92 protein-coding genes and 2 tRNA genes (2 of these 94 only partly in view) are annotated in these 115,343 nt (G+C 62.2%); 39 read left to right on the top strand and 55 right to left on the bottom strand.

Translation table 11 applies throughout. The features are described from left to right. The 3 genes in view from OVA24_RS13620 to OVA24_RS13610 are tightly spaced (each overlapping or abutting the next) and all read left to right on the top strand, a layout consistent with a single transcriptional unit that may run on beyond the window. Positions 1-616: the 3' end of a protein kinase domain-containing protein gene (locus OVA24_RS13620; RefSeq protein ID WP_267670409.1), read on the top strand. 2,426 nt of this gene lie to the left of the window's left edge; only the last 616 of its 3,042 coding nucleotides appear in the window; the start codon falls outside the window, past its left edge; the stop codon is at positions 614-616. Then, a complete protein-coding gene (locus OVA24_RS13615) occupies positions 613-1,101 on the top strand; it encodes a PH domain-containing protein (RefSeq protein ID WP_267670408.1) in 489 nt (162 codons plus the stop codon). Before OVA24_RS13620 ends, OVA24_RS13615 begins: the two co-directional genes overlap by 4 nt. After that, positions 1,094-1,807 carry an RNA polymerase sigma factor gene (locus OVA24_RS13610; RefSeq protein WP_267670407.1) on the top strand — a complete coding sequence of 238 codons (714 nt, stop codon included), beginning with the start codon at positions 1,094-1,096 and terminating at the stop codon, positions 1,805-1,807. The genes OVA24_RS13615 and OVA24_RS13610 overlap by 8 nt, the downstream gene beginning before the upstream one ends. A 9-nt stretch (positions 1,808-1,816) precedes the next feature. Here the strand turns inward: OVA24_RS13610 and OVA24_RS13605 are convergent, their stop codons facing one another. Beyond that, positions 1,817-3,718 (bottom strand): potassium transporter Kup, encoded by a 1,902-nt coding sequence (locus tag OVA24_RS13605; protein ID WP_267670406.1) that lies wholly within the window; start codon positions 3,716-3,718, stop codon positions 1,817-1,819. Between the two features lie 162 nt (positions 3,719-3,880). On the opposite strand from OVA24_RS13605, the gene OVA24_RS13600 reads away from it, so the two are divergent. From OVA24_RS13600 to OVA24_RS13585, 4 genes are all read left to right on the top strand, one after another. Beyond that, a complete protein-coding gene (locus tag OVA24_RS13600) occupies positions 3,881-5,458 on the top strand; it encodes a S8 family peptidase (protein ID WP_267670404.1) in 1,578 nt (525 codons plus the stop codon). Continuing rightward, complete coding sequence (locus tag OVA24_RS13595) at positions 5,427-6,233, top strand: hypothetical protein (protein ID WP_267670402.1); 807 nt, start codon at positions 5,427-5,429, stop codon at positions 6,231-6,233. The genes OVA24_RS13600 and OVA24_RS13595 overlap by 32 nt, the downstream gene beginning before the upstream one ends. Positions 6,234-6,500: 267 nt before the next feature. Next, positions 6,501-6,583: transfer RNA gene (locus tag OVA24_RS13590), tRNA-Leu, on the top strand. Positions 6,584-6,605: 22 nt separating this feature from the next. Then, entirely contained in the window at positions 6,606-7,280 is a 675-nt protein-coding gene (locus tag OVA24_RS13585; RefSeq protein ID WP_267670401.1) for a lipoyl protein ligase domain-containing protein, read from the top strand. Between the two features lie 18 nt (positions 7,281-7,298). Here OVA24_RS13585 and OVA24_RS13580 read toward each other — a convergent pair whose 3' ends face one another. The 14 genes from OVA24_RS13580 to OVA24_RS13515 form a co-directional block, all read right to left on the bottom strand. After that, positions 7,299-9,446, bottom strand: a complete 2,148-nt coding sequence (locus OVA24_RS13580) for a molybdopterin oxidoreductase family protein (RefSeq protein ID WP_267670399.1) — start codon at positions 9,444-9,446, stop codon at positions 7,299-7,301. 151 nt (positions 9,447-9,597) lie between these two features. Further along, positions 9,598-10,767, bottom strand: coding sequence for a metallophosphoesterase (locus OVA24_RS13575; protein ID WP_267670398.1), 1,170 nt, complete (start codon positions 10,765-10,767; stop codon positions 9,598-9,600). A 53-nt stretch (positions 10,768-10,820) separates the two neighbouring features. Then, on the bottom strand, positions 10,821-11,129 hold the full coding sequence (locus OVA24_RS13570) for a type II toxin-antitoxin system RelE/ParE family toxin (RefSeq protein WP_267670397.1): 309 nt from the start codon (positions 11,127-11,129) through the stop codon (positions 10,821-10,823). Next, positions 11,117-11,374, bottom strand: coding sequence for a type II toxin-antitoxin system Phd/YefM family antitoxin (locus OVA24_RS13565; protein WP_267670396.1), 258 nt, complete (start codon positions 11,372-11,374; stop codon positions 11,117-11,119). The genes OVA24_RS13570 and OVA24_RS13565 overlap by 13 nt, the downstream gene beginning before the upstream one ends. Before the next feature lie 159 nt (positions 11,375-11,533). Beyond that, on the bottom strand, positions 11,534-13,204 hold the full coding sequence (locus tag OVA24_RS13560; RefSeq protein ID WP_267670395.1) for a DmsC/YnfH family molybdoenzyme membrane anchor subunit: 1,671 nt from the start codon (positions 13,202-13,204) through the stop codon (positions 11,534-11,536). 27 nt (positions 13,205-13,231) lie between these two features. After that, positions 13,232-13,819 (bottom strand): flavodoxin domain-containing protein, encoded by a 588-nt coding sequence (locus OVA24_RS13555; protein WP_267670393.1) that lies wholly within the window; start codon positions 13,817-13,819, stop codon positions 13,232-13,234. Between the two features lie 36 nt (positions 13,820-13,855). Then, entirely contained in the window at positions 13,856-15,628 is a 1,773-nt protein-coding gene (locus tag OVA24_RS13550) for a NirA family protein (protein ID WP_267670392.1), read from the bottom strand. 120 nt (positions 15,629-15,748) lie between these two features. Further along, a complete protein-coding gene (locus OVA24_RS13545; RefSeq protein WP_267670391.1) occupies positions 15,749-16,618 on the bottom strand; it encodes an ABC transporter ATP-binding protein in 870 nt (289 codons plus the stop codon). Between the two features lie 51 nt (positions 16,619-16,669). Continuing rightward, positions 16,670-17,581, bottom strand: a complete 912-nt coding sequence (locus tag OVA24_RS13540; protein ID WP_267670390.1) for an ABC transporter ATP-binding protein — start codon at positions 17,579-17,581, stop codon at positions 16,670-16,672. A 61-nt stretch (positions 17,582-17,642) separates the two neighbouring features. Then, positions 17,643-18,518, bottom strand: coding sequence for a nitrate ABC transporter permease (ntrB, locus tag OVA24_RS13535; protein ID WP_267670389.1), 876 nt, complete (start codon positions 18,516-18,518; stop codon positions 17,643-17,645). A gap of 72 nt (positions 18,519-18,590) precedes the next feature. Continuing rightward, a complete protein-coding gene (locus tag OVA24_RS13530; protein ID WP_267670388.1) occupies positions 18,591-19,877 on the bottom strand; it encodes a CmpA/NrtA family ABC transporter substrate-binding protein in 1,287 nt (428 codons plus the stop codon). Positions 19,878-20,084: 207 nt separating this feature from the next. Beyond that, on the bottom strand, positions 20,085-21,716 hold the full coding sequence (locus tag OVA24_RS13525) for a bifunctional protein-serine/threonine kinase/phosphatase (RefSeq protein WP_267670387.1): 1,632 nt from the start codon (positions 21,714-21,716) through the stop codon (positions 20,085-20,087). 28 nt (positions 21,717-21,744) lie between these two features. After that, the gene (locus OVA24_RS13520; protein ID WP_267670386.1) at positions 21,745-22,950 is read right to left on the bottom strand and encodes an MFS transporter; all 1,206 of its coding nucleotides are present in this window, start codon (positions 22,948-22,950) and stop codon (positions 21,745-21,747) included. A 98-nt stretch (positions 22,951-23,048) separates the two neighbouring features. Continuing rightward, complete coding sequence (locus OVA24_RS13515) at positions 23,049-24,095, bottom strand: CmpA/NrtA family ABC transporter substrate-binding protein (protein ID WP_267670385.1); 1,047 nt, start codon at positions 24,093-24,095, stop codon at positions 23,049-23,051. A gap of 97 nt (positions 24,096-24,192) precedes the next feature. Here OVA24_RS13515 and OVA24_RS13510 point away from each other — a divergent pair, with 97 nt between their 5' ends. Beyond that, the gene (locus OVA24_RS13510) at positions 24,193-25,113 is read left to right on the top strand and encodes a LysR family transcriptional regulator (protein ID WP_267670384.1); all 921 of its coding nucleotides are present in this window, start codon (positions 24,193-24,195) and stop codon (positions 25,111-25,113) included. Positions 25,114-25,198: 85 nt separating this feature from the next. Here OVA24_RS13510 and OVA24_RS13505 read toward each other — a convergent pair whose 3' ends face one another. The 5 genes from OVA24_RS13505 to hrpB all read right to left on the bottom strand — a co-directional run bounded on the left by OVA24_RS13505 (position 25,199) and on the right by hrpB (position 31,756). Beyond that, positions 25,199-26,395 (bottom strand): alginate export family protein, encoded by a 1,197-nt coding sequence (locus OVA24_RS13505; RefSeq protein WP_267670383.1) that lies wholly within the window; start codon positions 26,393-26,395, stop codon positions 25,199-25,201. Positions 26,396-26,530: 135 nt separating this feature from the next. Continuing rightward, positions 26,531-26,911 (bottom strand): DUF4870 domain-containing protein, encoded by a 381-nt coding sequence (locus tag OVA24_RS13500; RefSeq protein ID WP_267670381.1) that lies wholly within the window; start codon positions 26,909-26,911, stop codon positions 26,531-26,533. Positions 26,912-26,995: 84 nt separating this feature from the next. Continuing rightward, the gene (locus OVA24_RS13495; RefSeq protein ID WP_267670379.1) at positions 26,996-28,495 is read right to left on the bottom strand and encodes a S10 family peptidase; all 1,500 of its coding nucleotides are present in this window, start codon (positions 28,493-28,495) and stop codon (positions 26,996-26,998) included. A 14-nt stretch (positions 28,496-28,509) separates the two neighbouring features. Further along, positions 28,510-29,070 (bottom strand): hypothetical protein, encoded by a 561-nt coding sequence (locus OVA24_RS13490; RefSeq protein WP_267670378.1) that lies wholly within the window; start codon positions 29,068-29,070, stop codon positions 28,510-28,512. An 88-nt stretch (positions 29,071-29,158) separates the two neighbouring features. Next, on the bottom strand, positions 29,159-31,756 hold the full coding sequence (hrpB, locus tag OVA24_RS13485) for an ATP-dependent helicase HrpB (protein ID WP_267670376.1): 2,598 nt from the start codon (positions 31,754-31,756) through the stop codon (positions 29,159-29,161). 176 nt (positions 31,757-31,932) lie between these two features. On the opposite strand from hrpB, the gene OVA24_RS13480 reads away from it, so the two are divergent. Next, complete coding sequence (locus tag OVA24_RS13480; RefSeq protein WP_267670374.1) at positions 31,933-32,718, top strand: DNRLRE domain-containing protein; 786 nt, start codon at positions 31,933-31,935, stop codon at positions 32,716-32,718. A gap of 88 nt (positions 32,719-32,806) precedes the next feature. Here the strand turns inward: OVA24_RS13480 and leuB are convergent, their stop codons facing one another. Further along, positions 32,807-33,910 carry a 3-isopropylmalate dehydrogenase gene (gene leuB, locus OVA24_RS13475; protein WP_267670373.1) on the bottom strand — a complete coding sequence of 368 codons (1,104 nt, stop codon included), beginning with the start codon at positions 33,908-33,910 and terminating at the stop codon, positions 32,807-32,809. Positions 33,911-34,059: 149 nt separating this feature from the next. On the opposite strand from leuB, the gene OVA24_RS13470 reads away from it, so the two are divergent. The 3 genes from OVA24_RS13470 (at position 34,060) to OVA24_RS13460 (ending at position 40,368) form a co-directional block, all read left to right on the top strand. Further along, positions 34,060-34,356 carry a KH domain-containing protein gene (locus OVA24_RS13470; RefSeq protein ID WP_267670372.1) on the top strand — a complete coding sequence of 99 codons (297 nt, stop codon included), beginning with the start codon at positions 34,060-34,062 and terminating at the stop codon, positions 34,354-34,356. Positions 34,357-34,469: 113 nt separating this feature from the next. Continuing rightward, positions 34,470-37,865, top strand: a complete 3,396-nt coding sequence (locus OVA24_RS13465; RefSeq protein ID WP_267670371.1) for a transglutaminase family protein — start codon at positions 34,470-34,472, stop codon at positions 37,863-37,865. 25 nt (positions 37,866-37,890) lie between these two features. Continuing rightward, positions 37,891-40,368 carry a circularly permuted type 2 ATP-grasp protein gene (locus OVA24_RS13460; protein WP_267670370.1) on the top strand — a complete coding sequence of 826 codons (2,478 nt, stop codon included), beginning with the start codon at positions 37,891-37,893 and terminating at the stop codon, positions 40,366-40,368. Positions 40,369-40,387: 19 nt separating this feature from the next. On the opposite strand, the gene OVA24_RS13455 is transcribed toward OVA24_RS13460, so the two are convergent. The 6 genes from OVA24_RS13455 to OVA24_RS13430 form a co-directional block, all read right to left on the bottom strand. Then, positions 40,388-42,142: a hypothetical protein gene (locus OVA24_RS13455; RefSeq protein WP_267670368.1), complete on the bottom strand. Its 1,755-nt coding sequence runs from the start codon at positions 42,140-42,142 to the stop codon at positions 40,388-40,390. A gap of 147 nt (positions 42,143-42,289) precedes the next feature. After that, positions 42,290-44,485 (bottom strand): fibronectin type III domain-containing protein, encoded by a 2,196-nt coding sequence (locus OVA24_RS13450; RefSeq protein ID WP_267670366.1) that lies wholly within the window; start codon positions 44,483-44,485, stop codon positions 42,290-42,292. 118 nt (positions 44,486-44,603) lie between these two features. Further along, a complete protein-coding gene (locus tag OVA24_RS13445; RefSeq protein ID WP_267670364.1) occupies positions 44,604-46,910 on the bottom strand; it encodes a DUF7133 domain-containing protein in 2,307 nt (768 codons plus the stop codon). Between the two features lie 109 nt (positions 46,911-47,019). After that, positions 47,020-48,162, bottom strand: coding sequence for a Gfo/Idh/MocA family protein (locus tag OVA24_RS13440; protein WP_267670362.1), 1,143 nt, complete (start codon positions 48,160-48,162; stop codon positions 47,020-47,022). Between the two features lie 29 nt (positions 48,163-48,191). Further along, positions 48,192-49,007 (bottom strand): sugar phosphate isomerase/epimerase family protein, encoded by an 816-nt coding sequence (locus OVA24_RS13435; RefSeq protein ID WP_267670360.1) that lies wholly within the window; start codon positions 49,005-49,007, stop codon positions 48,192-48,194. 22 nt (positions 49,008-49,029) lie between these two features. Then, positions 49,030-50,010 (bottom strand): LacI family DNA-binding transcriptional regulator, encoded by a 981-nt coding sequence (locus tag OVA24_RS13430; protein ID WP_267670358.1) that lies wholly within the window; start codon positions 50,008-50,010, stop codon positions 49,030-49,032. 99 nt (positions 50,011-50,109) lie between these two features. Here OVA24_RS13430 and OVA24_RS13425 point away from each other — a divergent pair, with 99 nt between their 5' ends. The 5 genes from OVA24_RS13425 to OVA24_RS13405 all read left to right on the top strand — a co-directional run bounded on the left by OVA24_RS13425 (position 50,110) and on the right by OVA24_RS13405 (position 57,753). Continuing rightward, positions 50,110-50,895 (top strand): ABC transporter ATP-binding protein, encoded by a 786-nt coding sequence (locus OVA24_RS13425; RefSeq protein ID WP_267670357.1) that lies wholly within the window; start codon positions 50,110-50,112, stop codon positions 50,893-50,895. Positions 50,896-50,998: 103 nt separating this feature from the next. Further along, on the top strand, positions 50,999-53,662 hold the full coding sequence (locus OVA24_RS13420; RefSeq protein ID WP_267670356.1) for a putative Ig domain-containing protein: 2,664 nt from the start codon (positions 50,999-51,001) through the stop codon (positions 53,660-53,662). Between the two features lie 373 nt (positions 53,663-54,035). Continuing rightward, positions 54,036-56,525, top strand: a complete 2,490-nt coding sequence (locus tag OVA24_RS13415) for an FtsK/SpoIIIE family DNA translocase (RefSeq protein ID WP_267670355.1) — start codon at positions 54,036-54,038, stop codon at positions 56,523-56,525. 80 nt (positions 56,526-56,605) lie between these two features. Continuing rightward, positions 56,606-56,902: a transposase gene (locus tag OVA24_RS13410; RefSeq protein WP_267670354.1), complete on the top strand. Its 297-nt coding sequence runs from the start codon at positions 56,606-56,608 to the stop codon at positions 56,900-56,902. Continuing rightward, complete coding sequence (locus tag OVA24_RS13405) at positions 56,899-57,753, top strand: IS3 family transposase (protein WP_324287896.1); 855 nt, start codon at positions 56,899-56,901, stop codon at positions 57,751-57,753. Before OVA24_RS13410 ends, OVA24_RS13405 begins: the two co-directional genes overlap by 4 nt. Before the next feature lie 244 nt (positions 57,754-57,997). Here OVA24_RS13405 and OVA24_RS13400 read toward each other — a convergent pair whose 3' ends face one another. Both OVA24_RS13400 and OVA24_RS13395 read right to left on the bottom strand, forming a co-directional pair. Further along, complete coding sequence (locus tag OVA24_RS13400; protein ID WP_267670352.1) at positions 57,998-64,840, bottom strand: hypothetical protein; 6,843 nt, start codon at positions 64,838-64,840, stop codon at positions 57,998-58,000. 182 nt (positions 64,841-65,022) lie between these two features. Further along, the gene (locus tag OVA24_RS13395) at positions 65,023-65,868 is read right to left on the bottom strand and encodes a hypothetical protein (protein ID WP_267670351.1); all 846 of its coding nucleotides are present in this window, start codon (positions 65,866-65,868) and stop codon (positions 65,023-65,025) included. Between the two features lie 102 nt (positions 65,869-65,970). On the opposite strand from OVA24_RS13395, the gene OVA24_RS13390 reads away from it, so the two are divergent. Then, positions 65,971-66,357, top strand: a complete 387-nt coding sequence (locus tag OVA24_RS13390) for a BlaI/MecI/CopY family transcriptional regulator (RefSeq protein WP_267670350.1) — start codon at positions 65,971-65,973, stop codon at positions 66,355-66,357. Next, a complete protein-coding gene (locus tag OVA24_RS13385; RefSeq protein WP_267670349.1) occupies positions 66,354-67,235 on the top strand; it encodes a M56 family metallopeptidase in 882 nt (293 codons plus the stop codon). Before OVA24_RS13390 ends, OVA24_RS13385 begins: the two co-directional genes overlap by 4 nt. A 24-nt stretch (positions 67,236-67,259) precedes the next feature. Here OVA24_RS13385 and OVA24_RS13380 read toward each other — a convergent pair whose 3' ends face one another. Together OVA24_RS13380 and OVA24_RS13375 are read right to left on the bottom strand one after the other, a co-directional pair. Next, on the bottom strand, positions 67,260-67,775 hold the full coding sequence (locus OVA24_RS13380; protein WP_267670348.1) for a hypothetical protein: 516 nt from the start codon (positions 67,773-67,775) through the stop codon (positions 67,260-67,262). A 9-nt stretch (positions 67,776-67,784) separates the two neighbouring features. Further along, positions 67,785-68,459, bottom strand: coding sequence for an OmpH/Skp family outer membrane protein (locus OVA24_RS13375; protein ID WP_267670347.1), 675 nt, complete (start codon positions 68,457-68,459; stop codon positions 67,785-67,787). Positions 68,460-68,645: 186 nt separating this feature from the next. Between OVA24_RS13375 and OVA24_RS13370 the strand changes: the two genes are divergently transcribed. Together OVA24_RS13370 and OVA24_RS13365 are read left to right on the top strand one after the other, a co-directional pair. Beyond that, the gene (locus tag OVA24_RS13370; protein ID WP_267670346.1) at positions 68,646-69,722 is read left to right on the top strand and encodes an LOG family protein; all 1,077 of its coding nucleotides are present in this window, start codon (positions 68,646-68,648) and stop codon (positions 69,720-69,722) included. 94 nt (positions 69,723-69,816) lie between these two features. Then, positions 69,817-70,671, top strand: coding sequence for an NAD(+)/NADH kinase (locus OVA24_RS13365; protein ID WP_267670345.1), 855 nt, complete (start codon positions 69,817-69,819; stop codon positions 70,669-70,671). A gap of 4 nt (positions 70,672-70,675) precedes the next feature. Here the strand turns inward: OVA24_RS13365 and OVA24_RS13360 are convergent, their stop codons facing one another. After that, positions 70,676-71,599, bottom strand: coding sequence for a hypothetical protein (locus OVA24_RS13360; RefSeq protein ID WP_267670344.1), 924 nt, complete (start codon positions 71,597-71,599; stop codon positions 70,676-70,678). A 110-nt stretch (positions 71,600-71,709) separates the two neighbouring features. Between OVA24_RS13360 and OVA24_RS13355 the strand changes: the two genes are divergently transcribed. After that, positions 71,710-71,786, top strand: a tRNA-Met gene (locus tag OVA24_RS13355). Between the two features lie 312 nt (positions 71,787-72,098). On the opposite strand, the gene OVA24_RS13350 is transcribed toward OVA24_RS13355, so the two are convergent. The 3 genes from OVA24_RS13350 to OVA24_RS13340 form a co-directional block, all read right to left on the bottom strand. Next, positions 72,099-72,554 carry a DUF5069 domain-containing protein gene (locus OVA24_RS13350; protein WP_267670343.1) on the bottom strand — a complete coding sequence of 152 codons (456 nt, stop codon included), beginning with the start codon at positions 72,552-72,554 and terminating at the stop codon, positions 72,099-72,101. Continuing rightward, entirely contained in the window at positions 72,551-72,946 is a 396-nt protein-coding gene (locus OVA24_RS13345; protein WP_267670342.1) for a hypothetical protein, read from the bottom strand. Before OVA24_RS13345 ends, OVA24_RS13350 begins: the two co-directional genes overlap by 4 nt. Before the next feature lie 69 nt (positions 72,947-73,015). Then, entirely contained in the window at positions 73,016-73,681 is a 666-nt protein-coding gene (locus OVA24_RS13340; RefSeq protein WP_267670341.1) for an isochorismatase family protein, read from the bottom strand. A gap of 100 nt (positions 73,682-73,781) precedes the next feature. On the opposite strand from OVA24_RS13340, the gene OVA24_RS13335 reads away from it, so the two are divergent. From OVA24_RS13335 to OVA24_RS13320, 4 genes are all read left to right on the top strand, one after another. Further along, entirely contained in the window at positions 73,782-74,747 is a 966-nt protein-coding gene (locus OVA24_RS13335) for a LysR family transcriptional regulator (protein WP_324287860.1), read from the top strand. A gap of 169 nt (positions 74,748-74,916) precedes the next feature. After that, positions 74,917-77,700 (top strand): alpha-L-rhamnosidase, encoded by a 2,784-nt coding sequence (locus OVA24_RS13330; RefSeq protein ID WP_267670338.1) that lies wholly within the window; start codon positions 74,917-74,919, stop codon positions 77,698-77,700. Positions 77,701-77,742: 42 nt separating this feature from the next. Continuing rightward, positions 77,743-79,119, top strand: coding sequence for a sulfatase family protein (locus tag OVA24_RS13325; RefSeq protein ID WP_267670337.1), 1,377 nt, complete (start codon positions 77,743-77,745; stop codon positions 79,117-79,119). A 247-nt stretch (positions 79,120-79,366) separates the two neighbouring features. Next, positions 79,367-79,669 carry a hypothetical protein gene (locus OVA24_RS13320; protein WP_267670336.1) on the top strand — a complete coding sequence of 101 codons (303 nt, stop codon included), beginning with the start codon at positions 79,367-79,369 and terminating at the stop codon, positions 79,667-79,669. Positions 79,670-79,754: 85 nt separating this feature from the next. Here the strand turns inward: OVA24_RS13320 and OVA24_RS13315 are convergent, their stop codons facing one another. From OVA24_RS13315 to OVA24_RS13285, 7 genes are all read right to left on the bottom strand, one after another. After that, a complete protein-coding gene (locus tag OVA24_RS13315; RefSeq protein ID WP_267670335.1) occupies positions 79,755-79,949 on the bottom strand; it encodes a hypothetical protein in 195 nt (64 codons plus the stop codon). A gap of 341 nt (positions 79,950-80,290) precedes the next feature. Beyond that, a complete protein-coding gene (locus OVA24_RS13310) occupies positions 80,291-83,791 on the bottom strand; it encodes a DEAD/DEAH box helicase (protein ID WP_267670334.1) in 3,501 nt (1,166 codons plus the stop codon). A gap of 122 nt (positions 83,792-83,913) precedes the next feature. Continuing rightward, positions 83,914-84,786, bottom strand: coding sequence for a metal ABC transporter permease (locus OVA24_RS13305; RefSeq protein WP_267670333.1), 873 nt, complete (start codon positions 84,784-84,786; stop codon positions 83,914-83,916). Then, positions 84,783-86,051, bottom strand: a complete 1,269-nt coding sequence (locus tag OVA24_RS13300) for a metal ABC transporter permease (RefSeq protein WP_267670332.1) — start codon at positions 86,049-86,051, stop codon at positions 84,783-84,785. The genes OVA24_RS13305 and OVA24_RS13300 overlap by 4 nt, the downstream gene beginning before the upstream one ends. Continuing rightward, positions 86,048-86,824 (bottom strand): metal ABC transporter ATP-binding protein, encoded by a 777-nt coding sequence (locus OVA24_RS13295; RefSeq protein ID WP_267670331.1) that lies wholly within the window; start codon positions 86,822-86,824, stop codon positions 86,048-86,050. Before OVA24_RS13295 ends, OVA24_RS13300 begins: the two co-directional genes overlap by 4 nt. A 1-nt stretch (position 86,825) precedes the next feature. Beyond that, complete coding sequence (locus OVA24_RS13290) at positions 86,826-87,572, bottom strand: transporter (protein ID WP_267670330.1); 747 nt, start codon at positions 87,570-87,572, stop codon at positions 86,826-86,828. Between the two features lie 8 nt (positions 87,573-87,580). Then, on the bottom strand, positions 87,581-88,516 hold the full coding sequence (locus OVA24_RS13285; RefSeq protein ID WP_267670329.1) for a metal ABC transporter solute-binding protein, Zn/Mn family: 936 nt from the start codon (positions 88,514-88,516) through the stop codon (positions 87,581-87,583). 179 nt (positions 88,517-88,695) lie between these two features. Between OVA24_RS13285 and OVA24_RS13280 the strand changes: the two genes are divergently transcribed. Beyond that, complete coding sequence (locus tag OVA24_RS13280) at positions 88,696-89,958, top strand: hypothetical protein (RefSeq protein ID WP_267670328.1); 1,263 nt, start codon at positions 88,696-88,698, stop codon at positions 89,956-89,958. Between the two features lie 17 nt (positions 89,959-89,975). On the opposite strand, the gene OVA24_RS13275 is transcribed toward OVA24_RS13280, so the two are convergent. From OVA24_RS13275 to OVA24_RS13260, 4 genes are all read right to left on the bottom strand, one after another. After that, complete coding sequence (locus OVA24_RS13275; protein WP_267670327.1) at positions 89,976-90,578, bottom strand: hypothetical protein; 603 nt, start codon at positions 90,576-90,578, stop codon at positions 89,976-89,978. Between the two features lie 88 nt (positions 90,579-90,666). Continuing rightward, positions 90,667-92,736, bottom strand: a complete 2,070-nt coding sequence (locus OVA24_RS13270; protein WP_267670325.1) for a TonB-dependent receptor — start codon at positions 92,734-92,736, stop codon at positions 90,667-90,669. A 115-nt stretch (positions 92,737-92,851) separates the two neighbouring features. Further along, complete coding sequence (locus OVA24_RS13265) at positions 92,852-93,367, bottom strand: DUF3592 domain-containing protein (RefSeq protein WP_267670323.1); 516 nt, start codon at positions 93,365-93,367, stop codon at positions 92,852-92,854. A 17-nt stretch (positions 93,368-93,384) separates the two neighbouring features. Then, a complete protein-coding gene (locus OVA24_RS13260) occupies positions 93,385-95,130 on the bottom strand; it encodes an SMP-30/gluconolactonase/LRE family protein (protein ID WP_267670322.1) in 1,746 nt (581 codons plus the stop codon). Between the two features lie 106 nt (positions 95,131-95,236). Here OVA24_RS13260 and eboE point away from each other — a divergent pair, with 106 nt between their 5' ends. Next, positions 95,237-96,403: a metabolite traffic protein EboE gene (gene eboE, locus OVA24_RS13255; RefSeq protein WP_267670321.1), complete on the top strand. Its 1,167-nt coding sequence runs from the start codon at positions 95,237-95,239 to the stop codon at positions 96,401-96,403. Between the two features lie 13 nt (positions 96,404-96,416). On the opposite strand, the gene dprA is transcribed toward eboE, so the two are convergent. The 4 genes from dprA to OVA24_RS13235 form a co-directional block, all read right to left on the bottom strand. Continuing rightward, complete coding sequence (gene dprA / locus OVA24_RS13250; protein WP_267670320.1) at positions 96,417-97,517, bottom strand: DNA-processing protein DprA; 1,101 nt, start codon at positions 97,515-97,517, stop codon at positions 96,417-96,419. A 114-nt stretch (positions 97,518-97,631) separates the two neighbouring features. Continuing rightward, on the bottom strand, positions 97,632-98,051 hold the full coding sequence (locus tag OVA24_RS13245; RefSeq protein WP_267670319.1) for a hypothetical protein: 420 nt from the start codon (positions 98,049-98,051) through the stop codon (positions 97,632-97,634). A 51-nt stretch (positions 98,052-98,102) separates the two neighbouring features. Further along, complete coding sequence (locus OVA24_RS13240; RefSeq protein ID WP_267670318.1) at positions 98,103-98,486, bottom strand: hypothetical protein; 384 nt, start codon at positions 98,484-98,486, stop codon at positions 98,103-98,105. Between the two features lie 52 nt (positions 98,487-98,538). Beyond that, positions 98,539-99,588, bottom strand: a complete 1,050-nt coding sequence (locus OVA24_RS13235) for an NHL repeat-containing protein (protein WP_267670317.1) — start codon at positions 99,586-99,588, stop codon at positions 98,539-98,541. 105 nt (positions 99,589-99,693) lie between these two features. Here OVA24_RS13235 and OVA24_RS13230 point away from each other — a divergent pair, with 105 nt between their 5' ends. Beyond that, positions 99,694-100,455, top strand: a complete 762-nt coding sequence (locus OVA24_RS13230; RefSeq protein ID WP_267670316.1) for a CorA family divalent cation transporter — start codon at positions 99,694-99,696, stop codon at positions 100,453-100,455. A gap of 2 nt (positions 100,456-100,457) precedes the next feature. Then, entirely contained in the window at positions 100,458-100,796 is a 339-nt protein-coding gene (locus tag OVA24_RS13225) for a hypothetical protein (RefSeq protein WP_267670315.1), read from the top strand. Between the two features lie 58 nt (positions 100,797-100,854). Here OVA24_RS13225 and fabV read toward each other — a convergent pair whose 3' ends face one another. Continuing rightward, a complete protein-coding gene (gene fabV, locus OVA24_RS13220) occupies positions 100,855-102,045 on the bottom strand; it encodes an enoyl-ACP reductase FabV (RefSeq protein WP_267670314.1) in 1,191 nt (396 codons plus the stop codon). Between the two features lie 122 nt (positions 102,046-102,167). Between fabV and OVA24_RS13215 the strand changes: the two genes are divergently transcribed. From OVA24_RS13215 to OVA24_RS13185, 7 genes are all read left to right on the top strand, one after another. Further along, positions 102,168-102,659, top strand: a complete 492-nt coding sequence (locus OVA24_RS13215) for a GYF domain-containing protein (protein ID WP_267670313.1) — start codon at positions 102,168-102,170, stop codon at positions 102,657-102,659. Positions 102,660-102,717: 58 nt separating this feature from the next. Continuing rightward, positions 102,718-103,245: a GYF domain-containing protein gene (locus OVA24_RS13210; RefSeq protein ID WP_267670312.1), complete on the top strand. Its 528-nt coding sequence runs from the start codon at positions 102,718-102,720 to the stop codon at positions 103,243-103,245. Then, positions 103,242-103,652, top strand: coding sequence for a DUF2752 domain-containing protein (locus OVA24_RS13205; RefSeq protein ID WP_267670310.1), 411 nt, complete (start codon positions 103,242-103,244; stop codon positions 103,650-103,652). Before OVA24_RS13210 ends, OVA24_RS13205 begins: the two co-directional genes overlap by 4 nt. Positions 103,653-103,705: 53 nt before the next feature. Further along, positions 103,706-104,452, top strand: coding sequence for a pyridoxine 5'-phosphate synthase (locus OVA24_RS13200; RefSeq protein ID WP_267670309.1), 747 nt, complete (start codon positions 103,706-103,708; stop codon positions 104,450-104,452). 3 nt (positions 104,453-104,455) lie between these two features. Then, positions 104,456-104,839: a holo-ACP synthase gene (gene acpS / locus OVA24_RS13195; protein WP_267670308.1), complete on the top strand. Its 384-nt coding sequence runs from the start codon at positions 104,456-104,458 to the stop codon at positions 104,837-104,839. Positions 104,840-104,859: 20 nt separating this feature from the next. After that, complete coding sequence (hemB, locus tag OVA24_RS13190; RefSeq protein WP_267670307.1) at positions 104,860-105,852, top strand: porphobilinogen synthase; 993 nt, start codon at positions 104,860-104,862, stop codon at positions 105,850-105,852. A gap of 76 nt (positions 105,853-105,928) precedes the next feature. Beyond that, positions 105,929-106,465: a DUF2059 domain-containing protein gene (locus OVA24_RS13185; RefSeq protein ID WP_267670306.1), complete on the top strand. Its 537-nt coding sequence runs from the start codon at positions 105,929-105,931 to the stop codon at positions 106,463-106,465. On the opposite strand, the gene OVA24_RS13180 is transcribed toward OVA24_RS13185, so the two are convergent. Next, positions 106,466-107,176 carry an outer membrane lipoprotein-sorting protein gene (locus OVA24_RS13180; RefSeq protein ID WP_267670305.1) on the bottom strand — a complete coding sequence of 237 codons (711 nt, stop codon included), beginning with the start codon at positions 107,174-107,176 and terminating at the stop codon, positions 106,466-106,468. It abuts the gene before it with no gap. A 167-nt stretch (positions 107,177-107,343) separates the two neighbouring features. Between OVA24_RS13180 and OVA24_RS13175 the strand changes: the two genes are divergently transcribed. Continuing rightward, positions 107,344-108,333 carry a hypothetical protein gene (locus OVA24_RS13175; RefSeq protein ID WP_267670304.1) on the top strand — a complete coding sequence of 330 codons (990 nt, stop codon included), beginning with the start codon at positions 107,344-107,346 and terminating at the stop codon, positions 108,331-108,333. Positions 108,334-108,368: 35 nt separating this feature from the next. Then, positions 108,369-109,307, top strand: a complete 939-nt coding sequence (locus OVA24_RS13170; protein WP_267670302.1) for a 2-dehydropantoate 2-reductase — start codon at positions 108,369-108,371, stop codon at positions 109,305-109,307. Positions 109,308-109,380: 73 nt separating this feature from the next. On the opposite strand, the gene OVA24_RS13165 is transcribed toward OVA24_RS13170, so the two are convergent. From OVA24_RS13165 to smc, 3 genes are all read right to left on the bottom strand, one after another. Continuing rightward, on the bottom strand, positions 109,381-111,309 hold the full coding sequence (locus OVA24_RS13165) for a fructose-bisphosphatase class III (RefSeq protein WP_267670301.1): 1,929 nt from the start codon (positions 111,307-111,309) through the stop codon (positions 109,381-109,383). 463 nt (positions 111,310-111,772) lie between these two features. Next, positions 111,773-112,777: a multidrug resistance efflux transporter family protein gene (locus OVA24_RS13160; protein ID WP_267670299.1), complete on the bottom strand. Its 1,005-nt coding sequence runs from the start codon at positions 112,775-112,777 to the stop codon at positions 111,773-111,775. 178 nt (positions 112,778-112,955) lie between these two features. Further along, positions 112,956-115,343 carry the 3' portion of a chromosome segregation protein SMC gene (gene smc, locus OVA24_RS13155; RefSeq protein WP_267670298.1) on the bottom strand. It continues 1,395 nt past the right edge of the window, so the window shows 2,388 of its 3,783 coding nt (coding positions 1,396-3,783); its start codon lies beyond the right edge, outside the window; it ends in the stop codon at positions 112,956-112,958.

The raw sequence follows: 115,343 nt of genomic DNA, 5'->3' as shown, positions 1-115,343 counted from the left end.
GATCATTGTCAGCGGTTTGAACGTCCGTCAGGCCGAGCCGGCGAAGTTCGAAGGGATGGGTGATGGACTGGAGATCACTCTGGACAAGGTGGGGGGTAGGAGATTGGCGGAAGCCACCCGCAATACTGACGGCGGATTGCGGCTGGCGATTCTGATTGATGGTGAGATCCACTATACTCCGCTGGTCGTCCAGGGGCCGCTCGGTAACAAGCTCCAGATCACGAATCTGAGCGAGAACAAGGCGATCGACCTGATGATGAGCTTCCCATACCTTAGACTACGTCCGCAGGCGGCGGAGGCCTGGCTGTGGCTGACGAAGATCGACGCCCGCATGTATGATGAGAGTTACGCCGACCTCTTCCAGGTCGCCCGGGATTCCGCAACGGTGGAACAGTGGCAGCTCACCATGAAAACCTTCCGTGAGCCGCTGGGGGCTTTGATCACCCGTCTGCCGAAGAAGATGGACGAACGGACGGTCCTCCCCGGCATGCCGGATGGCGAATACCGGATCTGGCAGTTCGAAACCGATTTCGAGAACAAGAAGAAGGCCGTCGAGACCGTGACCATGGCCAAGGAGAACGGCGTCTGGAAACCCATGGGCTACTTCATCCGATGAACCCTTCCTTCAAAGCAAACTGGGGCCGCCCGCTGATCCTCATTTCAACCGTGGCCACCCTGATCTGTCTGGGCGTCGCCATCCACTCATGGCAGCGGGGGCACCATGGACTCCTCCGCTTCTGGCTGCCGCTCCTTCTCCCGTTCACCGCACTGCCGTTCATGGTGTGCGGCTACCGCATCGAGCCCGGCAAGGTCATGGTGCGGCGGCTGTTCTGGGAAACGGGCATTCCACTCGCCGGACTGACGTCGGCGGAACGCGAACCGGAGATCATGAAAGGCTGCTTGAGGCTCTGTGGAAACGGCGGGATTTTCTCCTTCACCGGTTGGTACTGGAGCCGGACCTGCGGGATGTTCCGCCTCTTTGCCACCAACACGCAGGACATGGTGGCGCTGAAAATCGGTCGTAAAACCATCGTCATCTCCCCGGACCGGCCTTCGGAATTCATCGCCACCTTGGAGGAAAGGCAACCACGCCATGAGTGACGGCCGTTTCGCCACCACGCGGTGGACTCTCGTGATGAACGCGGGGCTTCACGGCTCGGCGGAAGCGGAGACGGCGCTTGCCGCTCTCTGTGAAACCTACTGGTTTCCCATCTACTCCTTCATCCGCCGCCACGGTCGTTCGAAGGAGGATGCGGAGGATCTCACGCAGGCGTTCTTCGCCGCGTTGCTTGACCGTCGGGCGTTCGGGCAACTTGATCAGGAGCAAGGAAAGTTCCGGGGCTTCCTGCTGGCGACGGTGAAGAACTTCCTTTCGAACGCCAGGGACAGGGAACGGGCTCTGAAGCGTGGCGGCGGCATCGCCCATCTCTCGCTGGACTGGGAGAGTGCGGACTCCCGCTTCGCCATCGCCTGCGGTGATGGCAGGACGCCTGATGAGGAATTCGACCGCGAGTGGGCCCTGACTTTGCTGGCGCGCGTCCTCTCGCTGCTGGAGGATGAATTTTCCCACTCCGGAAGAGCGGAGGAATTCGGCGTGTTGAAAGGCCACCTGACCGGCAAGGAGGCCGGAATGCCCTATGAAGACGCCGCCCGCTTGCTGGATATGGAGGCGGGAGCGGTCCGCGTGAGGGTCCACCGCCTGCGGAAACGCTATCGGGAGCTTCTCAAGCAGGAGATCTCCTCAACCCTGGTCCATCCGGCGATGGTTGAAGAAGAGTTGTCCGCACTGATGGGGGCGTTCCGTTGATGCCTGCGGTCAGAGGGTGAGCTGGGCACCCAGTTCCACCACCCGGCCCGGAGGTAGCTTGAAGTAAGCGGTGGCCGGAGAGGCGTTCCGCGCCATCGTCGCAAAGATCGAAAGCCGGATGCGGTCGAGGAGATTCGCCTTCTTTCCGACCCCGTAGGTTTCCCGTCCAAGGAAATAGGTCGCCTTTCCGGGCTGGAAGCGGATCGATTCCGGCAGGTATTTCTTGAGGGCGGTTGGAACGTCAGGCTCATCGGCGAACCCGAAGCGCAGCACCACACGGTGGAGACCGTGGCCCAGCTCCGCATGGGTGAGGGATTCCTCCGGCGGAGCATACGGTTGGTCCAGGGTGACGACATGCAGGAGGACGATCCGCTCGTGCAGCACCTGGTTGTGCTTCAGGTTATGGAGCATCGCGCCGGGTACGATGTTGCCGCCTCCGGTCATGTAGATGGCGGTGCCGGACACCCGGTGGATCTTCCCTTTGCCCAGATCCCGCAGCAGCATGTCTACTGGCAGGGAGTCCCGCTGGATGCGTGCCCACAACAGGCGGCGGCCACGGATCCAGATGAGCATCAGCCCCATGAAGCTGGAGGCGATGATCAGTGGCAGCCAGCCCCCGTGGATGATCTTGGAGGCGTTCGCCAGCAGGAAAGCTCCGTCCACCGCGAGGAAGACGACAGTGATCAGGCCCGCCTTCACCAGTGACCAGCCCCACACCGCACGTGCGGCGGAGAAGAAAAGCAGGGAGGTGATGGTCATCGTCAGCGCGATGGCGATGCCGTACGCGCCGGCGAGGGCGGATGAGGAGCCGAACTCCACCACCAGGATGATGCAGGCTGCGGCGAGGAACCAATTGATCGCGGGAACATAGACCTGACCGACTTCCTCGTCCGAGGTGTGTAGGATGCGGAAACGTGGCAGCACTCCGAGCTGGACCGCCTGGGTGGTCAGCGAGAAGGCTCCGGAAATCAGAGCCTGGCTGGCGATGATGGCCGCCGCGGTGGCGAGCAAGGTGAGCGGGAAGCGCAGCATCTCCGGAGCCATCAGGAAAAACGGGCTGCGGATGGCGGTGGGATCCTCCACCAGCAACGCAGCCTGGCCGAGGTAGTTGAGGACCAGACCGGGAAGCACGACACTGAACCAGGCGACCCGGATCGGCCGTTTGCCGAAATGGCCCAGATCCGCATAGAGTGCCTCCCCCCCGGTCACCGCGAGGAATACGGCGGCCAGCAGGGGCAGGGAGTGTTTCCACTCCCGGACCAGAAAGGAAAAGCCCTCCAGGGGGCTCAGCGCGGAAAGGACCTGCGGGTGGGCGAGGATCATCCGGATGCCGAGCAAGCCCAGCGCGGTGAACCACAACAACACCACCGGGCCGAACAGCTTGCCGACGATCTCAGTGCCTTTCTTCTGGATCGCGAAAACTCCGGCCAGCAGCGTGACAGAGATGGGGACCACCCAGTGCTGGAGCGTGGGCGCGCTCACCGTCAGGCCCTCCACGGCGGAAAGGACGGAAATCGCCGGCGTGAGCATGCCGTCCGCATAGATGAGGGCGGCACCCGCCAATCCCAGCAGCAGCACCGCCTTCGGATCCGCACCGCCCAGACGTCGGGAAGCGGACCGGATCAACGCGGACAGGGAGAGGATTCCGCCTTCCCCTTTGTTATCCAGCCGCAGGATGATGAAGAGATACTTCACCGAAACCACCAGCAACAGCGACCACACCACCAACGAAGCTGCTCCGGTCAGGTTGTGAGGCGTCATTGCAACGGCATGGGCATGGGGACCTGCGAAACACTCACGGAACGCGTAGAGCGGGCTGGTGCCAATATCGCCGAAGACAATGCCAAGCGCGGCCAAAGCCGCACCGGCGATCCGTGGATTCGCGGCGCGGCCGCCGGGAGAAGCATTCATCGTTCGCGGGAGGATGACCCGCGGCGGAATTAGAAAGCGTTTCCCCTCCTTTCCGGAAAGAAAAAACGGATCAAGCGGGTGTTTGAGTTCTTCATCCTCCCGTCCGAGCATTCCGGAAACTTTTTGATGCCGTTCCACCGGATCCGGGGTTCAATGCAGGTGATGCGCTGGCGTCCTCTGATCTTTGTGACCGGCTTCCTGCTGACTGCGGTGGGAGGCTATCTGATCGCGCGTACCGCAATCCCGCCAAAGAAGGACGCCGAGGCTGCCGGAAGCGGGAAGTCCTCCAGGCCCAGACAACCCCATGAGATGATCAACCCGGACCCGGAGTTCCGGAAACGAACAAGGCCTGCATTCCAAGCTGACCGGGAGGCGCAGGAGGCGGGGGCCCTTGTTGGACAACGCACCTTGGTCTTTGCCAACCGGGCGGCGATGGAGGCATTCCTCGCCCGTGCGGCTGGCAAGGTGAACGTGATGGGCCGCCTCGACCGCTTGTCCGTGCTGAGGATTGGCTTCCTCAACTATGAGGACCTCGCCGCATTGCTGGACGGAAGTGAGGAGATCGGGCTGATTTTTTCCGCCACCTTTCCGGAAAGTGAATCCGTTTCCGCACAACCGGGCGCTGTGCCGATGGGCAGTGCGCTCCTGGAATGGCTGGGCATTTCCGGGGATCATTCATCATGGGGGCAGGGAGTTCGGATCGCGGTGCTGGATACCGGCGTGAGCCCGCACCCTGCCTTCGGCGGGCAGGTCATTCCCATCGGTCAGGCGGGTGACCCGAATGGCCATGGCACGGCGGTGGCTTCCATGATTCTGGGAAATACCCTGCAACTGCCGGGCGTCGCTCCCGGATCCACCGTGATCTCGCTCCAGGTGGCGGATGAACACGGATACTCGGACAGTTTCAGGATCGCGGAGGGCATTCTGGCGGCGATGGATGCCGGAGCGGTCATCATCAACATTTCCCTCGGCAGCACCGGGGACAGCGCATTGCTGAGGAGCGTGGTGGCGATGGCGCGGGATGCGGGTGTGCTGATCGTCGCACCCACCGGCAACTCCGGGAGCAACCAGGTGTTGATGCCGGCGGCCTACGACGGCGTCATCGCGGTGGGGGCTGTGGACAAAGCGGGGCAGGTGCTGGCCTTTTCAAACACGGGCATGGGGATCGACCTGGTGGCACCCGGCTACGGCCTGAATGCGGCGTGGACGGAGGACGGTGCGGCGGCGGTCAGCGGGACCTCCTTCAGCGGACCGATCGTGGCGGGGATGATTGCGGGCGTCATGCAGCAGATGGGCGTCACCAATCTCCAGGCATGGGACATCATTCTGAAGAACCTGGATGAAACCGGGCAGCCGGGGTACGATCAGATCACCGGAAATGGAACACCGAACGCAGAAAGGATACTGGCGTCCGGAACCCCTGGCATCCATGATGCGGCGTTCGCCTCCTATTGGGTGGACCCCGCGAAACCGGACCAGATGCAGGTGACCATCCAGAACCGGGGGACCGAGCCGCTGGTCAACACCGCGGTCACGGTCAAGGGGCCGAGCGGGATCAGATACTTCAACTCGACATCGCTCAAGGTCGGCGGAATCCAGACGTTTTCCGTGCCCATGGGCAGGATCCGGGGCGGAAGCGCCGACTTTGAAACCACCGTCACAGTTTCCGGTGGCCAGCAGGACCTCCGGCCGGGTAACAATGTCCGGGTTGAAACCCACACACCGTCTCAGGGCTGGTAGCCTGGCGCTGCTGCTTTCCGCAGCGGGTCTGTCTGCCCAGCCGATGCGTGAGGCTCCGCATCCCGGAGCAACACCGGTCAACCAGCTCGCCATCGCCGGGAACGCCTGCGGACCGGCGGCCTTGCTCTCCGCCTTCCGCTTCGGCGGTGAGGGATGGCGGAAGGCCGCGGATGCTGTGGACGGGGAGAATGACCGCCAACGGCTGCGGAAGATCATTCTGGAGATCGGCATGCGCCCCTCGAAATCGCTTGGGGGACGTCCCCGGTGGTCGAAGGCGGGAGTCAACATCGCGGACCTCTGCGACATGGCCAATGAGATGGTTGGAGGACCATTCCTCCCGGATCTGGAATATGAAGTCATGGTGACGAAGCCCAACGAGGACCATGCGGACCTGTTGGAGAGGGTCCATCGCAGGCTGGAGAAGTCGCTGGCAAAGGGCTTCCCTCCGGTAGTGGGCATCCGCCGGTTCGTGAAGCGGAAGGGCACCTGGCTGGTGATCGAGGCCCATTTTGTGACCGTCATTTCCATTCCCCGGAAGCTGGAGAAAGGGGCGGCCTTCTTTCCGGTCACCTACATCGATCCCTGGGGAGGACGCCGGTGCGAGGGACGGGTCGCGGTTTCCGGGCGCGAGTTGGTCGCTGCAGATGGTCGGGCCGATCCCATCCTGTCCCCCAGTCTGGAGGCGGATTTCCCGCAGGCGTTGGTCGGAAAAAGCAGGGTAGCCAAAGGGGAGGTGTCCCTGCTGACGGTATCCGCCGCGATAGTCTGTCGGTGAGTCCCGGAAAAAGAGAAGCGGCCCGCCTGATCACCATCCTGGAAAAACCCAAAACCAGGAAGTATCTCACGCGGGCCGCCTTGTCTTGCGACATGGACCAATACTCCGCATCCGGGTGCCTTCTATCAAAGTTCGGGAAAATTGTTTGGAATGGGACCGAAGGGCGATGCCTGGGGTATCGGGCGATCTCCGGAAATCACCTTGCCACTCCGCTGGCAGGCCGATAGACGGGACGCGCTGAGACCGGCACCTCTGGTCAGATGCAATGCCGTCGTGGCGGAATGGTAGACGCCGCAGACTTAAAATCTGTTGATCGCAAGATCGTGGGGGTTCGAGTCCCCCCGACGGCACATTTCTGGTAATACCGTGCGGATGGATCCTTTGTTGAAAAGTTTGAAACTATGGTTGGATCCGGTTCCTCGATCAGGTCCGGAAAACATGGCGGTGGATGAATGGCTGCTTGAAACAATTGGAGGGCCGGTGCTACGGGTCTACGAATGGGATGGAGTGTGGGGGAGTCTTGGATGTTTTTGTTGCTTGAATCAAGCGATTGATAATTTGCCGGATCGTCAATTGGTTCGCCGTCCGACTGGTGGCGGAATCGTTGATCATCAGCATGATTGGACCTATTCTTTGGTAATTCCAAAAACGGAAGAATTGTTTCGAATTCGTGCTTTAGAAAGCTACCGATTGGTTCATGAGGTGCTTTCTTTGGTTTTGAACGATAGTTTCAAATTGGTTTCGTCCGTTTCAAATGCTCCGGAATTGGGAGGTGTATGTTTCGAGAGGCCGGTGACTTCCGATGTCGTGGACTCTGTTGGAAACAAGATCGCAGGAGCCGGACAAAGGCGGACCAAAGATGGACTGCTGCATCAGGGATCTGTCTTGGGACGGTGTAAAGGAGGTGATTCAATCGATCGTTCTCATCGATTATCGGGAGCGTTATCGGCTTCTTGGGAGTCGATTGAGCTCGAACCTCCGACGGAGGTGATCCGTTGGAAGGTCGGGGATCGATTTGGAAATGACGCCTGGACCCGGCGACGCTGACGACTTGGATCTTTTGAGCTAGGCCTGCTTCCCCTTCCTGAGCCTGACCGCACAATTCTTGTAGTTGGGCTGGCGGGAGTGAGGATCGAATGAGGAATGGGTGAGCCGGTTGACCTCCGGATAGTGCATCGGGATGAAAACGTGGCCGGATTGAACGGTGGGAGCGATATAAACGAACGCTTCAATCAAGCCTCTCCGGGATTCCACCTGCACGGGATCGTCGTTTTTCAGGCGGAACTTGCGGGCATCATCCGGATGCATCTCCACGTAGACATCACTTGGATAGAGCTTTCGCAGAATGTCGGATTTTCCGGTTCTGGACTGGGTGTGCCACTGGCTGCTGGTCCCTCGACCGGTCAGGAGCGTGAAGGGAAACTGGAAGTCGGTTGGCTCCGGGAGGGCTGCGGGAGCAGAGAACAAGAGGTTTGCCTTGCCGCTGGGGGTGTAAAACAGACCGTCCTCGAACAGTCGCCGCTCACGCACGGGACGAGGATTTCCGTCTGCCGGGAATGGCCACTGGATGCCCCCATGTTCGTCGAGGTGGGAATATCCCTCGATTCCAGTGATGTCACAGGGGCGGTCTTTGGTGAGATCCCTCAGGATGTGGAATACGGATTCCGGGTCCGTCCAACGGGAAAACAGCTCACCACAGCCCCAAGTCTCGGCGATCAGACGGAAGATCCGGAAATCTGACAGCGCCTGTCCGGGAGCCTGGCGGAAGGGCTTGATCGTGCCAATCCGGCGTTCGGAATTGATGAAGCAGCCGGCCTTTTCCCCCCACGAAGCGGCGGGCAGGAGCAGGTCCGCCTCTTTCGCGCTTTCCGTGGTGTGGTACATGTCCTGGACGACCAGAAAGTCCAGCTTCTCCCGGAGCCGGGCCAGGCGACCGGAATCAATCCAGGAGTGAAAGGGATTGGTGGCAACGATCCAGAGTCCTTTGATCTTCCCTTCCTCGGCGGCGGCGAGAATCTGGTCGTAAGCGAGGGAGTACTCGCTGGGAATGTTCTCGAGGGGGATCCCCAACTGGGAAGCAACTTTTTCACGGTGGGCGGGAACGCTGAAATCATGACCACCGACCAGTGAGGTGGTGTTCGAGAACAGCCGCGAACCCATCGCGTTGCACTGTCCGGTGATGGAGTTGGCACCAGTGCCCGGCTTCCCGATGTTCCCCGTGATCAGGCAGAGATTGATCATCGCCTGGGCGGTGCGGACGCCCTCATGGGATTGGTTCACCCCCATGGTCCACCACCACGAAACCCGTTTGCCGGGTTCCGAAACGGTCCGCGCGAGAGACTCGATCTGCTCCACCGTCAGGCCCGTTTTCTCCACAACCGCGTGCGGTGGGTAGTCCGCGACGAACTGTCTGAACTCGTTGATGCCTTCGGTATTGGCGATGGATGTCGGATCGGTCCGCCCGTCCCGCAGGATGCAATGGGCCAGGGAGTATAGCAGCGCGAGATCCCCCTTGGGTTTCAGGGAAACGTGGCGGGTCGCTGCCTGTGCCGTCTCCGTGGCGCGTGGATCGATCACGATGATCTCGGGGGACCGTGTGTTGCGCATCACGCGCTGCCAGAGGATCGGGTGGGCGATGCAAAGGTTCGCGCCCACCAGGATGATGACATCGGATTCCTCGAAATCCGCGTAGGTCGCGGGTGGCGCATCGAATCCGAACGACTGTTTGTAGGCGGCGACCGCTGTGGCCATGCACTGGCGGGTGTTCGCGTCACAATGGAGGAAGCCCATCCCGAATTTGAACAGGCAGCCGAGGAAGGCCATCTCCTCGAAGGGGATCTGGCCTGTGGAGAGGAACGCCACAGACTCGTGGCCGTGCTGTTCCTTGATGGCCTTGAAGCGTTCTGTGAATGTGGCGAGGGCGGTGGGCCAGTCGGTTTCCTGGAGTTTGCCGGAGGCGTCACGGAGCAGCGGGGTGGTGGCCCGATCCGGGGAATCCAGCGGATCAAGCGCCTGCCAGCCTTTCGGGCAGGCCATCCCGAGATTGACCGGGTAGTGGGCCTGGGGGCTCAGGTTGATCGCGCGGCCGTTCTCATCCAGGTGGAGCTTCAACTGGCAGCCGGTGGCGCAGTAGCCGCAGATGGAGGTCGTGGTGGACGCCGGCTTCAGGCGCGCTGGGACTTTGCCGAGCCCGAAGTTCCCGGGTTCGAGCACCAGATCACGGGTCAGGGGACCCGTGTGGCGTTTGAGAAGACGCGTCAGCACTACCATTCATCCAGCAGAAAGCGTGCTAGGGATCCAGCGGGCCTCTTTTCTGTCCGAAATGGGGTTCATTGCGGTGATGAACCGGAGTGATGCCACCGCGTCAGGTCCGGATAAGTTTGATGTGGACGATCTCCGCGGGAGCGGCGGATCGGAGAGGAAACCAGTTTCCGGCACCGTTGCTGACCACCAGGCTGGCTCCCGGCTTCCGGTAGAGTCCGGACCAGTATTTGTAGAGCATCGGCCCAGGCCCGATATCCGGGGTGACCATCAGTTGGCCGCCGTGGGTGTGCCCGGCCAGTGTGAGCGGAATACCCAGCTCCGCCGCGCGGTCGAAGGCATGGGGGTGGTGGGCGAGAAGGATGGGCAGCGCCTCCGGATTCCGGTTGTTGGAGACCTCATCCACGTGGGGATCGATGGGTTTGTTCCGTCCGTGCCAGCGGATGCCCAGCAGCTCGATGGGGTGGCCCTTGGTGGTCACCACCGCGTTTTCATCCCGGAGAAGGTTGAACCCCCGGTCGAGGACGCCTTTCGCGAACTTCTCCGGACCTTGGAAAAGGTCGTGGTTGCCCTCGATCAGATAAAGGCCGGACCGGGGATCGATGCGTGCCATCATGTCGAGAGCCTCGGGGAGATCGTTGATGGACTGGTCGATGAGGTCGCCGGTCATCAGTACTAGGTCGGCCTTCAGTTGGTTGGTGGCGTCCGCCAGTTCGTGGAGGAGCTTCCCGTGGGTGAACTTGCCCACATGGGTGTCACTGAGATGGGCGATCCGCAGCCCGTGGAGATCGGCGGGCAGGTCCTTGATGGGGACCGTAATGTCGCGGATACGGAAACGGGTCCGCTGCGGGATGCTGATGGCGGCGGTCCCGAACGTCGCAACGACCGGCAGGCTGACGGCGACCGCGCCCAGCACGCGGCGGCGGGTGGGGTCCGTCGGCGGGGAGGTTTCCGCGGCTTTGTTCCTGCCGGTGATTGCCTTGGAGATCTTGAAGAACGCCCACCCGATCATGCTCGGCAGGGCGATGAGCGGCAGCGCGAACAGCCCCCACAGCAGGACCAGTGAATACGGCCCGCCGGGGACCTTGGGTGCGATTTCCTGTCTCGCCAGCACGATCCAGATGAAACAGCAGAGGATACCGATCACACTGGCCGCCATCACGGTGGTGATGGCAGGGTGGACTTCCAGCCGACGCAACCGCCGCAAGGCCCAGAAAAGCCAAGCCATGGAAATGAGGGGGATCAGCAGGAGGATGACGAGGACAGGTGACACGTTGGCAGCAAGCTAGCAGCCATCCGCAGTGTGTCCACCCGTGGGTGTCGGTGTTACGGATCATGATCTTCGAGATCGGAAAGCCTTAGAAGTCTTTCCGATCTCATTACATAGACGATGAAAACGGTCTCATCCTGAATGCGGTGGAAGATCCGGAGAGGACGCACAATCAGGTGGCGGTATCTCGAATCGGGAAGATCGTGGGGCACCGCGCACATTTCGGGAAAATCCTGCAAGAGTGCAGCCTTTGAAAATACCTTGCGAACCAGCCGCTTGGCCGCAACGGGATCGTCCAAGGCGATGTAGTCCGCGATCTGGCCAAGATCCTCCAAAGCGGGTTCGGTCCAAATCAATCGAGCCATCTGGACATCCGGATTTTTGCTTCTTCGTGGGAAACAATCCTTCCCTCGGAAATGGCCTTCTCTCCCTTGGCGATTCCCTCCAGGAGTTTGAGTCTGGATTCCATGGTTTCGTAGGTTTCCACATCGACCAGGTAGGCGGCGGGAAGCCCGTGCTGGGTGATCAACAGCGGTTCATGGGCGGCGGATACCTCTGATATCAGTTCAGTGGCTTTTCGCTTTAGTGTCGTCACAAGCTCCGTTCGCATAAAGTGATACTAAAGTGATACTTTGGCGATGGCAAGTGAATCGATCAGAATAGGAGCTATCCCAAATCGTTCGGTCCGATTGCCCTGGCGGAAGAGGGAGGGAATCAGGAAACGGAGACCCTATGGCGACCAGATGAACGGTCAGGCTCACGCCCCTTCCTAATGATGCCCTCCAGGCCCGAAGTTTCCGGGCATCTTCGGCGCGTACACCGATTGGAAAAAGAGCTGCCGTTCCAGGATTTCTGACAGGATGAGAAGGGGGAGGGCAGCCCAAGGATTGATGAACGCCACGAAGGCGGCGGTCAGTGCCAGAAGGTGGCGGGCGCGGAGAAACGGACCCAGGGGATGGAGCTGGAGCAGGGCGGTGTGGCGGTCCGGGGTCCAGGCCGCGTCGGGATCCTCCGCGTGGCGGAGCATCCGGGCCTCGGGAATCAATTTCAGGCAGATGGCGGTGAGCGTGAGGATGGCGTGGAGTGGGGATGGAGCCGCCAGTTGCAGGGAGAGCGCGGCGAACACCAGCACCGTTCCGAAGAAGCGGCTGGCGGTGATGGGGAATCTCCACGAACTCCGGTGGGTGTCCACGTAGATCATCACACTGGTGAATACCGCCGCCAGCCCGACAGGAAAGGCCGACCAGACGGTAACTTGATGGATGAGGGACTTGAAGGGGAACTCCGGTGAGAAATGCAGCGCCGCGAGAAGGATGGGGATGGGTGCGAACAGGGAGAAGGCCAGGATTTCCCGTGATAGCCATGAAGTCCGCAGCCCGAGGAAGAAGCGCCACGCCTTCAGCGGTTGGCCGAGGTGGAGGATGCTTGCCCCCATGCCGGCGAAGAAAATCCCGAGCGCGGCGAGAAGGACGAAGGAAGAGGCGGTCGGGGTGAAGACGAGCGTTTCCAGCGCTTTCAGGTTGATGACGGGGGGGCTTCCGAGGCTGACCACCGGTCCGCTGGATGGAGCCAGACCGAGAAGGGGAGCCGCCAGCAGGCCGAGTCCGACCTGGGTGAGGGTGAGCATGATGACCAGCGGCCAGTGTGCGTGCTGGGGTGTGAGTGCCTCCCGGTCCGCTGCGAGCGCGCTTTCGGGGATGTCCCTGCCGACATAGCTGGTGGTGGGGCGTGTGACCGATGGATCCGGCGCACCGGGCAGGAAATGGGCGGGCTGGTTGCTGGCCACGGTGACGATGCGGATGGCCTCCGTCGGGCATGCCTGGACACAGGCCGGTGCCTCTCCCTCCGCCAGCCGCTGGTGGCACATGTCGCACTTGCGGACGATGCCCCTTTTCTTCGAGTACTTCGGTACATCGTAGGGGCACTTCAGGATGCAGTAGGAACAGCCGATGCATTGGTCGTCCAGATGGCGGACGATGCCGGTGTCCTTCTCCTTTTCATAAGCGCCCACCGGGCAGCCGCCGAGGCACCCGGGATCCGCGCAGTGGTGGCAGGCGGTGGTGATGGTCTGCTGCCATGTCCGGTTCCGCTCCCCCCCATGGAGCATGCCAATGTCCCGCCATGCTTCATCCTCATCCAGACCGTTCATGGAATGGCACGCGGACACGCAGGCCTTGCAGCCGGTGCAGCGGTCCAGTGAGACCTCGAAAGCGTATTGCTCCCCGACCCCCGGTTTTGTGAGCGGGATCAGCGAGCGGTAGTGGTCCGCCAGATCCGGATTTTTCCGGTGGTGGACCTCAGAGAACTTCGCCACCGGCGTCTGGAGCTGCTTCTGCTCAGCCAGCAATTGGTCGATGAGCGTGAATTCCTGCGGAGCCTCCACCTTGGGCATGGCTTTCGCCCGCTTGATGGCTGGGATGCGCTGGATGGTCTGGTACACGGAAGACGGTGGAATGCCGGGAGTGATTCAGTGGGCGGGAACAAGCGATGAGAGGAGGCTGGCGGACCACTCCTTGAATGGGAGGTCGTGATCGACATCCGACGTCATGATCGGAAGCAGCGGTTTCGCTCCGAGTGCCGTTAGCCGGTTCTGGAAGTCATGGCCGCACTTGCAGAATTCCGGATAGTTGCTGTCGCCGAGGGCGAAGACGGTGAAGCTGAGATCCGCCAGCGCAGGTGTCTCCGCGTGAAGCGAGGTGTGCAGGTCGAGGGCGTTGTCCGGTGGCTCGCCATCTCCGTAGGTGGAGGTGAGGATCGCCAGGTGCTTCACGGTTGAAAACAGGCCCACGGTGGCATCCGCCATGTCCATGATGGTCGGTGCGTGCCCCTGGGCGGTGAGGGCTTTCGCCAGTTTCTTGGCGTAGGTCTCGGCGGTTCCAGTCTGGGAACCCCACAGGATGGTGACGGGCAGCCCGGATTTCGGCGCTTCCGCGGCGGGAGCCGCCGGGATGGAGGCTCCAGCTTGCGGGAGGCCTGCGGCGATGCCGGCCAGGAAGCCTTTCAGCCACATTTTCTGGGTGCCTGTGAACGGAGCGTTGTCGGGGATGGTGAGCATACGGTGATAGGTGGCGGTCCGGTCTGCCGGCCCGGTTCAGGCGGCGGCGATCTTGTCGGGGCGGGAAAGCTCGCGGAGTTCGTCCGGGGTGTGGCGGTTGGTGAAATTTGCGAAGGATTCGTCATTTTCCCTCTCGCGCAGATAGGCGACCAGAAGCTGCTCGATGAGCGGCGGGATGTCGGTGAATGGAATGGATTTCCAGACCTCCCGGGCGATGGCCTGGGTGTCATCCACCCCTCCACCGAGGACGATGTTGTAGCCGTCCACCGTCGACCCATCCTCCATCTTCACCCGTGCGCCCATCATGCCGATGTCACCGATGTAGTGCTGGGCGCAGGAGTGCTGGCAGCCCGTGAGGTGGATATTCACCGGCACGTCGAGGGTGACGGCCCCGGCCAGATGGTCTCCAAGTGCGATGGCGTTCCCCTTGGTGTCCGCGGCGGCATATTTGCAACCGCGGCTGCCGGTGCAGGCGATGAGCCCGCCGGTGACGGGGTTGTTCCGGTAGTCGAACCCGGTGGCCAGCACCGCGGCGGTGGCGGCGTGGAGGTTTTCGTCCGGGATACCGGGGATGATCAGGTTCTGCCAGACCGTGAGGCGGATCTCCCCCCTGCCATACTTGTCGGCGATGTACGCCAGGGCGTGCATCTGGGGGACGGTGATCCTGCCCACCGGGGTGAGGACGCCCAGGTAGTTTTTCCCGTCCGTCTGGGAGTGGATGCCCAGGTGTCCGTGCTTGGATTTCGGCAGGGAAGGCTCGCACTGTTCCAGCGGCAGGAAGCGGAGCGGGAAGGTGAGCTTCTTGGAGATCTCGTTGAGGGTCTTGGGGATGCCCCACTCATCAACGAGATACTTGAGGCGGGCCTTCTTGCGGTTGGTGCGGTCGCCGTTCTCGATGAAGACCCGGATCAGGGCGGCTGCCACCGGCAGGCTTTCGGCCGGGGTCAGCAACACGCCGCAGTCCGTGGCGAACTGCTGGTGCCCGGTGATGCCACAGAGCTGCATGCGGAAATAGATGCCCGGTTCCACGGCATGCTCGCCCGGAGCGACGCGCACCGCGTAGAAGCCGATGTCGTTGGTGTCCGCGCAGACGGAAACGCGGCCACCGGAGTCGTAGGAAATGTTGAACTTCCTGGGCAGGCCGTAGAGATCCCGGTTCTTCAGGATGTAGTGGTGCATCGCCTTCGCGTAGGGCATCACGTCGATGAGTTCCTCCGGGTCGAAGCCGGTGGTTGGCGTGGCGGTGATGTTGCGGATGTTGTCCGCACCTGATCCTTGGGAGGTGAGACCCAGGTCGATGAGCTTGTTGAGGACGTCAGGAGCGTCTTTCGGCATGATTTCCCGGACCTGGACGTTGGCGCGGGTGGTGAGATCGACATGCCCGGGACCCCAATCTTCAGCGATTTCCGCCAGTCCGCGGAACTGGTGGCTGCTGAGGGCACCACCCGCGATGCGGCAGCGGAGCATGAGTGACTCCTGGGCTGGGGTGACGAAGAAAAGCCCGTGGAACTTGTAGCGGAAGACGTCTCCGTCCTTGGGAAACTCATTGGTGGCCGCGTTGGCCAGGATGGTGTCGAAGCAGTCGAGGCCGTGCTTTTCGTATTTGATACGCTCTTCCTTGCAGAGATCGTCGATGGGCGTGCCATGAACGGTTTCGATGGCCTCTTCCGGCTGGTGCGTGAAGCGGCTGGACGCGTCCTGACCGAGAAAGGGCAGCGGGAGGCTGCGGGCTTGGAGGAGGCCGGAGACGAAACCGGTCAGGTAGGTGGTTTGGTCTTCGGTGAAGCCGGAATTTTCGATGTTGACCATGTTTTGCCGGTGGTTGGGCTGGATCTCATGAAAGCACTTGGCATGCGGATGCCGCATGCCGGGGTATGAACGGCGCATCTTCCGGATCATGGATCAGATGAATGGCAGTCATGGGGTGGGTCAATGGGGTTGGGTGGCGAGGCCTGCGGAGGCCGCTGCCCGCATTGGCTGGGTCTGGAGCGCCTGGGCGCCCGCCAGCTTGCTGGGGCGGATGTGGGAGCGGTTGTTGAGGAAATCGAGCAGATGGTTGCGGTATTCCGCGTAGCGGGGATCCGCGAGGATGGCGGCGCGGTTGCGCGGGCGCTCAAAGGGGATATGCAGGATGTCACCGACCTCCGCCTCCGGCCCGTCGGTCATCATCACCACCCGGTCGGAAAGGAAGATCGCCTCATCCACATCGTGGGTGACCATCAGGGTGGTGAGCTGGTTCCGCCTCCAAAGTTCCAGAAGCACCTCCTGCAGCTCCATTTTGGTGAGCGAATCGAGCATGCCGAACGGCTCGTCCAGCAGCAGCATCTTCGGCTGGAGGGCGAAGGCACGGGCGATGCCGACCCTCTGGCGCATCCCTTGGGAAAGCTCTCCGGGATACTTGTCCATGGCACTGCCCAGGCCGACGACGGAGAGGTAATACTCCGCCAGTTCCTTCCGTTCCGCCATGGGTGCGGTGAAATACACCTGGTTCACACCGAGCATCACGTTCTCAAACGCGGTCATCCATGGCAGCAGGCAGGGTGACTGGAAGACCACCCCGCGGTCCGGACCCGCTTCGTTGGTTTCCCGTCCGCCGAGGATCATCGCGCCCCCGGAGGAGGAGGTCAGGCCGGCGACCATCGAGAGGACCGTTGATTTCCCGCAGCCGGAGTGACCGATGATGGTAACGAATTCGCCGCCTTCCAGGTTGAGGTTGAATTCCTTTACGATGACCGCTTCCTTTCCGCCCGGGGCGGGATAGGATTTCGAGAGTTGGAAGAGTTCGAGGATGGGTGTCATAGGGCTGATTGGCGGAGTTTGGCTTTTGGGGAGGACGGAGGGGGCTGGAGATCAGGAAACGGAGATTTCCTCACGGTTGAGCTGGGAGCGGCGGCGTGGGGTCTTCCTGCCGCCCATGCCGAGGTTGCGCTTCACTCCGAGGTCCTCCGGCAGGATGTCCGGTGGGGAGAGCTTTTTCGTGAGGACGGGAGCACTGCTTTTCCGGGCGTCCAGCAGGGTATTGATGAGTTGGAGTTTCAGGGATTTGAAATCCGCCTGTTTCAAAAGCTCACGCCGGTCGCGGGGGCGGGGGAGATCCACCGGGATCTCCGCTCCGAGGGTCGCGCCACCGGTGGCCGGGATCAGCGGGATCACGCGGTCCGCCACCAGCAGGGCCTCATCCGGATCATTGGTGATCCAGATGACGGTGGTCTTGTTGTTCTGCCAGATCTCGGCGATTTCATCCTGGAGGGTGGCGCGGGTGAGTGCGTCGAGAGCGGACAGGGGTTCATCCAGCAGGAGGATCCGCGGGTTCGAGGCGAGGGTACGGGCGACGGAAACCCGCTGGCGCATGCCGCCGGAAAGTTCCTTGGGGTATTTGTCCGCGGCGTGGCCGAGCTTCACCATTTCCACATGCTTGCGGACATGCGCGGACCGTTCCGCCGGAGTCATCCGGGGGTAGAGCTGGTCCACCGCCAGACGGATGTTTTCCGAAACGGTGAGCCATGGCAGCAGCGAGTAGTTCTGGAAAACGATGCCGCGCTCCGGACCGGGGCCGGTGATTGTTCCGCCGTCCATCATGGCGTCACCGGTGTCCGGCTTGAGCAGGCCGGCGATGACGTTGATGAGGGTGGACTTCCCGGTGCCGGAGTAGCCGATGATCGACACGAAGTCACCTTCGTTGACGGTGAGGTTGACGTCGGAAAGGACGCTTGTCCCGCCGAAGAACTTGTGGATGCCTTTGAGTTCGAGAATGGGTGTCATGGATGAGTGGGGATTTGGGCGGCCCTCCCGCCGCCCGGTTGGATGAGTCGGGAGTTGCCGGTCAGGCGGTGCGGAAGCGGCCCTCGATGAGACTCATGGCGCGGTCCAGGATGAAGCCGATGAGGCCGATGGTGAGGATCGACAGGATGATGTGGGCGAAGGAGTTCGCGTTGTATTGCTGCCAGAGGAAGCCGCCGACGCCTGGCTTTCCGATCAGCATCTCCACCGCCACGATGACCAGCCATGCGATGCCGAGGGAAAGGCGGAAGCCGGTGAACATGTAGGGCAGCGCGGATGGGATGAGGATCTTGAAGAGCGTCTTTGTCCGGGACAGCTTCAGAACCTTCGCCACGTTCAGGTAGTCCTGCGGAACCGCGCGGACACCGACGGCGGTGTTGAGGACTGTCGGCCACATGGCACAGATGGCGATGGTGAAGAGCGCGGCCGCGTCCGAAGTGCCGAAGCTCACCCGCCCGTCGGAACCGAGGATCTTCATGCCGCTGAACAGCACCATGCCGAGGGGCAGCCAGGCGAGGGGAGAGACCGGTCGCAGGATCTGGATGATGGGGTCGAAGGCCTTCGTGAAGCGCTTCGACAGTCCGAGGAGGAAGCCGATGGGGGTGCCGATGACCAATGCCAGGAAGTATCCCTGGGCGACGAGCTTCAGGGAAAGCCAGGTGAAACGGAGGATGCCTTGGTCGAGCTCCCCGCGTTTGGCGAAGGGTTCCACGATGTAGGGCTTGCTGGCTTTCCAGGTTTCGGCGGGGGAGGGAAGATCGGCCGAAATGCCATGCCGTTCCGTCTTGGTGACCTTGTCACCCCAGTCATCCACTGAAGTGGTGGTGGTGGATTTTCCCGCGATGAGCGACCATCCGCCGATGCAGATGAGGATCGCGATGAGTGGAAGAACAATGGTGTCCAGTTTGAAGCGTTTCATGGGAATATGGAGGTATCAGTGGCTCGGGACGCTGGCCGGGGGCAGGAGTGCCCGCCCCCGGGGATGTCCCGCTCAGCCTTTCAGGGTGGAGACGGAGAAGGATTTGGCGTAGGCGTCCAGGTCACCGGCCGGATCGAACTTGCTGCCGTCGAAGAGGGTCTCGGCGTCGTTGTTGAGTCCGCCGTGGGAGTAGCCGATCTCCTTCATGGCTTCCTCATAGATGTCCGTCCGCATGACCTGTTTGGCCACCGCCTCATAGTCCGGAGCGCCATCGGTGAAGCCCCAGCGGCGGAGCTGCGTGAGCCACCACTTGGCATACTTCGGCTGCGGGTAGTTGCAGTTCCGGTCACTGAAGATCATGTAGTCCGGATCCCGGAACTTCCGTCCGTCGCCCATGTCATACTTGCCCTGCAGGCGCTGGAGGATCTGTTCCGGCGGGCAGTTGATGTAAGTGGGGGCGCTGACGATCTTCGCCTGTTCCACCCGGTTGTCCATCTTGTCGAGCCAGACGGACGCTTCGTGCAGCGCCTTGAGGACGGCCTTCACGGTTTTGGGATTCTTTTCCGCGAACTCCTCCGTGAAAGCGCAGACTTTCTCAGGGTGGTCTTTCCAGATTTGCTGGGTGTTGATGGCGGTGAAGCCGATGTCATCCGTGATGGTTTTCGCATTCCATGGCTCACCGACGCAGAAGCCGTCCATCTTGCCGACCTTCATGTTGGCCACCATCTGCGGCGGCGGGATGGTGATGAGGGAGATGTCCGCCCCCGCTCCACCGGCATCGCCGGGGTTGATGCCTCCTGCCGCCAGCCAGTAGCGGATCCAGATGGCGTGGGTGCCCGGCGGGAAGGTCATGGCGAAGGTCATCGGATGGCCGTTGGCCTTCGCCTTGTCCACAAAGGGCTTCAGTGCCTTGGGGTCCGCGGCGACTTTTCCTTTCAGGGAGTTGGCGAGGCTGATGGACTGGCCGTTGCGGTTGAGCAGCCATGGGATGACCATCGGCTTTTTCGGCGCACCACCGAGGCCCATCGTGGAGGCGATCGGCATGCCGATGAGCATGTGGGTCGCCTGGATGTCCCCGTTTGCCAGGGAGTCGCGGATGGCGGCCCAGCTCGCGCCTTTCGTCACTTTACTGCGGATGCCGTACTTCGCGAAGATGCCCTTTTCATGGGCGATGACGATGGGCGAACAGTCGGTGAGGGCGATGATGCCGAAGTTCACATCGGGGGATTCCGGGGCATCGCTGGTGGTCTGGGCACCCGCCCATCCGGACGGGAGACCGGAGGCAAGGAGTCCGAGGGCGGTGGTCTTCGCGGAACTGGCGAGGAAGTCGCGGCGTGAGTAAGGGCGGATTGGATTCATGGTTTGTCAGGACGTGTGGGCGTCCTGATCTGATAAAGCGCGTGGAGGGCCAGCGTGCCAACTTGTGCCATGAATGCATGAGCGGCGTTTTCATGGATTTGCTGAAGTCACCTCATGGAAATCAGCCATGAATCGATGGGATTCATTTCGCCCGGGTGCCGGATATGCATTTCCCTCATGAATCGCGGAAAATGCCCTGAATCCGGCTCAGGAGGACAAGAGCTGGTATGCGAGGAACAATGAAAGCGCCACAAGCAAGATGGCGGAAACCTTCCAGAAAAGCACCGGGTGTCGGTGGAAAAGGGCGGTGTCGGCGGCGTGCCATGGACGGACTTTTCCCGGGTTCGCAAGCTCGAACGCCAGTTCGCTGAAATGCTGGTGTCTGCGTTCCGCGCGGATGGAACATGCGCGGAGGATGACGGCATCCAGCCACGGGGGGATCATCGGGTTCAGGGATGATGGAGGCTTCGGCTCGCGGAATGCAGGGGTTTGGAAGCGCTCGATGGCACCGAAAGGAAGTTGCCCGGTGAGGGCCTGGTAAAGGGTCACGCCGATGGAGAATACTTCCGTCCGTTCTGTCACAGGGGCATTGCTGAAACGCTCCGGCGCCAGATAGGTGGCGGTGCCCGCCCGCGAGGTGCGGGAAAAGATCTCACAGCTTGATCCGAGGTCGATCAGCTTGAAGAACACCGAATCATAGGCGGATCCAATGAGGATGTTCTCCGGCTTGATGTCCCCGTGGACAAGATCCTGCCGGAGCAGGAGGATGGAGGACTCCGCAAGGAAGCGGCCGAGCTGCACCGCCTCATCCACCTGGAGCCTCCTCTGCCTCAGCAGGGACTCCAGGCCGGGTGCATCCACGAACTCCATGATGTAATAGAGGGAGGTGCGGGTGGGGTTTTCCCATGCTTTCACAAATGGGGTGTCCGCCGCGAAACGGATGGCGTTCCAGGTCTCCTTCAGAAAGGCCTGTTTGATCTGCAGGTCATCATTCCCTTCACGAGGGGCGAACTTCATCACCTGCCGGCATCCTTCGCGTTCGGCCAGCCAGCAGCGGTCGTTTGCTCCGAAGGAGCGGGTGAGGGTCCATCCGTCGTGCTTCTGCCCGGTGGCGAGTTGGTCGGGTATGGGAAGTTGCTGGTCCTCCCGGCGTGCCGTCCAGCCGAGCGAATCAACGACCAGGTGGATGGCCGCGCAGTCGTCACGGGATTCGTCGGGGGATTCTTCGTTGGCTTGCTTCGCCAGCAGGCGGGCGGAGCCATGGCTCATGATGGCGGCGGAGATTTCCGCGTCATTGAGATGGTGGTGGATGCCGTCGGAGCAAAGCAGGAGGGAGTCCCCTTCCTGCAGATTCAACTTCGTGGTGGTCGGGTTCAGGGTTTCCACCGCGCCAAGCGCACGGGTCAGCCGCAGCGGGGCGCCCGGCTCGATATCGTCCGTGGTGAGCTGCGTGATGACACCATCCCGCAGAAGATAAATGCGGGAGTCCCCGATGCCAAGGCAGGTGAGGAAGCCCTGGTCATAGAGGGCAACCACCAGCGTGCAGACCATTTCTGGCCGGTCGAATCGTGCGTGGGATTCATTCCAGAGCGTGCGGTTGATCAACCGCACGGTTTCCCGAAGCGCCTTGCCGGGTGTCCATACCAGAGGGTGCGTCCGGTAGTGGGCGGACACCATGGAAACCGCCTTTTTCGCGGCATCCCTGGCGGCGGGATCCGTGCCCGCTCCGTCAGCGAGGGCAGTCAGAAAGCCTTCGCCCCACTCCGTGACGGCGACGGCATCCGATGAGGGATGCCCTTCGTCCCGGGGCAGGGCGTGCGAGCTGTGGCGGATCTTCAAGTGGTGGCGTGGATGGTGCCAGTGAAGTTCAGATCCGGGCGTCGGTCAACGTTCCCCAGGTGGTGCGCCAGCGGGTCTTCACCAAGATCAGCCCGGTGACCGCCACGAAGCAGAGGACGGAGAATGCAACGAACCCGATCGAGCAGGATCCGAAGGCCTGCTTGGAAAGTCCGAGTGAGCTGGCGAGGTAGAAACCACCGATGCCGCCACCGCATCCGACCAGTCCGGTCATCACGCCCATATCCTTGCCGAAGCGTTGTGGCAGGAGCTGGAAGATGGAGCCGTTGCACATGCCTAGCGCCGCGCTGACACCCAGGAAGATGATCAGGTTCGTCCAGAAGGAATGGATGCCGGCGCCCACCAGCAGGAGTCCGCCTGCCACACAGTAGAGAACGATCATGGAGCGGATGCCGCCGATGCGGTCGGAGATTGCTCCGCCAATGGGGCGGGCGATGGCGCCGACGAAGGTGCAGGCCGCCGCGAAGTCACCGGCGTGGACAGCGGACAGACCAAACTCGGAACGGAAGTAGAGGTTGTAGTAGCTGGCCAGTCCGACGAAACCACCGAAGGAAACCGTGTAGTAGAAACAGAACCAGTGGGCGTCCTTTTCCTTCAGGAGCCGGACGTAGTCCGACAGCTTTTTCTTCACCACGGCACCGGGTGCGTCCTTTGAGAAGAATGCATAGACCGCGAAAGTGATGACCGCAGGGATGAGCGCGAAACCGAACACCGCCTGCCAGCCGTAGACAGACGCCAGCCGTGGGGCGATGAGACTGTCCAGCACCACGCCGACATTTCCCGCACCCGCCAGGCCGAGAACCACCCCCTGCATGTTCGGTGGATACCAACGCCCCGCCTGTGGCAGTGCCACGGCGAACGAAGCACCAGCTACACCGAGCACAAATCCGAACACCAGCGTGGCCTCGAAGTTTTTCAGTCCGAAGATCCAGCCTCCGGTGAGGGCTGCCATCACCACGATCTGGGCGATGATGCCGGTGGTTTTCGCTCCGATGCGGTCCACCAGAAGTCCGAGGGCAAGACGGAGGACCGCGCCGCCGAGGATGGGAACTGCGACCATCATCCCTTTCTGGCCTGCGGTGAGCCCGAGGGTTTCCGCGATTTGTGGTCCGAGGGCGCCGAGGAGCGTCCAGACCATGAAGGAGAAATCGAAGTAGAGGAATGCCGTGAGCAGGGTCGGCCAGTGCCCGGAAGATTTCAGATCGCTGAGTTTCATTGGTGCTGCCATTCGTTCCAGCAAAGGACGGACCAATTTTCCGCGTTGGCATGCGCCAGGCTCATTTCCGCATCATGGGTTCCATGAGTCCGGTTCATTCATGCCGACCTGGGAAGCAAGGCCGCGGCGTGATAGAGGTCTTCCCGGTAGATGCGCGAAATGGATCCGGTGGTCCCTTCGGAAAAGGCGCCGGTGGCTCGCAGGCCGGCGAGGATCCATGACGCTTTGTCCACGGTGGGGCAGTTGACGCTGTCCCCGGAGAAAAGGTGGAATGAATTCGTTGCGGAGGTGCCGATGCCCGAATCGAAGTTACCGCAAAGGCTGTTTTCCAGCACTTGGGGTGAGGCGCCCGTGTAGTTCTTCTGGGCAAGGATGCGGATCAGTTCCGGGCGGAAATAGGGATCCTGGCACAGCGAGCATGCCTCCAGCAGTGAGCTCACCAGAAGGAGGGATTCATCATGGTTTTCCCGGAGGAAGTTTCCGGAAAGAAGCAGCACCTTTTCCGGATGTCCGTGGGACAGTTCGGAGGAAGTGGCCGGGGACCAGCCGATGCCGGAGAGGATCGATTCGGAGTTCCATGGCTCGCCCACGCAATAACCGTCGATGTGGCCGGCCTTGAGCTGGCGTGGCATCAGCGACGGGGGGAGGAAGATGATCTCGGCGTCTTCGTTCGGATTGATGCCGTGGCGCTTCAGCCAGCTTTGGAGCAGGATGTGGTGGGACGAGCACCGGTGGGTGGCTGCCAGGGTCAGCGGCCGATTTTTCTTCCACGAGTGCGTGATATAGGGACGCAGACCCTCGCCGTGGCCGATGATGTCCGGTGGCAGATCCCGGGAAAGCGTGATGGCGTTGCCGTGGAGATTGAGGATCATTGGCACGGCGACCTCGCACTTGAGGCTGGAGAAACCCAGGCCCAGCGCGAACGCTAGTCCGGCGATGGACTGGGAGGCATCGAGGTTGCCGTAGAAGATCTTGTCGCGGACGGATGCCCAGCCGAGTTCACGGGACAACTGGACATTCAGTCCGTTGCGCTCGAAGATCCCCGTTTCCTTTGCCACGGCAATCGGGGCGCAGTCGCTCAGAGGGACATAACCCAGCCGGATGGCGTTGGTGCGGGGCGTGAATTGCCGTGTGGCGGAGTTCATATCGGTGGATAAGCGGAATCAGTGCCAATTTCCGCGATTTGGCATAAGCGCTGCTGATTTGCCCGGGGACTCGCGATGAGTCCGATTCATTGACTTTATGGACTGGGTTCCGGATCTGCGACAGTTGAGGGCCTTCGTGGCGGTGGTTGAGGAAGGGAGTTTCACCCTTGCGGCGAGGAGGCTCTTCGTGACGCAGTCAGCCGTCAGCCACTCGCTGAGGACACTGGAGGAACAGCTCATGTGCAAGCTGCTGGACCGCAGCGGAAAGCGCGTTGCCCTGACTGTGGAAGGTGAGTTGCTCCTGAAGCGCTGCAAGCGGGTGATCTTTGAACTCGACCAGGCGAGCCGCGACCTGGACGGTTTGCGGAAATGGGGGCAGACCCGCATCCGGATCGGCGCGCCGCACAGTCTCTGCACCTTCCTCGTGCCCAGTGTTCTCCGTGAATTCCGCGACTGCTTTCCCCGTTGCGAGCCGGTGATCGAAGCGGGGGACACCACCGTCCTGCTGGACCGCCTGTCCGACGTGGAACTTGATCTTGTCATCGGCCTGAAGCCCCGTGGACGGAGTGATGATGGCTACCGCCACATGTTCACGGACCGCCTGGCGTTCGTGGTTTCCCCGTTCCACCCGTGGGTGAATGACACCAACGCGGTGCTGGCAACCCTGACGGAACAACAGTTCATCATCTACGCGAAGGCCACGGAGACGCACCGGTTGATTGAGGAATGGTTTGAGAAAAAAGGTGGGCGGGGAAAGAAGCCGCTGGTGCTGGGCGACATGGCAGCCATCAAGGAGATGGCACGGCTCGGTGTCGGTGTCGGCATCGTCGCTCCATGGATCGCAGCCCGTGAGATCGAGGACGGAACCTTGCGCGCGGTGGAGATTCCCGAGCCGGGGATCGAGCGGGAATGGGGGGTGTTCCACTCCTCCAACCGGGAGCCAAGCCTGGTCGAGGAGGCATTCATCGGTCTGTGTGAAATGGCGTTCGCCGCCATGCACACGAATCTTTCCAAATAAGGGATTCCGGAAACGGCGATGAGCAGGGTGCGAATGAACGCACCCTGCTCCCCCAATTGAGTCAGCCAATTACCAGTTTATCCGATCAGAATGTGTAAGTCACGCCGAGCGAGGCCCGGGTCGTGGTAGGGAGCGCACTTTCGCTTTCGAAGTGTGAGATTTCGATGATTGCGCTGAAGTTGTCGTTGAACTTCCTCGCCAGCACGGAGTTGTACTCCCAGCCGAGGGCGGTGGACACCTCGTTGTCTCCGTAAGCGTGGAGGGTGTTCGTCCATTTCACACCCCAGAAGATGGGGGTGGTATGGGAAACATAGATATCCGTGAGGCCAGGCAATGTCCCGCCGATCCGTTGGCCGATGAAGACATCCGCAAAGCCGTTGAAGGCGTGGACGGTGGCCAGCGGAGTCTGGAAACCGGCTCCCAGATGCTCCATGCCGAGGGTCACGGATTGCTTGCCGAAGGTCTTGGTCGCGGTGATGTGGGCGTAGAGCGCGTCGTCGTCATTGGCGGCTCCGGCCTCGTTCTGCCAGGCGAACTCACCGTAGAGGAGCAGGCCTGCGAGCGTTCCCTTCGCGGTGAAACCAAAGGTATCATTGTCCCAGCCGTCGGGCGCATCGAAGTCCATGAAATATCCATAGGCTCCAAGCGTGACTCCCTTGATGCCGGTGTAGGACAGGTTGAGCATGTGGATCTCCCCGGTGACATCCTGGTTCGTGCCGATGGCCTCGGATCCGAAAATGCGGTTCACCCGGTTGGCGTAGGCGTAGTTGAAAGTCAGGCCGTCGAGCCAGGTGCTGGTGACGGACAGCGCGTCGAAGGTCTGTTCATTCTGCCTCCAGCCGACATTGCCGATGAACGCGGCGTTGTCATAGATGATCCTCTGGCGCCCGAGGCGGACGGTGGTTTCGAACTGGGCATACTGGAGATACGCCTGGTTGAGTTCGTTGGATTCCGGGTCGCTGATGACGGTGTTGCCGGGTGTGATGGGATCAGCCCCCGCATCGCCGCTGGTGTAGTCATCCACGATGGCCTGGGTGAACTCACCCTCGATGAGGGCGCTGAACCCGGCGAAGGCTTTGGTTTTGAAACCGACGCGTTCACGAATGGTGAATGCGTGGGAGGGTTCGAGGCCATCCGTGTCGCCGAATTCATAGCGGGCGCGGATATCGACCAGGGGTTTGATCCAGGGTTCCTCCTTCACGGTTTCCACCGGCGGTGATGCGGGTGTTCCTGCGTGGAGGAGGGGCGTGGCGAGCAGCAGCAGTGCGACTTTGTCTTTCATGGAGTGGTGCATGGAAATCACCACCCCACAAAGCGGAACGCCTGCCATGCCAACACCGGATGATGGGAAAGTCCGTGAAGGATATTCCCGGCGGCCATGAATGGCGGGCATGTTGCGCCCACCACCGGTCTCCGCTCAGAAAAGGCGGAGGCAGCAGGGATAGCGGTGCCACTCCCCGCGGTTGGCCGCCATGCAGGCCATGATCTCCGCGACCAATGCCAGCAGCGGCAGGGCGATCAGGAGCGGAATGAGCAGCACCCCGATGAAGACGATCATCAATACCATCGTCAGTCCGAAGAGAGCCAGATAGGCGAAGAAGATCGTGATCTGGAAGTTCAGCGCCTCACGCCCGTGATGGTTGATGAATGGGGATTCGTCCTTCTTCACGAGCCAGAGGATCAGCGGCCCGATGAAACCGGTTAGGATGGAAAGCAGGTGGCACAGCATGGCCATGTTCCGTTCGTCTGGGGTGATGGCCGGTGGGTGGCCATATCCATGGGCGGGGTGGATTTGCATGGGCATGGGCGGGGGAGCCGCCTGTGGCATGGGAGGCGGTGCAGGCGCGGCGGGATGGTGGGAATCGGGTGAGGTATCCACGGCTCAACGGGGGGTGAGGAATTTGACGAGATCCACCCGGCACTTCACCAGATCGGGAGGATTCAGGTAGAACATGTGTCCCGCATCATAGTGGGTGAAGGAGATGTTTTTCCGCAGGGGCTCAGGCAGGTCCAGCATCTGGCGCACGGAGTAGGCCATGCCCTCCGGTGGAGTCGCCAGGTCGGTGCGTCCGCACATCACCAGAATGCGCAGGTGCGGATTGTCCCGCACGGCCTCCACCAGCTTTCCACTAAGGTTGAGAACTTCGTTGTCCGTCCCCCATCTCCACGGCTGGACTTTCGACGTGAGGATCTCGTACGGCTGGTCTTCCTTCCATCCCAGGTCGTTGCCAAGATAGGCCAGCATTCCGGTGGAGAATGCGCCATAGGCGAGCGAGTAGGACGGGTCCTGGTCCGCGTAGGCGGCGGTGACGTCAGCACCGTCCCATGCGACGCGGGCATCGAAGCGGCCGACGATCTTGCGCTCCGCGCGCAGAAGCTCGCTGCGGAATTCGGACGGGCTGATACGCAGTTTCTTTTCGAGCCACACCTTCGCAGGAACACCTGTCAGGGATGCCAGCTTTTCCGCGACTGTCTTGGCAGAAGCATCTTCGAGGGATGATCCCTTGATGAGCGCCGCGGCGTACTCGTCGAAGGCGAAACGGGAACTTTCGGCGATGAGCTGGTCGCGGTCACCGGTGATCTTTTTGTGGTGGTGGGCGGTGCCGGTGAAGGCAGGCAGGAAGACGGAGTAGGAAAGATCATCCCCCTGCGAGGAACGGATGGTGCGGAAATCCAGCAACGTGGAGAGCATGACCACGCCGTTGAGTGACATGCCATAGCGTGACTGGAGGTGGTCGGAGAGGCCCGCCGCACGCACTCCGCCGTAGGATTCCCCCAGCAGATATTTTGGGGATGCCCAGCGGCCATGCTCCGTGACCCAGCGACGGATGAAGTCACCCACGGACTCGACATCCTCGTCCACACCATGGAACTCCTTGTCCTTCGTGTCCTTCTCCGCGCGGCTGTATCCGGTCGTCACCGGATCGATGAAGACCAGGTCCGCCACATCGAGGATGCTGTATTCATTTCCGATGACCTTCACCGGTGGGACGGGGGCCGCGGTGCCATCTCCCGGCAACTCCACACGGCGCGGACCGATGCCGCCGAGGTGGAGCCAGACGGCGGACGAACCTGGCCCCCCGTTGAAACAGAAGACGACCGGGCGGGTCGTGGTGTCCTTCACATCAGTCCGTTCATAGGAAACATGGAAGATGGAGGCGCGGGGTGTGCCGTCGTCCTTCTTGAGCTGGAGCTTCCCGGTGGTGGCCCGGTAGGGGATGCGCTTGCCGTCGATGGTCACGGCATCTTCCCGGGTGACAGGATCCTTCGGGATGGCCTTTTCGGGCGCTTCTTTCGGCGGGGCTCCCTCTTTCTTCTTCTCCGCCTCCGGCTGGGCGAACGAAAGCGAGGTGGACAGTAGCAGGAAAAGCGCGGGTTTCATAGGGGAGCAGGATGTCAGAAGACGCGGAGGATGGGCGGGATGGACTCCGACCAGGCATGGGCGACGGCACAACTGGCGACCGCCTCCTCATCGTCACGGCGCATGAAGGAGCGGGATTCGCGGAGCTTCCGCGTGGTCACGGCGATGGCGCGCAGCTCACCGCCCAGGCTGAGAAGTCCGAATGCGGCGGAAAGCGCGGTCGAAGCAAAAAGGATGGCCACCGCACCAAGGAACGGGATTTTCGCCACGAGCAGCGCGAAGACCGCGATGACGAGAGCCAGTGGGGGTACGGCGAGGCCGAACTTGCGTGCGCTTTCCCGGGAGGCCGCCTTCTTCGGCTCCCTGGTTTTCCAGTCTTCCAGGGCGGCGAGACGCAGGACCTTTCCCAGCTCCACGGCCGGGGCGGAGGGTGTCTCAAGCGCCGGCTTGTCCCCCAGATAGACCTGCCAGCGGATGGGGTCCACCGTGCAGGGCTGCCGTCCGTCCTTTGAGAGCACACGGAGGCCGAAGTACCAGCGGGCGACGATGGCGGCGACGATGGGCAGGATGGAGATGATGAAGATGAGACGCCACATGCGGGGATGGAGTGGTCGGAGATTCTTGTGTTTTCGGCCCGGGATCAACCGAAGAACTCAGGAAAAGTCGGGCATGCCGGTCCTTGAGTCAGTCCCGGCGGCGGTCGTTCCTCGGTTGCGGGACATACGTCTTCGGGTCATCAGGCCATGGATGGCGCGGGTAGCGTCCGGCCACGTCCTTTTTCATCTGGAAATAGCCGCTGGCCCAGAAGTTCTTCAGGTCCTTCGTCATGTTCCATGGCTTCTGGCCGGGAGTGAGGATGTGGACCAGCAGGGGCATGCGGCCATTGCAGATGGCCGGTGTTTCCCAGACGCCGAAGAGGTGGGAAACGCGGACGGAGATGAACGGATCCTTCCCCGGCTGATAGGTGACCTTAGCGCTCTGGCCGTTCGGCAGGGTGATGCGCTCCGGGCAGTAGGAATCCAGGGCCATGCGCTGGGCATGGCTCAGCCACTCCTTCAGCACGGGCCATGGATTCGCCTCCTTGATGTCCTTGTAGGCGACGTGGCCATGGCAGATCTGCGCGATCGCGTCCGCCTTGTCCTCATCCGTCCATGTCGGCATGCCGAGTTCCGGCAGGGTGGAGGAGAGGAACTTCAGGCGGGTGGTCCACTGCTCCACCTGATCATCCCAGTTTTTAAGGATCAGCTCTCCGGAGAGGACGCGGGCGGCCAGGATCTCCGCGGCCTTGTCGAGATTGACGTTGTGGTCGGACTCCTTCGACTCCAGCACCAGATCGCGGAAGACGGTCTGCTTCCGGGAAACGACCCGTCGGCGGGTTTCGTCAAACGCGGCTCCGTCCGTCTCCGAAAGATCCTCCGGGAAAAGTTCCGCCAGCCACGCGGGGTCGATGGCGGTGGCACGCTTCAGGTGGGTGATGACCTCGCGGGCTTCCACCTCCGTGATCTCCGCCGCGACGAAGGCGGGCGCGTTCTTCACGCAGGAATCCTCGTCGAGCTTTCCCCTGCGGTTGCCCACCAGACGGCAGGCGAGCGTTCCCTGCGAGAAGCGGATGGCGAGCTGGTCGCTGAAGGCGGCGAGCATCGCCTTGCCGATCGCCTCATGGTTCTTCTCGAAATCGATGCGGCCCACCGGCCAGCCGAAGTTCTTGGCCAGTGAAAGCAACCGGTCGAGCGACTGGGCGGTTTCCCGCGCACCCCGGGCGAGGACGCCCAGTTGCACGCAGCGCTGCGGGTCGAAGTTCATCCCGGCGGCGGCGTCAAAGGCTCGGTACTCCCCGGCGAAGTCGGTGTCGTCATCCGGATAGATGAAGTCCTTCCGGGAAACACCACCACGCTTGTTGGTGAAGATGCCTTCCCCCTGGACGGCGGAGGCGATGAAGGCGGTCTCCGCGACACACCCGTGCTCCATCCCGGCCAGCAGGAGGCGCGCGAAGCGGGGTTCGAGTGGCAGCGATGCCATCTTCCGACCCTCGTCCGTCAAGTGGCCGGTGGTGTCCGTGGCGGAAAGGTCATGGAGCAGCCGCTCGGCACGGTCATGGGAATCCGGGGTGGGGGCATCCAGCCAGCGGAAGCCGCGCAGGTCGTCCACGCCGGACGCCTTGAGCAACAGGAATGCCTCCGCGAGTTCCACCCGGTGGACCTCGGGCGATTCGAACTCGGCGCGCTTCGCGTGGTCCGCTTCCGACCACAGGCGGAAGCATCGTCCGGGGGCCGTCCGTCCGGCGCGGCCGGCACGCTGCTCCGCGGCGGCGCGGGCGATCTTCCGGATGAGCAGGGTGTTGATGCCCCGTCTGGCCTCGAAGGAGGCGATTCGGGCGAAGCCGGAGTCGATCACCGTGCGGACACCGGCGATGGTGAGGGAGGTTTCCGCCACGTTGGTGGCGACGATGATCTTCGGCTTCGGCCCCGGAGCGATGGCGGCCTCCTGCGCCGCCGGAGGCAGGGCGGAGTAGAGGGGAAAGACGTCCCATCCACGGGTGGCGGAGCCGGATTCCAGCAACTCGATGGTTTTCCGGATCTCATGGGTGCCGGGCAGGAACATCAGGATGTTTCCGGCGTCATCCATGGTTATGGCCTCCATGCAGACCTTCACCATCCGCTCCCAGACGGGGACCTCGCGGGGCGGGCCGCCGGTGCGATTGTTCTGCTGCGGCCGGTCGGGGCGGTATTTGACCTCCACCGGGTAGGTGCGGCCACCGGCTTCCAGCGAGGTGACGGGGTTCATGTATTCCGCGAGGTTCCCCGTCTCCAGCGTGGCGGACATGACGATGACCTTCAGGTCCGGCCTCGGTCCGTCCTGGAGGTCCAGGCAACGGGCGAGGGAAATGTCCACCGCCAGCCTGCGTTCGTGGAACTCATCGAAAATGACGGCGGCCACTCCCGGCAGGTCCGGCTCATCCTGGATCCAACGCTGGAAGACACCATCCGTCATGTAGAGGATGCGGGTGTCGTTGCGGTATTTCGTGTCGAAGCGCACCGCATAGCCTGTTTCGTGCCCCACGGGGGTGTTCCGCTGTTTGGCCACCCAGGTGGCGAGCAACCGCGCCGCCATCCGCCGTGGCTCGATCACGATGATCCTGCCCGCGGGCACGGCCTCCGCGACCATGCCGGGAACGGAGGTGGATTTCCCCGAGCCGGTGGGGGCTTTCAGGAGAACGCGGGACTTTTCCGGACCGACAGCCGCTTTGAGGGCATCGGCGATTTCGAAGACGGGCAACTGCACGCGGGCAGCATGCTTGGCTGGAGCAAAACGTCCAATCCAGATCGCCGCGTTTCCCGGTGCCCGGATTGTGGAGGATACTGCCTGTTCGGTTAGTGCGGGTGGTTCGAAATTGACCCACCGGGTCAGGGGAGGGATCACTCGGATTTATGACAATCCGTCCCATCAGATCAAAAACCATGCTCATTGGAACCGTAGCCACTCTATTGCCGATGGCGGCAGGTGCGGCATCCCTCATCTTGCAGCAGGGTGTTTCGCCGGCAACCGGATACGTATCCTCGATGGCGACGATCCGCAGCGACTTTCCAAGCAACAACTATGGTGCGGGTACCTATGGGCTGGTCGGGTCACTTTCCGGAGCGAACCTCAGAACCGTGTTTGGTTTCTCGCTGGCGGATATTCCCGCCGGTTCGACCATCACCTCGATTTCCCTGACCATCCGTGGAGAGCGAAACGATACCAATTCGGTGGATGGAGCCGTGGATTTCAATCTGCACCAGTTGACCCGTCCTTTTGTAGAAGGAACCGGCAACGTGAACGGTTCCAATGATGTGGACGGAGGGGTAAGGTGGAACGCCGCACAATCGGGAACTCCATGGACGGCGAACGGGGGCGACTACAATTCCCTGATCCTTTCGACGGTTTCCGCAGATCCAGGAACCGTGGACGAAGTCCTCTATACCTTCTCCACTTCTTCGGCTTTTGTCGCGGCGGCCCAAGCTGCATTTGAAGGTGGCAACACCCTCGACATGCTCATGAAGATGTCGGCCACCTATGAAGGGGATGGGAGCCGCCGGGTGTTTTTCTTCCACAGCGATGATGCGACTGACACCGTCCCAGGTGATGGAATCACGCCGGATTCGTATTACCGGCCATTCCTGACCGTGGAATACGTGCCTGAACCAGGTGTGGCGATTCTGGGTGCCCTCGGAGGGGGGCTTCTGCTTGGTCGACGCCGGAAATAATTTCCGGACAAAGAAAAAGGCGCTCCGGTGAGGGAGCGCCTTTTGATGGACAATGATGGGGCGGCGGTCACCGGCCCCGCCTCATGAATCAGAGGTTCGCCAGGATGGCGTCCGCCATGCCTGCGGTGCCAACCTTGTTCTCGCCAGCGCCACCGGTGAAGATGTCGCCGGTGCGGAAGCCGTCGGCGATGGTCTTCGCCACGGCGGCATCGATCGCTTCAGCGGCATCGATCTCACCGAGCGAGAAACGCAGCAGCATGGCCAGCGAAAGGATCTGCGCGATGGGGTTGGCGATACCTTGTCCTGCGATGTCCGGGGCGGAACCGCCGGATGGCTCATAGAGGCCGAAGTAGAGGCCGTCCTCGCGCTGCTTGCCGAGCGAGGCGGAAGGCAGCATGCCCAGGGAGCCGGAGATCATCGCCATTTCATCCGACAGGATGTCGCCGAAGAGGTTCTCGGTCACCAGCACGTCGAAGGAGCCGGGGCGCTTGATGAGCTGCATGGCGGCGTTGTCCACATACATGTGGGAAAGTTCGACTTCCGGGAATTCCTTGGCGATTTCAACCACGGTCTCGCGCCACAGGACGGAGGAGGCAAGGACGTTGGCCTTGTCAACGGAAAGGAGGCGCTTCTTGCGGCCCATGGCTGCGGTGAAGGCGACCCGGGCGATGCGCTGGATCTCGCTCTTGTGGTAGATCATGGTGTCCAGGGCGACCGGCTCGCCGTCTTTCTCATGGCGGCCCTTCGGAGCGCCGAAATAGATGCCGCCGGTGAGTTCGCGGACGCACAGGACGTCAAAGCCGTCGGCGATGAGTTCCTGCTTCACCGGAGAGGCGTGGGTGAGGGCGGGGAGGCAGACGCCGGGGCGGAGGTTGGCGAAAAGGCCGAAATGCTTCCTCAGGGGCAGCAGCGCGCCGCGCTCCGGCTGGATGTCCGGAGGGAGGGTTTCCCATTTCGGGCCGCCAACGGAGCCGAAGAGAATGGCCTGGGCGTTCTCGGACGCTTCCACGGTTTCCGGAGGCAGCGGGTGGCCGGTCGCATCGATCGCGGCACCGCCCACCAGATGCTCGGTGCGGGTGATGGTGAAGTTGAACTTGGCTTCGACGGCTTCAAGGACGCGGACGGCCTGGTCCATGACTTCCGGACCGATGCCGTCTCCGGCGAGGATGGTGATGCGGTGATTGCGGGACATGCGAGCGGAAAGATGGGGGAAGGATGCGCCGGGATGCAAGGCAGTGTCGCAAATCCATGCAAAAGATTCGCCGTCCGTCCGGGAGTCCCCGGACAAAGAGCCGGTCGAATGCTTGCGGCGGAAGGAAAGCAGGTACATGATAGGGGACCATGCAGGCTGTCACCGAGAGATTGCGGAATTTCCTCCAGTTCGTCGCCATCAAGCTGATCGACGATCCCAGCCAGGCGCAGTTGAAAGTGGCGGAACTCGGGCCGAAAAAGCTGCGCTTCAAACTGGTTCTGGCCCAGGCGGATGTGGCCATGCTCATCGGGCGGAACGGTTTCACCGCCTCGGCGATCCGCAGCGTGCTGAAGGCGGCGGCTGACAAGGAGGGGGTGCAGGTGAACCTGCAGATCCATTCCCATCAGGAAGAAGCGGAGCTTCTGGCCCGCGGGGACCATCATTGAGGGTGGCCTGCCGGTGACGAAAGTTTCTGAACCCCGAGGGGTTGCACGCTTGCTCTGGCATGCGGGATGCTATGGATTTATGCGTATTTTAACGCTCCAGCGCCCTTCACTTTATGTCCATCCATGTCGCCCTGCACCACCGCACCAGCTATGAATACGACAAGCCGGTGGAGCACGGACCCCATGTCGTCCGGCTGAGACCTGCACCGCACTGCCGGTCACGGATCCTTTCCTACAGCTTCAAGGTCGGGCCGGAGGCTCCGTTCATCAACTGGCAGCAGGATCCGCAGGGGAACTACTTGGCGCGGCTGGTGTTCATGGAACCGCGTGACCGGCTGGACATCGAGGTGGATCTGGTGGTGGAGATGTCCGTCCAGAACCCCTTCGATTTCTTCCTGGAGCCGGAGGCGGAGAAGTTTCCTTTCAAATACGACCCGGGTGTCAAAACGGAGCTGGCCCCGTTCCTCAAGGTCGAAGAACCCGGGCCGCTGCTGGCCGCCCGGATCGCGAAATACCGGGGGCGCAAGGAAAGCACCATCGACCTGCTGGTGGCGATCAATGCGGACCTGCAGCGCGACATCAACTACAACATCCGGATGGAGCCGGGCGTGCAAGCACCGGAGCAGACGCTGGAGATCGAGTCCGGATCCTGCCGGGACTCCGCATGGTTGCTGGTGCAGATTCTCCGCCATCTCGGCCTCGCGGCGCGCTTCGTCTCCGGCTACCTGATCCAGCTCAAGGCGGATGTGAAGTCCCTCGACGGCCCCAGCGGTGCGGAGGTGGATTTCACCGACCTGCACGCGTGGACGGAGGTGTATCTGCCAGGGGCGGGCTGGATAGGCCTTGATCCGACCTCTGGCCTGCTGGCCGGGGAGGGGCACCTGCCGCTGGCCTGTTCACCGGAGCCATCCAGCGCGGCACCGGTCACCGGCGGCACCGCGCCGGTGGAGTCCACGATGGAACACGAGATGTCCGTCACACGGATCTTCGAATCCCCGCGCACGACATTGCCCTACCGCGAGGAACAGTGGGAACGCATCCTGGAAAGTGGGCGGGCCATCGACCGGGATCTGGACAAGATGGATGTGCGACTGACCATGGGCGGAGAGCCGACCTTCATCTCCGTCGATGACTTCGATGGGGATGAGTGGAACAACGCCGCGCTGGGACCGACGAAGCGCATCCTGGCGGACCAACTGATCAAGCGGCTGCGCGGGCATTTCGCCCCGGGCGGGCTTCTTTTCTATGGCCAGGGCAAATGGTATCCGGGCGAGCAACTGCCGCGCTGGGCGCTGTCCTGCTACTGGCGGAAAGACGGCGAACCGATATGGGAAGACGGCAGCCTGATCGCGGATGAGTCGAAGGATTACGGCTTCAATGAGGACACCGCGAAGCACTTCGGCACCGAGCTGGCGCTGGCGCTGGGTGCGGATCCCAACTGGATGATCCCCGCCTATGAGGACGCCTTCTACTACCTGTGGAAGGAGCGCAGGCTCCCGACCAATGTTGACCCGCTGAAATCGAACCTGAAGGACAAGCTGGAGCGGGAGCGTCTGGCCCGTGTTTTCAACAAAGGTCTGGATGAGGTCGTCGGGTGGGTGCTGCCGTTGGAAAACACGGACACCCCGGAGGGCAAACGCTGGGTGAGCGGACCATGGTTCCTCCGTGACGAGACGCTCTACCTGCTGCCGGGGGATTCGCCTGTCGGCTACCGCCTGCCGCTCGATTCCCTGCCATGGGTTGCTGAGAAGGACTTTCCCTATTTCGTTCCGGAAGATCCCACCAGGGACCTCCCGAAGCTTTCCACCCACCGCGAAACGACGGTGCTCCACCAGTCGAGGAAATTGGCGGATCCCATTCCTTCATTCCCGTCGCCTCCCGTTTATCCGGGTGGCGGGCTGGATGCGGCACTTGAAACGAAACAGGGCGAACTGCCACCACTGCCGAAGCACCGGCCGTGGGAGCAACGTCCCGAAGACCAGCAGTCCGCTTCCTGGGTCATCCGCAAGGCGATCTGCTTCGAGGCCCGGCATGGCCGCCTGCATGTATTCCTGCCGCCGGTGGAAAAGACGGAGGATTTCCTCAATCTCATCGCCGTGCTGGAGCACACCGCCGGCAAGCTGGGCACGCCCATCATCCTGGAAGGCACGCCGCCGTCCTATGATCCGCGGATCCAGAAGGTGGGCGTGACACCGGACCCGGGGGTGCTGGAGGTGAACCTCCAGCCATCCGCCTCATGGGACGAACTGGTCTTCAATACCAAAACGCTCTACGATGAGGCGCACCTCTGCCGTCTGGGCACGGAGAAGTTCATGCTGGATGGCCGCCACAGCGGCACCGGCGGTGGGAACCACATCATCATCGGTGGGGAGACACCCTCGGACAGTCCGCTGCTCCGCCGCCCGGATCTGCTGCGGAGCATGGTGACCTTCTGGAACCACCATCCTTCCCTGAGTTTCCTGTTCTCCGGCATGTTCGTCGGGCCGACCTCACAGGCACCGCGGATCGATGAGGCACGGAACGACTCGATCCACGAGCTGGAGATCGCTTTCAAGACGCTGGAGGGAACGACGCCGCTGCCATGGCAGGTGGATCGTGCCTTCCGGAACCTGCTCATCGACTCGACGGGGAACACGCACCGGGCCGAGTTCTGCATCGACAAGCTCTACAGTCCGGACAGTGCCACCGGCCGCTTGGGGCTGCTGGAGATGCGCAACTTCGAGATGCCGCCACATTCGCAGATGAGCCTCGCCCAGCACCTGGTGCTGCGCGCGCTGGTGGCGAAGTTCTGGAAAGATCCCTACGAGAAGCCGTTGGTCCGCTGGGACAGTGAGATCCATGACCGCTGGATGATGCCGCATTTCATCTGGCAGGACTTCAAGGACGTGCTGTCCCATCTGCGGGCGGGTGGCTATGCCATCGATGACGAATGGTTCGCCCCGCACCTGGAGTTCCGGTTCCCGAAGATCGGCGACTTCGTGCAGGACGGGGTGGATGTGGAACTGCGCCACGCCATCGAGCCATGGCATGTTCTGGGCGAAGACGGCACGCCTGGAGGCACGGTCCGATATGTGGACAGCTCCCTGGAGCGCATGCAGGTGCGGGTCCGCGGCCTGACCGGAGAGCGCCATGTGATGGCGTGCAATGGCTACAAGGTGCCGCTGCAACCGACGGGAACCCAGGGGGAATTCGTGGCCGCCGTCCGCTACCGCGCCTGGCAACCGCCGAACTGCCTCCACCCGTCGATCCCGCCGCACGCGCCACTGGTGTTCGACCTGCTCGATACCTGGAACGACCGATCCCTCGGAGGCTGCACCTACCATGTCGCGCACCCGGGCGGTCGGAATCATACTACGTTCCCGGTCAATGCCTTCGAGGCGGAGGCCAGACGGCTCGCCCGCTTCTTCCGCCACGGCCATACAGGCGGGAAAATCGTCCCGAAGGAGGTTCCGGAGAGCCCTGATTTCCCATTCACGCTGGACTTGCGGATGATTCCGGCAAGCCTGTGAGCGGTTTCAGGACCAACGCCACTCCATGCTCCAGCGCAGTCGATCCGTCCCGGCGAACACCCCTCCGTCCACAGGCGGGGCGGTGGATGCCGCGTGGGATGAAATGACCGCGCCGGATGGGACGGTGCGTCCGGGCTGGGAGGAGATCTCCGCGAAGCTCCAGACAATGACTTCGGCTGACAGGGCCAACCTCAGCGCGACCGCAGACCGGATGCTGGATGACCTGGGAACCACTTTCAACGTGTACAGCGACGTCGGCGGCACCGGGCAGCCCTATGTCATCGATCCCGTGCCGCTGATGATCCGGCGGGAGGAGTGGGACAAGATTTCCGCGGGACTGGTGCAGCGCATGCGCCTGCTGGAGATGGTGGTCGCCGACCTCTACGGCCCTCAGAAACTGATGGCGGAGGGCCTGATTCCGCCGGACCTCATCCACTCGAACCGCTCCTACCAACCGCAGATCCGGGGCGTGCAGCCGCAGGGAGGGAAGTTCCTCGTCGGCTTTTCCAGTGATCTGGTGCGGATGCCGGACGGGACATGGAAGATTCTCAACGACCAGATCCAGGGCGCCCAGGGCCTCGGGCAGGTGCTGGAAAACCGCAGTGTGACGTCCAACGTCCTGTCGGACTCCTATGAGAGCTCGCGGGTGGCGAGGCTGCGTCCCTTCTTCGACGCGGAAAGGGCGACGCTGCAGGAGCTTTCGATGCCGCGCGGGGAAATGCCGAACGTGGTGTTCCTCACCGCCGGATTCCGCCATCCATCCTATTTCGAGCATGCCTACAAGGCGCGTCTGCTGGGCTTCCCTCTGGTGGAGGGGGCGGATCTCACCGTGCGGGAAAAACGGCTTTATCTGAAGACGCTTGGAGGCTTGCGTCGCATCGACTGCGTGGCCAACCGGCTGGGTGACGATGTGATCGACCCGCTGGAGTTCTGGACCATGGGCAGGGGCGGGGTTCCCGGCATCGTGGAGGCATGGCGGAGTGGCAACCTCGCACTGGCGAACGCTCCGGGGACGGGGCTGGCCTCATCCCCCGCATTGCTGCCTTTCCTCCCGCAGATCTGCCGCAAGTGGCTGGGGGAGGATCTGAAACTCCCTTTCGTGGAAACATGGTGGCTCGGGCAGCCGGAGATCCGCGCGAAGGTGATGGAAAATTTCAGCCGCTACGTGCTGCTTTCCGCCTCACTGGACGAGCCGCTGCTGCCGGTGCGCTGGTCGGCGCTGTCCCCCAACGCGAGGAAGCACTGGCTCTCCATCATCGAGGAGCGTCCCTACGATTTCGTCGCCCAGCTTGATGTCACGCCCAGCGTGGCACCATCCCTGGACGGCCGCAGCCTTGCCTCCAGGCCAGTGGTCATGCGCGGGTTCACACTGAATTCATCCGGTGCTCCGGTGACGTTGCCGGGAGGACTGGGCAGGGTGGGCAAGTCCGGCCAGTCACCCCAGCTATGGCCGATCCATGCCGGTTCCACCAAGGATGTGTGGATCCTTGAGAGCGCGAATGATTCCGGCAAGACGAAGGCCAGAAAGCTGGAGGGACCTGCCGCAGTCCGCCGCCATCCCGCTGCGGCGGAGGTCCCCAGCAGGATCGCCGAGGAACTATTCTGGGTTGGCAGGTATGCGGAGCGCATCGAGCTGGCCACGCGCCTGCTGAGGGTAACCATGAAGCACCTCGTGGGGGAGGCGGGAAGGCTCCAGCAGGAGCAACTGGAAGCGTGCCTCATCTTGCTGGATGCCGTCGGGATGGCTCCGGCGAGGAAGAAGACGAAGGCGTTCGGCCTGCTGGGTGCATTGATCGATCTGGTGCATGGTTCGAACAGCGGAGTCGGCCTGCCGCCGTTGGTGCGCGGGTTGCTTTCAAATGCCGCCGCAGCCCGCGACCGGCTCTCTGATGACACGTGGCGATTTTTCAACCGCCTTGACGGCATCGTCCATCCGCCGCCGAGTCCTCCGCAGGCACGGGAACTTTCGGTGACCCTCGACCAGCTCATCCTCCATCTGTCCGCGTTTGCGGGCATGCAGGCGGAGAACATGACGCGGGGGCAGGGATGGAGATTCCTCGAGGTGGGCCGCCGCCTGGAGCGGGCCTTGGGAACACTCGCGTTGCTGCAGGTCGCCGCAGCCGGAGAGAAAGACGAGGAAGATTCCCAATTCCTGGAGCCGCTGCTGGAAATCTGTGACAGCGTGATGACCTACAGGCGCCGGCATTTTTCCAAACCGCGCTGGGACGCCGTCTGCGAGCTGCTGTTCATGGACCAGACGAACCCCCGCTCGGTTGCCCACCAGATCGCCATCCTCCAGACAGAGTCCGGAAACTTCCCGGGAGATCCCAACAGCGGGATGTTCCCGCGGATCGTCGCGCGGCTCGCCTTGTTGGATGAGCCGTTCGCGAAATCCGGCCCGCGGACCACGGATGAACTGGAGACTTTCGGCGGCAGGCTGGAGGAGCTGTCCGACCTGCTCACCCAGCACTACTTCAGCCACTCCGTCAGGCGGGTGTATTGATCTGCCTCTGCGGTGGATTTCATTCGTGGAGGACCACGCGCACCCGGGCGAAGCGTTTGCCGGTGGTTTCCTCGTCTGGAACCGCATTGTCCTCGCAGATGACCCTTTCCATGCCGTAGCCGTGGATGATCTCGATCTCACGGCCACCGGGAATCCACGTTTTGCAGTCGCTGCTGAACTCGACGATGTAGTCGATGCCCGGCTGGAGTTCCGCTTTCCGGCGCACATAGTTCACGCGCAGCCGCCCGGAGGTGGGGTCGCGCGCGATCACGGGGAGGCCGGTGAAATCATAGTCGGTTGAAGGAAATGGGGGGATATACTGGACGATGTTGAACGCGAAGCGCAGGTTCGGGATGCCGGTGCCCATATCCGCCAACGGCTCGGTTTCCGGTGAGATGACGGCTCTCCATGCCTGCCATGCCGAAGGGGTCAGCACCCGCAATTCAGGGGAGGGTGCGGAGGGGCCTGCAGGATTCCATGCGGTCACCCGGTAGAAGTATTCGGTCGCCGGTTGGGTGCTGTCCCAATAGGTCGGCCCCATGAACCACAAGCTCAGCATCTCCTCGGGAAGCTTGGTCCATGGGGTTCCGGCGGTCCGGCGTTCCACGATGTAGTGGGTGGCGCCATAGACCGGTTGCCAGGTCAGGGTGATGTTGTAGGGATCCAGTCCGATGGAGCCAATGCCGTAGTCGAGCTGGGAAAGCCCGCTGACGGGAGCGGGCACTTCACGGGGGACCACCCCGGTGACCTGGAGATCATCGACTTCCCATGCCGGTCCGTCTTCTAGGGTGCTGAAACGCAACCGGCCCATGGGCAGGAATCCGATGACGGTGACGTCCGCTTCAAAGCGGTAGGTGTTCCATTCCGTGAATCCTTCGGAGGTGGGGGCAATGGTGAGGATCGGCGTCCAATAACCCATCCATTCGATCTCCAGATGGACGGGTACGGTCGAGCCGGCGGTGCCCCGGAACTTGAACTCGATGGCCCCGCCCAGGGACAGATCGACGTTGCGGGCGATGACTATCCGGGTGGCCGTGCCATCCACGCGCAGGACGTGGTTTCCGGGCGTGTCTTCCACGGTGGTGGCACCACTGAGGGACTCCCACACGGAGGAATCCGCGGAAGGTTCGAAGTCATCGGCGAACAGGACGAAGGTCTCCGCCGCTTCGATCCGCAGGGTGCCCATCTCGACGGTGCCCTTCACATTGAACGCTGAAATACGGTAGGTATAGTGGATACCTGCGGTCGGTGTGGTGTCCGTCCACGATTGCTGGTAGGTCTGGGATGGATCGTCGTCCGTTTCCGCGAGGAACTCCCATGGGGAGTCGTCCGTTCGGCGCTCGATGCGGTAGCCGTCGGTGTAGCGGGCCTCGTACCACAGCAGTTGCACGGCTGGACCGGGGAGGATGCGCCCGGAAACAGCGGGCTGGAAGCTAGGGACCTCCGGTGGCAGCAGCTCGGGGATGGTGATGACAAGTGTTTCCGACGGCGGGGAGTCCCCGGCGGAATTGTAACCGATCATCCGGTATTCGTAGGTGGTCGAAGGCTCCACCGTCCGGTCGGTGAGCTGGCTCTGGAATCTGGAGCTGGTTTCCGCCGCGGTCGCCCAGGCTTCCGTCCCGGAGATCCGCCGCTCCAGCCGGTATCCTTCCGCACGGAAATGCCAACCAAGGGAAAACGTGACCTGGTCCGGTTCAGGGTTGCCACTTGGCTGAATGAGAGGCGCGGACGGCGGGATCTGTGGGACGGCGACCGGTGCGGTGGCGGCGGACAACGGGGAGATGCCCAACGGGCCGCTGGCCCGGACGAAGAAATAATAGGTGCTCCCGGGTGAGAGGTTGTGCTGGAGGTGAGAGGTCTGCGTGGCGGGGATGTCGCGTTTCAGCTCCCAGAAGTATTCTGGCTCCGCGTAATAGGCATATTAGACGGAGTAGCTGGTGGCTTCCGGAACCGGTTGCCATGAGATGCGGGCGGAGGTGGAGGACTCCAGCACGGCGGTGGCCACCGGTGCGGGAGGCGGACCGTAGTGGAAGGCCGCCGCTGCGGAGGGCGGGGACTCGAGCGCGCCGTTCAATGCCGTCACCCGGTATTCATAGATATTTCCTGAAACGGGATAATTGTCCGTGTAGGTCAGTCCCTTGACGGTGGTGAGGGTCTGCCACCCCTCATCCGGCAGCGTGCGGCGGCTGACCCGGAAGTGGTCCTCTCCGGTCACGTCCTTCCAGGTGAGTTCCAGCTTCAGGCTGTAGTTGAGTTTCACGGTCGGCGCTGCGGGAGTATCGAGCGTCGTGGGTGGGACGACCTTCAGGCTGGCATCCAGCACGTGGAGCGAAACCCCGCCGCCGTTGTTGGTCGCCACGAATTGGTGGCCATTCCCGAGGGGCGCGATCTTCAGCGGACTGCCCGGGAGCGACTCACTCCTGACGTAGGCCAGGGTGGGGCCGGAGCGGATGCTCACGGAGGTGGCGTAGTAGTCGTTCAAGAGGATCAGGTTGTCCCCGTCCCATGCACCGTCACGGAATGGACCGACCTGGTAGGAGAGTCTCTGCAGATCCGGCCGGAAGACGACCAGCCCGGACCCAAGCACCAGCCGGGAGCCGTCCGGTGATGGCAGAACAGGATCGGCATAGTGGAAGTTGTCGGATGGATAGGCCCAGCCGCTGCCGCGGTAGTTGAATCTGTCGATGTCTCCGGATGACGTCACCGGATAGGCGTTGAGGCCGGACGAGGAGTTTTTCAGGGTGGTGAAATACAGCTCCCGATTAACGTCATTCCAGTAGAACTTCGTTTCGTAGTTCATCGTGCTGTTCCGCGAGAGGGAGGCGCCGTCCGGCCCCAGGATTTCGTAGTAGCCGTACTCGCCGCGCGGTGTGCGGCCCCAGTCGTCGGCGGCGGTGAACAGGTGGTCGCCGGTCGCCACCATCTCCAGCGGCGGGTAGGTCAGACGGCTGAACACTTCCTCGCGGGGCTCCACGGCACTGGCATCGATCCTGCGCACGACGCGGGACGAGTAGCCGGTATAGATGGCATCGTGGGCCGGTGAGTAGGCCACCACCGAAGGACCCAGCAGGGGGATGGTGGTGAGGTAGGACTGGGTGGCTGGATCCCAGCGGAAGATCGCCTTGTGGGTGGCGCTGAAGAGATGGATGACGCCGTTGTTCGACCGGAAGATGCGGTCCGGGAGATAGGTGAGGGTGGCTGGATCCGGCGGGGTGGCCGGTGCGGGACCGAACAGGGCGTCCAGCGTCACGAGAGTGGGAGTTCCCGTGGTGTGGAAGATGGCAAGTTTCCCATCATGGACGGCCAACCGCTCGGGCGTGCGGTTGGTGATAGCGATCTGTTCGACCAGCTTGAAGTCCTCCGAGTAGGCGGCAACCACATCGTCGCTGATGACCACCACACCACGCCCCGGGATGATGGCGGCACGGGAGATCGTCCGGTTGATGCTCCCGTCCATGGGGTAGGGATGGCTGGTGCCTCGGACGGTGCCGGTGGTGTCCATGTAGCGGCTGCCGTCCGGCCACAGCCACGTCCCGGGACTGCGGGCGCTGGTGTTGGATGGCAGGCCCGGTTCGGTGAACGTGCCGTCGTCGCCGTAGGTCAGCACGGTGTGGTAGCTGGAGCTGTAGCGGGTGAAGATCAGGCCGTTCGTGGACCTGGAGATGGCCGGTGCGGTGAAGGTGCCGCTGGTGTTCTGCCAGGTGCCAAGCGTGGCGAGGGTGTTCCGGTCCAGACAGATGAGGAAGATCCCGTTGTATCTCCACTCGCTGATGAAGACCAGATTTCCATCGGTGAGGATATGCTCCACGGTGGAAGATCCTTGGAAAATCAGACTCTCGTTCCCTCCTTCGGGATCATAGCGGTAGACGGAGGAACCAAAGGCGACGAGCAGGCCGCCTTCATCCGCGCAGGCCGCCGTCATCTGCGGTCGTCCGTCCGGCAACTCCACGCGCGGCTTGGACGCTCCTGCGGAGATGTCGTAGCGGGTGATCTGGTTGGAATCACTCTCGTAGAGGAACACGTCGATCCCGAGCTGGTCCATGCCGAGCCACCGGGCATGCAGCATGCCTTGGAAAAGGCATACCCAAAGCAGGACGAATCCGGCGCGAAATGGCATGCGGCTGGATCTCAGGAAAGCGCTGGCAGCCAAGTGTTTTCGCCGGAATACAGAAGTGTCCGAACTGCCATGAAAGCGGATTTCATGGCAGCGCGGGAACCGATGGGAAGATGGCGACTTACTTCCTCAGCTCTGCCTCGGTGTAGGGCTTGCCGTTGCGGTCCTTGGTCGCTTCGCGGATCTTCGCGAACTCCTCCGCCTTCACCGGGGCGGCGGCGTTCGACCATTCGTTGCGCACATAGGTGGCGATGTCCGCGAGCGCGGCGTCGGTCATGGCGGGGTTCTGGAACAGTCCGGGCATGTCCGCAGGGGAGACATAGACCTTACCATGTACCTTGATGGGGCCGGTCAGGCCGTGGAGCAGGATCTTGCCGAAGATACTGACATCCCCGGTGACCCACTCGGAACCATCAAGGGGCGGGCCGAGGTTGGGCACGCCTTCACCGGCCAGACCGTGGCAGCCGAAGCAGGCGGCCTCGCCGTTGTAGAGCTTCTTGCCGCGGACGAATGCTTCCCTGTCAGGACCGGTCAGCAGCTCGCCGGCGGTCTTCTTCGCAGGGGCGTTGGAGGCACCCTTGTCCAGCCAGCCGAGGAAATCCTTGTGCTTGATCTTGTCGCCAGCGGCCGCCTTGAACTTGAGTTCGTGGTGGTCGAGTCCGGAGAACGCGGCGCCGAGCACCAGCGGGTTCTTCTGTGACTTCACGATCAGGTCGGTGAGCTTTTCCCACGCGGCGGGGGTGGCCAGCGGCCCGAGAACCCGCGCGATGTAGGGCTTCATCTCCTCGGTGGCAGGCTCCAGTTTCAGGAGGATGGGGGAGAGCTTCGCAAGCTCCGCTTCCGGCAGCTTGGAGGCGGCCCACAGTCCGGAAATGACGATCTTCGGATCCTTCGCGGAAAGCAGCGGCTCGATCACGGCGGCATCGAGTTTGCCCAGACCTTCCAACGTCCACAGCGCGTGGATGCGGGCCAGCGGGTTGTCATTCTTCGCGACGACCGCCACCAGTTGAGAGGCGACGGAAGCATCGGCGCGGTCCACCAGCACGCGCTGTGCGGTATCTCGGTGCCAGCCGTTCGCATGGCCCAGCAGGGCGACCAGTTCGGGACCGGTCTTCTTGGAGAGGTCTTCGTAGGCTTCCAGCTTGCCGTCCTTCGACCACACGCGGTAGAGGCGGCCTTGGCCATGGGCCGGGCCGTCCAGTCCGCGGCTCACGTATTGCTCGCGCAGGTAGGAGGTGACGAAGGTCTTGTGCTGGATGATGCCGTGATACATGTCCACGATGATCACGCTGCCATCCGGCGCGTTGTAGATGCTCACCGGGCGGAAGCGCTCGTCGGTGGAGGCCAGCCACTCTTCCTTTCCGTAGGGATGGCTGCCGGTCAGCTTGCCACTGCCATCGTCCTTGATTTCGATGGCTTTCACAAGCTGGACGCAGGACTCGGTGACCAGCGCGCGGTTCGCCCATTCCTTCGGGAAGTTGCTGCCGCGGTAGACGGTCATACCCGCCGCGGCGGTGCAGTTGATGAGCTTGTGCGTCTCAGGATTCAGAGTGTCGGAGCCGTAGCCGTTCTTCTTGGAGATGTAGGCGCGGTTGACGCCGGGGGTCACACGGATCGGCCAGGTCGCGTTCGGGCCGACGGCACTGAACTCGCCGATCTTGGTGGTGACGCCGGGATTCCCCTGGAGCAGGTTGGGAGCGACGTTGTCGCCGAAGAGGAAGGCGGAGTTGTGGTTGTGGAAAAGGCGGCCGTAGTTGTCCTTCGCGATGCCCCACTGGCCGCGGAAGATGGTGTTCTCAACCATCCACTTGCCATTGATGCGGCGGACACGCTTGCCCGACTTCGCGTTGTAGAGCCAGTTGTCCAGGCCGTGGATCAGGCCGTTGCTCTTGTGCTCCACGTTGCCCGCCTCGATGAAATCAGGCGCGGCGACTTCGGCTTTCCCCACCGGCTTGAGGCCATCCCGTTTGATCCACAGGAGGTTTTCGTTGTCGGTGAAAAGGATGCCATCCGGGAACACCGCCACCGCACGCGGCAGGTTCAGCTTGTCGAGGAAGACGGTGCGCTTGTCCGCCTTGCCATCCTGGTCGGTGTCCTCGACGACGACGATGCGTCCCTGTGGGATGTCCTCACCCTTGCCGTCGATATCCGGCATGTAGCCCTGCATTTCGCAGATCCACAGGCGTCCGGCGGCATCGTAGTCCAGCGCGACCGGCTTATCGACGGTGGGTTCCGCGGCGAATGCCTCGATCACGAACCCGGGAGCGGTCTTGAACAGCTTCCATGCCTGGTCAACGGGCAGGACGGGGGCCGGAGGGATGAGTTCCGCCGGGACCACCGGGTCCATGTTGGCATGGTCTTTCTTATCCCCGCTCTGCGCGAAGGCGAGGGTCGGGATCAATGCAGCGGCGGAAATGTAACGGAGCATGGGTTGCGGGAAAGTGTGGGTGGGTTTTTACGTGCGACAAGCGGGTAATATTGCGGGCAACAAACCGCCCGGCGTGTCGATGCACCGGGCGGGCTTACGGGGGCTGGTCTCAGCGCACCGGAACGTCGATCCAGCGGCCTTCCTCGTGGGACTTCCAGCTCAGCTCGGCCAGCTCGACGCCTTTGGCGCCTTCACGCAGCGTCCAGCGGAACGGCTCGTCCGCGACGACGTGCTTGAGGAACAGCTCCCACTGGATCTTGAAGGCGTTCTCAAAGTTCATCTGGTCCGGCACTTCCGTCCAGCGGTCGTAGTAGTTGATGGGGCTGTCGATGTCCGGATTCCACACCGGGCGCGGGGTGACGCTCTCATGCTGCGCCCAGCACTTGCGCAGGCCGACGATGGCGGATCCCTTGGTGCCGTCCACCTGCATGGTGAGGAGGTCGTCGCGGCGGACGCGGACGTTCCAGGAGGAGTTGAACTGGCAGGTGATGCCGGTGTCCGTCTCGAAGATCGCGTAGGCGGAGTCGTCGGCGGTGCACTTGAACGGCTTGCCTTGTTCGTCGAAGCGTTGCGGGATGTGGGTCGCCGCCTTGCAGAAGACGCGGGTCACGTTGCCGAAAAGATTGTCGATGACGTAGCGCCAGTGGCAGTGCATGTCCACGATCATGCCGCCGCCATCTTCGGAGCGGTAGTTCCAGCTGGGGCGCTGGATCGGCTGGCCCTCGTAGTCGCCGGTGAAGACCCAGTAGCCGAACTCCCCGCGGACGGAGAGGATCTCGCCGAAGAAGCCCTGCTCCTTCAGCAGTTGGAACTTGCGGAGGCCCGGCAGCCACAGCTTGTCCTGCACGGTGCCGTTCTTCACGCCTGCCTTCTCCGCGACTTCAGCGATGCGGAACGCTTCCGATGCGGAATCCGACGTGGGCTTCTCACAGTAGATGTGCTTGCCCGCGGCGATGGCTTTCTCAAGGAAGCCGATGCGGTAAGGGGTGCCGGAGGCATCGAAGAAAATCTGGTAGAAAGGATCCGCCAGCACGGAGTCCAGGTCGGTGGTGTATTTCTCCACGCCGTGTTTCTTCGCCAGCTCGGCCAGCTTGTATTCATTGCGGCCGGTGAGGATCGGCTCGGGCATGTAGGTTTCATCCCCGATGCGGAGTCCGCCCTGCTGGCGGATGGCCAGGATGGAACGCACGAGGTGCTGGTTGGTGCCCATGCGTCCGGTGACGCCGTTGAGGATGATGCCGATGGGTTTCATGGTTTGAGGTATGGATGATTGAAGATTGCTTATCGGAGTGGGGCGCAGGCGGCTTTGATTTTTTCGAGGAACTGGTGCTGGTTCTCGGTCCAGTATCTGCGGGAGAAAATTTCGACCTCGGTCATGCCGGAGAAGCCCGCGGCTTTCACCAGATCGTTGACGCGGGCGCAGGTGCCGAGGCCCTGGCCGGGCAGCTCGCGGTCGAGCAGCGGGTGCTCCAGGTCCGCCTTGAAGTCGCAGACGTGGAAAGCGAAGAGACGGTCCGCGGCGGCACAACGGGTGATTTCCTGCTCCAGCTTCGAGTCCCACCAGATGTGATAGACGTCCGCCGCCACGCCGAGGAGCGGATGGTTGAGCGCCTCGCACAGGTCGTTGGCATCCGCCATGGTGGCGACGGCGCAGCGGTCACCGGCATACATGGGGTGCAGCGGCTCGATGGCCAGCCGGATACCCGCATTCTCCGCAGCGGGGAGGATGGCGGCGATGCTGTCCTGGATCTGTGAAAGGTTCTCACGCGGGGACTGGCCGGGGGTGGCACCGCAGACCAGCACGATCATCGGCAACCCGAGCGTCTCCGAGTCCCGGATGATCCGGAGGTTGTTGTCGATGGCCTGACGGCGGGCTTCCGCGGTGGTGCCGGTGAAGAAGCCGCCACGGACGTAGGAGACGGGTTTCAGGCCGCTGTCCTTCAGCCTGCGGGAAACGCGGGCGAGGTCCTCACCTTCGACGGTTTCCCGCCAGATGGAGATGCCGCCGAAGCCGTGGCGGGCGTAGTTCTCAATGCACTCGTCGATCGACCACGGCTTGGTGGTGAACGTGTGGATGGCGAGTTGGTCGGATGTCATGGGTTTGATGGAAAGCCGGGCTTCAACGGCGGGTGGATTCCCCGATGAGCAGGGAGCCGTGGAGGCGCTCCAGAGGGACATTCACGGCACCCTCTATGACCTCCGCCGCAAGCCGCTGTCCGGCACGGCGGCCGAACTCGAAGACGGGCATGGCCACGGTGGTCAGCAGCGGCCGGGTGATGCGGCGCAGCGGGGAATCATCGAAGCCGGTCACCTGGCAACGCTCCGGCACCGGGATGCCCATCCGGGCCAGCTCGGAGAGTACCACGGAGCCGACGATGTCGTTGATGCAGAAAAGCGTGTCATATTTCTCCGCGATGGGGGCCAGTCCCTCCCCGGTCAGCGCGGCGGTGTTCTTGAAATGGTGGATGTCCGCATCAGAAAACGGGATGCCCTTTGCCGCCAGCGTGGTGGCCAAGCCCTCGCGGCGTTCCACGAAGACTTCGTTGAGCCCGTCGATGGTGATCAGGCACGGCTTGATGGGGGCTTTCCCCAAGTGCTCCACCAGCTCCGCCATCCCGCCGCCGTGGTCGGAGGAAATGCACGGCAGACCGGGCGTTGCCCGGTTGAGGATGACAAATGGGATGTTCCGCCCTATCAGAGCCTGCAGCACCTCCGGCGAAGGCAGGTGGAAGGCGAAGACGAAGGCATCCGTGTCCCCGCCCTTCTTGTGCGGGAAGGGAACGAAAGACGGTCCTCCCAGGTCGCTCAGAATGTTGATCGCCGTTGGCGCGAAGCCCTTGCGCAGGCCGTCGATGAGCTGTGTCAGATCATAGAACAATCCGCGCTCCGGGGAATCGTGGTGCGGCAGGACCAGGCGGATGTTGAGGATGGTGCGCTGGCGGTGGCGGCGCACGTTTCGTTTCTCGAAACCAAGGTCTTTGGCGATGTGTTGGATACGTTCCCGCACTTCATCGCTCACGAGCCGCGAGCCATTGAGCGCGCGGGAAACCGTGGAGCCGGAAACTCCGGCCTTTTCAGCGATGTCATAGATCGTTACCATGTCAGGTTGGGTTGAATTATTGCGTGCAATCTCGTAAGGGCAAGCAAAGAAAGTGCATGCCTGCTTGCCAACGCACGTTTGATGGCGCGGGATCGGCTTGTGGACAATCCCATACTTGAGATTCAGGACGCGACGGTCTGGCGTGGGGAAACTCGGGCGCTGAAAGATTTCTCCCTGGTGCTGAGGGAGGGGGAGAGCGTGGCCATCCTGGGACCGAACGGAGCGGGCAAGAGCACGCTGCTGAAAGTGCTGACCGGAGAGCTGCGGCCGGAGTGGGGTAGCGGTGCGATCTGTCGCCTGTTCGGAGAGGATCTGTGGTCGCTGGAGGATCTGCGGCACAAGATCGGGGTGGTGATGCCGGAAGAGGTCGCGCGCTTTCATCCGGAGGAGATTGCGGAGGACGCCGTGCTTTCTTCCCTGCGTGGTGCGTATGGAAAGACGCGCTGGATGAAATTCTCAAAGACGGAGAAGGAACGCGCGGCGGAGGCGATGGAGCTGATGGGCATCACCGCGCTGGCGAAGCGGGAGTTCGGCGCGTTGTCCTCCGGTGAGCGGCGCAGGTTCCTCATCGCCCGTTCGCTGGTGCACCAGCCGGAGGTGCTGGTGCTGGATGAGCCGTCCACGGCCCTCGATTTCGCCGCGGCGATGCAACTGACGGCGACGCTCTGCAAGCTGCTGGAGGCGGGTAAGACGCTGCTGCTGGTGACCCATCATCCCGGCGAGATCCCGCCGGGGATCAACCGGGCGGTGCTGCTGAAGGACGGCGGAGTCTTCGCGGACGGAGACAAGAAATCCGTGCTCACCTCCGGAAATCTGACCGACCTTTATCAGGTGGGGCTGCGGGTGAAGTGGTCGGCGGGATGGTGTGATGTAAAACCGGGGTGAGTAGTATCCATACGCATTTCGGCGGAGGTATTGCAAAATGCTCGACGGGGTCGTTGGTATATCTCACCATTCAGGTGTTTCCAACATCTTAGCTCCTCCCGCCATGAAAACTCATCGGATGATTTCCGCAGTGGTTAGTCTGTTAGCAACCACCGGGGTCGCCGAGGCCCAGACGCCGCCCAACTATGTGGTGTCCTCTTCCTTCATGCCCGCGTTGGCAACGGAGACATACCAGATCCATGACTTCAATGATTCCGGGATCGTCGCCGGAACGTGGGTGCGTTATACGGCTCAATCTTCGGGAGTGGAGGAAGCGCGGGGAATTTTCGTGTTCAAGGACGGCGTGATGCGGAAGATCACACCTGCGCAGGGCGGGGTGACGGCAACGCTTTCACCAGCGGAGGGGAACTCAACCGGGATCGTGCGGATCAGCAATGTGGAGGGCGGGACGTTTTACCTGGCGGCACCCGCCCGCCAGTCGATCCTGGCCTGGGGTGGAGGGTCGAGGAACATTCATCGGATCGTCCGGTACAAAGTGGACGCGGATCTGGAAACGCTCGCGCAACCGGTGATTTCCGCCTCCACGCTGGGCGGATATGTCTTCGCCGACTACAACGGGGAGACGGGCCGGAACGAGGAATTCTCGGCAGGAGTGACGGATATCTCCGACGATGGGACGGTGCTGGGCTACACGTCCGATTGGCCGTTTTTCTATGCACCGCCGGTGATGTGGAAGGGTACAGCGACGGCGAATTCCGGGCGTTGGTTTGATCTGGATTTCGCCCGTACGCTGGGTTCTCCCCAGGCGCTGGACCGTGACGGTTATCTGATCGGCGGGGTTGCGGATCTCAATCCCCCGGAGCTGATGTTCTACTATGACGCGCCGGTTTCGTCCGCGACTTTCAGCTCCGCCAGTCAGACCAGGATTCCCGCTCTGGCAGGGATCTATCAGCCGACTCCGGACTATCCGTATGCACAGGCTTTGGGAGGTCCGCCTCTTGCGCACGGACCCTACCGGGCGATGAGCAACTATGTTGATGGAACCCACCACGCCACGGTGGTCTGGGCGAACAGATTCAACGAGCTGCGGACGGTCTCTGGTTTCCGCTTCCTTCAGAGTGGTCCTTACCTGCCTGCCAGCCGTGTGACCATGTCGCGGAACGGCCATCTGCTCGGGTTGGATGAGGATGGAGTTCTGGCGCTGGCGCGGCGAAGCAGCACGGTGGCTGACTACGGGATCACACGGGTTCGGGATGAGATGGCGCCGTCCTACAAGTTGTATGCGCCTTTCGATGCCTCGGACGCGGGTTATGACCATGAAGGTTACCAACCGTCCGCCATCTCCATCAACTCGAACCTCGATCTGCTCTGCAGTTATCACGATCAGCGGGGGGTGGGATTCTTTGTTTTGAGGAACCAGCCGAACACGGGACGCATCCGGGTGGAGGTCCCGCCCTACGGACAGGGATCCGAGGCGCTGGGCTACGTGGAATTCAAGGTGAGGCGGACATTGGGTACCACCGGTGCTGCCAGCGTCCGTGCGACTCTGGCGGCAGGAGGCACAGCGGTGGAGGGGCAGGATTTCAAAGCGGGAGTGACGACGGTGGTCAGTTGGGCCGCGGGTGAGGCCGGGGAAAAAACGGTGCGTCTTCCCGTGCTGAACGACTACGCGCAGGACCCTGCCAAGACGGTGAAGGTTCTGCTCGGGAATTTCACCGGCGCGGTGGCTGACGGCACGACGGAGGTGATGTTGGCCATCGATGATGATGACTATGTTCCAACGGTGCCGATGCTGTTCGGTGAAACCCAGGCGGAGGGCACCGTAGGGCAGGACATCTTCTTCGCGGTGTCGAAATCATCCGGTGTCCTGGAAGTGTCTGGACTGCCGGCGGGATTGACCCTGGATCTGGTGACGGGATTGGTCATGGGGAAACCGAAGGTGCCGGGGACGTTCAATGTCATCTTCACGGCACGCAACAATACAGGGGCGGGCGATCCGCTTGCCGTCACTTTCACCATCAGTCCCGCGGCGGTGGATGCGCCATTGTTCATCACCAGCGTCGAACGGGTGACAGCCACCGTCGGGCAGCCGTTCACCTATCAGGCGACGGGCACCGGGGCCGGCATCACCTGGGAGACCTACTGGGCGGGCCAGACCGGGTTTCCCGGGGGTGTTTCGTTTGATGCTGCCACCGGGCAGTTCAGCGGGGCATTCCAGGCGGGACAGGTGGGCACTGTTGAACTGGGCATCATCGCACGGCGGGGTGGGGAGCAGGATTTCATCCTGCTTTCGGTGGAGGTTCGTCCCGCCAGCGGGACTTTCACGGCCACGCAGCGTTGGCTTGTGGACAACGGCAGGCCGTATGAAGGTGCGGCGGGCGGACATCTGGAAGACCCGGATGGGAACGGCTATGGGAACCTGCTGGAGTTCGCTTTTGGCCTGACACCGGGGCAGAAGCCCCTGCCGAAGGTGCCGTCATCCCCGCTCTATGACGGTTCTCCCGAGCCTGGGGTTCCGGTTTCGTTTTTCGACTCCTCCACCAGCCCCCGCATTGAGGTGGCGGTGTACCGGTCGAAGGAAGCCGTTGCCCGCGGGATCAGCTACGTCGTTGAGTTCAGTTCGAATCTCAGCCAGTGGGATGCTGGTCTGGACTATACCGTCGCAAACACCGGACCTGCCGGTGACATCATCACCGTGTCGGACCCGAACCCCGGGCCGTTGGTCGGTGACAAGCGCTTCTACCGGGTGAAGGTAATCCAGCCCTGACCCCCCCGGGCATTCCCCGCCGTGCAAATTGAACGCCGCACGGCGCGGAATGACATTCCATCCCGGAGGTTCTGTTAGATAACTGCCTCTGCCTGCTGGGCCGGGGGATTGGCATGGTTCAAGCGATGTCCGGTTGGCAATCCCGACCGCTATGAAAACACAGACGATCTTTTCTGACCCTCACATGGCGCTTTCCATCACTTCCGCGATCAGCCGCCGATCACAGGCACCAGGCCGGATGGGGTGGATGCGCTCGCTCGTTCGACGACTGCCGTTTCTGGGCAAATCGCTTAGGTTTTCCTGAATTCCAGCCCCGGTAAAACAATCTTGCGGGATGCCGGGTATCGGGGGATGATTCCCGCAGGAACCCCCCATGGGAAGCAGCGAGAATAAAAAGCGAGGTGAGCAGCCGGAGCCGAGCAAGTGGTCGAACGAGATCACTGGCATCGTTCTGATATTCCTTGGTCTGTTGCTGCTGTTGTCGTTGGTATCTTACTCGCCATCGGACCTGCCGCCACGGTGGTTCCTTGAGGCATTCGCGGATAAGAACGGCGGCGACGGGACGAATCTCATCGGACCGGTGGGAGGACTGCTCGGCTTTCTCCAGATCATCCTGTTCGGCGCGGCCAGCTACCTGCTGCCGGTGGGGTTGATCTGGTTCGGCGTCGTGAAGGTCGCTTTTGATGGAAAGCTGTGGCCGCGTCCGGTGATTGGTTTCGCGGTACTGTTGGTCTCCGGCGCCGCGTTCCTGGCGGCTTCCAATATTTTCTTCGACGAATGGGCGGCGCGCTGCCATCTGCCCGGACCCGGCGGGGTGATCGGTAAACTTCTTGGCGGGGTGGGGGAGGATGGAAAGCCTGTCGGCGTCCTCTCGATGGTGATCGCGCGTGCGGGAACCATCATCGTCTCGCTCGGCGCTTATTTGGTTTCGTTGTTGCTGCTGACCGGCCAGCACCCCATCCGGTTCGTCAAAGCCTGCTACCACCAGCTCCGGAAGCGCCACGCGGAATGGCGGATGCAGCGTGGGGAGGCCGGAAAGATCGCCGCTCGCGAGGCGGAGATGCTGGCGGAGCGGGAACGGCAGCGGGAGCAGCGCCGAAAGGACCGTGAGGCGGCGAAGGTCGCTGCGGATGCGAAGGTGCCGGAGCCGGATCCACAGCCCATGCTCGGCCTGCGGGAAACCCCCACTCCCCAGATCATCGACGCCTCCCAGCGCAGGGCGGGCGTGGAGTCGATGCAGCCTGGGGCGAAGCCCTTTGAGCGCAAGAAGCCCTCCGGGCACCAGTTCCTTTCCGTCAACGAATTCGAGGACTACGAGCTTCCGGGCTTCGACCTGCTGGACGCGGTCGAGATGGAGGAGTCCACGGAGGACCACCGGGAGGAGATGCTGGATACCCAGCGCACCATCGTGGAAACGCTCAAGGCGTTCGGCATCGAGGTCAGCCCGGGCGACATCACCCGTGGCCCCACGATCACCCGCTACGAGATTTATCCCTCCACCGGTCTGAGGGTCTCGCGCATTTCCCAGCTTGAGGCGGACATCGCCCGCGCCACCCGTGCGGAGCGCATCAACATCCTGGCTCCCATCCCGGGCAAGGACACTGTCGGCATCGAGCTGGCGAACAACCAGAAGGTCGCGGTGCCGCTGCATGAACTGCTGCATGATCCGGAGTTCCGCTCCGCGAAGAAGAAGATCCCGCTGGCTCTCGGCAAAGACGTCTATGGCAAGACGGTCATCGGTGACCTGGCCGCCATGCCCCACCTGCTGGTGGCGGGGGCGACGGGTTCCGGAAAGTCCGTCTGTATCAACTCCATCATCGCCTCCATGCTGTTCAAGTTCGGGCCGGATGAACTGCGGTTCATCATGGTGGACCCGAAAGTGGTCGAGATGCAGATGTACAACAAGCTGCCCCACCTCATCGTCCCCGTTGTCACGGATCCGAAGAAGACCGTCGCCGCGCTGAAGTGGGTGGTGAACGAGATGGAGAAGCGCTACCGCATCTTCGCCAAGGAAGGCGTGCGGAACTTCGACAGCTTCAACAACCGTCCGCGCCCGGATAAGACGGAGACCCCGAAGGAAGAGGAAGAACCGGAGCCGCAGGAGCCGACCATCAGCGACGAGGAGCTTGACGCCATCGTCGCCTCCATGGGCGAAGGCGACCTTGGTCCGGAAGCGGATGACGATGAACTGGAGATCGCCGAGGAGCAGATCCCGGATCGCTTCCCCTACATTGTCGTGCTCATCGACGAGCTTGCCGACCTCATGCAGACCGCCCCGGCGGATGTGGAGATGTGCATCGCGCGGATCGCCCAGAAGGCGCGTGCGGCGGGCATCCACCTCATCATCGCCACGCAGACGCCTCGGGCGGATGTGGTCACCGGCATCATCAAGGCGAACATCCCGTGCAGGATCGCCTTCCAGGTTTCCTCCGCACTGGACTCACGCGTCATCCTGGACACCAAGGGCGCGGACAAGCTGGTGGGTAAGGGGGACATGCTGTTCCTGCCACCGGGATCCGCGAAACTGGAACGTTCCCAAGGTGCCTTCGTTTCCGACGCGGAGGTGGAGCGCATCGTCGATCACTGCGCAGCCCAGGGCTCGCCCACCTTCGACATCGACATCAACGCCTCCATCAACTCCTCCGACGACGAGGAGGGGGAAGAAGTCTCCGACGCGGATGAGGAGCTGATCATGAAGTGCATCGAAGTGGTGCGGCAGGAGAAGAAAGCCAGCACGTCCCTCCTCCAGCGCCGCCTGCGGCTGGGCTATACCCGTGCCGCGCGGATGGTGGACATCCTGGAGCAACGCGGCGTCGTCGGCCCCGGCGAAGGCGCGAAGCCCCGCGAGGTGTTTCTGAAGTAAGGAGGACACTCCTGAGGTGAGTTAAATGGTTGGACCATTTGTCCCCGGAGAATAGAGGACAGTCAGAACCAACCATCCCCATGAGTGCCCAGTATAGTGATGAGTTCATGATCCGTGCCGTTGCCTTGATCGACGCCTGTGGATCGGTCACCGAGGTGTCCCGCCAGCTCGGCGTGGCGCGCAGCGCCCTCTACCGCTGGCGCGACAAGGCACGGAAGCCCGCCCCGCGCCCCACCTCCCCGCAAAAGGAAGCCGCCTTGGTTTCCGAGTTGCAGGCGGTCCGCCGCGAACTGGCCCGCCTCACCCAGGAGAACGACATTTTAAAAAAAGCCTCCGCGATCCTGGGCTCCTCTGTTCCACCCGATCCAGAACGCTGATCAAGGAGCTGCGGGAAAGCAGCGGGGCCAGCCTGCGCAGGATCTGCTCGGTGCTGGGTTTGCCGCGCAGCACCTATCACCACAAGCCCCGTCCTCCCGCGCAACCCTGGCCGGATCAGGAACTCGCCGCCCTCATCAGCACCATCTTCCACGCCAACCGCCGCTGCTACGGCTACCGCCGGATCGCCTGCGAATTGGCCAATCGTGGCGTCTCCTGCGGCTGGCAGCGGGCGCGCAGGATGATGCGCCGGCAAGGTCTCCACGCCATCCAGCGCCGGCGCTTCACCCCGAAGACCAGCGATGGCAAGGCCTCCCATCCCTGTGCCAACCTGCTTGCCAAACTGCCGCCACCCCAGGCTCCCGACCAGGTCTGGGCCGGGGACATCACCTTCATCCCGAGCCGTGAGGGTTGGCTCTACCTCGCCGTGGTCATCGACCTGTGGTCACGCCGGATCATCGGCTGGAGCCTGTCACGCTCCATCGACCGCGCGTTGGTCACCGATGCCCTGCGGCAGGCGCTCCAGAGCCGCAGGAAGATCGTTTCCACCATTTTCCACAGCGACCGGGGCAGCCAGTATTCGAGCACCGCGTTCAGGGCGATGCTTGCCGGATCAGGCCTGCGACAGAGCATGTCGCGGCTGGCCAATCCCTACGACAACGCCAGGACCGAATCCTTCATGGGTACCCTCAAAGCGGAAATGGCGGAGGAGGAAATCTTCAGGAATCTGGATGAGGCGCGGCAGAAGATCTTCAGCTACATCGATGCCTTCTACAATCCGAGGCGGCTCCATTCGTCGATCGGATACCTCAGTCCCAACCAATTCGAAGCCCGATTCCAGAGACAGAAATGAAGGACACCAGTGGTCCAATTTAGGGTTGCACCTCACTCCTGTCCTCCGGCTGCAATGGGAACCCATCAGCAAAGGTATTCCCTAACAGATTCTCCCCTTCATCCTTCCTTTAAGCCCTTTTCAACTTCATGGTGAATCCTTTGATGATTCGCCAATGCCGCCGGTGGACAGGAACGGGAGCGAAGCGGACATAGCGGCGCAGCCGCAATGTCCACCCTCCTTACTCGGTTGCAGTGTTAACCACTCACCGCTCATGGATCCCGATCCTCGCGCCTTTGTCCGGGTGGCTGGTCAGGATGGCGATGCGCTTGATGGTGGAGCTGTCGATGGCGGTGTGGCTCAGGTAGTCGAACTTGCCGCGCAGGTCGGTGTAGCCGTCCTTGTGGAAGTTGATCTCTCCGTTCCGGGTTTCCGCATAGACCTTCACATACGTCTTCGGCAGCGGGTGTCCGGCGGTGTCCAGCACCTGGATGGTGCGTTCCAGCGGCTGCCGGCGGATGTCAAGCGCACCGGAGTCCAGCACCTTCAGGAGGCGGGTGTTGCCGGAGTCCGCGGAGATCAGGACATTGCCGCCCTTCATCCCGGCGGGCAGGTCCACGCCGGTTTCGGTGGTTCCGGCGGCCAGCGGCACGTCGAGGGTGGCGTTGGGCAGGATGGCCGGTTCGGCGTTGCCGCCTTCGCCGCCCTGCAGGAACGGGTCTTTTGAGAACAGGATCTCCAGGTCCACACGGAAGAAACGGAGTGAGGCCTTGTCCAGCGCACGGTGGCGCAGGACCAACCTGCCATCGCCGGACGGCGCCAGATCAAGCTGCGGCGCGGCCTTTCCGCCCGCCTCTTCCTTGGGCACGGGTGCTTTGGCAAGCGCGGCGATCTCATCCGCCTGGCTCACCACCGCCTGGTAGCGGTCGCGCCAGACGCCGGGCGGCAGGGTGGGTAGTGTCGCGGCGGCGATGACCTTCGCCTCGTCTGCCTTCTCGCGGTGGAAGAGAGCCACGCACTTCAGGTAGTCATAGTGGATGCGGCCTGCCAACGAAGCGGGGTCAATACGGTCGAAATACACCAGTGCCTCATCGATGCGGTCCTGCAGGAAAAGGAACGCGGAGAAGGAAAGCAGATCCGTCGAGTCCAGCGCGGGCTTCCACGCGAGCTGGTCGAGGAAAGCATGGTAGTGCGCCTTTGCCTCCGGATGGGTGAGACGCGACTCATCGCCGAAGCGGTGGATGCGGGCGTTCACCAGCGGATCAAACTCATAGGTCTCCCAGCCCCTGTGGGTGCGCGGGCGCACCTCCAGCAATGGGCTGTCCAGCCAGTCTCCGGTGGTGTCGATCATCCGGCCGTTCTCCAGGAAATCCCGAATCACGGCGGCATCCCGGTGCAGGAATCCGTAGGCGGCGACCCCGGCGGAGAAATGCAGCCGCTCCCGGAGGATGCCGGCCACGGTGGTGAAGAACGCCTTGTCCCGCAGCCGCCAGAGGATGGCATCGAGGCGGATCGTATTCAGGTTCTCCGTCCGCAGCCGCTCCAGCACCTGCTCCGGCGTGCCGTCCGCGGCGATGGCCAGCCATGAAGCTCCGTCGTGCGGGGCGGGGTCCACGGTGACGCGCAGCGTGCGTGCTTCGGAGTGCGCCAGCACCGTCCCGTCTTCGCTCACATGCAGCGGATAGGTGGCGAACTCCCCGGGCGCTGGAAAGTAGAACTGCAGTTCCTTCATCACCACGCCATACGGGTTCAGGTTGCTGGTGGCGGAAAGGGTGAGGGGATGCCCGCCGAGCGGGATGGCCCCGGCGGGGATCTGTGCCAGCAGGTCCACCCGTCTGCCGGTGCCGGTGGGGTTCGTCACCACCAGCGAGGCACGGTAGGCAACACCCGGGCGGAAGTCACCGGTGACCGGGTTTTCCACCTTCCGGCCATCCACAGTGCGGAACGGCTCCGCGAGCGTGGTGTAGGTCTGGCGGACCAGCAGCGGGGATTCCTCCGCCACCTTTTCCGTGCGTTTCGTGTCCTTGTAGAACAGCAGCATCGGCTCGCGCGCCTTCACCCGCATCGAGCCGCCGTCCACGGTCACCTCCGGACGCTCCGCCTTGAAGGGCAGGTCGAGAAGCGCGAGGCACATCAGCGCCTCGTTCGCATTGTGCGTGCAGGCATTGAAATGGGCGGAAAGGAACGCGCCGTTGCCATCCCACGCCGCGAGGTCGATCCAGAAGCGGTTCAACGGGATCAACGTTTCATCCGTCGCCGCCGTGTTGCGGAAATAGTTCGACTCCCGCCACATCCGTGTGCGTTCCGGGAAAAGTTGTCGAGGCGTGATGCGGGATCTCATCGCATAGCCGGAAACTTCACCCCCGAAAGGATCCGCCGGAGCGGCGGCTGCGAATCCATCCACCTGCGGCGCGGCGGCAGGGGCAGGTGCGACGAACGGATCAACAATCTCCGGAAGTGCTCCGGGAGAAAATGTTTGCTCTTCCAGCGCTTCGGATGATCTGAGAACCGCCGTCAGTTGTTCGATTTTCTCCAGTTCGCTCGGCGTATTGCGCACAACCAGAATGTTTCTCCGCATGGTCACACTCGAGCCTTCGGCGAAGGAGATGCCGTTTGCGATGAGCAGTTCCCTGATTGGCACGTTCGGACTGTTCGGGCTGCCCCCTGCCGCTCCGGCGAGTTGCTGGAGCAAATCAGTCGGCACGCTGAACGTGCGCATGAATAAATCCTCTCCCATCTCAGTCACGGGAACCAGTGTGACGGAGAAGTCGTCGGCAATGAAACGCAGCTTGGCCGCGTCACAGATGTACTGGAGTGCCGTCTGGAGTGGCACGTTGCGGACACGCAACTGCGGGATACGGATGGTTCCGGGGTCCTGGGCGAATGCGAGTGCATCTGACAGAGTGGAGCCATCCGTAGCAGGAGCGGTGGGCGCGGCCGGCCGAGGGCGGCGGATGATGAAATTCACCCCCTTCTTCGCTGGATCCAGCTCCAGTGTATCGAACTCCACGGCCTTCTGGCGCAGGAAGTCCACCGCTTCCTCCACCGTCACGTTCTCGAAGTCGATCTCCGGAATGACGATCGTCTTCATCTTCTGGGTGATGTAGGCCACACCGGCGCTTTCGTCTTCGCCAGCCACATCCGCCCGGGCCAGGCCCAGGCTGTCGATCATCGCCAGATCCGTTCCCTTCAGAGTCTGCGTGAAAAGCTGCGTCTCCATATCCGGGGACGGGGCCTCCAGTTGCCAGCGCAGGGATAGCTCCCGCGCCACCCGCTCCCGGGCCTCCGGCAGGGCGCGGGCGAGCAGGGCTTTCTCCGCCGCGTTCAACCGCTGCCACGCATACGGGCGCAGGTAGCCTTTCAGGTCCCGTTCCAGCAGCAGATCATCCATGAACACCTTCTCGGGCTTCTGCGCGAGCATGGGTTTCACGTGCTTGTCGAAGAAAGCCCTGTCCTTCCGCGCCAGGAACAGGTGCAGTTCATGGCAGGCGTGGGCGGACAGCATCTCGAGCTTCTTCTTTTCATCGAGCTGCGGCCACTCCGTGAGGAAGGCGAACTCGCGCAGGCGGTCGTCATTGGTCGCACCATAGAGGTATTGGTGGGCCTCCTCCAGGGTGGTGAAGGCGCGCCACTCCGCGTCCAGCAGGTTCTCGATGGCGGCCTCCGCGTCCTTCGTCAGCACGGCGGCGCTGCGGGTTGCCAGATGGTGCGCTGCGGGATCCAGCGGACGGGCGATCCGCCGGTCGCGCAGTGGCACCTCCGCATCCTGGATGGGCAGGATCACGGTGTCCTCGTCATGCAGCCGGTCCACCACCTGCACCTTCACGAACCTGGCTTTCCCGAAGTCCGCGAGCGGCAGGAGGATCCAGCCGGAGGCGTCCGGCTTCACGTTGAATTTCACGGAAGCAGGCGTGGCGAGGAAATCCAGTACCGGTGGGTATTGGGCCTTGGAACCCTCGGCATCGTCCCCTTCGTAGGATGGGATCGCCTTGCGCTTCATCGAGTCGCTCATCGCCCGCCCTTCGCCGCCGCCTTGGCCTTGCCGTGTGTCCTGATCCAGATCCTTCTCCGTCCAACGGTTCAGCAACAGGCCGGGGCGGGGGAGCATGGTACCGGGAAACACCTTCTTCGTCCGGCGGTCGAAGATGTAGCGGATTTCATCATCGAGCCGGCGGTCCGTCAGGTAGCCGCATGCGGCGATGCCGGGCATCACGCCGTCCGCCAGTGGGGCGCTGAAAGGCTCCGACGCATCGCCCGGGTGCCAGCCACTGTGGGAGAACAGACCGCCGCTGAGGGTGATGCTTGTTTCCGGCGTATGGTCGCGGACGCGGATGGCCACCTGCCCGTCCTGCACGGTGGCGGACGCGATGAATGCCTGTGCGCCATCCTCCACGGGCAGGATCCGTGCGGGAGAAACCAACAGGTCTTCCTTACGCGTGCCTGCGGACACGCTGATGGTGGATTCCATCCCGTTCTGGGTGAAAACATGGTCCCCCGGCGGCAACCCGCGGAGGTGGATGCGCCCGTCATCGACCCATAGCTTGTCGAAGTGGTCGCGTAGCGGCCCGTCATCCAGCACCTCAACCAGCGAAAGCACGGAGCGGTCCGGTGCGTTGGCGGCATGCTCCTGCGGGAAGACGATCTTCTTCCCGGCCTCCACCTGGAGATGCCGTCTGGAGGTGAGATTGCGCCTGGCGGGCTCATAGGCCGTGGAGGCGATGTCACCGCCGGTGGCGACGACCATCGTGATGCCATCCAGCGCGCCGAGATCGACGCGGCCACTCGCATCCGTGCGGACATTCGACTGCACATCCACCTTGAAGCCCTCCCGCATTAGTTGGAGGCGCACGCGCCGGGATGGCAATGGTTCGCCATTCCGCCCGCGGATTTCAAGCCGATGGCCGCCCGGGATGGGGGAGAAGAATGCGGTGGAGATGCCGTTGCCGGTGAGCGCGCCGTTCAGGGAGTAGCTGTAGGTTTCCTCCAGCTTCACCGTGTCACCGCCGGTCAGCGGATCAACGGATCCCCGGAGGGTGAAGGTGAGCTTGAGAAGATCGGCCGGAACCTGGAAGGGGATCTCCATCCGCTCCGCCAGCTTCAGGTCCTGCGCCACCACCCGTTCCGTGGTGATGCCGCCGAGCAGTTCCGCCTTCATCACCAGCGCCGGTTCCTTGATCCGTTCCAGAGCGATGGCGTGGCCGTGGTTGGTGAGGTGGACGCGCAGTTGTAGCTTCGCCTCGCGGTCAGCCAGCAGTTGTTCCCGTTCCAGGTGGAAGGCTGCATCCAGGTCCAGTTTCTCGGTGCGCGGTTCCAGCGCCACCTCTGCAGCCAGTTTGCCGACCTGCAGCACACCATCCGTCACCGCTTGGTCCGGAGCGTCCGGGATGGTGATGAGGCCCGCCGCGTCCGCGGAAAATGTCTCGTTGCCCAGCTTCAGGGATGCCTGCGCCACCGCGTTTCCCGCCTCATCCAGCACCCGCACCGTCTGGCCGGTGCCGGTCCGTTGGATGAAGGGGGTGAGCTGTCCTTTCCTGACCAGGGAGCGCGCGGAAACCTGTCCGCTCACGAACTCCACGATCCATGCGCCTGCGCCCGCAAGCTCCGGCAGGGCGATGGTTTCCCGGTGTCTCTGGAGCGGGGCGTGGCCATACTCCACCCTGCGCTCGTGGTGCGGCACCAGCCCCTCCAGATCCATGGACACCTCCGGCTCTCCTCCTGTCCGGGCGAGGTGGGACGGCAGGTCCAGCTCATAGATGCGGATGTGCAGGTCCGGCGTGTTCTTCAGGTCCAGCGTGAGCGCGGCCTGGGCTCCGGATGCCACCACCTGCGGCGCACCGGGGGTGAAGCGGATGAAGGCTTCCTCGCTCAGCGCCTTGAAGTCGGCCGGAGCAAGCACGGAACCCCAGACGCCCGTCGCGGCACCGGCCAGCAGCCGTGCGCGCGCCTGCATCTCCCGCAGCCTTTCCGTCCGGATGAACGGGGCGAACGCCGCCGCCGCGTCGTCATCCACGCCCAGGAAATGATCCAGGTAGAGGTTCAGCAACGGACGCTCGTCGGTGATGCTGGGGCAGCCCGTCGCGTCCTCGTAGTCCGAGGAGAATCCGATGGGCACCGCATCCTGCTTTCCCTTCGGAAAGAGATCGTCCTCCCGGCGTGGTAGCGCCAGGTAGGCGAGGAAATCCTCCTTTGGCATCCGCCCCAGCTCCGCCTGGAGGCGCAGGTGGTGATGGAGGACATGAGCCTTCAGCGAATCCAGCGCGGGCGGGAGCTTCATCGCATGGTCCCGGCACCGCTGGAGGTGCGCCGCGTGCGCCTGCCGGTCACGGTCGAAGTCAACCTCCGCACCAGGCCGCATCTTCGCCAGATAGGCGGTGTTGAAAGCTTCGTCGGACAGCAGCCCGGGCCGCAGCTTCAGCAGCGCATCCAGTTGCTGGAAGACCATGCCCTCATGCGCTGTCATGCTACCGAACTTGACAGGCGGTTGGAATCCGAGCGAGCGGTCCACCAGCAGCGTCACCGCAGGATGCTCCGGGTGCGGGATGTGCTCCAGGAACCAACGCACCTTCGCTTCATCGAAGTCAGCAGCCCCTGCAAGTTCGTCCATGAGGCGCTTTCCCCTGTATTGCTGGTAGGCGGTGGAAGGAGGGGAGGATTTCCTTGCCTTCTCCTCGAACGCTTCCAAAGAGATGGCGGCGGAGTCCAGCCGCGTGGGGACCGTCTCCGCCTCCGCCGCAGCATCCGGCCGGGTGTGGTCGAATTTGAGGCCCAGTTTCAGGATCAAACCTTCGACGGAACCTTCAGGATCCCTCTGGTAGGCGAGCAGCAACCGGCGGTTCTCCAGCACTTCGTAGCCGAAGTTCTCGATGGGATTCTCCTTCCGCTCCGTGGCGGTCTTCCACTCCGCCATCACCTGGCGGAACTCCTCCTCCCGGCCCGCGAGCTGGTGCGCCAGCGCGGTGTGGAAATAGGCGTTCCGGCTGCCGGGGATCAGTTCCGCAAGGGCGTCCATCCGTGTTGCCGGATCGGCGTATTTTTCGAGGAACGTGTCTTCATCCCCCGCATGGAGGCAGGATGTGGCGAGCATGAGACAGGTAAGGGCTTTTCTCATGGTGCGGGTTATGGCCGGACTTCGCTGGGGGAGGAAGGTTAAAGTGTAAGGAGGAGTAAGGAGGGTGGACACTCTTGTCCACCGGCGGCATTGGCGAATCATATGGAATTCACCGCGAGATCCCTTTGCTATGATTTCCCTTTGCAGCCGGAGGACAGGAGTGTCCTCCCTCCTCACTCTCTTCACGGCGCTTCGGCGAAAGCCCTCGCGCTACCCCGGCGCTTCACTTCATCCGGCATCCACGTCCACGGATTCACGCCCTTCTTCGTGAACACCGCCAGGCCGATGACCCCAACGTTCCGCGTCTCCCCGTGGCGCATGTTCGCATAGGAGTTGGAAACCCCGGAGAACTTGAACGACGCGATCGAGCTTTCACTGGTGCGGAAACCGCTGATGGTGACGGTTTTTCCGGAGTCTACGATGTAGCCCCGTTTCGAGAAGGAGGCGGTGCCTCCGTCCATCACGTCCAGTCCATCCACGCTGGCGACGATCTCCAGGGGCGACTTGCAGCGGTTCTTCACAACGATGGCATAGCTGCCGTTCTTCTCACCCGCGACAAGGCGGCGGCCGTAGCCCCACTCCTTGTAGGCGGGGAGGAAGCGGTAGCCGCCCTTGATGCCCCACTCCACCAGACCACCGGCAGCCTGCTGCATGGGACCCGTGGAGGAGGGGAAGCGTGACATCGCCCTGAGGCCGTCCTTGTCGTTGTAGTAGATGGCGTCGATCCCTGCTGGTTTCGATGACGCACGGGTGAAGCCGACGTCGTGGATGTGCGAGGTTTTTTCATCCCCCCAACCGGTGGCCAGTCCGGGGCGCTTCTCTTCCTGCGGACGGTTGCCCATCATCGCATCGATATTGTTCCGGTTGGCCGCCTGGTCTCCGGAGCGCAGCCCGCCGGACATGGCGGGTGCGGCTTCCTCGGTAAAGACCGGGGACTGGGTGGGCAGGCCACCGCCGGGACCCGCGCAGGAGGGAAAGAGCAGGGCAGCGAAGGCTGCGGGAAGAATGAGAAACAGATTGCGTTTCATAGTGCTAAAAAAGCAGCATTTGGAAACCGGGAGGTCAAATATTAAATGCAGTCTTTTTAGCATTTAAGTTGCGGAATTTCCAGCATTTCCTAAATTGCGGATATGAAACGTCTGGAAGAGGGGCAGGTTTCCCGCAGGGAGCGGCAGGTGATGGACATCCTTTTCCGGCTGGGGAAGGGCACCGCGCAGGAGGTGATGGATGAACTGCCGGATCCGCCGAGCTACTCCGCCGTGCGCGCGCTGCTGGCCATCCTGGAGGAAAAGGGCCTGGTGAAGCACGCGAAGGAATCCCGCCGCTACGTCTACTCTCCGGCGGTGCCGGAAAAGAAGGCGAAGAGGAACGCGCTGAAGCAACTGCTGGCGACTTTCTTCGAAGGGCGCCCGGAAAAGCTGGTGGCATCCCTGTTGGATCCTGAGGACCAGAAGCTGAGCAAGGAAGAGATCGCGCGCATCCGCAAGCTGCTGGATGAGGATGGAGGTGGGCCGTGATCGCGCTGCTGCTCTTTTCTGTTCTCGCTGCTGCGGCCGTATGGCTGGCGGGAAGGAAGGACCCCGCGCTGGACCCGCGGCTCACCACGGTGGTTCTGGCACTGCTGGGTGTGTTTCCCGTGCTGCTGGTGGTGATACCGAAGCTGATCGTGATTCCCCAACCGGTGGCGGAAGCGCAGGCCCCGTCGTGGAAGGTGTGGCTGGCAGTGGTGTGGATATCGGGTTTTCTGGTAGAGGTGGTCCGGCTGCTGGCCGCATGGCGGAAGGTCCGCGGGTGGGCGGAAGGCTCCACGCTGCTGGAGACGGTGGAAGGCGTGGAGATTCGCAGCTTGTCTGGCCTCCGCGGGCCGGTGGCGGCCGGTGTGCGTGAACAGATCGTGTTTGTCCCCGGCGACTGGTTGGTGTGGGAGGAGGACCTGAGAAAGATGGCGTTGTGCCACGAGCTGGAACATCACCGGAGGCGGGATCCCTTGCGGCGCTGGATCGCGGGCATCGCGGTGGCGGTGAACTGGTTCAACCCCCTTGTGCGTTGGATCGTGCGTCGCCTGCTCATCCAGTGCGAATATTCCTGTGATGCAACGGTCATCCGCAGTGGGGTGGAGTCACGCCGATACGCGAAGGCGCTCTGTGATCTGGCGGAGGACCGGCCACTGAAAGGCCCCGCGTTGGCCATGGCCGAGCGTGGCGGACTGGAGGCACGGGTGCGCCGGGTGATGGAACCCCAGCGCGGCGACAGCGGCCTGGCTTCCGGGGTGCTCATCCTGCTGGCGGTGGGAGCGGCCGCCCTGTTGGCGCTGGTGGGGCAGGAAACGATCACGGGATACACGAAGACGGAAATCCACCAGCGCAGGACTGCGGATCCCTTTCCCGGACTGTGAGGTGGGAAGCTGGCGCGGTCGCGGTCAGTCGTGGGTCTCGTCATTCACCAGCAGCGGCTGCTGGGAAGCTGCGGGTGAACTATTCCCCAGGCTGGGAATGACCTTGCGGACCAGCTTCTTCAGGCCGGAGTCCGCGGCGTCCAGATCCGCCTCCGCCTGGCGTGATGCCTTTTCCCATGCCGGGGCGAAGCCGGGGGCCTGCTCCCGCATGATGCGCACGGCGGCATCATAGATCTGGAGCTGGCGCTGCTCCGCGCGCCCGGGCTTCTGCTGGAGGGCGGTGTTGTTGATGCGCAGCGTCTCGTTCTGCTGGCGCAGGGACTCCAGTTCCCGCTGGAGTGTCTCGTTGCCGGAGGCGTTGATTTTGAGTTGCGTGTTCAGGTGGTTCTGCAGGTCTTTCATTTCACCTTCCACTCGCTTCAGTTCCCGGGACACATTGCGGCGGGCGGTGAATCCGGCCTTCCAGAGAAATCCGGCGATCAGGAGGCCCAGCAGGAGGCCCCAGGTGAACGGGTGGGTGAGAATGTCTTTGAGTTCCATGGGGTGAGGTCAAGGTTTGGGAGTTGTCTCCGCAGCCGGTCCGACCGGGGAGGTGGGAGCCGCCTGTGCTGGCGCCGCCGCGTCAGGCAGGGGCGCCGGAGTCGTGCCGGGTGCTGACGAAGGTTCGCCCGCATCCTGCAACCGCGCAACGACATCCTTCGTGATGTCCGGTGCATTCTTCACATAGAGAAGAATGGGCACGCCGGTGTTGCTGTTGGCGGAGGAGTCGAACGCACCGTCAAATCCCTGCTCCTGTGCGATCGTGCGGGCGGTTCCATCGATCTTGTTCAGGGAAGCGCGCATGGTGGTGACCATCTTGCGGTTGATCTCTTTCCGCTTCTCCGCATCGAAAACCTGGAACTCCTCCTGCAGCGTCTGGCCTTCCTGGCGTTTAATCTCATACTGTTGGGCCAGCTTGCGCAGGACATCATCCACCGGTGCGTCACGCTTCGCCTGGAGCTGGGCCTGGAGCTGCTTCAGCTCTTCCAGCACCTTCCGCAGGTGCACGGCTCGTTCGTCCTTGAGGATCTCAGCGCGATCTTTCTGCAACTCCAGGAGCATGATCTGCGTGGAGGTCAGGTTCTGGTAGATCTCCGTGATCCTCACCACCGCGAATCTGGGGGCAGCCACCGCGGGCATGACGGAGGCCAGGGAAAGCAGGAGCAACGTGGTGGCGCGGAGCATGTCGGAGATTGACCGGGAAACCGCATCTTGTCCACCGCAGATCAGGCCCCGATCCGGCACCGCCGCAGCCACGCCCCCCACCCAACTGCCATGACAACCGGCACTTGCGAAGTTTCATTCCCGGCGTTCATTGGGGACGGATGCCCCCCTTTTCCGATGGCATCCGTCTAACACCCTTTCAGTATCATGCCTACAGTCCGCTTTGCAGGAACAGTCACCGGAGAAAGAGACCCGAACCGTGAAATACGCGCCCGTTTGCTGGGCGAGCTCTTTGCCGCCGGATGGAACATTTACAACTCCAACGGGGATCAACGCATCTCCCTGTCCAACATCCAGAAAAAGATCATCGAGTCCGATGCTTTCCTGTTCACACCGGGGGCGACGCTCGAAGACCTTTTCAAGGCCGTCTCCATCTTCGTCGGCTACCAGACGCTGGACAAGCATCTGGCTGGGAAACCGACGGTGCTGCTGAACACCGATGCGTCATGGGACCCGCTATTCAAGCTCTTCGCTCACCTGCACGGATTGGGCACCATCCGCCAGGACCACCGGGACTATCTTCTGATGGCGGATGAAGTCGCACAGGTCGTCCCGCTGTTGGAGACCGCCCGAATGCGCGGCGTGCCGGAAGTCCCGCATGAACACATTGCGGCCATGTCGGCCGGGAGCTTCGAGAATGCGCCCCCCGCTGGCCACCTCGGCAACGTGTGCGTCTTCTGCTCCGCTTCCATCTCGGATCCCGCCTACCTGGATGACGGCTACGCCTTTGGCAAGGCGCTGGCGGAGGCGCACCTGGGCTGCGTATCTGGTGCGGGGAACTCCGGCATCATGGGAGAGGTGGTGCGCGGCGCGGTGGAGGCTGGAGGTTGGGCGGCGGGTTCCAACGTGCCGCACATCATCGAACTGGAAGGCCTGCCCGCCGGGCTGTCCAGCTTCTGGTTGAAGCCGGACATCTACACCCGCATGGAGGTCATGATCGACAACTCCGACGCCTTCGTGATCTTTCCTGGTGGCGCGGGGACCGTTCAGGAGATGCTGGCTCTGATGATCTTCAAACAACAGCGGAATCCCGCTTTGGCGGGAAAGCCGGTGATCATCTTTGATCGGAAGGATTCTGCAGGTATCAGCTTCTGGGGGCCTCTCATCGGCATGCTCCGCCCCTGGCACCGCGACGGTGGCTTTACCGTGGTGGAGGATCTGGATCAGATCATCCCTGCCGCCCGGGCGTTGATGAGGGGAGGGGTCAGGAAACTGAGTGCCTGACCTTACGCGATGCTTTTCATCCTGAGGATGGAAATACCTTGGAAATCCATCCATTTCACGCTCGTATGGCGTTGGAATCGCCAGCCATTTCATTTTGAAAATCGGAATCCTCGCCAACCCTGACAAACCCGGAGCGGTCAAAACCTTGAACGACCTCCGGCAGGCGCTGGAATCCCGCGGATGCACGACCGTGCTGGACCTCCAGTCCGCCAGGTTGATGGATGAACCCGGTGGCATTTCCGCCGCCGATTTCGCCCAGGAAGTGGACATCGCCGCCGTCCTGGGAGGGGATGGCACCATGCTCAATGCCGTGCTGCGGTTGGGCGACTTCCGGAAGCCCGTGGCAGGCATCAACATCGGCACGCTCGGCTTCCTCACCAGTTGCACGGACGAGGAACTGGACGCCTTCGCGGAATCCCTCACCAGCGGCAACTACCGCATCAGCGAGCGGACGATGCTGCAGGCCAGTGTCATCCGCCCCGGTAAGGACGCTGAGATTTTCACCGCCCTCAACGAAGTGACGCTGGCCCGTGGTGAAACCGGCCGCCTCGTCTCTGTCGGGGCCTCCGTGAATGGCGACTTTCTCAACCGTTACAAGGCGGACGGCCTCATCGTTGCCACGCCCACCGGTTCCACCGCCTACTCACTCTCCGCCGGGGGGCCGCTCATGGACCCGGGTGCGAATGTGTGGGTCATCACCCCCATCTGCCCGCACAGCCTCAGCCAGCGCTCCCTGGTGATTGGCGACGACTCCGTGATCGAACTTTTCCCCGACGATCACGGGGATGGCGCGATGCTGTTCACCGCGGATGGCCGGGATAACACGCTCATTGGCCCGGGTGACAGGATCGAAGTCCACAAATCGCCACGCGCATTCAAGCTCGTCAGGCCGAACGGCGGCTCCTTCTATGAGGCGCTGCGGCAGAAGCTCCGCTGGCAGGGACTGTGAACCCTCAGGCAACCGTCGCGGCATGGCCTGCCGCCAGCTCCAGTGTCAGGTCGATCTTTCCGATCAACCGGGAGCGCAGTTGCATCGCCTGAAACGAAAGGCGTTTCTGCTCCCCCTCATACTCCCGGCGGCCTTCGGAAGTCTCGATCCGGACTGGATCAAGCCCCCAGGTAGCGAGGTCATACGGACTGGCCCGCATGTCCAGTTCACGCAGATCCATCGCGAGCTCGAAGCAATCCAGCAGCAGTTCGGAGCCCGCCCACGGCATCACCTTCGCGCACCATTTGTACAGATCCATGTTCGCATGCACGCAGCCCGGTTGCTCGTTCTGCAGCCGGGTTTCCAGCGATGGTTGCAGCCGGTTGAACGCCCGTGCCCCGGGCGCGAAGAACCGGAACGCATCGTGGTGGGAGCAGCAGATCGGGCGGGACTCGACGAACGCGTCGATCTCAGCCTGCGGCAGCCGCAGCGAAGTCACCTTCTCATGCCGCACCACCGCACCGCCATGGACCATCGCCCACTCGTGCAGACCGTGGCAGGAAAAGAACGGCGGGCGCGAAGCTGTCGCCGCAAGCAGATCCCGGATCCACGAGATGCGCCCGCGCTCCTTCTCCGTCATCAACCCCGGCTCCGCCGAAATGATCCCACTGTCCCGCACATAATGCCGGGAATGGAAGGTCATCTCCTCCGGCAATGCGGATCCCTCCGGCCACTCCAACGCCACACCTGTACCCGGCTGCCAGTGCTCCAGCAGCGAGAGGGGGAATGGATAATATTGGAACAGGAAATCCTCGATCGGGTGGGGGATCCCGCAGTCCTTTCGCCGTCGTGCTGGCCCCGTATGACGGGCCGCCCGCTCGCGATGCGAACGTGCCATTTCCCGCCAGACATCGGCGGAAAGGACGGTCATCTGCGGCGTGCGGTCCATCGTTGGCGCGAAAGAATCATAAAGTTCGGTTTAATGCAAAATTTCCCTTGCGAAGTCCGGAGTCCGCCCCTAAACATCCGGCCCCGCGACGAAAGTCGCATGGTTCCAACCGCGGGATGGAGCAGCCAGGTAGCTCGTCAGGCTCATAACCTGAAGGTCGTAGGTTCAAATCCTACTCCCGCAACCAATGAAAGCCGTTGAACTCATTTCGAGTTCAACGGCTTTCGCCTTTTCTGGATTTCATCGGGGGGCTGAAAAAGGAGACTGTTTCCAAACCGAGTCTGTGAGTATTGGTCGGTATTGAGTGATGGAGGATTCGGGTTCTTCCCCGCTTCTCCGAGGGAGGACGCTCTCATAAATAAGAACGGATGTTTCTTGGATGATGGCCGAAAGTGGGGCGTTCACCACGTTGATCGGCCCGCGGAATCCGGAGATCGGATGGCACTTCCCCGCTAGGTTTGCGAGCGGGCGGATTTGCCGTCAACGGCGGCCCGATTTGTCAAAGCCGTCCCTCCTCGTCGTCATAGACGTCAAAGAAAAAGCGGATTCGATGGGGATGCGGGCAGTACCGCGGGATATAGGTCTCGTAGTAGGTCTGGTAGGAATCCGGCAGGTCGCAGAGGAGCTGGCAGCGCATCTGGTTGTTCCAGCGCACGATCTCCTCCTGCTCCGAAACCTTGGACTTTCCGGAGAGCCACCGGCCGCAGGCATCGTCATCGGCGCCAGTGGCGATGAACGAACGGAACTCCATGGGACTGACACCGGTGAACTGCCATAGGAACGCGGCCAACCCACAGGGATGATAGTTGTATTCCCCGAGCACGCCGAGAAGATCCGCCCGCCCCTTGTCCACAACACGGGCTGCGATGACGTAGCCGCCAAGTGTCTCATGAGGACTGCGTGGCGGCACGGTGCGGAGGTCCGTTGCCAGGGGTTTCAGAGCGTCCGGGTTCACGGTGCCGGAGGGATGGGGAACAGATGGCGGAACCTTCCTCTCTCTGTCCAGAGCAGGAAGGCGGAGCAGAGGGAGACCACCAGCGGCAAAGGAAACAGGCCGGCGCCGCCGAGAAGGAATCCGTGGAAGCAGAGAATGTTCACAACGATGGGGCCGACAATGAGCAAGCCGAGCGAGCGGGTGGCCGGTACCAGGGTGAGCAGGCTCCCGAGGATCTCCAGCACCTTGACGAAAGTGAAGTAACCTGTGGGAACCATGGCCCCCATGAAAAGTGCGGGCGCGGAGCCTTCAGGAGGGGCCGGCATTTCCTGAAACCTGAAGAAGTGGTTCCAGGCGGCGAACTGGAAGATCCCGAAAAGGAGGAAAGCTGCGACGTTGGCGGCGGGTTTCATGGTGAGCTGCGGAGGTTCCGCCTGCGGCGGAACTGCCGCAGGCGGATTGGGTTTCGGGGGGACTCCCGGTTATTGTTGGTTGAGCTTCGTTTCCTTGCCGTCGCGCTGGATCTGCTGGGCCTTGTCGTAGCTCTCGATGAGAGCCTTGTAGGGGGGCACGATGTAGTCCACCATGGCTTGGGCGAAGTCCCACGCATCCGGACGGTTCCATGTCGCCATGAGTTCGGCCAGAACCGCATAGGTGTCGGTGGGGTAGGCTCCTGCCTGGGTGATCCGTGCGATGGTGATGTCAGTTGCCATGGACGACCAGTTGCCCGACGCATCGACGACACAGAAGACCTTGTAGCCATCCGCAAGCGCGCTCAATGTCGGGAATGACATGCAGACGCTGGTGAGCGTGCCGGCGATGATGAGGGTCTTGCGGCCGGTTTTCTCAATGGCCTCCACCCACGCCGGGTTGTGCCAGGCATTGATCTGGCCGGTGCGGGGGATGTAGACGCAATCGGGGTTCTGGTCGTGGATCTCCGGAATCAGCGGGCCATTCGGACCGTCGGGCACCGAAGCGGTGGAAAAGGTCGGTATCTTGGCCAAATATGAGACCCGGGACAGACAGGCCGCATGTCTGCGCAGCGCGGGTTGGTCGATATCGCGGACGAGTTGGAAAAGTCCGCTCTGGTGGTCGATCAGGCACATCACGGCATCCGCCGGATCGATCATGTTTTCTGGAATGTTCATCGTGATTGTTGGGTCTTGTTGGTGATTTTGAATCGGGTTGGATACTCCGTCAGAAACCTTCGGGAGCGGTCATCTTATCCCAACACCCCTGATCCTCAAAATGCTCTCTTGCGTTGCTCAGCATGCCTGTTCAGCATGCTCTTTCATGGACGTCGGATTACGTTCTTTGAGGTACTTTCTGACCGTGGCTGAAGAGGAGAACATCAGCCGGGCTGCGGAGCGGCTCCATATTGCCCAGCCCGCTTTGAGCCGGCGCATGAGTGACCTCGAATCCCAGATGGGGATCTCCCTCTTCGTCAGGACTGGCCGGTCGATCCGGCTCACTTTCGCAGGGCAGCATTTCCTCACCCAGGCCCGGGATCTGATCTCCCGGCTCGACCGGATCTTCGAATCGGTCAGGGAATTGGACGGACAGCAATCGAAGGAACTCCGTGTCGGCTATGTACCTTCGATGTCCAGCCGCATACTTCCGGAGGTTCTGAAAGAAATGCGCCGGGCTTGTCCATGGATCCGCGTGACTCTCTTCGATCTGGACACGTCTTCCATGGTCAAGGGGCTGGCGGACGGGGATCTCGGCGCGGCCTTGTTGGTCAGGATACCGGGAACGCCACTTCGCGGTATCGACTACCATGAGATCACAAGGCATTCGCCGTGTGTCGTGATGTCAACGGGACATCCGCTCTCCGCGCGTGATGAGCTGGATGTTGCCGAGATCACCGGGTTTCCGATCGTGGTGTTTTGCAGGAAAGGCTATCCCGAGCACCATCGTTGGCTTGAGGGGATTTTTGGCAGGCCCAACCAGATGAAGATCCAAACCGAGTGTGATTCGGTTGCGAGCATGCTCGCGATGGTGGAATCAGGTGAAGGAGTGGCGGTGGTGCAGGAAGGATTCGAGAGTCTGTCTCCTGGCCTGGTGGTTGCGCGGCCAATCCGGAATGCGGTCGCACATCGCTTTTCATTCGGCATCGCGTGCCGGTCAAGGGAGAGTAGTCCTGAATTGCAGGAGCTCGTCCGTCTGGTGATTGCTTCCGCCGGGAAATCAGGGAGCTTTGGCTCGGTTTCTTGAACCAAGTTTTTGGGATATCGTGTGGGGAGTGGTCGATGGTGGTGTGTTATCCCTCCATTGAGGGATGAATACCACGCTTGGGACTGGCAGGATGGCCGGCATCGGGATCAGTCCTGCTGGTCGCCACGCATCCGGAATGGATCTCCGGCCCTGCATTTCCGTTTTTTCCATGTCCAAGCTTCCGATGAAGACCATTGCCACCATCCTCTTCGCCCTATTTCCGCTTGCCCTGCACGGGGCTGGGTTGAAACCGACGTCCACCACGGTCGGGGAGAGTTTCAGGAATCCTGTGGGTTACAGCTTGCAGGATCTATCCTTCTCCTGGCAGTTGCCGCTGGTGCGGAATGGCACCGCGCAGACGGCCTACCGGGTGGTCGTGGCGAGCAGCGCGGACAAGCTGCCGGACAAGGCGGATGTATGGGACAGCGGGAAGATCGATTCACCGCAGTCGGTGAAGGTGGACTACAAGGGTCCGGCGCTCCGGTCGCGTGACAGGCGTTACTGGATGGTGAAGGTTTGGGACGAGGTCGGAGCGGAAGGTGCATGGTCGGAGGTGAACCACTTCGAGGCCGGCCTGATGGACAACAGCGAGTGGAAAGGGCAGTGGATCTCCGGGGATCTGCCCACCGGTCGGAAGGAGTATCTTTTCAACCGCTCTTCCGTCCCGAAGGGCAAGAAGGCGAGCTACGACTTCATGAAGCCCGCTTATCTCCGCAAGGAGTTCGGGGCGTCCAAGGAAGTGACCAGTGCCCGCTTTTACGCGACGGCGAAGGGGATTTACAAGGCGAGCATCAACGGGCGCCAACTGGACTCCAGGACGCAGTGGGTCCCCGGGTGGACACAGCATGACATACGTCTACAGACGGACACTTATGACGTCACTTCGCTCATCCAGCAGGGAGGAAATGCCATCGGTGTGCTGGTCGGCGACGGCTGGTTTGCGGGGCAGTTGCACCGCAAGCGCAGGGATAACAAGAAGCCGTGGTTTCTGGGCCAACTGGAGATCACCTACTCCGACGGAACCAAGGAGGTGATCTCCACCGACGGCACCTGGCAGGCGTCCACCGGTCCCATCGTCTTCGGGGACATCTTCGACGGTGAGGACTACGATGCGAACGCGGAGATGCCGGGCTGGGACAAGCCGGGCTTCAACGCCAGGGAGTGGACCAAACCTGAGGTGCAGGATATCGACAAGGCGGTGGCGCTGGACCCACGCCGCAACCAACCGGTCAGCGAGATGCAGGAGCTGACCCCGGCAAGTGTGAAGGAGATAGCGGATGGTGTCTTCATCTTCGACATGGGCCAGAACATGGTCGGCTGGCCGCGCCTGGTGGATATGCCGGTGGAAAAAGGCAGCGTGGTGAAGCTGCGTTTCGCAGAGGTTCTGCGCCCGGACGGCACCCTCTACGTGGACAACTACCGCGCCGCGATCTCCGAGGACACCTACACGCCGAAGGAGGATGGACGCATCACTTGGGCACCCACCCTGACTTTCCATGGATTCCAGTATGTGGAGGTCAGCGGCCTGAAGAAGGGGGAGAAGCCGGGTGTAGGGAATCTGAAGGGCGTGGTCCTGCACAATGCCATGCCGATGACCGGTGGATTCGAATGCTCCAACGAAAAGATCAACCGCCTCCAGAGCAACATCCAGTGGGGCCAGCGGGGGAACTTCTTCTCGGTTCCGACGGACTGTCCGCAGCGGGACGAGCGGCTGGGATGGACGGGCGATGCCCAGGTCTTCGCTCCCACCTCCACCTTCAACATGGATGTTGAGGGATTCTTCACGAAGTGGTTGGTCGATGTGAACGACCTGCAGGACGAGCGGGGAGCCTACCCGAATGTGGCGCCCTTCGGCGTGAAGAACCGGGGCAGCGGCGGCTGGTCGGACGCGGGCATCATCGTGCCCTACGAGATGTACATGGCCTACGGAAACACGAAGATCTTCGAGGATCACTACGATCAGATGAAGAAGTGGATCCACTTCCTGCGTGACCACTCCTCGAAGAATCTGATCCGCATGGGATTCGGCTTCGGCGACTGGCTCCAGCCGAACTCCGTCTCCGCGCAGCGCAGTGGCAAGGAGCGCGGCAGTGACACACCCAACGCACTGGTCGGCACCGCCTACCACTACCGCACCACGCTGATGATGGAGCACATGGCCAGGGTGCTGGGCAAGGAGGATGATGCGAAGGAGTTCGCAGCACTTGCGCAGGAGATCAAAGTTGCCTTCAACCGCGCCTTCGTCGGGGAAGCGGGACGTGTCGACAGGAACGGAAAGAAGACCTTCACCGAAAGCCAGACCGCCTACCTCGTCCCGCTCAGCTTCGGACTGCTGGATGAGGAAACCGCGAAGCTCGCCGCCGGCCACTTGGTGCGGAAGATCAAGGAAGATGGCAGCCACCTGAATACCGGCTTCATCGGCACGCCGATCCTCACCTCCGTGCTCGCCCGGATCGGCGAGGTGGATTTGGCCTATGAGCTATTGGAGAAGGAAACCTATCCTTCCTGGTTGTTCACCGTCAACCAGGGTGCCACCACCATGTGGGAACGCTGGGACGCCTATTCAAAGGAGAAAGGCATCCACCCGGCGCGAGGGAATTCCCTCAACCACTATGCCTACGGTGCCATCGGGAAATGGCTCTACGCCAGCGTGGCCGGACTGAACTACGATGAGCGGCAGCCCGGCTACAAGAACGTCATCTTCGCTCCGATCCCCGGCGGTACGCTCACCCACGCCTCCGCCTGGCACCAGACCCCATATGGTCGTGCCTCCAGTGCGTGGAAGAAGTCCGGCGACAGCTTCGAGTGGAAAGTGGAGATCCCCGCAAACTCCACCGGGACCCTTGTCTTTCCGACCAGGAAGCTCGATTCGGTCAAGGTGGACGGCGATCCGGTGGGAGCGGCCTCGATGAATCTCAAGAGTGGGAATTACACCGTGACACTTAAGCTCTAGCATCCGGGGGAGGAATGTGGTCAGTAGGAAGCCGCGCACTCCATGATCCTCATCCGCCATCTCACGCTCCTCCTTTTCCTGTTGTCCCATCCGGCAGTTCTCGCCGCGGAGAAGGGGGACAAAGTCAGGCCGAACATCCTGCTCGTCATCACGGATGACGAAAGCTGGCTGGAGAAGAGCGCCTATGGCTGGAGCAAGGTGGCGACGCCCCATTTTGATCGTGTGGCGAAGGAAGGTGCGTTGTTCAGGTATGCCTACACTTCCGCGCCGAGCTGCGCACCGTCCCGCGCGGCCCTGCTCACCGGCAGGAATTTCTGGGAACTGGAGCAGGGTGCGTTCATCCAGGCGTGGTTGCCCAGGAAGTTCGCCGTGTTTCCAAAACTGCTCTCGGACGCCGGCTATCATACAGGCCGGATCGGGAAAGGGTGGGGGCCGGGTGTCTTCCCACCGGAAGGTCATGGCGACGATGTGGCGGGAAAGGTCTATAACACGGTGAAAGTCGGGAAACCGGAGAAGCATGTGTCCGCCATCGACTATATGGCGAACTTCTCGCAGTTCCTCGATGAAAGGAAAGAAGGTGCGCCGTTCTTCTGCTGGCTGGGTATCATGGAGCCGCATGGCCCGTGGGCACCGGTCAACCGGGTGAAGCTGGAGAAGAAATTCGGAGTGTTGGCGGATGACATCGCGATGCCGGGCTTTCTGGAGGACACGCCCAAGGTGCGGGGCCAGCGTGCGGACATGTATTATGAAGTGAAGCTGGCGGATGAGACGCTGGGGAAGGCGCTGGCGGAACTGGAACGCAGGGGAGAGCTGGACAATACCATCGTTGTGGTGACCTCGGACAATGGGACCGCATGTGCAGGCTCGAAGGCGTCCCCTTACGACTGGGGTGTTCATGAACCGCTGGCCGTGCGGTGGCCCGGGGTGGTGAAGTCCGGCCGCTCGGTCGATGATTTCGTGAATTTTTCCGATCTCGCTCCCACCTTGCTGGAGGCCGCCGGAGTTCCGGTGCCTGAGGCCATGAGCGGGAAAAGCCTGATGCCCATCCTGCGCTCGCCGGAGTCAGGCCGGATCGACCCTTCGCGCGATTGGATAGCCACGGGGCTGGAGTGGCATGGCGAGCAGCCCCCGGAGTGCCTGGCTTCCCGCACCATCCGCGACCATCGTTTCCAATACCTCATCCGTTTCCCACGGAATGGTGTTCCCACGGAGGAATTCTACGATCTGGAGAATGACCCGGATCACAAAAGGAACCTCGCCGGTGACGATGCGTATGCTTCCAGGCGGAATGGTCTGAAGGAACGCCTGAAGGACTACCAGATGCAAACCGGCGATCCGCGCGGGACCGGGAAGATGGAACTCTTCGACGCGACGAGGAAGTTCGTCGAATCAAGGAAAGCCGCAGGCTACAAGGAGTGATGAGGGCATGGAGAAATTGGTGACTGCGGAGGCACGCCGCTGAAGGGATTCATGAAGAAAGATCGCGGCACCCGGTGTTCACGGATGCCGCGGAGGTGGATCAGTCGATCTGGGGGAGTCGAAAGGCCATCAACCGCCGCCCTGAAGATGAACCCGGATCGAAGCCGGTCACTGGCGCGAGTTATGGAAACCGCAGATGATCTTGCTTGAAATGATGAGCGTATCTGGATAAGTGCTGGATCTTGCCATGGAAACCGCCGACTTTCTGAAATTCCGGAGCAACATGCTTAAAGACAATCTTGGATACTCCAATTCCGATATGGAGTATCTTTTCAATGTTCTGAAGCGATGTATGGCATACGGTGTTGCTGGTGCGGGAGTGGGTGCGTACGCTGGCGCGAATGCAGGGATGATCACCTTGGGAACCATGACGATTCCTGCTGTCGTGGTGGGGGCTCTGGCCGGTTATGTGGGTGGTACTGCCAGTTGCGCCATTGGCTTGGGATCGCTGAAAGGCCATCTCGACGAGATTGTCCGCATCCGTCCCTGAAAGGGAAAGGCCTCACGCGGCTCTCCTGTCAGGAAGTGACTGCGCGAGGCCCTCGGAAAAGGCAACAGGGGTAAGAGGAGTATCCTCAGCTTGCAAACAAGGGGCTGCGTTTCAGCGCCGGGTGGCGGACTTCATACCCCTTCTCCTGAGGGATTGATGTATCGCGGCGGGTGACCACTTCGTGGAGCATTTTTCCGTGGGTGCTTGCGGGAGTTTTGGTCTGACCACTGAGGAAGATGGCGGTGGTGACCCAGAAATCCATGACGGGGGCGTTTTTCATGATGTCGGATCATTCATTCATATCGGTTTGATATCAAGATCCCCGGATCACGTAATCGCGTGTGGGCTTGGTGGCCGGATGGGTGAATCCGGACGGTGAGGTCTGATAGATTCTGATAGACATGGCTGGATGGCTGTTGCCTCCCGCCTTGGGGCGTGGGACCGCGACATCGAGCGCAAGGCCGCTGACGTATTGAGGAAGGAACGTGGGTGCCATCCTCTCACGGGCTGGAGGATATGACGATGCCCCTAAAAAACATTCGTCCCGGTCTTCCGATGGAAGCCGGGACGCGAATGTTGGAGCGGAACCTTGGTGTTCCCGCCATGAAGGGGGTATGGCCGTTACTTCTTCATGTCCTCTTCATCGTCGATGCTGTGGTTCAGGATGAACTGCAGGTCGTCGAGGCCGAGGTTGGAGGCGAAGCCTTCGTCGCCGAGCACGTTGGTGACGAGCTGGGTCTTCTGGTGCTGGAGGATCCGGATCTTCTCCTCCACCGTGTCACGGGTGAGCAGGCGGTAGGCGATGACCTTGTTCTTCTGGCCGATGCGGTGGGTACGGTCGATGGCCTGGTTCTCCACGGCCGGGTTCCACCATGGATCATAGAGGATGACGTAGGACGCGGACGTCAGGTTCAGACCGGCGCCACCGGCTTTCAGGGAAAGCATGAAGACGGATGGATCCTTGGTGGTCTGGAAGCGCTCGATTTCGCCTTTCCGGTCCTTGGTCTGGCCGGTGAGGTAGTGGTAGGGGCGGCCTTCCAGTTCGAGGCGGGCCTTGATGAGGTCCAGCATCGACACGAACTGGGAGAAGACGAGCACCTTGTGGCCTTCCTCGTGGAGCTGGTCCAGCAGGTAGAAGAGGGACTCCATCTTCGCGGATTCCTCCTTGAGGTACTTCGGATCGATGAGACCCGGGTGACAGCAGATCTGGCGGAGGCGCATGAGGCCTTGCAGGATCGCGAAGGAGTTCTTCTTCACCGCCTCGTCGGAGTCGAGACCGAGGAGTGCTTTCTGGATGCGCTTGAGCTCCGCCTTGTAGAGCTCGATCTGGACGCCTTCCATCTTGGAGTAAACTTCCTCTTCCGTCCTCGGCGGGAGATCCTGCGCCACCTGGAGTTTCGTCCGACGCAGCAGGAACGGCCGCAGGCGGGATGCGAGGCGGGTCTGGGAAAGGGGATCCTTCCGCTTGTCGAAGCGCTTCTTGAAATAGGCGCGGGAACCGAGCACGCCCGGCATTGCGAAAGCCATGAGCGACCACATGTCCAGCAGGCGGTTTTCGATGGGCGTACCGGTGAGGACTAGCCGGTTCTGGGAGTCCAGTTCCCGGGCGGCTTTCGCTGCCTTGGAGTCCGGGTTCTTGATCTGCTGGCCTTCATCCAGAATGGTGGTGAGCCATTTCACCTCATTGAGCAGATCACCGCAGACACGGAGCTGGGCGTAGTTGAGGACGAGGATGTCGATTTTGTTCTGGATCTCGTTGACGTCGATGTCCTCGCGGTTCTTGAGGATCTTGACGTTCAACATTGGCGTGAACTTGCCGGCCTCGCTGTGCCAGACGTCCAGAACGGACTTCGGGCAGACAACAAGCGCGGGCTTTTTCATTCCGCCCTGGCGTTCGTTTTCCTCGAAGAGCCAGAGCAGGTAGGTGAGGGACTGGATCGTTTTGCCCAGACCCATGTCGTCCGCCAGGATGCCGCCGAAGTTGTTCGTCGCCAGGTAGGCGAGGAACTTGAAACCATCGATCTGGTATGGGCGGAGCGTGGCGTTGAGGCCTTCCGGCACGTCCGGATTGACCTCGAGCTGGATGTCGCCGGCGCGGTTCTTGATGCGCTCCCATGCCTTCGGGTCGAAGACCTCCGCCGCCTTCGGATCGGCGAGCTGCAGGGCGTGCATGCGGTGGGTTTCCCCGGAAAGGTCGAACGGGTCCAGACCCAGACGGGTGACCGCCTCGCGTTGGTCCGCGTCCAGCTTGATCTCCAGGCGCATCCAGGAGCCGTCCTCCATGCGGACGTAGCCACCACGGGCGGCGACGAGCTGGCGGATCTGGGCCTTGGAAAGATTGACGCCCTGGACGTCGATGACGATGCGCAGGTCGAACCAGTCGATGTCCTGTCCGACGACTTCGAAGCGCACGGCGGCGGTGACCGGGTCTGCGAGGATCGATCTCAGGCGCAGGTCGATGTCCAGATCGACATTCTCCGGCATCGCTTTGATCCACTCCGCGAATTTCTCCGGGAACTGCTTCGTGATGCGGGATTTGAAGGAAAGCAGCTTCTCATCGTAGGTGAGACCCATTTCCTCGAGGATGGACGGCACGGGATAGAGGTCCTCACGGGCGAAGCGCAGGAGCTGCTTGCCCTTGAGTGGCTGCTGCTCGACCAGCTCCCAACCTTCTTTGGTCAGGCGCTCGGTGCGGCGGCCTTTCGACTCGATGGCCTGCACGTCGATGACGAGGTGCTCGGTCTCCGCAGCAGTCAGGCCGGCGACCAGCTTCATCTCGAAGCGTGGCTTCAGCTCCAGATCGACCACCCGCTTGACGAGGGACTCAGGAAGCGAGGCTCCGATCTTGCGGAGGAACTCGACACCTTCCAGGGAGTCGATCACGCGCTTGGGAATGAGGTAGCGCGGCATGACTTCCGTTTCCTCCAGCCAGCGTGGCGGGCCGGGGAAGACGGTTTCGTCGGATTGATAGAATTCCTTGCGGCCCGGTAGCAGGCGGACGGAGTGGGAGACGTTCTCTCCGGCGGCGGTGACCAGTTGGAGCGCGAAGGATTTCGGATCATACGGATCGTCCTCGCAGACCCACTTCAGGGCATCGGTGACGACCTTGAAATCCTTGTCGTCGAGGTTGACGATGTATCCTTTCAGCGCGGGCTGGCGGAAGATCCGGTTCATGAACCGGCAGGCTTCCTCCTGGTCGAAGTCGAGCGTGGTGTCGCCCTGCTTGCGGACATAGGAAAGGAAATGCTCCCACAGCGTCTGGCTGGAGGAGTCCATGAGCAGCGCGGCTTCATGGTGGAGGGAGACGTAATGCTCGATCTCGTTTTTCTCGCGGAGCTGGACCCAGACATTCGCCTTCTTCTCACGGACTTCCAGCCGGGCCTCGTTGATGGTGGCCACCAGGCGGAACTCCACGTCCAGCGGGGCTTCCTGCGGCGGGCGCTCGTTGACCTGCTCGATGCGGTCATACCAGGCGGCGACTTCGCGTTCCTGCTCCCAGTCGGCCATCTTCTTCTGAACGTGGCCGAGGTCGGTGATCACGCTCATGAACTCCGGGTAGGGGAGCTTCTTCTTGTAGAAGGCGTAGGCGATGTAGTTCCAGAACTCCAGGATGTCTCCCGGAGGCATCGGCCACAGTTCCAGCGGCTCGTAGGTGGTGATCTCCCAGCGGGGGGTGATGCGCACCATGTCATGGTCGTGCAGCTCGCCCTCGATCACATAGCGGCGGTAGCGTTTCTCGATCTTGGTGACGAAGTCGGCCTCCTTGTCGTCCAGTTCGCGGCCGAGTTTTTCCTCGATGATGTCCAGGATGGGGGTGTCATCGAACTCGTTGGGGGACTCCGGCAGGTCTTCCCCGCGGTGCATCCGCTCCATCATGGTGGCGTATTGGCAGGCCCCGGAGACGATCTCGTCCTCGGCGGTACAGGAGCCGAACCAACGGTTGCCCTGGAGACGGAGGCTCGTGCGGAAGGTGCCGGTTTCGTCCTCGACGCGGCCCTGGATGAAAAGGTGGTTTCCGAAAATCTGGGTGACGGCACCGTCCTTTTGAAGCATTTCACCGCGTTTGCGGGCCTCCTCAGGGAAGCTGTTCAGGAAGTTCAGTGTGGCTCTGTCTGGATTCATCGTATGATGGCTAAATTGGCTCCGGGATGAGCTCTATCGCCTTCCCGGTACAAGCGGTGGGGGCGCAGCATACCGCACGGTCTTTCATTCAATCAACAAAAACTTGAATGATCGCGAAATGCTCAGAACTTCAGCTTGAAACGGAAAAATGAGCCAATGAAGAGCAATCCCCCTGTTAGGATGATCGCCGCGCCGAGGTTGCAGTTGGCCCAGGTGGCCAGATAAATGCCGCCGATGGAGGAGAGAATGGCATGGAGGACCACCCCGGCTAGGACGCCCGGCAGACGCTTGGACACCAGCAGGGCGGAAGCGGCGGGCAGCACCAGCAGGGCCACCGACATGACGGCTCCGACCGTCTGGAAAGCGGCGACCACCACGGCAGCGGTGGCTCCGAGTAGCATCGACTGCGAGCGGGTGGGGGCTTGGCCGGTCAGCTTCGACAGCACTGGATCGAACGAAGTCGCCAGCAGGCGGTGGTAGAGCAGGGTGATGAAAACGATGGCCCCTGCGGCGGCGGCCCCCGATGTCAGCGTGATATTGGGGACGTCCAGATTCAGGAAGCGTGTGGTCGCCCCGTGGATGGCGGTTTCCAGGTTTCCGAAAAGCACACAGTCCGGATCCAGGTCCACCTTCCCGGCAAACTGACGCAGCAGCAGCACACCGATGGAGAACATGGCGGTGAAAACCACTCCGGTGGCGGCGTCCTCCCGGACCCCCGCCTTGCGGTGGAAAAACTCGATCACCATCACCGTGAGCCAGCCGGAGAACGCTGCGCCCAGGATGATCCATGGCGAATCCAGCGAGCCGGAAACCAGGAAGCCAATGACGATGCCCGGCAGCACGCTGTGGCTGATGGCGTCCCCGGTCAGGGACATCCTCCGCAGGACCAGAAAGGCACCGGGCAGGCCGCAGGCGATGGCGGTGAAGGCGGCGGTGGCGGCCAGCCAGAGGATGGTCGGGGACTGCCACGGGTCGGTCCAGAAAGACAGGTTCATGGCCGTGCCTCCTTTCCGTCATCTTCCGCCGGGATGCGGCTGCCATGGGGATCCAGTTCCTGCCTGCCCAGCCGTTCCTCCAGCCGGCGGCGGCCTTCCTCATCCAGCCAGTGTTCCGCGCGCTCCGCGGATTCATGGACGTGGTCGGGCTTGTAGGACGCCCGCTCTGTCAGATAGCGCTCCCACAGGCGATGGGCGCGCACCAGACTGGCTGCGAACTTCCGGCCGGATCGGGTGAGGGACACCTTGTATTCGCTGACTTCCACCCACCCGGAGGAAGTGAGCTTGCGGAGGGCTGCCGCGACATTTCCCGGGATCGCCTGACGGAACTCCGCCGTGGGGAGGGCCACGTTCCTGCCGACCGTTTCCTCACGCTGCCACAGCCGCTTCAGCATGTCCTCACCCACGATGCGGATCCGCTCCCGGCGCCTGCGCAGCAGGGTGGGGATCCAGCCGGAGCGTTTGCCTAGCAGGGTGGCACCGAGAAAGATGCCTGTCACCGACAGTGCCATCAGCGGGCCGGTCGGCAGCCCTCCTCCTTGCGCGGAGATCGTCACGCCGACCACGCCTCCTGCCGCACCGAAGACGCAGGCGAGCAGCGCCGTCCGTGGCAGAGAGGCGGTGCAGAACCGCGCCGCCGCGGCAGGGGTGACCAGCATGGCCGTCACCAGCACCACCCCCACCGCCTGCATGGCGATGACGATGACGATGGTCAGCACCAGGAAAAATCCGAGCTCGATCCATTTCACCGGCAGTCCCATCAGCCGGGAGAAGGCCGGATCGAACGAAACGATGCCCAGCACCCTGAACAGGAGGGGCAGCAGGACCGCCGTGAACAGCGTCACCACCGTCAGCAGAATCAGGTCGTTGCGGTCGATCGCCGCCACCTGGCCGTATAGGAACGCCTGCACCCCGGCGGGCTGCAGCTTGGAGATCATCGCGATGCCGAAGGCGAAGAACACGGACAGCACCAGCGCCAGCGCGGCATCCGCTTTCAGCTTCGTGTGGCGGAGGATGGCGGTCAGCGTCAGCGTGCCGATGACACCGGCCGCGACAGCACAGCTCAGGACGACCAGCGGATTCCGCGTGGTGCTCCATGCCAGACCGGCGACGATGCCGGGCAGCACCGCGTGGGAGATCATGTCTCCCGTCAGCGCCATCCGCCGCACGACCACGAAGGTTCCCAGCAGCCCGGAGACGACGCCCAGCAGCAGGGCGGCGATCACCGCCGAGGAGACCGCCGCGACCGTGAACGCCAGCGTCATGGAGCCTTGCCTCCTTCTCCGCGGGCGGCGCGGTTGGAAATCTCACTGAGCATCGTCAGCTTCCCACCGTAGGTCTGGTTGAGGATCTCCGGCACGAACACCTCCGCCGTCGGACCGTGGGCGACCACGTGGCCGTTGAGCAACAGCAGCCGGTCGAAATAACGCTCCGCCGTCTGGAGGTCGTGATGGACGACAATGACCGTCTTGCCCTCATCCCTCAGGCCGTGGAGCAGCGAGACGATGGTGCGCTCCGTGGCGATGTCCACCCCGGCGAACGGCTCGTCCATCAGATAGATCTCCGCCTGCTGGGCGAGCGCCCGCGCAAGGAAGGTCCGTTGCTGCTGGCCGCCGCTGAGTTCACCGATCTGGCGTCCCGCGAGATCCGCGATTCCGGTCTGCTCCAGTGCCTCCCGCGCCCGCGCCTTCTCCGCCTTTCCAGGCCGACCGAACCAACCGAGTTTCGCATAGGTCCCCATCAGAGCCACATCCGCCACGGTCACCGGGAAATCCCAATCGACCGATTCGCGCTGCGGCACGTAGCCGATGCGACCCAGCACCTGGTCCAGCGGCTTCCCCAGCAGTTTCACCCACCCGGTGTCCGGCTTCACCACATCCATGATGGCCTTCAGCAGGGTGGATTTTCCGGCCCCGTTGGGCCCCATGATGCCTGTCAGGGAACCATAGGGGATCTCCACGTCCACGCCATGCAGCACGGGCTTCCCCCGGTAGGAGACGGACAGGTCGTGGGTTTCCAGGGCCGGATTGCTTTTCATGTCAGAAACGGAAGGTGACGCCTTGGGCGACGGAGAAGTCCTCCGCAGCATCGTTCAGGCCGACTCCGACGGCAATATCCCATTGGAGGTTTTCCGTGGATGCCCACGTGAGTCCCACGTTGCCGCTGGCTTCGTAGTCACCGTCACCGGCGACCCCCACATACTCGATGAACAAGCCCAGCTTTTCCGTCAGGGAGACGCCCAGCACGGCGGAGTGGAGGAAGTCCCATTCGTATTCGCCGCTGTCGCCTTCCCATACCCGTGCCGCCTCCACCTGGAAGCCGAAGCCGAGGCGCTCCGTCAGCTCGATGGAGACGGGGAAGATCACGCCGCCCTCCCACTCGCCCGTGCTGACGGCGGTCTGGGAGGGGATGGAAACGTAAGGCATCAGCGCACCGGCGGTTTTGCCTCCGTCATTTCCCCACAGATTGTGCTTCAGGCGGAGTTCGATGTCACCGAAGCCTTCGCTCGTTTCACCATCGGACTGCTCATGAATCCACGGACGGAGGACCAGTTGCAGGTCGCTCGCGGCGGTCAGACCCGCCTTGAGGTTCATTTCACCGAGCGTCCACGTTTCATCGGAGCCATCCTTGCCGAAAGCCCACATGCTGGACTCCACCTGGAATCTTCCGGCCTCCACGGTGATGGGGCTTTCGGTGGTGTCAGGCCGGTCGGCGGAGAGTTCGCGCTGGAACTCCGCGGCGTGGAGGGCGGGTAGGAGGAGAGGGAAAAGAAAGAGTGGTTTCATGGTTGGGATCATTTCAGGCCTTTCACGACGGAGTTGACGTTGTGCTTCACCATGCCGGTGTAGGTGCCCTTGTCATAGGTCTCACCGTCCACGGTTGCCGTGTCACCCGGTGCGCCCAGCGCGTCGGAGAAAAGAGGTTGGTCGGACACTGCCACACCGGCTTCCGCGGCGACGGCGGAGATGCCCTTTTCATTGATGGAGGTTTCCGCGAACACGGTCTTCACTCCCTGGCTGCGCAGGTATTCCACCAGCTTGCTGCGGTCCTTCAGGCCCGCTTCCGCGGCGGTGGAAACGCCCTGGAGTCCCCGCACCTCGAAGCCGAACGCGCGGCCGAAATAGAAGAACGCGTCATGGCTAGTCACCAGGATCCGTTTTTCCTGGGGGATGGTGGAGATCTTGTCCTTCGCCCAGGCGGACAGTTCGTCGAGCTGCTTCTTGTAAGCCTCGCCGTTCGTCTGATAGACCGCCGCGCCGTCAGGGTCGGCCTTGGTGATCGCAGCGACAGCGGTATCCACCGTCTGCTTCCACAGCAGGGGATCGCCCCATACGTGGGGGTCCTTCGTTCCCTCGAAGTCTTCCTGAGGGGAGAGCAAATCCGCCTGGGCGATCCCGTCGGTCACCGCGACCACGTTGCGGCCCCGCTTCGCCATCGCCTCCAGCGTGCTCTGGAAGCGGCCTTCCAGATGTAGTCCGCCGTAGAGGACGACATCCGCTTTTTCCAGCAGGTTCGTGTCCGCCAGCTTCGGCACATAGTTGTGGGGATCCACCCCCGGTCCCATCAGCCCGCGCACCTCGACCCGGTCACCTCCGATGACCTTCGCGAGATCCGCCACCATGGTGGTGGTCGCCGCGACCACCGGCTTTCCGCCACCGGCGGATTCCGACTTCGTGCAGGAGACGGCCAGCAATGCACCGGCCATCAGCATCATTGATTTCATGAACATGGGCGGACCCTAGCAAAGTTCGGATCACTCGCAACTTAAAAACTTAGCTGAAGCTAAAAATAATTGTGATGGATAATCAGGCGTCTGGTTCCGGGAAGGCCTTGGATTGACAAATTCACCTATATTGATATTCGGATTACCCTATGGACTACCGGCCTTCCCGCAGTTTCCTGATCCTGATGTCCGCGTTCACCGCCTGCGGGGTCGCCGGAGCATGGGGATGGCACCGGATCAACTCGGTTCCCGGCCACATCAGGTCGGGAGGGGATCTATGGGAGATCCTGACCTACGAACCAAAGCCGATTTTCGAAGCACCCAGCGCGGCGGAGATCGCCCGCACCAGAGCCAGGGCGGAGCTCATGAAAGCGGAGCTGATTCATACCCATCCGCTTCTGGCCATTGATCACCGTATGATTCCTGCGGAACAGAATGCCTTTCTGCGGCTGCATCGTTTGACCGGCGACGGACAGGCACCCCACAAGAATGTCAGCCGTGAGCTGTCAACCGCCATGGAGGAAAAGAATGGATCCGGGTGGGATGCGGCGGAAATGCGTTCGATGCTAGACGGCCACCGTCCCTTGATCCGCGAACTCCGTGAGATCGGTGAGCTGAGGGAGCGATCCGTCAACGGAATGCCTGGCGACTACACTGGCTTTGTCAGCGCGCGTGAGATCAGGAATCTGGCAATGGTGATGCTCCACTCCGCCAAGCTCGCCGCGGTGGAAGGAAATGCCGGACAGGCACTGCGGGATGTTCAGTGCGTGAGGGCGATCGCCACCCATTATCAGGAAGTCGAATCGCCCACCCTTCTGATGACGACGGTCACCATATTGCTGGATGGAATGGTCCGCGGCTGGGTCATGGATGAAATGGTGACTGTCCTCGGCCCGGAGGCGGATCTGCGGCCGTGGAGAGAACTTCTGGCGGTGCGTTCCTATGACCCCAAGCTTCTCTCACACACCTTGCGGGGGGAATGGCACTACCTCACGGGATCGTTCCTGCTTCCCGTGCTCCTGCGCGATGGCCCGAACACCCCTCCGGATGTGGATGATCTGATGATATTTCTGGCTGACCGGTTTTCGGAAAGCGTTGAACGCGTAGCCAAAGCATCCCTTGCGGATCTGATTGATCTGCCGGGGATGGACGCATCGGAATATTCCCATCTTTCCACGGAAAGCCGGGAGCTTGCACGCCTTCTCACCGTCGGCTGGTCGAAGTGGGGGAATGGATTCGTGCGGGAGGCTGTCAGACAGCGGATGGCACTCGCCGCGATGGAAATCCTCATCCTCGAACGGTCAGGTTCAGGAGAAGTCGGTCCGGACGTCATGGCACGTCTTCCCAGGAACCCGCTCGACGGAACGCCTTTCCTCTATGATCCCGAGACCCGCACTGTGTCGCGGTTCGCCGGGGATGGGGACAGGCCGTTGATTCTGCCGGAATGACCCGGGGCATGCGGAGCCTATTTCACCGGCTGCGGTTCCAAGTGGATGACGATCTCTCCCTGGAGACGGATAGGGCCAGGGCCGTGGGTGACTTGAAATGCATGCCAGTTGACATCCTTGATCCGGTAGCCGGAGTTGGATGCAGCTTGTTCGATCAGCTTGAAATCGGGCGAATTCTTCAGGATGCCGAGAGCGATGGGAGCCAGTGATGGCGCGGTTTCAGCTCCCCGGACAGGCATCGAGTTCGGGCGCGGCAGTGCGTTCATCAGGCTCAAGGGATGCCGTGCTTCCAACTCACGGAGGAGATGGATTTGCAATGACTCGCAGCGGACGAGATAATCACCGAGAGCGATTCTTTCCAGAGGTAGAGGGGACTTGGCCCGCGCAGTCAATATCGCGGCGACAAGGTCGGCGGTGTGCGTCTCGAAACCGATCGCGGTCCCTTTCGCCGGGTGACAGCGAAGGACGGTGGCGTTGCCGATGGTTTCCAGCGTCCATTTGATGGATGAATCCACGCGGAGGGGAGAGTCCGCCGCGAGGTCGTCCACCGGTGGTTCGACGGCCAATGAAAGTGCTGACATCAACAGGGATTGGGCGGTGACCCTCAGGATGGATTTCATGGCATTGTCCCGGGATGGGTACCGGTATAGCGAAAGACAAGCGGAGAATTGTCTGGAAATTCCCACGCCTGTCACCCCGGCGGCCAGCTCACCATTTCACCTCGCAGCCGATACCCAGCACACGAGGAGCGCCGATGTCCGCATTCATGGACGGTACGGCCAGTCCGACCATCCGTGCCGTGGCGTAGCGGTCGTCCAGCAGATTGTTGCCGAAGACATGGACGCTGACGTTCTCCCACGCATAGCCGACGCGGGCGGAGAGGAGCTTGCGCGTTTCCAGATTCGTCACCGCGGCGTCCTGCACCGTGGTGAAGCTGGTGTCCGCCCAGGTGAAGCGGGAGGAGGCGAACCATCCGGTGGGATGGTGGAAGGCCAGCCCCACGCTCGCGGTCAGCTCCGGGGCGTTGGAGAACTTGCTTCCGGAGAAGTCGGTTCCCTGGAGCTGGAGGTCGCGGTATTCCGTGTGCAGCCAGCCCAATCCGGCGTGGCCGGTGAAGCATTCGGAGATCTTCCAGCGGGACTCGACCTCCGCCCCGTAGCGCCGGGAGCTGGATGAGTTGGCGATGAGCTGGTCCAGCACCGCCGTTCCTCCGGCGGGTGTGAATGGCACCTGCTGATCCTCGATCGACGAAGCGAAAATATTGAGCGATACGGCCAGATCCGTCCGTGGCTTGTAGTCCACGTAAAGCTCCGCGTCCCAGCTAGTCTCCTCGCCGTAGGGACGGGCGACTGCGAGGGTCTGCGCGTAGGCGACGCCACCCGCACGGTGACCGCGGCTCACCCGGAGTCCAGCCTCCACCTTGTCGTGTCCGGTCCAATGGACGCCGAGTTCCGGAAGGATGGCGTCATCGCTCGTCCGGCCATCGGCGAAGCGGTTGGGCAGAAGGAATTGGGTGGAGGCGTCCACCTCCCTCCGCTCTTGGAGGGCCCGCAGGCCACCGCTGATGCGCCAGGCCGGGGACAGCTTCCAGTTGAGATTTCCGAACACGGCGAATTTCGTGACGACCTCGTCCAGCGTGGTGGAGAACGGACTGCCGCCGGGGATGGGGAAGATGCCCACTCCTGCATTGCCGGTCTCATAGCGGCCCGACTCGAAGTAGGCGCCCAGCGTCCAGTCCAGTGTCTCGCCCTGCTGCTCCAGCAGGAGGTCCTGCGTGAAGCGGAACTCATCGTTGTAGCCCTTTGCGAACCAGTTGAGGAAAGGGGAGGAGTCCAGGTCCAGCAGCCTGCCGAGATCGAACCGCTGGAGGTTGCTCTGGGAGGTCAGTGTCAGATCACTCCCCAGCGAAAAGCTGCCCTTGAGGGAGCCGAACCAATGGTCCGCCGGAAAGGATGGCTCCGTGTTCCGTGCGGTCTTGCCGTCCAGTTCATCGCCGATCAGGCCGGCCACACGGAGGGTGTTTCCCAAGGGGTTCCCCCTCGTACCGTCATACCCGGCGTTCATTACAACGGAGTCCCCGCCGCCAAATCTCGGTTTCCACAGCAGGGTGGCGGTATGGCGCTGCCGTTCGGTGGAGGCGAACTGGTGGTCCCCGTAGGTGATGTTTTCCAGATAGCCGTCGGACTCCTCCCAGTGGGAGGCGAACCGAAGCGTCAGCTCATCCGGGAGGATGACCAAGTTCTGGGAAAGATAGGCGCGGCGGAAGCCATAGTCACCGACACTGAGGGCTGCCTGTCCGGTGAAGGAGAACTCCGGAAGCGGGGAGGTGAAACGGAGCGCTCCGCCCAGCGACGATGCACCGGGTCTGACGATCTGTGGACCGTTCGCTATTTCCACTCCATCCAGATCCGTCGCCAGCGGCGGGAGATAGGTGAGGACACTGTAGGACAGCGGAATGCCGTCGCGGGTAGCTGTGATCAGCGGGTTCGAGCTGGTACCCACCGTGGAGAACATGCTTTCCTGGCCGAGTCCCCGCAGCGTGAAGCCCAGCGAGAAATCCCCCGACACGTAGGCATTCGGAACTGCGGGCAGAAGGTCGAGGAAGTTGGGGCTGGCCGTGGCCGCCGCATCGAGATCCTCCTCCTGGATGGAGTGGGTGTAAGAGGTGTCCGAAGGCTTTGCCCGCTGCGCGGTGACCTCGATCTCAGGCAGGGCATTGACATGCAGGCTCTGGGCGAGTGACGCGCAGAGGATGAAAGGGGTGTTGCGACGGCTCATCCGCATCGGGTTTTTTCCACGCGGAAACTGTCAGCCGCTCTCCTTGAGGCAATCATATTCAGACGCGAAAATTTCGGTCTTTTCACATAAGTTGCTTCCTTGCAACAAGCTGGGTTCAACCGGCTGACGGTGATTTTCGGCCTGCGGTGAATGCCCGCACGGTGATTCCCAATCCGCCGACGACAAAGAGGGCGGGAAACCAGATGGAGTAACCGGGTGCCTTCGTGTCCGGCTTCAGGACTGAAAAATCCGGGTTGTTCGGATCGACCCGGCAGGTGGTGCTGGTTCCTTCCTTGAAGGCGTCCAGTCGCTCCTGGACCACGTCGGGTTTGGAGGTCCATGGATTGCCGCGCCAGGTCATGTGGTCTCCCGTCCGTGCCTTGCCGGCGAAATCGTAGCCGTAGGTCACGCTGACGCGGTACTCCGCCGGGGAGTTCGGATCGACTCGTCGTTCTTCGGTCGTGGATTCGATGATCACGCACCTCACCTCCGGCCATGACTGCATGTGGCGGGCACGGTCGAAACTGCGCCACATGAGCCAGAAAAAGACGCCTCCCATGAGAGCTAGGCTCAGGCCGATGGCGGCGAGATAGAGGCGGGCGGCGGTGGATGGTTTCGCTGGAGCTGACATCGATGTCGGTAAGGGGATCAGAGGCCGGGCTTCGGTGCGGCGGCGGGGGCGTCCCAGGCGTTGATGCCGGTGAGCTTCGTCTCACGCTTGAACACCTTGTCCCCGGCGGTGGCAAAGAGGGTCTTCCGCTCCGGACCCGCGAAGCAGAGGTTGGAGGGGAAACGCGCGCCGACCGGCATCGGGATGATGAGATTCACCCGGCCCGGTTGGTCGCAGACCTGGACCCCCATGGAGGTGGCGACGAGTAGCCAGCCGTCCTTTGTCATGGCGGTGCCGTCCGCTCGGCTGCGGTTGTCCAGGTCCCCGGGAGGCAGATGGAGATGGTGGTAGGGCTGCGCATCGGACAGGGAACCATCCGGTTGGCGCATGATGGACCAGACGAAGCGGTTGCCGGGATCCGTCACGTCGAAGCGGCCCTGGTCCGGCACGGCCTCGATGCCGTTCACGCCGCCGAACTTGTCGCTGCCCAGCACTTTTTCCTGGCCCGGACGGATGATCCACACGGACTTCGTCGTTGGCTCGGTGGCGTAGATCACGCCGTCATGGGTGACCACCAGGTCATTCGCTTTGATGTCCTTCGCGTGGATCTTCTCTTCCTTCGTCTTCACATCCCAGGAGACGATCTCACCGGCACCGGCGCGGCATCCGTAGAGCCGTCCGTCCGGTCCGAAGGCGAGGCCGTTGGTCTTGTTCGTGTTCTCAAGGAACAGGGAAACCTTCCCGTCCGGAGCGACGGTGTGGATCTTGCTGTTGGGGATGTCGGAAAAATACACCGTGCCGTCCGCAGAGGCGACGGGGCCTTCCGTGAAGCCGTGGCCCTCGCTCACCAGCTCCCAGCCTTTTCCGTCCACCAGCATGTCCTTCGTCTTGCCCTTGCACTCATCGTAGTGGGTGGTGACGGGCTTCGGATGGTCCTTCCACAGCCAGCGCATGGCCTCCGGGAGGATGGCACCGCCGTGCTGGCCGGAGTGTTTCCCTTCGCCCCACACGTGGTTCACCTCGTAGCCGGAAAAGGTCAGCGCGCGCTCCATCGCCTGGTTCGCCATCCACCAGTCGCCGCAGTAGATGTTGTTGTCGTTGGAACCATCCTGGAGGAAGATCCGCAGCGGCTTCGACTCCGTCTTGCGCAGCAGGGTCACGATCTCATCGCCCCCGCGCAAGCCGACGTAGGTGCCGATGGTGGAATACACGCGGCGGAACGAATCCGGCCGGAACCACGCGACATTGAAAGCGGCGATGGCACCGGAGGACGAGCCGCAGATCCCGCGGTCGCTGGGGTCCGTGCTCACCTTCAGGTCCTTCAGCGCGACCGGCAGGATCTCATTGATGAGGAAAGAGGAGTAGTCGGCGGTGAAGGCGTCATATTCGTAGCTGCGGTTGAAACGGGGCTGCCCGTCCGGCTTCGTCGCTGGAACCACGCCGGGGTTGATGAACACGGCGATGGTCACCGGCATCTCCCCGGAGGCGATGAGGTTGTCGAAAACGATCGGCACCTTGAACGATCCCTTTTCGCCGATGTAGCCGCCGCCATCCTGGAAGACCATCAGGCAGGCGGGTTTCGAGCCGTCATACTGGGAGGGGACATAGACCCAGTAGTCCCGCTCCGTGCCGGGAAAGACCTTGCTGCCGGAGAACTTCGCCTGTGTCACCTTGCCTGCGGGCACGCCTTCTTTCCGTACCGAGGCGGGGTCCACGGGGTAGGGGCCTTCCGCGAACAGCGGGGAAAATGGCAGCAGCAGGAGCAGGGCGATGGATTTTTTCATGGGCGGCGCGGATAGTAAGCGGAGAATACGGCGGATCTTACCAGCAGTTTCCGGAAGTGATTGGGGGGTGGACGCCCGGCGTTTGATGTTCCAGATTCGCGGCGTCGTGAAACTTGATTCATCCCACCTCTCCTACTGCACCAACATCCATCCCGCCGAAACTTGGGAAGCCACTGCGGAAGTCCTGCGCAGCCATGTGCTGGCCGTGCGCGAGCGCCTGCTGGCCGGCGGTGAGCTGGAGGACGGTGCGCCGTTCGCCATCGGCCTGCGGTTGTCCGCCGTGGCGGCGGAGGAACTGCTGGCAGGGGAGCGTCTGGAGCGCTTCCGCGACTGGCTGGCGGAGACGAACACCTACGTTTTCACGATCAACGGATTCCCCTACGGCAGCTTCCACGGCACGCGGGTGAAGGAGCAGGTCTTCCTCCCGGACTGGAGCGACCGCGCGCGGCTGGAATACACGAAAAACCTTTTCCGTATCCTGTCCGTCATCTCCCAGCCCGGCACCGGAGCGTCCGTCTCCACACTGCCCGGCTCTCACAAGACCTTCCATCCCCAAGAGGGGCCGATCCTGGCGCACCTGGTGGAGCTGGCGTTGTTCCTCGATGAACTGGCGCGGGAGCACGGCCGGGACTTCCATCTCGGACTGGAGCCGGAGCCGCTGGGCCACTTCGAGAACACGGAGGAGACGCTGGCCTTTTTCCAACGGCTGCACGCCTCCGCGCCGGAGCATTCGGAGATCATCCGCCGCCGCATCGGCCTGAACTACGACGCCTGCCACCTCGCGCTGGAGTATGACGAGGCGCGGGATTCTCTCGATGCGCTGGTGGCCGCCGGCATCCGCATCTCCAAGATCCACCTTTCCAGCGCCCTTGCGCTCGATCCCCGCGACACCGCCGCCCTCGAGGCCATCCGGGAGTTCGACGAACCGATCTATTTCCATCAGGCGCTGCTGCGTGATCCGGAGGGCCGCATCAAACGTTACCCGGACCTGCCGGACTTTTTCCAGGCTCTCGATTGCGGCGAGGCGGCTCCTGCTGATTTCCGGGAAATGCGCGTCCATTTCCACATCCCGTTAGACACCGCGCCGGAGGCACCGCTGCGCTCCACGCAGGACCAGATCCAGCAGGTGCTGGCATGGCGGCGGGACAACCCGGACGCCTGCAACCACTACGAGATCGAGACCTACACCTGGGGCGTGCTGCCATCGTCCATGCACCGTCCGGTGGACGAACAGCTCGCCGCGGAATACCGCTGGGTGCTGGCCAACGCGTGAGCCCGCGGCCGTGTCACCTGCGCGCGTAGCGGAACCCGGGGAAGGCCCGCACCAGTTGGCGGATCTCCAGCTTCATCAGCGTGGCGGAGACCACATGGGCGGGCAGGCCGGACCGCTCGATGATGCGGTCCACCGGCTGGTCGTCCGCAGTCACGGCGGACAGCACCTTCGCTTCCTCCTCGGGGAGCTGGGGCTGGTCGGATGATTCCTCCGCCGCGGAGGTGGATTCCTGCTGGAAAGGCAGTTCGCCCAGATCGTCCAGCAGGTGGGAACCATCTGCCACCAGGGTGGCTCCTTCCCGGATGAGCTGGTTGCAGCCCATGGAGGTGGGCTTGTCGATGGGGCCGGGCACGGCGAAGACCGGCTTGCCATACTCCGCCGCCAGGTTCGCCGTGATGAGCGAACCGGAGCGCAACGGGCACTCCGTGACCAGCAGCGCGCGTGACCATGCCGCGACGATGCGGTTGCGCATGGGGAAGGTCTGTTGGTCCGGTGGGGTGTGGAGGGAAAACTCGGAGACCACCGCGCCGTGACCGTCCGCGATCATCTGGGCGAGGCCCAGGTTCTCCGGCGGATAGAGTTTTCCCAACCCGGAGCCGAGCACCGCGATGGTCCGTCCCTTCGCGGCGATGGCGGCCTCATGGGCGGTGGTGTCGATGCCCCGTGCGAGCCCGGAAACGATGGTGAAACCGGCGTGGGCGAGCTGGAATGCCAGCTTCTTCGTCACGTTCGTACCATAATGGGTGGAGCGCCGCGAGCCGACGATGCCGATGGCGTGGCGGTCCCGTGCCTCCAGCTTTCCCCATACGTAGAGCAGTAACGGCGGATCATACGTATTCCGCAACGGGGCGGGATAGTCCTCATCCGCCTGCGTGACGATGGAAATGCCGCGCTCCTCCGCTTCCCGCAGTTCGCTTCCGGGATCCGCATGATCACGCCATCCGGTCAGGATCTTCGCGGTCTCCTCGCCGATCCCATCCACCCGCATCAGGCGGTCCTTCGGCGCGCGCAGGATCGCGTCCGGGGTGTCGAATGCCTCCAGCAACCGCTTCACCCGCACGGGCCCGATCCGGGGCAGCAGGTTCAGGGTGACGATGGCTTCGCGCGGACTCATGGACGGACCCGCAGGATGCCGGGATGAACGGGCGAGTCAAAGGGGAAACGGTATGCACTCTGGCGGACTCCTTTAGACAAAGCCCGTGTTTCCGATGGATGATAGATTCACCTCCTATTGGAAATCGGTGATCAATTTGGTCAGATACTGGTAAAGCAACCGAAACGCATGGATCGTCACCGATATGTGGAGGCCCGCCAAGATCGTGGTCGAAACCAATGAAATGATCTGTGTTCTCTTTGATCTGAAGGTGGCGGAAAAGAGCGAGACGAAGCCCAGCAGAACCAATACGCCGCCGTAAAGACGGCTCTCCACCGGGCGGAAAAGCCGCATCACTCCCCCCGGCGGAGTGTTCATATCCTGGAGCTCCTCAGTGTAGAGGCTGATCAAACGATGGGATATCGCGGCAAGAACCAGGATGGCCAAGCCATGGACGATGGGAATGATCAGCATTCTCCTGCTTCCGGACTGGCTGGTGCAGCCGACAGGTGTTTGGTAAGGGTTGCTGTCTCCCGCCTTGATGGAATCGCTCATCTGCTGGGGCTGCGGCGTTCGGTCCGAGGAAAATGCAGCCTGTAGTCCGGTTCAGTTGATGCCAACCACCACTTCGTCGTTGATGATCTTCCCCGAGGGCAGGCGCAGTTCGATGGGGATCACGGAAAGCGTGTTCCTGGTTTCGGTCTTGATGGATTTCGGTGCATCCCACTGCACCCACTTCGTCTCCCCGTGGCCGATGATGTTGATCCGTTGCGTCTGGAGCCAGATTCCCTCGGGATTGATCACGGAGAACCAGATTTCAGTGGCACCGATGCCGACGATGTTGCCTATGGATCGCGATTGAACGATCTGACACCGCAGGTTGGTTCCTTCGATGTCGGCTGATCCCAAGGTTCTTTGGGAGTTGATCCGCAGAATGATCACCGTAGCCAGTGCGAACGCCAGGCCGATAGGGACGGATTTGTTTTTCATGGCTTCTGAAGGGCAGCCGAAATCACGGCGTCCGTGTTGCTGTGCGGAGGGCCTATGCCTTCACCCGTTCCAGCTTGATCGGGTAGGTGTTCCCGGAGTTCCACTGGGCGATGTAGACGCTATCCTCGTCATCGATCAGGATTCCGTGGGGATTGGTGAAAAGCTTCGTGTCACTGCCCATCGGCTGCAGCTTGCTGTCCACGTATTCCGCGGCGGGGGCGCCGAGGTTGGAGAGGACTTTCAGGTCGGGGCCGAGGATGCTGATGAAGCCGCTCTGGATCTTCTTTTTGTCGCCTTGGTTGCCATTGAGGTAGGGGACCATGGTGAACTCGCCGAAGGGGACGATGAAGTTCGGCTTGGTGCCTGGGAGGTCGATCACATCGACCAGTTCACCCTCCATGGTGAAGCGCTTCAGCTTGCCCTCCGTGCGGGAGGTCACCCACAGGAGGTTCTTCGCATCCCGCGTGTCCACCCAGGCACCGTGGGCGCAGGCGAGGGAGCGGCCGTCAGGCTCGTTGCCGCCGAAGGAGGCGACGTATTCGCCCTTCGCGTCATAGCGGTGCACCCAGCTCTTGCCGTAGCCGTCCACGACGAAGAATCCGCCATCCGGGGCGAGGGCGACGTGGGTGGGCTTGAACTCCTCCGGCTTGGTGTATTTCCCGCTCGCCTGCGGATGGTCCCAGGTGCGGAGGACCTGGCCGTCCAGCGCCAGCTTGTAGAACTGGTGGCGGCTGTGGTCGGTCATGTAGAAGACTTCCTCTCCGTCCTCGACTGCCAGGGTGAGGCCGTGCGCGCCGGGATACTCCGTTCCCCATTTCCCAAGAAGCTTGCCCGCCTTGTCATAGATGATGACGTTGTTCTTCGTGTGGTTCGTCAGCAGGAAGATCCGCCCGTCCTTCACCTGCACCATCGCATGGCAGTCCTTCACCGGAGTCTCCGCATCCAGCACGCCCCAACCGGGAACCACCTTCCACTGGTATTTGCCCTGTCCCAGCACGGCGGCTCCTGTGGTGGGATCCTGTGACTGGGCGGATGCGACGGCGAGACCCGCCACGGCGGCGGAAAGGGATGCGATGAATTCGCGGCGATCGGTGTTTTTCATGGGTTGGCTGCCATTCAATGCATCCGGCGGAGGCTGGCAAGAAATCCCGCAGGGAACCTGTTCGTGACCATGGACGGCGGGCGGATTTCCGCTAGGATGGGGGCCATGATGATTATCGAGGAGTCGGTGAAGCTGCCCGCCCAGTTCCGCGTGGAGGAGGAACTGAGGGAGCAACTGAGCGGCAGGCCCGGACACCAACGCTGTCTGGAGGGCCGTGGCGAGCTGCTGCTGATCGTCCATGAAGTGCCGAAACCGCGCGTCCCGGAACGCACCGGCCTCTATTTCTGGAAGAACCGTGAAGGCCGCTGGCAACAGGCAGCAGGTCCGGGCCTCAGCGGTCTGGGCGAGTTGCTGGACCGCTATTCGAAGGCCATCGACGGACACGGCGAGGTGGTCGATGAAGCGGACACGGCGGCTGAAATTTTCACGATCCTGCGGCATTCCGGACCGCTGGCCCGCTCCACCCGGAACCTGGTCCAGGCGCTGGAGCAGACGCTGGCGATGGATCCGGATGACCGCGAAATCCGCGCCTTCCGTGATCGGGCGCGCGAGATCGAGCGTGCGGCGGATCTTCTCAATAATGATGCCCGGGTGACCCTCCAGTTCTGGCAGGCGGAACGCTCGGAGCAACAGGCCCGCTCCGCCGCCCGCCTTGGCCGGATCGCCTACCGGCTCAACCTGTTGGCGGGGTTCTTCCTGCCGCTGGTGGCGCTGGGCGGCCTGTTCGGCATGAACATGGACCGCTGGGGCGGCATGTTCTGGATGGTGGTGTTCCTCGGCCTGACGATCGGCGGCCTGCTGCTGTGGGCCGTCGGCCGGAATACCGGAAAGGACGCGGATTTCGAGGATGAGGAGGGATCTCCCTGATCATGAGCTTCGACTATGAGGATCTGGCGAATCCGCCTTCCACCGGCGGGAAAAGGAAGATGATCCTGCTCGGCATCGTCCTTCCCGTGCTGATCTCCCTGTTCGCGGCAAAGACCTGGATCTCAATGGAAGCCTACTGGCCGGGCAGGCGTGGGGGCATGACGATCTACGATGATGCGGCCCGCGCGATGGCGGTCCTCCACCTGTCCATCGCCTGCTTCTGCCACTCCCGCTGGTTCTGGGGACTGCGCGGGGAGGAAAAGATATTCAAGGTGGGCATCGTCCTCTCGATGCTCACCGGCCTCTGCGCGGGCTATACTGCGTTCATCCTGGCCATGTAAAAAAAGCGGCGCCCGGAGCCGGGAGGCTCCGTACGCCGCTTGTGAAAGCATTTCCTGATCAGGAAAGCGAAGGCACGCCCACCGAGGTGTCCGTGTCCGCGGAGTAGTCCACACCTGCCAGGCCGAAGCCGAAGAGGCGGAGGAAGCTGGACTGGTAGCCCTCGAAGTCGCCCAGCTCGCCGAGGTTCTCCGTGTTCACTTCCTTCCAGCGTTGGTCCACGATGCCCTGGATCTCCGGGGTCATTTCCCAGTCATCCACGCGGATACGGCCCGCTTCGTCCGGCTGTGCGTCGCCGCTGTAGAGGTGGTCGCGGAACAGGCGGTCCATCTGCTCGATGGTGTCCTCGTGGTTGCCTGCGGCTTTCATCGCCTTGTAGAGCAGGGAAATGTAGAGTGGGACGACCGGAATGGCGGAGCTGGCCTGGGTGACGAGCGCCTTGTTGACGGAAACCCATGCCTTGCCGTGGAGCGGAGCCAGCTTGGCGTCCAGTTCGCGTTGCACGCGCTCGAGATCTTCCTTCGCCTTGCCGATGGTGCCGTTCTTGTAGATCGGCCAGGTGACTTCCGGCCCGATGTAGGAGTAGGATACGGTCTGCACTCCATCTGCCAGCACACCGGCGTCCAGCAGTGCATCGATCCACATTTGCCAGTCCTCTCCGCCCATGACCGCCACGGTTTGCGCGATGTCATCGCCTTCGGCGGGTTCGATGGTCACCTCGTTCACCACCCCGTTGCCGGTGTTGAGGTTCTTGTTGGTGTAGCTGGTGCCGACGGGCTTGAGGACGGACTTGTAGACCTCACCGGACTTCGGATCCGTGCGGCGCGGGGAGGCGAGGCTGTAGATCACGCAGTCCACCTGGCCGAGGTCGGCCTTGATCGCGGCGATGACCTGGGTCTTCACATCATCGGAAAAAGCGTCACCATTGAAGGAGCGGGCATAGAGGCCGGCTGCGGCCGCTTCCTTTTCGAAGGCGGCGGAGTTGTACCAGCCGGCGGTGCCGCACTTCTCCGCTTCACCGGGTTTTTCGAAGAACACGCCGATGGTGGCGGCATTCGAGCCGAAGGCGGCGGCGATGCGGGAGGAAAGTCCGTAGCCGGTGGAGGATCCTATCACGAGCACCTTCTTCGGGCCGTTGGCGATGAGTCCGCGGCTTTTCACCACGGAGATCTGTTCGGCGACGTGTTTCGCGCATCCATCAGGATGGGCGGTGGTGCAGATGAATCCGCGGATCTTTGGTGCGACGATCATAGGTTGGGGCAGGGTAGCGGGGGAGTGGAACCCGGCAACTGTTTTCATGGGGGGAGTCCGGTGATTTGGAGATTGCCTCCGGAGCGGGAGGCTGGATGATGGACGCGAACACTTTCCAGCAAATGGGGCATTGGTATTTCGGAGAAAATGGCCAGCAGGTCGGACCGGTGGATGAGGGATCCATCCGGGGGGCGATCCAACAGGGCAGGGTGAACCTCCAGACGCTGGTCTGGCGGGAGGGTATGCCGGACTGGCTGCCGCTCGCCCAGGTGCCGGAGTTGTCCGGGCAGCAAGTGGTTCCGGCCGGGTATCCGGCATCGCCATACGCTGCTCCCAACGCCCCCTATCAGGCCTATGCCCAGAATTTCGCCCCTACTTCCGGCAATGCCATCGCCAGCATGGTCTGCGGCATCCTGGGGCTGGTCACCTGCCTCATCATCCTCGGTATCCCCGCGGTCATTTGCGGGCACCTGGCGCTGAAGCAGATCAATGACAGCGCCCTCCCCATGGGAGGCCGGGGAATGGCTATTTCCGGGCTGATCATGGGCTACATCCAGATCATTTCCTGCGTTGTCGGCATCGTGCTGGTCATCTTCGCCGCCGTATCACAATAGATTGCCACAGGAGCTTGTCCGTGCTTGGGTGTGGCTGGTTCAGCAACTCCGACAAATCATGCAGTGGTACTACTCGAAGAACGGCACCCAGCTCGGCCCTGTGGCCCAGGGTGAACTCATTTCAAAGCTCGCCTCCGGTGAGGTCTCTCCGGCGGATCTGGTGTGGAAAGATGGGATGGGCGACTGGATCCCGGCATCCCAGGTGGCGGAGCTGCGGCCAACTTCTGCCGCGGCTCCGGTTTCCACCATTTCTCCGGAAACTCCGGCCGCCACACCTTACAGCGCCCCGGTCTCTCCCTATTCTCCGCCTGCTGCGGGTGGGGAAGTGATCTCCAACTGGCTCTGGCAGTCGATCGTGGTGGCGGTTCTGTGCTGCCCCATCTGCGGCATCCCGGGCATCGTTTTCGCCGCGAAGGTCGATGGGCTGAAAGTCGCCGGTGACATCGAGGGCGCCAAGGCCGCGGCGTCCAAGGCCAAGATGTGGACGCTCATCGGATTCGGGGTTTCGGCGGCATTCTGGCTCCTCTACATCATCTTCGCGATTGTCGTGGGTGTGGGAGCGGCTGCTTCCAGTCCGACCCCATGAGGAAAGACCGGGCACTGGTGGTGGCGCTCGCGGTGCTCGTGATGGCCATCGGCGCGGCTACGCTTTACCACCGCGCACCGGGAGGTACGTCCTGGTATCCCGGTTGCCTCATGCACCGCGTGACCGGGCTCCATTGCCCTGGGTGCGGCATGACGCGGGCTGCCTATGCCACTCTGCACGGGGATCTTCCACGGGCGTTCCGGATGAATCCCGTGGGGATGGTTCTACTCCCCGTCGGGATGATGGCGCTGGCCCTGGAGGGGGTGGGTTGGGTCCGGAACCGGCCACCTCCTTTCCGGATCAATCCGGGGGTGAAAGGAGCGTGGGCACTCGCCTGGTTGATGATCGCGTTCTGGATCCTGCGGAACATCCCTATCTGGCCGTTCACCCTGCTGGCACCGTATTAGACCCGCTGAGAACCGCCCTTGCGGGATCAGCGGTGAGGGGGTAGAACCCTCGCATGTCTTTGCTCCTAGGGGTCAACATCGATCATATCGCCACCTTGCGGCAGGCGCGGTACGCGCACATGCCCACCTCTCCGAATGCAGAGCCGTCGCCCTATCAGGCCGGCCTGGACGCGCTCGAAGGAGGGGCGGATTCCCTGACCATCCACGTACGCATGGACCGCCGCCACATGCAGGATGCGGATGCGTATGAGATCCGGGAAAAGATCAAGGCCCCCCTGAATCTGGAGATGGGCATCACGGAGGAAATGCTCGGCCTGGCCCTGAAACTGAAACCGGAATACGTCTGCCTGGTCCCTGAAACCCGCGAGGAAATCACCACGGAAGGTGGCCTGGATGTCCTTGGCAGGTTCGACACGACGCGGATGGTGGTCGCGCGGCTGCAGAGCGCTGGCATGAAGGTCAGCCTTTTCATCAACCCGGACCTCAAGCAGGTGGAAGCGGCGGGCGAGGCTTGCGCGGACATGGTGGAGCTCCACACGGGTTGCTTCTCCAACGCCCAAGGGGACTTGGTGAAAGGCCAGGTGGAGCGGCTCGTCGCCGCCGCCGAGGAAGCCCACCTTTCCGGGATGCAGGTCAACGCCGGCCACGGCATCAACTATGCGAACGTGACCCGCCTTTTCGAAGTGCCCCACCTCGCGGAGTTGAACATCGGCCACAGCATCATCGCCCGCTCCACCCGGGTGGGCCTCACCGCCGCAGTGAGGGAGATGAAGGAGCTGATGGCCGGATATCCACTCTGAAACATGCGCATCCACGGCATAGGCATCGACGTGGTGGAGGTGGACCGGATCGAGTCCGCCATCGCCCGCCACGGTGAGCCGTTCCTTTCCCGCCTCTTCACGGATGCGGAGCGTGCCTACTGCGCCGCGCAGAAGCGTGCCGCGCTCCACTATGCCGCGCGTTTCGCGGCCAAGGAGGCGGTGTCCAAGGCACTCGGGACTGGTATCGGAGGGGAGGCAGGATGGCTCGATCTGGAGATCATCCGTGATCCATCCGGCGCGCCGAAACTGGCGCTCCATGGCTCCGCCGCCGCATTTGCCAATGACCGGGGCATTTCTGAAATTCAGATCAGCCTCACCCACGCGAAGGACTACGCGGCTGCCAATGCCGTGGCCGTGGGCGAATGAAACTTCACGACGACCATTTCATGAACCTTCCCATCCGTCCCCGCCGCAACCGCCGCACACCCGCCATCCGCTCACTGGTCCGCGAGACGGTCCTGTCACCGTCGGACTTCATCCTGCCGGTATTCTTCCACGAGGATGCGGACGATACGCCCATCGCATCCATGCCTGGCTGCACCCGCTGGTCGCTTGATGGTCTGGTCCGGGAAGCCGGGGAGTCCTTGGCCGCAGGGGTGCCTGCGGTGGTGCTTTTTCCGAAGATCGGGGAGGACCTGAAGTCTTCCACGGCGGACGAATGCCACAACGACGATGGTCTCGTCCCCCGGGCGATCCGTGCGCTGAAGGCCGCCCATCCATCGCTGTGCGTCATCACCGACGTGGCTCTGGATCCCTACAACAGCGACGGCCACGATGGCATCGTGCGCAGGAATGAAAGGGGAGAGCTGGAGATCCTCAATGATGAGACCGTGGAGGTGCTCTGCCAACAGGCTCTCTGCCACGCACGGGCCGGAGCGGACATCGTCTCGCCATCCGACATGATGGATGGCCGGGTCGCCGCGATCCGCGCCGCGCTCGATGCGGAGGGCTTCGCCGATGTCGCGATCATGAGCTACACGGCGAAATATGCTTCCGCCTTCTACGGACCGTTCCGTGGCGCGCTCGATTCCGCGCCGAAGGAAGGGGACAAGAAAACCTACCAGATGGATCCCGCCAATGCCCGGGAGGCGATCCGTGAGGCGGGGATGGATGAGATGGAAGGGGCTGACATCCTGATGGTGAAGCCAGCCGGACCCTACCTCGACATCATTTCCCGGGTCCGGGACGCCTCCACCCTGCCGGTGGCGGCCTACCAGGTCAGCGGGGAATACCTGATGCTCAAGAGCGCCTGCGCCGCCGGTTGGCTGGACGAGCGGAACGTCGTCCTGGAATCCCTTACCGGCATCAAACGGGCGGGGGCGGACATGATCCTCACCTATTTCGCCAAACAAGCGGCGCTCTGGCTCGGGGAAAAGTGACCCATCCTGCGGGGAAAGTTATCCCCCAGAACGATTCCTTGACCGCTTCAGGATTTGCGCGAGTGTCAGCGTCATCATGAAACGCCCGCTTCTGCTGCTGTTGCTTTCCGTCTCCGCTGTTTTCGCCCAGGCGGAACCCTCCGCGGAAGCCCTCAATGCCGCCAAGGAACTCACCAAGGCACTCGGTCTGGAAAAGCAGCACGAAGCCGGTCTGGCCACCATGACGCCCATGATCGAGAACCTGGCGAAGCGGCTCCAGCTCGATGAAAAGGATGCCAACGCCCTCCGGGAAGCCTACAAGGAGTGGTTCACCAAGGATCTGGACCAGACAAAGCTGCGCGAAGAGGTGACGAAGCTCTACGCCCAGACATTTACGGTCGGGGAGCTGAAGGAACTCAATGCCTTCTACGTTTCTCCGATTGGCCAGAAGACGGTCAAGGCCATGCCGGAGATCATGCAGAAGTCCGCCATGCTGGGCATGCAGGAAGCCCAGAGCAAGCAGGCGCTCCTTCAGGCCCGTCTCCAGCCGTTCATCGAGAAAGCCAGCGCCAAACAGCAGCCGGCTCCCGGACAAGGGCCGGCTCCGTTCCCGGCACCGGCCCCCGGCCAATGATCACTTCCTGAGGCCTTTCGGACCGGCATTTTTTGGCTTGTCGAACGTCACCGTGGTGACGGACGTGCGCCGTTCCTTGCCGGCGTCCCCGTCATAGCTGGAGACCTGCATCTTCCTCAGCGTCCATACGCCTCCGCCGATCTCCATCACGTCCTCCACTTTGAACTCCTTCAGGAGCTTGCTGTTGCTGAAGCCGCGGATCTGCATGAACGCGCCGAATTTGGCGTCCACCCAGATGTAGACCGTGTCATAGCGGCCCGTGGTGCCCTTCGGCTTGTTCACGCGCAGCTTGTAGGCGGGGCGCCCGCCGATCTCTTCCTGGCCCTCCAGCGTCGGGTTCGGCCAGTAGAAGAATCTCAGCGCCAGGTCCTCATAGGTCAGATCCGTGCCAGCGATGGGCTGGGTGATCTTCTCGTCAGGGAATTTGAAGGTTTTTTCATCCTTCAGTTCGAACAAGTCATAAGACTTGTCAGCGAGACGCATGTGGAACTTCTGCCAATCATTGCCCTCATTGAATTGGAACTGGATGTTCTCTCCGCGGAGGAAGAGGACAATGGGGGTTTTCCCATTGAGCTTTCCCGTCAATCCTTCCTCCACCTGGGTCAGTGTGGCGGAAACACGCGCTCCCTCCAGGATCTGCTGGGCATTCTGGGCGAACGCCGCGGGAGCGACAAGGGCGACGGTTGATGCGAAGGCGATTTTGAAATTCATACGTTAAAGATGGCTCAATCATCTGATAGGACAAGTGCCGGGGTGATTTCCTTCAAAAAACCGTTACCGGCAGTGCGGAATTCTAAAATCCTCCTTTTTGAAGCTTGATGATCGGACCCACTCCGAATTGGATTCTCGGCGAACGCGCCGCACGTTCCCCATCACCCATGAGTCTCCGCAAACAGCTATCGGACATCCTGCCCGCTCTCCTCCCCGGCAATCCTTCCGATGCGATCAAAGGCACCGAGCTGATCCGCCTGACCCGCCTGCAACTCACCGGTAATTATTCGGATGCGTCGTTGCGCTACCACTTTTCCATCATGTCCTGCGACCCGGCCTCGCCGATCGCGAAGGTGGAGAAAGGCCAGGGTTACTACCGCCGCAGTGCGCCGCTGCCGGAACTGTCCGGCGCCCAGGAACTGCTTTCGATGACCCAGGGACGGCTGGAGGATCTCACCGCGGACCATGGCGGCATGGATGATGCGATGCTCCGCATCCGCAAGTTCCGCGCCGTGGTTACCCGTTACTACGAGGTGAACGGACGCTTCCCGTTCGCTTTCCGCAGGGCCTTCGGAAAAGACGCGCCGATCAGCAACCTCTGGAAATATCCGGAACTGGTGCTCGTCGATTGGGAAACCGGCGGCTCCCCGGATGAGGAAATGTCGCTGGATGAAACGATGCTTGCTTTCAAACAACGCCTCGGCATCCCTCCGTTCCGCCTGCATGCAGCCCGTCTGAGGCTGCAGCCATCACTTTCCACCTACCGTGAGGACTTTTTCCAGACCCTGGCCGTCTCAATGTGGGCGCAGGGAGGGGAATTGATCTACGCCGGTCCGGTGGAGGACGAGGCTCTGGCGGACAGCCTGCGGAAGCTCAGTGCCGCATTCGGCGTTGGTGTCACCTCGTTCGGTCTGACGACTGAGGCCCTGGAGGACCTCCCGCGACCCGCGAACATCCTCAACGCGCATCCACGGGAGACGGAGGCCATCATGGCCCGGCTGGAGATCAACCGCATCGCCGCGCCGCGTTCCCGGCCCCATCTGGACTGGAACGCCCTCAGCTCGATGCGCCATGAATCCGAGGAAGCGGAGAAGCTCGTGGAATGGTTGACCCGCTGCATCGACGAACGCCGCGCGGAGAGTTACAAGGAAGACTGATTTGACGCCCTCCATGGGATGTCCGACGCTTGGGCATGGCATGGAATTTCAAAAGCGTGGCGATCATCGGCTCAGGCGCCATCGGCTTGTATTACGGCGGACGGTTGGCGCAAGCGGGGGAGAATGTGAAGTTCCTCCTCCGCTCGGACTACGATGAAATTTCAGCGAACGGTCTGAAGGTCGAAAGTTGCGACGGAGACTTTGATCTCCCCAAGGTGCAGGCCTTCCACACACCAGAAGAGATCGGGCCGGTGGACCTCGTCATTGTCTGTTGGAAGGCGACGGCGAATGCCAGCCTGCCGGACGTGCTGCCGCCGCTCCTGCATTGCGCCACCGAAGTCCTGACGCTCCAGAACGGCTTGGGGAACTGCGAGTCCATCGCGGGAATCGTCGGCCCGGAGCGGGTGCTCGGCGGACTTTGCTTCGTCTGCATCAACCGGCTTTCACCTGGATTGGTGAGCCACACCGCGGGCGGCAAGATCGTGGTGGGGGAATATGCGGAGGGGGCTGAGGGGAGGGCTGCGGAAATCGCCCATCGCTTCAAGGCAGCGGGCATTCCCTGCTCCGCGGCGGACAACCTCCAGCGCGCGCAGTGGGAGAAGCTCATCTGGAATGTGCCGTTCAACGGCCTCTCCGTCGCGGAAGGTGGCGTCACCACCGATATTCTGTTGGCGGACCCGGCCATCGAGGACCGCATCCGTGCGATCATGCACGAAGTCGTGGCCGCCGCGAACGCACAGGGCCTGGGCGTGGAGGAATCCTGGATCGAGTGGAACATCGAACGCACCCGGCCGATGGGGCCCTACAGACCATCGACCATGATCGACTTCGTCGAAGGTCGTGAACTGGAGCTGGGCCCCATATGGGAGGAGCCTATCCGCCGTGCTGAGGAGGCAGGTGTTGCGGTTCCGGAAATGAGGCGACTGCTGTCCGACATGAGACATCGTGTGGCTGAAAGGGACGCGCGGCAGTGACCTTCGTGGGACGTTCGGCAGCCGCCTCCGGTTCCCAACGGACTCCTTCGTGTCGAAGATCCCGCAGCTTCTGTCACTTCTTCTCGTGCAGCTCGCCGTTCCGGTAGGCGTCGATGAGCTGGAGCAGCAGGTTGATGGAAATGTCGATCTCCGCACCGCGTTCCGTGTCACGGACTTTCCGGGGAGTGCCGAAGGTCCGCAGCACCGTCATCTTTGGAATGATGTCCAGACCCTCCAGGACGGCGGTCTTCGGATCAGGGAATGCATGGTGCTCCGCAAGGGTGTCTCCTTCCGGACCGAGGATGAGGGTATAGCCCCGGTCGCCATAGGCTTCCGAAAAGGCGCCGTCGATGGTGATGGCGTTGCCGCCACGCTTCACGGGGTTTTCACCCTTGTCGATCTTCACCGGCACGTGTCCGTTCACCAGCAGTCCGCCGCCTTCCACTCCCATGTCCCGGGCGATCTGGTCGCAGAAGTCGAAGTCGTGGATCCACCGGAACCATGGATTGCTGTGTTCCTTGTGGGTGGCCTTGTCGGCGATGAGGTAGGTTTCCAGCGTGGCCATCCGGTCTTTCCCGAAAAGAGGGGAGAGCGGACCTGCCCATAGATAGTAGAACCAATCCTTGTCCGCTTCCGTGGCATCGGCGGCACCGGCGCGGAAGGCCCGTTTGATGACCTTGGTGAAGGCGTCGAAAAGTTCCGGCCCACGGTGTTCACGGCCGTCCACCACCAGCGGCAGGTATCTCCCGCACTCCTCGACCGGCAGGCAGGCATGGAAAATGACCGCCTGATCACGCACCAGAGCCATCCGGCCGTACTCCGCCATCCAGTTCATGTGCTGCCACAGACGCGGTGAACTGACGAAGCTCTGCTCGATCTGCTGCATGCAGTCCTCCTCCTCCGGAGAAAGGCGGTTCGGATCCGCTGGATCGATGGTTGGGAAGAACGTATCACGCAGGGGGTGGCTGACTCCATCGATGGTGATGGTCCCGTTGGCGTGGTCCAGATGCTTCAGGAGATCCCGTTTCTCCATCTCCCACTCCGGATGGCGGGCGATGAGCTGGCCTTCGAGCTTGAACTGGATGACGGCGATGGCTTTCTGCATCCGGGCGACAAGCAGGGGATCCCGTTTGCCACTCCGCTTCGCCTGGAAACGCTCGGCGGGGTCATCGCCATAGACCTTGTGGGCCAACATCTCCAGAGGCTTGGTCAGCAGGCCATAACCTTCCTCGATCTGGTACATCCGCAGGTAGCGGAGGGAAATCCTCAGCACGGTGGCGATCGATGCCCGCTGGCCCAGGCATGCACCCATCCAGATGACGTCATGGTTACCCCATACCAATGAGACATTCGGCTGCCGCATCAGGTAGTCCACCACCTTGTCCAGACGCGGCCCCCGGTCGCCCAGGTCACCCGCAACGATCAACTCCTCGACGGTCAGGTTCCGGATGAAATGGGAGGCGGTCCGTATCAGCTCGAAATCCAGATCCAGCGCCATGATTTCCCGCAACTGCACGTCGATCATGGCCGGGTCATGCCCCCCGGCGGGGTAGTTGAGCATCGCCTCGAAGAACTCCCGGTGCTCTTTCGGAGCCAGCACCTTCACATCCTTCCGCCTGCGGGTGCGGATCAGCGCGCGGATCAGGGTGAACTGCCGTTCGAGCGTGGTCTTCACCCAGGCGTGGCGGCGGCTGGAATCCGCCAGCAGTGACGGCTTTTTCAGGACAATGACCTCCGTCGGGTAGTAGAGGACATTCATCAGATCCTGCAGCTCGGCGGCATCCAGATGGTCGCCGAATGAAGTTTCCACCAAGGGACGGAGCCGTCCGCTGGCATTGTTGATGACGTGCCGGAGCTTCTGGTTCTCTCCGTGGATGTCTGAAATGACGTGGATCACTCCTTTCGGCAACTCCTTGGTCGCTCTCAATGCGGCCACTTCCGCCGCAGCGGATGAGGTGGTGGGGTAGTGGTGGGAAAGGATTCGGAGAGCGGGATTCGGCATACCGGGAAAGCGTCCCGCCCAGTTTGGGAACCCGTCTCTCCCAAAGCAAGGATACCCGCCAAAAATGATTGTGAATAACTTGTGAGAAGTGGCACTACACGGCGAAATGCAGTGAATTCAAGACTTCCCGGGGATGAAATAATCGCTTGGAACGGGTGTATCACTTCTATTGCGGGTCCGTGTCTTACATTGTAGTTTATTCACCGGTGATTTCTCCCTTGAACTCCTCTTGTGGTTCGTAACTAACCTATGGGGAATGAGATATGATGATGTGGCGGGAGATTGGCCGGATTCTCCACAAGTTATTCACATCTGGTTCAAAAGCCCGGAATGCCCTAGAATGCTACGATTTCGTTTCCGTTGGCGTGATTGGCAGGGTGCAAAATGCTACGTTGTCGCGATTGTGAATAACTTGTTAAAATGGCCGATTTTGATCCGATGAAAGGAGACTCCGCTTCGGAGCTTAACCGCCCTTGTCGCTCCGCATCGCCTTGATTTCCTGACTGCTGGCCGAGGATGACCAGGAGACGATCATGGCAAAGCAAATGATCCCGAGGATGACCAGGATCGCCCCGATCATTGCGACCCCGCGGGGCCAGGACTCGTTCAGAAATGCAACACCCAGCAGCATGGCGAAAATCAGCTCCGAAGCCTGCATGGATTCCGCTGCTCCCAGCGCGACCGGTTGATCCCTGACCATCCCCGTGGCTTCAAAGAACAGGATCGTAGCGATCACACCGGCACTTAAGGCTACTCCAGCCGCCAATCCGACCTGGCCCGGCGATGGCAGACCGGCCTGGGTGAAACCGAAGGCGGCCACCAGGATCCAGAGTGGCTGGCTGACCAAGGTCATTCCAAACACCCGCTGTGCGGCGGTCAGATCCTCATTGGTGCGCTCGAGGTGGAGGAGGAGCAGGCGGTTGCCCAATGGATAGGCCACGGCTCCGACGATCACACAACCTGCCGCGATCCATCCGTGGGTATCGAGAGATTCTCCGCTTTGCCCGGCCTGCATCATGAAGACACCGGAAAGGATGAGGAGGGAAATGGCGATGCCGGAGGAGGGGATCCTCCTCCGTTCATCCTGGTAGATGAACGGTGAGCAGAGCATCCCGGCGATGACCGTGAACTGGAAGGTGCCTGCGACCAGCCACGAGGGGCCACTGGAGGCCGCGTAGGAGAGCGTGGCGTAAAACAGGAGGAAACCGATGGCACCACATTTCAGCCACACCCAGGGATGGGCGGTGATGGAGGTGAGGATCGGCCGGATGCCGCCCTGCCAGGGCATGAGAGGAAGCAGCAGCGGAAGGGTGATGAAATAGCGCAGGCTGGCGGTCCACGCCCAGTGTCCTCCATCGGAGGCGCTCGCGCGGTTCAGGACGTAAGTAAGCGTGAAGAACAACGCGGAGCAGAATGCGACGAACACCGCGAGTACGGGACGACGCCGGACTTTGCCGGTTGGGGTCATGATGGATCGGGTGACAGGTGGCGCACGGTGGGTCCCGAAGATAGTGGCGGACGTGATTTTGCCAACGGGAATGGAATCCCTCCGGGACGGAAATAATTGGGGGTGGAGCGGTGGCCACCCGGCCATGCGCTCCACCCCCGTTTTCCCTCTCCTGTCTGGAGATCTTTTTGTCGCGCCGTCAGGCATCCAGCCGCAGGGCGGCTTTCTGGGCGGCGGTCTTCGCCTCGCCCTTGTGGGCGTCGGACGCGGCGTCCGAGTGCGTGAGGCGCATGCCGACCGGCTTGGAAACCCCGAACTCCTCCATGGTCACACCATACATCACGTCGGCGCGGGCCATGGTCCGCTTCGAGTGGGTGACGATGATGAACTGGCTGCGGTCGATGAAGCGGTCCAGCACCTTGACGAAGCGGTTGATGTTCGACTCGTCCAGCGGTGCGTCCAGCTCGTCCAGCACGCAGAACGGGCTGGGCTTGATCATGTAGATCGAGAACAGCAGGGCGACGGCGGTCATGGAGCGCTCACCACCGGAAAGCAGGGTGATGGACTGGAGCTTCTTGCCCGGTGGCTTGGCGATGACTTCGATGCCGGATTCCAGCGGGTCGGACTCATCGAGCAGCATGAGGTCCGCCTCGCCTTTCTCGCCGAAGAGTTCCTTGAACATGCCGCGGAAGTTCACCTTCACCTGGGCGAAGGTTTCCGCGAACAGGCGCTGGGTTTCCGTGTTGATCCGCTCGATCACCTCCAGCAGCTCGGCCTTCGAACTGACGAGGTCCTCGTGCTGGTTGCGCAGGAAGTTGTAGCGTTCCTCCAGTTCCTCGAACTCCTCGATGGCGTCGAGGTTCACCGGGCCCATGGCGTCGAGACGCCGCTTGATGTCGGTGACGATGCTTTCGACGAAGGACCAGTCCGGTTCACCGGTCATCTCGCCCGGGATCTCGTCGTCATCGCTCTTGGTCGCATCGACCACCATGACGGGCATTTCCTCTTCCTCCGACTCATCGCCTGAGACGATGGTCTGGCGTCCGCCGCGGGCCTGCATCGCCTTTTGGGAAGCGATGCTGGCGAGAAGCGCGTGGGCGTCCGGCTCGAAGTTGGAAAGTTCGATCTGGTAGCGTTCCTGGATGGCGTTGACGAGGCTCTCGATGCGGAGATCCAGCTTGGTGGCGGCGACTTCCTCACGGCCTTTCTGCTCGTTCACCTGCGCATGGTCCCGGCGGACGGCGGCGAGGGAGATTTCGGCGGTTTCGATGGCCTCCAGAAGCACGGCGCGGCCGGAGGCACGGGACTCGATCTCGACTTCCAGATCCTCCACCTCGCAGCGGTGGGTTTCGCATTCCTCGGCAAGGCGGGAGTTCTCCGCGATGGCGGCCTCGATCCGTTGGTCGAAGGAGGAAATCTCCGTCTCGCGGCGGATGGCGATCTCACGCAGCTCGGAAAGGCGCGCCTCCATCGGCTTCTGCTGTTCCTCGGCGGATTGCTTCGCGCGGCGTTCCACGGCCAGTTCGGTGCGGAGCTGGTTGAGTTCCTCTGTGATCTCCTGCTCGCGGCGGGTGACGGAATCCGATTCCGACTGGAGGCGGCGGCTCTCCGTTTCCAGCCCCTCCAGACGCTCGCGGGCGGAGGCCAGTTCGGACTCCAGGTGCTCGCGTCCTTCGGCGGCGGCGCGCTCGCGGTTTTCCAGTTCACCACGTTCCCAGCGGATGTTCTCCAGCTTGGTTTCGAGGTTCTCGACCTCGCGGCTGGCGAGGCTGAGCTGCCCCTGGAGGGTGGAGAGATCCACCTTCTGCCGTTGCAGGCGTTCGCGGGAAACTTCGACTTCCTCCCGCAGTTGCTCCAAGCGGGCTTCCAGTTCGGCCACCCGGTTGCGGGCGGCCTCGTCGGCGGCGGTCAGTGCGGCCACTTCCGCTTCCAGCGTGCGGACCTCGTTCTGGCGTTCCAGGAAGGAGGCATTTCCTTCAGGAGTTGCACCGCCGCGCAGCGTGCCCTCGCCACCCAGGATCACCCCGGCGAGGGTGATGATGGTCACACCCGGATGATTAGGGCGCAGCCGCAGGGCGGTGCTGAGGTTCGGGACGATGAGGGTTTTATCGAGCAGCTTCTCAATGATGGGGGTCACCCGGCGGTCGGACTTAACCCGGTCGAGCGCCCATGCGGTGGCACCTTCCGGCAGGGCCTCCATCTGGGTACCGCTGCTGTGACCGATGAAGCTCTCCGGCAGGATGGCCGCGATGCCGAGGCTCTTTTCCGTGAGGCGCTGGATGATGGCTTCCGCAACGGTCTGGTCCTGCACCAGCACCGTCTGGAGATGGCTGCCGAGGGCGGCCTCGATGGCGCGGGCGCAGGTGTTGTCCGCCTCGATGAAGGAAGCGAGGACACCGTGGATGCCGGGCTTGAATTCGTCTGGTTGGCCGAGTCCCTTCAGTACGTTCTGTGTGCCCTTCTCAAAGCCTTCGCCGCTCTCGACGAGCTGGCGGACGGCCTGGAGGCGGGCGGCACGCTGGGCGAGAACCTTGTTCGATTCGGTCGCCGCGGTGCGGGCTGCGTCGAGATCACCACGGGTGTGCTG

The organism is Luteolibacter sp. SL250 (assembly GCF_026625605.1).
In the GTDB taxonomy this organism is placed as follows: domain Bacteria; phylum Verrucomicrobiota; class Verrucomicrobiia; order Verrucomicrobiales; family Akkermansiaceae; genus Luteolibacter.
This window is presented reverse-complemented; position numbering and strand designations above follow the sequence as displayed.

Coding starts and splice junctions, on each gene's coding strand:
- OVA24_RS13395 (WP_267670351.1), bottom strand. CDS start 65,868: ATGAAACGCAATCTGTTTCTCATTCTTCCCGCAGCCTTCGCTGCCCTG.
- OVA24_RS13445 (WP_267670364.1), bottom strand. CDS start 46,910: ATGCTCCGTTACATTTCCGCCGCTGCATTGATCCCGACCCTCGCCTTC.
- OVA24_RS13470 (WP_267670372.1), top strand. CDS start 34,060: ATGCAGGCTGTCACCGAGAGATTGCGGAATTTCCTCCAGTTCGTCGCC.
- OVA24_RS13565 (WP_267670396.1), bottom strand. CDS start 11,374: ATGCGAACGGAGCTTGTGACGACACTAAAGCGAAAAGCCACTGAACTG.
- OVA24_RS13305 (WP_267670333.1), bottom strand. CDS start 84,786: ATGAACCTGTCTTTCTGGACCGACCCGTGGCAGTCCCCGACCATCCTC.
- OVA24_RS13530 (WP_267670388.1), bottom strand. CDS start 19,877: ATGAATCCAATCCGCCCTTACTCACGCCGCGACTTCCTCGCCAGTTCC.
- OVA24_RS13215 (WP_267670313.1), top strand. CDS start 102,168: ATGGGGCATTGGTATTTCGGAGAAAATGGCCAGCAGGTCGGACCGGTG.
- acpS (WP_267670308.1), top strand. CDS start 104,456: ATGCGCATCCACGGCATAGGCATCGACGTGGTGGAGGTGGACCGGATC.
- OVA24_RS13335 (WP_324287860.1), top strand. CDS start 73,782: ATGCTCTCTTGCGTTGCTCAGCATGCCTGTTCAGCATGCTCTTTCATG.
- OVA24_RS13205 (WP_267670310.1), top strand. CDS start 103,242: ATGAGGAAAGACCGGGCACTGGTGGTGGCGCTCGCGGTGCTCGTGATG.
- OVA24_RS13275 (WP_267670327.1), bottom strand. CDS start 90,578: ATGAAATCCATCCTGAGGGTCACCGCCCAATCCCTGTTGATGTCAGCA.
- OVA24_RS13270 (WP_267670325.1), bottom strand. CDS start 92,736: ATGAGCCGTCGCAACACCCCTTTCATCCTCTGCGCGTCACTCGCCCAG.
- OVA24_RS13520 (WP_267670386.1), bottom strand. CDS start 22,950: ATGAAACTCAGCGATCTGAAATCTTCCGGGCACTGGCCGACCCTGCTC.
- OVA24_RS13490 (WP_267670378.1), bottom strand. CDS start 29,070: ATGTGGCGTCTCATCTTCATCATCTCCATCCTGCCCATCGTCGCCGCC.
- OVA24_RS13370 (WP_267670346.1), top strand. CDS start 68,646: ATGCCTACAGTCCGCTTTGCAGGAACAGTCACCGGAGAAAGAGACCCG.
- OVA24_RS13240 (WP_267670318.1), bottom strand. CDS start 98,486: ATGAAAAACAAATCCGTCCCTATCGGCCTGGCGTTCGCACTGGCTACG.
- OVA24_RS13600 (WP_267670404.1), top strand. CDS start 3,881: ATGCGCTGGCGTCCTCTGATCTTTGTGACCGGCTTCCTGCTGACTGCG.
- OVA24_RS13295 (WP_267670331.1), bottom strand. CDS start 86,824: ATGAAAAGCAATCCGGCCCTGGAAACCCACGACCTGTCCGTCTCCTAC.
- OVA24_RS13390 (WP_267670350.1), top strand. CDS start 65,971: ATGAAACGTCTGGAAGAGGGGCAGGTTTCCCGCAGGGAGCGGCAGGTG.
- OVA24_RS13375 (WP_267670347.1), bottom strand. CDS start 68,459: ATGCTCCGCGCCACCACGTTGCTCCTGCTTTCCCTGGCCTCCGTCATG.
- OVA24_RS13550 (WP_267670392.1), bottom strand. CDS start 15,628: ATGGTCAACATCGAAAATTCCGGCTTCACCGAAGACCAAACCACCTAC.
- OVA24_RS13175 (WP_267670304.1), top strand. CDS start 107,344: ATGAGTCTCCGCAAACAGCTATCGGACATCCTGCCCGCTCTCCTCCCC.
- OVA24_RS13320 (WP_267670336.1), top strand. CDS start 79,367: ATGGAAACCGCCGACTTTCTGAAATTCCGGAGCAACATGCTTAAAGAC.
- OVA24_RS13460 (WP_267670370.1), top strand. CDS start 37,891: ATGCTCCAGCGCAGTCGATCCGTCCCGGCGAACACCCCTCCGTCCACA.
- OVA24_RS13225 (WP_267670315.1), top strand. CDS start 100,458: ATGAGCTTCGACTATGAGGATCTGGCGAATCCGCCTTCCACCGGCGGG.
- OVA24_RS13285 (WP_267670329.1), bottom strand. CDS start 88,516: ATGTTCATGAAATCAATGATGCTGATGGCCGGTGCATTGCTGGCCGTC.
- OVA24_RS13185 (WP_267670306.1), top strand. CDS start 105,929: ATGAAACGCCCGCTTCTGCTGCTGTTGCTTTCCGTCTCCGCTGTTTTC.
- OVA24_RS13555 (WP_267670393.1), bottom strand. CDS start 13,819: ATGCTCACCATCCCCGACAACGCTCCGTTCACAGGCACCCAGAAAATG.
- OVA24_RS13180 (WP_267670305.1), bottom strand. CDS start 107,176: ATGAATTTCAAAATCGCCTTCGCATCAACCGTCGCCCTTGTCGCTCCC.
- OVA24_RS13510 (WP_267670384.1), top strand. CDS start 24,193: ATGGACTGGGTTCCGGATCTGCGACAGTTGAGGGCCTTCGTGGCGGTG.
- OVA24_RS13360 (WP_267670344.1), bottom strand. CDS start 71,599: ATGGACCGCACGCCGCAGATGACCGTCCTTTCCGCCGATGTCTGGCGG.
- OVA24_RS13400 (WP_267670352.1), bottom strand. CDS start 64,840: ATGAGAAAAGCCCTTACCTGTCTCATGCTCGCCACATCCTGCCTCCAT.
- OVA24_RS13585 (WP_267670401.1), top strand. CDS start 6,606: ATGGATCCTTTGTTGAAAAGTTTGAAACTATGGTTGGATCCGGTTCCT.
- OVA24_RS13315 (WP_267670335.1), bottom strand. CDS start 79,949: ATGAAAAACGCCCCCGTCATGGATTTCTGGGTCACCACCGCCATCTTC.
- OVA24_RS13170 (WP_267670302.1), top strand. CDS start 108,369: ATGGCATGGAATTTCAAAAGCGTGGCGATCATCGGCTCAGGCGCCATC.
- OVA24_RS13605 (WP_267670406.1), bottom strand. CDS start 3,718: ATGAATGCTTCTCCCGGCGGCCGCGCCGCGAATCCACGGATCGCCGGT.
- OVA24_RS13245 (WP_267670319.1), bottom strand. CDS start 98,051: ATGAGCGATTCCATCAAGGCGGGAGACAGCAACCCTTACCAAACACCT.
- OVA24_RS13200 (WP_267670309.1), top strand. CDS start 103,706: ATGTCTTTGCTCCTAGGGGTCAACATCGATCATATCGCCACCTTGCGG.
- OVA24_RS13500 (WP_267670381.1), bottom strand. CDS start 26,911: ATGCAAATCCACCCCGCCCATGGATATGGCCACCCACCGGCCATCACC.
- OVA24_RS13165 (WP_267670301.1), bottom strand. CDS start 111,309: ATGCCGAATCCCGCTCTCCGAATCCTTTCCCACCACTACCCCACCACC.
- OVA24_RS13260 (WP_267670322.1), bottom strand. CDS start 95,130: ATGAAAAAATCCATCGCCCTGCTCCTGCTGCTGCCATTTTCCCCGCTG.
- OVA24_RS13340 (WP_267670341.1), bottom strand. CDS start 73,681: ATGAACATTCCAGAAAACATGATCGATCCGGCGGATGCCGTGATGTGC.
- fabV (WP_267670314.1), bottom strand. CDS start 102,045: ATGATCGTCGCACCAAAGATCCGCGGATTCATCTGCACCACCGCCCAT.
- OVA24_RS13505 (WP_267670383.1), bottom strand. CDS start 26,395: ATGAAAGACAAAGTCGCACTGCTGCTGCTCGCCACGCCCCTCCTCCAC.
- OVA24_RS13570 (WP_267670397.1), bottom strand. CDS start 11,129: ATGGCTCGATTGATTTGGACCGAACCCGCTTTGGAGGATCTTGGCCAG.
- dprA (WP_267670320.1), bottom strand. CDS start 97,517: ATGAGTCCGCGCGAAGCCATCGTCACCCTGAACCTGCTGCCCCGGATC.
- OVA24_RS13465 (WP_267670371.1), top strand. CDS start 34,470: ATGTCCATCCATGTCGCCCTGCACCACCGCACCAGCTATGAATACGAC.
- OVA24_RS13420 (WP_267670356.1), top strand. CDS start 50,999: ATGAAAACTCATCGGATGATTTCCGCAGTGGTTAGTCTGTTAGCAACC.
- OVA24_RS13615 (WP_267670408.1), top strand. CDS start 613: ATGAACCCTTCCTTCAAAGCAAACTGGGGCCGCCCGCTGATCCTCATT.
- OVA24_RS13435 (WP_267670360.1), bottom strand. CDS start 49,007: ATGACATCCGACCAACTCGCCATCCACACGTTCACCACCAAGCCGTGG.
- leuB (WP_267670373.1), bottom strand. CDS start 33,910: ATGTCCCGCAATCACCGCATCACCATCCTCGCCGGAGACGGCATCGGT.
- OVA24_RS13495 (WP_267670379.1), bottom strand. CDS start 28,495: ATGAAACCCGCGCTTTTCCTGCTACTGTCCACCTCGCTTTCGTTCGCC.
- OVA24_RS13610 (WP_267670407.1), top strand. CDS start 1,094: ATGAGTGACGGCCGTTTCGCCACCACGCGGTGGACTCTCGTGATGAAC.
- OVA24_RS13545 (WP_267670391.1), bottom strand. CDS start 16,618: ATGACACCCATCCTCGAACTCTTCCAACTCTCGAAATCCTATCCCGCC.
- ntrB (WP_267670389.1), bottom strand. CDS start 18,518: ATGAAACGCTTCAAACTGGACACCATTGTTCTTCCACTCATCGCGATC.
- OVA24_RS13330 (WP_267670338.1), top strand. CDS start 74,917: ATGTCCAAGCTTCCGATGAAGACCATTGCCACCATCCTCTTCGCCCTA.
- OVA24_RS13265 (WP_267670323.1), bottom strand. CDS start 93,367: ATGTCAGCTCCAGCGAAACCATCCACCGCCGCCCGCCTCTATCTCGCC.
- OVA24_RS13235 (WP_267670317.1), bottom strand. CDS start 99,588: ATGAAAAACACCGATCGCCGCGAATTCATCGCATCCCTTTCCGCCGCC.
- OVA24_RS13160 (WP_267670299.1), bottom strand. CDS start 112,777: ATGACCCCAACCGGCAAAGTCCGGCGTCGTCCCGTACTCGCGGTGTTC.
- OVA24_RS13310 (WP_267670334.1), bottom strand. CDS start 83,791: ATGAATCCAGACAGAGCCACACTGAACTTCCTGAACAGCTTCCCTGAG.
- OVA24_RS13515 (WP_267670385.1), bottom strand. CDS start 24,095: ATGAACTCCGCCACACGGCAATTCACGCCCCGCACCAACGCCATCCGG.
- OVA24_RS13430 (WP_267670358.1), bottom strand. CDS start 50,010: ATGGTAACGATCTATGACATCGCTGAAAAGGCCGGAGTTTCCGGCTCC.
- OVA24_RS13540 (WP_267670390.1), bottom strand. CDS start 17,581: ATGACACCCATTCTCGAACTCAAAGGCATCCACAAGTTCTTCGGCGGG.
- OVA24_RS13300 (WP_267670332.1), bottom strand. CDS start 86,051: ATGACGCTGGCGTTCACGGTCGCGGCGGTCTCCTCGGCGGTGATCGCC.
- OVA24_RS13380 (WP_267670348.1), bottom strand. CDS start 67,775: ATGGAACTCAAAGACATTCTCACCCACCCGTTCACCTGGGGCCTCCTG.
- OVA24_RS13325 (WP_267670337.1), top strand. CDS start 77,743: ATGATCCTCATCCGCCATCTCACGCTCCTCCTTTTCCTGTTGTCCCAT.
- OVA24_RS13415 (WP_267670355.1), top strand. CDS start 54,036: ATGGGAAGCAGCGAGAATAAAAAGCGAGGTGAGCAGCCGGAGCCGAGC.
- OVA24_RS13210 (WP_267670312.1), top strand. CDS start 102,718: ATGCAGTGGTACTACTCGAAGAACGGCACCCAGCTCGGCCCTGTGGCC.
- OVA24_RS13345 (WP_267670342.1), bottom strand. CDS start 72,946: ATGAAACCCGCCGCCAACGTCGCAGCTTTCCTCCTTTTCGGGATCTTC.
- OVA24_RS13480 (WP_267670374.1), top strand. CDS start 31,933: ATGCTCATTGGAACCGTAGCCACTCTATTGCCGATGGCGGCAGGTGCG.
- OVA24_RS13280 (WP_267670328.1), top strand. CDS start 88,696: ATGTCCGCGTTCACCGCCTGCGGGGTCGCCGGAGCATGGGGATGGCAC.
- OVA24_RS13410 (WP_267670354.1), top strand. CDS start 56,606: ATGAGTGCCCAGTATAGTGATGAGTTCATGATCCGTGCCGTTGCCTTG.
- hemB (WP_267670307.1), top strand. CDS start 104,860: ATGAACCTTCCCATCCGTCCCCGCCGCAACCGCCGCACACCCGCCATC.
- OVA24_RS13230 (WP_267670316.1), top strand. CDS start 99,694: ATGATGATTATCGAGGAGTCGGTGAAGCTGCCCGCCCAGTTCCGCGTG.
- OVA24_RS13450 (WP_267670366.1), bottom strand. CDS start 44,485: ATGCCATTTCGCGCCGGATTCGTCCTGCTTTGGGTATGCCTTTTCCAA.
- OVA24_RS13440 (WP_267670362.1), bottom strand. CDS start 48,162: ATGAAACCCATCGGCATCATCCTCAACGGCGTCACCGGACGCATGGGC.
- OVA24_RS13290 (WP_267670330.1), bottom strand. CDS start 87,572: ATGAAACCACTCTTTCTTTTCCCTCTCCTCCTACCCGCCCTCCACGCC.